Below are 113,034 nucleotides of genomic sequence, written 5' to 3'. Positions count from 1 at the left end.
CGGCGGGCGGGGCGCTACGTGACCACGACCCGCACCCTGGCCAGGTTCTGGATGCGGGTGTAGGGGGTGCCTGCGTCGCCCTCCCGCTGGGAGGTGACCCGGAGCACGGCGAAGTAGGTGCCCGGTTCCGGGTAGGCGTGCTCGGCTCCGACCCGGTGCGTGCGCCCCCGGCCGCGGAGCTCACCCCGCACGGGGAAGGTGCCCGCCCCCTCAAAGTCCCACTCGGCGGCCACGAGCTCGCCGGTTCCGGGCGGCAGCCCGATGTCCGCGGAGAAGGTGACGGGCTCTCCCACCTTCACGTCGGTCCGCACGCCGCCGTCGGCCCTGAGGTCGATCACGGGCTGGACGCCCCTTCTCCGCGACGCGTCGGCGGGCACTTCGACCTGGCCGTCGACCACGTCGTACCTGGTGCCGGCCGGCGCCGGCCGTCCCTTCTCCACCCACCCGCTCAGGTCGCGCAGGGCCTGCTGGAGCACGCCGTAGTAGCTCACCAGATGAGGCTGCTCCGCGGCGGTCAGGGTTGGCAGGTGCCCGGCGCGGTCGACGTACCACAGGCGGAAGGAGTCGTCGAGCCGTCGGCCCCGCGCCTGTTGGGCCTGTTCCGCCTTGGTCCGGTACCAGTCGGCCGCCCACGGGAAGGCGTCGATGTCCATCAGGGTCTCGACCACGATCATCTTGCCGTTGAACCGGCCGCTCTGCACCGACCCGGCCCCGTAGTAGGCGCCCTGGGGCCCGATCAGCTCGGCGCGCTGGGGGTACAGCGGCCGGCCGTGGGGGGTGCGGTACTGGTCCCAGACCTCGTAGTCGGGCGTCGGCACCTGGTGGCGGTGGTAGGTCTGCGCCGCCAGGTACCAGGAGTTGTCGACCCGCACCTGGTCACCGGGCCTGATGGCGGCGAACACCTGCGGGTCGACGCCGAAGGCGAACGCGGCCACGTCGCCGGTCACCCGGCTCGGGCGAAGGGTCTTCCCGGCGGCGGCGCCACTGGTGAGGGTCAGGTCCACCCCGGTGAGGTCGCCCGCGGGCACGTCCGCCAGTTGCAGGGTGAAGGTGGCCGGCGACGTGCCGCGGACGGTGGTCGTGTGCCGGATCCGCGCCTGCCGGACCGAGCTCGTGGGATCGGTGCCGAGGTAGCCCGGCTTGGTCCAGAAGTCCTCGACGTACGTGGGGTCGAGGTACGGCACGTAGCCGAAGACGAGCGGCAGGGCCCCGCCGTCCATCGTCTTGTGGGCGAACCACCCGCGCGGCGGGAACCCGAGCCGGGTCACCTCGTTCAGGGCCTGGCGCTCCTCCCGGTCGAGGCCGGCGTACATGTCACCGCCGCCGGGTTCGACGGCGTCGGCGATCCCGGGGAGCCTGTTCCTGCGGGAGAGCACCCGCAGGGCGTGGACGCGGGCGGTGAAGACGTTCGGGATGTACATCGGAGTGCCGATGACGAAGGGCACGGAGCCGTCCCACACGCCGGCCGAGTTCTCCACGCCACTGATCGTCTTGTAACCGCCGCCGCTCCCGCCGTACACGTAGCCGTAGGGACGGTGGGCGCCGTACATTTCGGCGGCCAGGACGCGCGAGTACTTCGCCGCCGCCGCGTCGACCCGGTAGCCGGCCACGGACGGGTCCTTTTTCAGCAGGATCGCGTCCTCGGTGCTCCGGATGGCCTCGTTGCCGCCCCCGTTCGTCTGGACGTAGTAGGCGCCGCTGTCCACCCCGAAGCCGATGTTGAGCGCGGAGGTGTTCTCGCTTCCCGGAATGGCGTTGACGAAATGAAAAAAGCGGCCCTGGTAGGAGGCGGGCGGCGGGAAGGTGAACGAGAACCTGGCGTCGGTCCCCCGGAACCCGCCATGGACGTAGCGGTGGCGCACCGGGCTGTCGCGCCATTCGTCGACGTCGACGTAGGGCTGGTTGAATCTGGGGTCGACGCAGGTCCCGGTCACGAACATGGGGGTGCCGGGGCGGGGCGGCGCGCACGTCGGTGCCGCGGCCGCCGGCGAGGGCGTCGCCGGCAGGAGGCCCGCCGCGCCGAGGAGCGCCCCGGTGATCGCTCCAGGTCGCTGCCATCGCCGCCGTGCGGAGGTGGTCGGTCGGTCGCCCGGTCGTGGGATCTTCGGCATTCTTACCGCCATTCATCCTTGCCGCGACCCGGGCGCCCTCGGGTCCTCGGTGATCCAGGTTTGAGACGTCCCTTTCACCTCAACAGTTACATGCATTCCAGTTATCGACAAGCATCCTCTCCCTGTGCGAAAATACAATTATCGTCAGCTGTCCTCACGACGGCGGCGCACGACAGGCCCACGGCACGTCCCCGGACCGGGGCGCGCACGTCCTCCCGGAGGAGGTCAGAGGTGAGGGGCGACCACGACGCCGAGCATGCCGGGCCCCACGTGCGCGCCGATGACGGGACCGACCTCTCCCTGGTAGATGTCGACGACACCGGGGATGCGCTCGCGCAACCGGGCGACCAGCGCCTCGGCCCGGGCGGGCGCGGCCAGGTGCTGCACTCCGAGGTCGACCGGCCGGTCACCGGCGGTCTCGACCGCGAGTTCCTCCATCCGGGCGATGGCCCGCGCGGCCGTGCGCACCTTCTCCAGCGGTGCGATGCGTCCCGCCACGATGTTCAGCAGCGGCTTCACCATCAGCGCGGAGCCCAGCAGGGTGGCGGCGGCCCCGATCCGGCCGCCCCGGCGCAGGTGCTCCAGGGTGTCCACGTAGAACAGCGACCGGGACAGCTCGGCCCGCCGTCGCGCCGCGGCGACCGCGTCGGTCGCGGTGCCGCCCGCCAGGGAGACCGCGGCCGCGCTCAGCGCCGAGAAGCCGAGCCCCAGGCCGAGGGTGCCGGTGTCGACCACGTGCACCGGCACGGGGGCGTCCTTGGCCGCCAGCCGGGCGGCGTCCACCGTCCCCGACATGCTGCCCGACAGATGGACCGACACGATCTCCGCTGCGCCCGCCTCGGCGGCGGCCCGGTAGGTCTGCGCGAACCGCTCGGGCGCGGGCCGGGAAGTGGTGACCGGCTGCCACTCGCGCAGCGCCTGGGCCGCCTCGGCCGTCGTGATTTCGTTCTCGTCCCGCATCCACCCGCCGATGGCCAGTTGCAGCGGCACGACGGTGATCTCGTGCCGGGCCACCAGTTCGGCGGGCAGATAGGCGGTGGAGTCGGTGATGACCGCGACCGCTCGTCCCATGACGGGAGACTACTCGCAGGAAACCTCAAGATCCGTGAACGGGATATCTCGGAATGTAACGTCTGCGCGACGGGTTCAGGGCTGGATCGGCGTGCCGCCGCGCCAGACCCGCAGCGCACGCAGCCCGAACGCCCAGGCGAAGGCGCCCTCGTGGTCGGCGTCCCACAGCACGATGTCGGCCATCATGCCCGGCGCCAGCGAGCCCCGGTCACCGACCCGGAGCGCGGCGGCACCACCAAGGGTGGCCGCGCGCAGCGCCTCGGTGACACTCAACCCGAACATCGCCACCGCCAGCCCGATCACCACGGGCATCGAGGTGATACCGCACGATCCGGGGTTGTGGTCGGTGCCCAGCGCGAGCGTCACGCCGTGGTCGAGCATGGCGCGGGCCGGCGGCGTCGGCCGGTCGCCGTGCAATGCGCTGCCCGGGCAGACGGTCGCGGTGACCCCGACGTGGGCGAGCGCCTTGATGTCGTCGTTGGAGGCGTGGGTCAGCAGGTCGGCGGACGCGCAGCCCATCTCGGCGGCGACCTGCGCGGCGCCGATGCGCTCGTTGGCACAGGCGTGCATGCGGGTCTTGAGCCCGGCCTGCTTGCCCGCGTGCAGCAGCACCCGCGCCTCGTCGGGGGTGAAGTGGCCCTCGTCGCAGTAGACGTCGATGCTGTCGGCGCCGGCCGCCGCGGCGTCCCCGGCCCACAGCCGGACGGCCTCGACGTACTCGCGGCGCCGCCCGAAGAACTCCGGCGGGAGGATGTGCGCGGCCAGGAACGTGGCGTGGATGCGCGGCATCGACGGCTCGCCCTCCAGCGAGCGGAGCATCCGGATGTCGGCCAGTTCGCCGTCACGGGTCAGGTGGTAGCCGGTCTTGGCCTCCACCGTGGTGGTACCGCTCATGATCCAGTGGCGCAGCCGCTCGCGCACGGCGTTGCACAGGGTCCATGGATCGGTCCCACGGGTCACTGTGACGGTCGAGGCCACCCCGCCGCCGGCCGCGGCGATGTCGGAGTGGGAGGAGCCGCTGGTGCGCATGGCGAGTTCGGCCCAGCGGTTGCCCGCGTACACCGGATGGGCGTGCGCGTCGATCAGCCCGGGGGTGACCAGCCCGCCGCCGAGGTTCTCGACGTGGTCGACGTCGACGATGTCGTCGATGACGCCGGGGACGCTCTGCGGCAGGTCGGAGGCCGGGCCGGCCCAGACGATGCGGTCGTCGTGGATGAGAACGGCGGCGTTACTGCAGACATCGGTGCCCGTCCAGAGCCTGCCGATGTTGGTCAACAGCCGTACCGTCATCGCGTCACCGACCGGATGCGCCGGCCGGCGCGGGAAGAGGACGTCCGGACGCCATGAGGGTCACCTGCTCTCGAACGCAACCACCGACTGGGTGCCGGCGAACCATCGCGGGAGTTCTGGCGGTCGGTTGACCGCCAGGAGCAACGAGCCCGGAGATATCGGTTTCGTCACGGTAGTGCACGCGAGGCCTGATGGACAACCTCTCGCAAAGAAACGCCCCGGGACCTGGCAAGGTTCCCCACGCCCCACCCGGAGCGGGCATCAGAACGCCCATCCCCTCCGATGTCCACCCCGGGCACATGACGGTACGGCCTTCCCCGGATTCGTCAAGTCGAATACCGAGGCCGTGATCGTTCACACGGCCGCGGCGGCGAACCTTTCGAGCTCGCCCGCCAGGCTCTCGGGCACCCGGGCGTGCAGCACGGTGCCCTCGCCGGTGTGGTCCTGCGCGAGCACCTCGCCCTGGTCGTGCACCCGGGCGACCAGGTCACCCCGGTCGTAGGGCACCAGCACGCGGACCTCGCGCTCCAGTCCGGGCAGCGCGCCCTCGATCGCGGCGAGCAGGTCGTCGACCCCGGCGCCGCTGCGCGCCGAGACCACCACGCTGTGCGGCTCGCGGCGGCGCAGCCGGGCCACGGTGAGCGGGTCGGCGGCGTCGGACTTGTTGATCACCACGAGCTCGGTCACCTGATCGGCGCCGATCTCCCGCAGCACCTCGCGGACCGCGTCGATCTGCCCCTCGGGGTAGGCGTCGGAGCCGTCCACGACGTGCAGGATGAGGTCGGCGTCGGAGACCTCCTCCAGCGTGGAGCGGAACGCCTCGACGAGCTGGTGCGGCAGGTGCCGCACGAAGCCCACCGTGTCGGCGAGCGTGAAGGTCCGCCCGCCGGGGGTGGCCGCCCGGCGCACGGTCGGGTCGAGGGTGGCGAACAGCGCGTCCTCCACCAGGACGCCCGCCCCGGTCAGCCGGTTGAGCAGCGAGGACTTGCCGGCGTTGGTGTATCCGGCGATCGCGACCGCCGGCACCTCGCGGCGCCGCCGCCCGGCCCGCTTGGTCTCGCGGGAGACGGCCATCTCGGCGATCTCCCGGCGCAGCTTGGCCATCTTGGAGCGGATCCGGCGCCGATCGGTCTCGATCTTGGTCTCACCGGGGCCGCGCAGGCCCACGCCGCCGTTGCCGCCGCCGGCCCGGCCGCCGGCCTGGCGGGACAGCGCGTCGCCCCAGCCGCGCAGCCGGGGCAGGAAGTACTCCATCTGCGCCAGCTCGACCTGGGCCTTGCCCTCGCGGCTGCGCGCGTGCTGGGCGAAGATGTCGAGGATCAGGGCCGTCCGGTCGATGACCTTGACCTTGACGACCTCCTCCAGCCGGCGGAGCTGGCTGGGCGCGAGTTCGCCGTCGCAGATGACGGTGTCGGCGCCGGTGGCGACGACGACGTCGGCGAGTTCGGCGGCCTTGCCGGAACCGATGTAGGTCGCGGGGTCGGGCTTGTTCCGGCGCTGGATCAGCCCTTCCAGCACCTGGGAGCCGGCGGTCTCGGCGAGCAGCGCCAGCTCACGCAGCGAGCCTTCGGCCCGCAGGACGTCGCCGTCGGTCCACACGCCGACGAGCACCACCCGTTCCAGCCGCAGCGCGCGGTACTCGACCTCGGTGACGTCCGCGAGCTCCGTTGACAGGCCCGCGACCCTCCGCAGTGCCTGCCGGTCGGCGAGGTCCATGTCGCCGGTGAGCGGTTCCTCGGGGTTCTCGTGGAAGTCGTCGCGGTCTTCGAACGGGATCGCAGTCATAGGTCTCCTGTGCGGTCGACGGGATCGGACACCGATCGTCCCACGTGGGGAACGGGGTTTCACCTGCTTTTGTTCCCCCCTCCCGCGGCTCCCATCCCGCAGGAGGGGTAGGACCGGGCTGGACGCGACGACCCCGCTTTGACCCGGTTCGGGGCGGGCGACTAGCGTTTCATTTAACAGAAGGATGATTTCGCTATACGAAAGGTCGGGCAGATGGCTGCACCCGAGGGAGTGGAGATCACCGGTCCTCTCCACGAGCGCTACGACGAGATCCTGACGCCGGAGGCACTGACCCTCCTGGCCGGCCTGCAGCGCGAGTTCGGCGCGCGCCGCGAGGAACTGCTGGCCAAGCGCGCCGAACGGCAGGAGATGCTGTCCAAGGGCGGCACCCTGGACTTCCTCCCCGAGACCGCCGGCGTCCGCACGGACGACAGCTGGCGGGTCGCCGACCCCGCTCCGGGCCTGGTCGACCGCCGGGTGGAGATCACCGGCCCGACCGACCGCAAGATGACGATCAACGCGCTCAACTCGGGCGCCAAGGTGTGGCTGGCCGACTTCGAGGACGCCAACACCCCGCTGTGGAACAACATGATCGAGGGCCAGCTCAACCTGCGCGACGCCCTCGACCGCACCATCGACTTCACCGACCCCAAGAGCGGCAAGTCCTACGCCCTCAAGGCCGACGGGGAACTCGCCACCATCGTGGTCCGGCCGCGCGGCTGGCACATGCAGGAGAAGCACCTCCTGGTGGACGGCAGGCCGATGTCGGGCTCGCTGTTCGACTTCGGGCTGTACTTCTTCCACAGCGCCCGCCGGCAGCTCGCCAAGGGCAAGGGCCCGTACTTCTACCTGCCCAAGATGGAGAGCCACCTGGAGGCGCGGCTGTGGAACGACGCCTTCAACTTCGCGCAGGACGAGCTGGGCATCCCCCGCGGCACCATCCGCGCCACGGTGCTGATCGAGACCATCCCGGCCGCGTTCGAGATGGAGGAGATCCTCTATGAACTGCGCGACCACTCCGCGGGGCTGAACGCCGGCCGCTGGGACTACCTGTTCTCGGTCATCAAGAAGTTCCGCGACCGGGGCCCGGCGTTCGTGCTGCCCGAGCGGAACGCGATCACCATGACCGCCCCGTTCATGCGCGCCTACACCGAACTGCTGGTGCGCACCTGCCACAAGCGCGGCGCGCACGCCATCGGCGGCATGGCGGCGTTCATCCCGTCCCGCCGGGACGAGGAGGTCAACAAGATCGCCCTGGAGAAGGTGCGGGCCGACAAGACCCGCGAGTCCGGCGACGGCTTCGACGGTTCCTGGGTGGCCCACCCCGACCTGGTGCCGGTCTGCCGGGAGGTCTTCGACGGCGTGCTCGGCGACCGGCCGAACCAGCGCGACCGGCTCCGCGAGGACGTCAGCGTGTCGGCCGCCGACCTGCTCTCGGTCGACAAGACCCCGGGCGAGATCACCGAGACCGGGCTGCGCAACAACATCGACGTCGCGTTGCGCTACCTGGCCACCTGGCTGAACGGCAGCGGCGCGGTCGCGATCCACAACCTGATGGAGGACGCCGCCACCGCGGAGATCTCCCGGTCCCAGGTGTGGCAGTGGATCTACAACGGCGTCGAGCTGTCCGACGGCACCAAGGTCACCAAGGAGCTGGTCGAGCGGATCCTCGGCGAGGAACTGGCGCAGATCCGCACCGAGCTCGGCGACGCCTACAACGAACCGCGCTACGACCAGGCCGTGACCCTCTTCAAGCAGGTCACGCTGGCCGACGAGTACTCGGAGTTCCTGACGACCCCCGCGTACCAGCAGATGCCGTAGCGCTCCGTCCCCCGGGGTCCGCCCGGATCCCGGGGGTCCCATCCCGGAGGGGATGCCGATGGAGGAAATCACCCGCGCCCTCGTCGATCTGCTCGGCCCCGGCGCGGTCATCACCGACCCGGTCCGGCTGCGCACCTACGAATGCGACGGGCTGACCCACCACCGGGCGACGCCCGGGGTGGTGGTGCTCCCCGAGAGCGCCGAGCAGGTGGCCGCGGTGGTCCGCCTGTGCGTCGCGGCGGGGGTGCCGTACGTGGCCCGCGGCTCGGGCACCGGCCTGTCCGGCGGGGCGCTGCCCCGCACCGACGGAGTGCTGATCGTCACCGCCAGGATGCGCCGCATCCTGGAGATCGACATTGCGAACCGCCGGGCGGTGGTCGAACCCGGCGTGATCAACCTGGACGTGACCCGGGCGGTCCGGTCCGAGGGGTACTACTTCGCCCCCGACCCGTCCAGCCAGCAGATCTGCTCGGTCGGCGGCAACGTCGCGGAGAACTCCGGCGGAGCGCACTGCCTGAAGTACGGCTTCACCGCCCACCACGTGCTCGCCTGCGAGGTGGTCACCCCCGACGGCGAGATCGTCACCCTCACCGACGGTCCCGGGTACGACCTGCTGGGCGCGTTCGTCGGCGCCGAGGGCACCCTCGGCATCACCACCAAGATCACGGTACGGCTGACCCGGGTGCCCGAGACCGTGCAGACCCTGCTGGCCGCGTTCGAGTCGATCGAGGCCGGTGGCGTGGCGGTATCCGCGATCATCGGCGCCGGGGTGGTGCCCGCCGCCATCGAGATGATGGACGCCCTGTCGATCGAGGCCGCCGAGGACGCGGTGGCCTGCGGCTACCCGCCCGGCGCCGGAGCGGTGCTGATCGTCGAACTGGACGGCCCGGCCGCGGAGGTGGAGCACCAGTTCGCCGAGGTGGAACGGCTGTGCCGGGACGCCGGGGCATTCGAGATCCGCATCGCCGCCGACGACGCCCAGCGGGCGCTGATCTGGAAGGGCCGCCGGTCGGCGTTCGCCGCGGTGGGCCGAATCAGCCCCGCCTACCTGGTCCAGGACGGAGTGATCCCGCGGACCGCGCTGCCGGAGGTGCTGGGCCGCATCGACGAACTGTCGCGGCAGTCGGGGATCAAGGTGGCGAACGTCTTCCACGCCGGCGACGGCAACCTGCACCCGCTGGTGCTCTTCGACGACGCCGAGCCCGGCGCCGCCGAGCGGGCCGAGGAGGTCTCCGGGAAGATCCTCGACCTCTGCATCGAGCACGGCGGGTCGATCACCGGAGAGCACGGGGTCGGCGTGGACAAGTCCCGGTACATGCCGCGGATGTTCACCGACATCGACCTGGACACCATGCAGATGGTGCGCTGCGCGTTCGACCCGGCCGGGCTCTGCAACCCGGGCAAGGTGTTCCCCACCCCGCGGCTGTGCGGCGAGGTGCCCGGCGTCCGCAAGGGCGTGCACCCGCTGGTGGAGCAGGGAAAGGCGGATCTGTTCTGATGAACGTCCAGGAGGCCCTGGAGAAGGCGTGCCCCGACGTCCGGTCCGGGGCGGCGGCGGACGCGGTCCTCGGCGTCCGGCCGCGCTGGGTGGCCTCCCCCGGCACCGTGGCCGAGGCCGCCGGGACGCTGCGGGCCGCCGCCGCGCACGGGCTGGCGGTGGTGCCGCGCGGCGCCGGCACCCGGCTGGGCTGGGGCGCCCCGCCGCGCGAGTGCGACCTGGTCGTCGACACCCGGCGGCTGGACCGGGTGATCGAGCACGCCGCCGGGGACCTCGTGGTCACCGTCGAGGCCGGGCTGCCGGTGGACCGGCTGGCCGAGGTCCTGGCCGGGCAGGGGCAGCGGCTGGCCCTGGACCGGCCGCTGGCCGGATCGACCGTGGGCGGCACCCTCGCCACCGGCGCGGCCGGGCCGCTGCGGCTGCTCTACGGCGGGCCGCGCGACCTGGTCATCGGGATCACGGTGGTCCGCGCCGACGGCGAGGTCGCCCGGTCCGGCGGCAAGGTCGTCAAGAACGTCGCCGGCTACGACCTGGGCCGGCTGTTCACCGGCTCGTTCGGCACCCTCGGGCTGATCGTGGCCGCCTCCTTCCGCCTGCACCCGCTGCCGGCCGCGCGGGCCTACGTCACCGCGCGGGTGGACGATCCGCACCCAGCCGTGCAAGCCGTGCTGCACTCCGCGGCGGTGCCCGCCGCGGTCGAGATCCACGCGCCGCCCGGTGGCCCGTACGCCGTCGGCGTCCTGGTCGAGGGCGTCGCCGCCGGGATCGCGGCCCGCGCGGAGCAGGTCGCCCGGCTGCTCGGCCCCGCCGCCGAGGTCGGTGACGAGCCGCCCGCCTGGTGGAACCGTCCCCCGGCCGCCGCGGACGACCTGCTGCTGGAACTGACCCTGCCGCCGGCCGCGCTGCCGGGCGTGCTCGCCGCGGCCGGCGAGGCGGGCGCGGAGGTCGGCGGCTCGGCCGGTACCGGACGGCTGCACGCCCGGCTGCCCGCCTCCGCCGCCGCGGCGGTGCCCGAGCTGCGGGACCGGCTCGCCCCGCTGGACGCCGGGCTGGTGGTGCGGGCCGCGCCGCCCGGCCTGCACGCCGGGCTCGACCTGTGGGGTCCGGTGCCCGCCCTGCGCCTGATGCGACGGGTGAAGGACCAGTTCGACCCCGGCCACCGGATGTCGCCGGGCCGGTTCGCAGGAGGGATCTGAGCTGAGATGACGGCCCCCGAAGAGCTCCCCAAGCTGATCGACGACTGCGTGCACTGCGGGTTCTGCCTGCCCACCTGCCCCACCTACGTGCTGTGGGGCGAGGAGATGGACTCCCCGCGCGGCCGGATCCACCTGATGAAGCAGCACGCCGAGGGCACCCCGCTGACCCCGTCGATGGCCGGTCACTTCGACGCGTGCCTGGGATGCATGGCGTGCGTGACCTCCTGCCCGTCCGGCGTCCAGTACGACCGGCTGATCGAGGTCACCCGCGCCCAGGTGGAGCAGGAGCACCCGCGGACGCGGGGCGAGCGGGCGATCCGCGGCATGGTCTTCGCGCTGTTCCCCTACCCGCGGCGGCTGCGCGCGCTGCGCGGCCCGCTGCGCGCCTACCGGCGCAGCGGCCTGGACCGGGCCGTCCGGCGGACCGGGCTGCTGGAGCGGATCTCGCCGTCGCTGGCGGCGATGGAACGGCTGGCGCCGGCCCCCGGCCGGGCACCCCGGCTGCCCGAACGGGTGGCCGCCCGGGGCGACCGGCGGGCCACCGTCGGCATGCTGACCGGCTGCGTGCAGCGCGAGTTCTTCCCCGGGGTGAACGCGGCCACCGCCCGGGTGCTGGCGCTGGAGGGCTGTGACGTGGTCGTCCCCCGGCACCAGGGCTGCTGCGGGGCGCTGTCGCTGCACTCGGGCCGGGCGGATGAGGCCCGTGCCTTCGCCCGGCGTACCGTCGAGGCGTTCGAGGGCGTCGATGTCATCGTGGTCAACGCCGCCGGCTGCGGCTCGGCCATGAAGGAGTACGCCGACCTGCTGTCCGGCGACCCGGCCTGGGCGGCGCGGGCGGAGGCGCTCGGCGCGCGGACCCGGGACCTGGCGGAGTTCTTGGTGGAGCTGGGCCCCCGGGCGGAACGGCACCCGGTGCCGGCCACCGTCGCCTACCACGACGCCTGCCACCTGTCGCACGCCCAGGGCGTGCGTGCCCAGCCCCGGGCGCTGCTCGCCGGGATCCCCGGGCTTACGGTCCGGGAGATCGCGGACCCCGAGATCTGCTGCGGGTCCGCCGGGACCTACAACCTGTTCCAGCCCGAGGCGGCCGGCGAGCTCGGCGACCGCAAGGCCGAGAACGTCCGGGCCACCGGCGCCGAACTGCTGGTGGCCGCCAACCCCGGCTGCTCCATGCAGATCGCGGCGGCGCTGCGGCGGCGGGGCGAGGAGATCGCGGTGGCGCACACCGCGGAACTGCTGGACGCCTCGCTGCGCGGGCTCGGCCGGGCCGGGGTTCTTACTCAGTGAGCTGATAAAGCCGAGCTGACAAAACTGCTACTCAGGGTCGTCGTGCTGCCCGATTCGCGGCACGGATACTCTCAGGTATCGTTTCTGCGCCCGAGCCGACGGCCGCCGTCGCCTGTCGCTCGGCCCACATCCGGCGAGGCCGACGCCCCCAGATCCGTGGCGCCCCGGAGGCGCCGGACGCGCCGCAAACCCCGGGAGAAGTCCATGTCGAGGAGCCATCGCCGGCATCGCGCCCGCCGGCGCCGCGGGACCAGCGCGGCGCTGGCCGGCACGCTCGCCGGCGTCGCGGGAATCGCCGCGATCGCGATCGGCGTCGTTGCACTACGCCCCGACGACGGCGGCCGTCCCGCCGCCGCGTCCAGCGCCTCACCCGACGCGTCGTCGCTACCGTCGCCGGGCACCGGCCCGGTCCTCAACCTGACCGCCCCGGAGGGCTACGCCTACGGGCTGGGCGCGGTCAAGGCCGGGACGTCCGACCGGCCGCTGCCGCGGAGCACGCCACCGCCCGCGGACGGCACCTACCCCTATGTCGACTACGTCCTGACCAACCGGGGGTCCGGCCCCGCGCTGCTCGACTACCCCGCCGACCTGTTCGTCCGGCGCTCGCTGGTGCCCGAGGACGTCCGCGGGCGCTGCATGCCCCAGCCCGGCGTGCCGGACGACCTGTGCACGCTGCCGGCCGAGAGCCAGGTCATCGGGCGGATCGGCGGCTCCCGCCCGCCCGACCAGCAGCCCAGCGGCGACATCATGATGCCCGCCGGCGCGTCCTACCTGGTCCGGGTGGCCGCGCAGCTGCCGGTCGGGAAGAAGGCCGGAGCCGACGACCTGCGGCTGTACGTGTGGCACGTGCGCTTCGTCAGCGACCGCAAGGGCGTCGAGGTCGCCCTGCCCTGAGACCGGAACCGTCAGTCGAGCAACGCAGCGGCCAGTTCGGCGCGCTGCGTCCGGGGTGCGCCGTCGAAGGCCTGCAGCCACTGCGCCCGCTTGTAGTAGCGGTGCAGGACGTGCTCCCAGGTGAAGCCGATCCCGCCGTGCCCCTGGATGGCCTGCTCGCAGGCGAGCACCGCGGACTCGGTGGCGTGCGCCTTGGCCGCCAGGCAGGCCCGGCCGGCGAGGGCGTCGCCGGTGTCGACGCACCAGGCCGCCCAGTAGGCCAGCGAGCGCGCCTCCTGGAGCCGGACGTAGATGTCCGACGCCTTGTGCGAGACGGCCTGGTAGATCCCGATGGGCTTGCCGAACTGCTGCCGGGTCCGGGCGTACTCCACCAGCAGGTCGAGCGCCCGCTGGGCGACGCCGACGGCCTCCAGCGCCGCGGCCGCTTGGGCGCGTTCGCGGATCGCGGTGAGCGCCGACAGGTCGGCCAGCCGCCGGGCGGGGGCGCCGTCGAACCGGACGTCCGCGAGCCGGCGGGTACCGTCGATGGCCGTGTGCGGGGTGATCGTCGCGTCGGCGGCGTCGACCGCGTACAGCCCCTCGGGCGTGGTGACCACCAGCAGGTCGACCGCGTGGCCGTCGGGCACCAGCACCTTCTGCCCGGTGATCCGGCCGTCGGCCTCCCGGGTGGACAGGCCCGCGGTGTCGAGGAGGCCCTGCGGCACGCCCGGCTCGGCCCAGGCCAGGGTGGCCCGCAGCCCGCCCGCCCCGGTCTCGGCCCGCAGTTTCTCGTCGAACACGGGGGCGGCCAGCGCCATGGTGGAGAAGAAGGGGGCGGGCAGCGGGCGGCGGCCGGTCTCCTCGAACAGGACGGCCTGGTCGAGGAAGGTCAGGTCGCCGTCCAGCCAGCCCATCTCGGCGAGCCGGGGCCAGACGTCGCCGTCGGTCCCGGTCTCGGAGTCGGCGAGGGCGGCCAGCCGCACGTCGTCGTAGCGTTCGGCCAGGAACTCGCGGGCGAAGCCGCGCAGTTGCTCCTGTTCGGCGGAGAAGGCGAAGTCCATCCCGTCACCGTCCCTTCGGCAGGCCGAGGACCCGCTCGGCGATGATGTTGCGGAGGATCTCCGAGGTACCGGCCTCGATGGTGTTGCCGCGCGACCGGAGCTGCTGGTACTGCCAGTAGCCGTTCCACCAGGCGTCGTCGGAGATCTGGCCGGTCAGCCCGATCAGCGACTGGGCGAAGGCGGTGAGCCGCTGGTTGGCCTCGCTCCAGGCCAGCTTGACCATCGACCCCTCGGGGCCGGGCACGCCGGTCTCCAGCAGCGCGGTCAGGGAGCGGTAGTTGGTGAACCGCAGCGACTGCATCTCGATCCACTCGCGGGCGACCGCGTCGCGCACGACCGGGTCGTCGGCGGGCCGCCGCCCGTCCGGGCCCGGCTGCCTGACCAGCTCGATCAGCCGGTTCACCGTTCCTTCCAGCCCGGCCGTCAGGGCGAAGCCGAGCGTGCCGCGCTCGTGCAGCAGGGTGGTCATGGCGACCTTCCAGCCGTCGCCGGGGGCGCCGAGGATCGACTCCTTCGGCACCCGGACGTCGGTGAAGAAGATCTCGTTGAACTCGGGGTCGCCGGTGATCTGGACCAGCGGCCGGACCTCGACCCCCGGGCTGTGCATGTCCACGACGAGGTACGACAGGCCGGCGTGCTTGGGGGCCTCGGGGTCGGTGCGCACCACGAGGATGCACCAGTCGGCCTTGTGCGCGTACGACGACCAGACCTTCTGCCCGTTGACCACCCAGTGGTCGCCGTCGAGCACCGCGCTGGTGCGGCCCGCGGCGAGGTCGGAGCCGGAGCCGGGCTCGGAGAAGCCCTGGCACCAGATCTCCTCGCCGGACAGCAGCGGCTTGAGGAGGCGCTGCTTCTGCGCGTCGGTGCCCCAGGCGATGATCGTGGGGCCGGCCATGTTGAGGCCGATCACCCCGGGGTGGTTCGGCGCGTTGAGGCGCGCGAGCTCCTCCAGGTAGATCGCCTGGTACACGGGGCTCAGCCCACGGCCGCCGAACTCGGCGGGCCAGGTCAGGCCGACGTACCCGGCGTCGTAGAGCTTGCCGCCCCAGGCGCGCAGGAACTCGAAGTCACCCCGCCCGGCCTCGGGCGCCCGGTCGGCCCACCCCTCGGGCAGGTTCGCCAGCAGCCACGACCGCAGCTCCGTCCGGAACTCGGCCTCCTCCGGGGAATCGCGAAAGTCCACCCTGCCTCCCGATGCGCGACATCGCCCCCCTGCCGGGGAGCGACGCCGTTCACCCTAGTGGAATCTCATTCGGTTAAGTCAGCCCTCCAGCAGCCATAACTACACAGAGTGCGTATTCCGGAATTGTGCCTGCGCCCAACCGGTCAGGCCGCCATGGCCGGTTCCCGGGTCTCGTGCCGGCCGGCCGGGTGCGGGCGCCGCGCCCCCAGGAACAGCAGTGCCAGCCCCGCCCCGGCCCAGACCAGCAGGACGGCCAGCGGCCCGGTGGCCGCGGCACCGTCGAAGAACGCGACCGAGCGCAGCAGCGAGACCGCCGCACCGGGTGGGAGCAACTGGCCGAGCGCACCCCAGCCGGCGGGCAGCAGTTCGGGGGCCGAGGCGGCCGCCGACAGCGGGTTGCCGAGCAGGAGCATGGTCAGCGCGCCGAGCCCGATCCCGGGCCGGCCGAGAACGGCGGACAGCCCCGCCACCGCGCCCGCCACGGACAGGATCGCCAGCCCGAGCACGCCCCAGACCGCGAGGAAGGAACCGGGCAGCGCCGACAGCCACGTCTGCGCGATCAGGGTGGTCACCAGCCCGCCGAGCACCGCGATCCCGAGCAGGGCGGCGAACCGCGCCCCCGCCGCCGGCAGCAGCAGGAACAGCAGCACGGCCGCGGCCATGCCGGACATGATCAGCGGCAGGACCAGCACGCCGAGCACCGCTCCGCGCGGGTCGTCGGGGTCGGCGGCGACGACGTCCTCCACCGGTGCGGCCGGGGTGCCCGAGAGGCGCTGGGCCAGCAGGCCGAGTTGCTGGGCGACCGCCGGGCTGGCGGCGGAGGCGACCAGCACCCGGGGGCCGGCCGGGCCGGCGACCACGGCGCCGTACGCCTCGCGGTCGGTGAGCGCCGCGCGGGCCGCCGCCTCGTCCGGCAGCCGGGTCACCGCGAAGGCGCCGTCGCGCTCCAGCCCGGCGGCGATCCCGACGGCCGCCTGTGGCGGGCCCGCCACGACGAGGGGGACGTCACGGGGGGCCAGGTTCGCCGTCGGCCAGGCGAACGCGACCAGCATCAGGGCCTGGAGGACGACGATCCCCAGGGTCAGGCCGAGCGCGCGCCCGGCGAGGGGGTTGTTCATGCCCGCTCCTATAAAGCGAATGTTCGTTCTCTTTACTGCCGCCAGCGTCACATCGCGGGGCAAACTTGTCAAGAACGAATGTCCGTTTTAGTTTGGGTCGGTGCCCCGAGTCAGCGAAGAACACCTCGAACGGCGCCGGCAGCAGATCCTCGACGCCGCGCGCGCCTGCTTCACCCGCAAGGGCTTCTACGAGACGTCCATGCAGGACATCTTCCAGGAGTCCGGGCTTTCGGCCGGGGCCGTGTACCGGTACTTCAAGAGCAAGAACGACCTGATCCTGGCCATCGCCGCGCAGAACCAGCCGCTGGTCGCCCGGATCATCGACGACCTCGCGGACGCGGCCGAGCCGCCACCGCTCGACGAGATCATGGCCGCTCTCGCCCGGAAGGTGATCTCGCTGCTCGGCGACGACGGCGCGCTGCGGGTCGCCCCCCAGGGCTGGGCCGCGGCCACCTACGACCCGTACGTCGGCGAGATCGTGCAGGGGATCCTGCTCAACACCCGGACCCGCTTCGTCAGGCTCGCCGAGCGGCTGCGCGCCACCGGGCGGCTCGCCCCCGACGCCGATCCCGAGGCCGTGGGCGCCACGCTGCTCTGCATCATGCCCGGATTCGTCCTCCAGCGGCTCATCCTCGGCGACATCGACGACGGCACCCTGCGCGCCGGCCTGCGTGCCCTCCTCGGCACCCCCTAGCCGGAACACCCTCCGGGGGTGATCCTCGACACCCGGTGCGCTTTACCATGCCTTGACCCGATCTTCTGCTGGGGGGCACCGCGTGCACGCAGTCCACTCCCGGACGCTCATCCGGGCCGCAGCGCTGCTCACCGCGGCGGCCATCGCGATGGTGGCCGCCTCGCTGATCCTGCGGGCCCGGCTGCCGGCGGACCTGCGGCAGCCGCTGTGGCACCCGGAACTGGTGGTGGCGCTGACCTACTCCCCGGTCGCCGCGCTGCTGCTGCGGTACCGGCCGCGCCTGCTGGTGGGCTGGATCGTGCTGGGCGCGGGACTCGCGGCGGCCCTCTACATGCTGGCGCTGCACCTGGGGCCGTGGCTGGACCTGCGGGACGCTCCGGCGGCGGGCCTGTTCGAGTGGCTGGGCCGGTGGGTGTGGGCGCTGGACTTCTACCTGCTCACCCTGGTGCTGCCGCTGCTCTTCCCCGACGGGCGGCTGATCTCCCGCTGGTTCCGGCCGGTGCTGGTGGTCGCCCTGCTCGTCCCCCTGATCGTCTGCGTCCACCTGACCGTCGACCCGGACGTGCGCCGGATCGACGGCGGCGTCGCGGTCTACCCGCTCGGCGACATCCCCTGGCCGATCTCGGCCACGATCATGCTCACCCTGGCGGCGTGCCTGGTCTCGGTGGTGCTGCGGTTCCTGCAGGCCGGTGCGGACGAGCGCCGGCAGATCGCCTGGGTGATGTACCCGGGGGTGTTCGCCCAGGCCGTCAACTTCCTCGGCCAGGCCACCCCCATCGCCAACGGGCTGCGCGACCTGATCACCGCCGCGGTGCCCTTCTGCGTGGCGATCGCGATCACCAAGTACCGGCTGTACGACATCGACATCGTCGTCAACCGGACCCTGGTCTACACCGGCGTGGCGGCGGTGATCACCGGTGTCTACTTCCTGCTGGTGGCCGGGGCCAGCCTGGTCGTCGTCGACCAGGGCCTGTCGGGGCTCGCCGGGGCGATCGGCGGTGGCGCGGTCTTCGAGCCGGCCCGGCGCCGGCTGCAGCGCGGCGTCGACCGGCTGCTGCACGGCGAGCGGGACCCGTACCGGCTGGCCGACCTGCTCAACCGGCGGCTGCAGACCGCCTCCGACCCGGCCGCCGCGCTCACCGCCGCCACGGTGGCGGTGCGCGAGGCGCTGCGCGCCTCCGGCGTGGTGATCGAGGTGCTCGACCGGGACGGCAGGACGGCCGTGGCCGAGGACGGGACGCTCGGCAGCCACCCCCGGGTGATCCCGCTGATCTGGCACGGCGAGCCGGTGGGCCGGCTGCTGTTCGCCGTGCCGCACACCCCGGACGCCCGGTTGGCCTCGATCATGGCCCGCAACCTGGCCGAACTCGCCAACGCGGTGCGGCTGGCCGCCGACGTGCAGCGGTCCCGGGAGCGGATCCTCAACACCCGGGAGGAGGAGCGGCGGCGGCTCCGCCGCGACCTGCACGACGGGCTCGGCCCCACCCTGGCGAGCCTGGCGATGACCGTGGACGCGGCACGGATCACCCTGCACCGCGACCCGCCCTCGGTCGACCCGCTGCTGGAGAACCTGCGGACCACCATGGGCCAGGCGATCGGCGACATCCGGGAACTGGTGTACGGGCTGCGCCCGCCCGCCCTGGACGACCTCGGCCTGGCCGGGGCGATCGAGGCGCTGGGCGAGAGCGCCACCGGCGCCGGCGGCCCCCGGGTGGAGGTGCGTGTCGAGGGTGACGAGGCGGGCCTGGCGAACCTGCCCGCGGCCGTGGAGGTGGCGGCCTACCGCATCGTGCAGGAGGCCCTCACCAACGTGCGGCGGCACGCCGGGGCCGGCCTCGCCGTGGTCCGGCTGCGCCTCGACGGGGACCTGTACCTCAGCGTGAGCGACGACGGGGCCGGGATGCCGGCGGGCGGGCGGGCCGGAGTGGGCACGTCGTCGATGCGCGAGCGCGCCGCCGAACTGGGCGGTTCGTGCACCATCGGGCGCGGGGCCGAGGGGGGCACCCTGGTCCAGGCCAGGCTGCCGGCCGGAGAACCTGAAAGGGGCCGGTGACCGCCCCCCGCCAAGAAGGTGTCGTCACCGGCCCCTGACCCCGCGCGGAACTCCGGGGCTCCCATCCCAGGTCCGCGTGGGGCCTTCCATCGGGTGTTCGTGATCACGGTAGGCGTCCCGGGGTCCCGTCCTTGAGGGACGCCCGTCCCGATCCGGCCGGGATCAGCCGAAGACGGTCCGTTCGGCCTCGGTCAGCAGGGTGACCAGTTCCTCCGCCTCGGTCGCGTCCAGCACGGCGAAGGCCGGGGCGACGAGCACGTCGGTGAGCTCCTCCGCGGCGGCCCGGCGCCGCCGGACCTCCTCGGTCGGTTCGGCGTACGGCTCCGGCCAGCCGAAGAACCGCGCGTTGCCCGCACCCGCCTCCAGGAAGTCCGAGCTGCCGGCCAGGATCGCCTCCAGCGGGGTCAGCCCGCCGGCCAGCACCGCCGCCACGTGCACGCCGCCGCGCAGTTCCCGCAGCACGTGGGCGAGCTGCGCGGTCCGCAGCAGCGCGTCGTCGGGCAGCGGCACCGCCCGCCAGCCCGCGAACACCGGGGCGCAGCGCACGTCCGCGGACTCCACCACCCGGCCGAGCAGGTCGGCCAGCCGGTCCGCGCCGGAGATCCCGGACATCTTGCGCCGGGCGAAGGCGTGGCACGCCCGGGTGTAGCCCTCGACCGCCGTGGCGGCGGGCACCCCGGAGGTGAGCTCCCAGGCGGCCCGGATCGCCGCCGGCGGGAAGAACCCGGCCGCCGCGGTCACCACGTCCGCGTCCACCTCGCCGAGCACGCCGAAGCGGCCCCGGAAGTAGGGGGCCATGCCCTCGATCCCGATCTCCGTGCCGAAGGCCATGGCCTCGCGCGAGATCATGAACCCGCCGCCGAGCTTGCCGATCGGCCCCTTGACCGCGGCCGCGATCTTCACTGTGTCGGTCATCCGCCCGCCCTCCTCGATCCGAATCGGATTCTAGAGATCCTAGATGCCGAACGTCACAGCGAGCCGGACGACGAGTTCTTCAGAGCCGGACGTCGCCCTCGGCGACCAGGACCGCCGGGCCGCGCAACTCGCTGGTGCCCCCGGCGAACGCCACGACGACCGTGCCCCCGGGCACGTCGACGGTCCACTCCCCCGCCAGCGGCAGTCCCAGGACCGACTCGGGCGCACCGCCCGGCGGGGCCGCCGCCATCGCCGCGGCCACCGCGGTCGCCACCGCGCCGGTGCCGCAGGAACGGGTCTCGCCCGAACCCCGCTCGTACACCCGCATCTCCACATGCCGCTCGCCGACCGGCCGGAACAGCTCGACGTTGGCGCCGGCGGGGAACACCGCCGCGTCCAGGCCGGGCGGGCGGGTCAGGTCGAGACCGGCCACCGGATCGGTCACCCGGCAGGCCAGGTGCGGATTGCCGACCGAGATCCGCACCCCGTGGTACTCCCGGCCGCCCAGGGTCGCCGTGCCGAAGCCCAGCCGCTCCGGCGGGCCCATGTCCACGCTGACGTCGCCGGTGGCGCCGAGCCGCACCCGGCGCGGCCCCGACCGGGTCGCCACGCTCCACTCCCCGGGCGCCGCGAGCCCCGCGTCGACCAGGTAACGGGCGAAGACCCGCACCCCGTTACCGCACATCTCCGCCACGCCGCCGTCGGCGTTGCGGTAGTCCATGAACCACTCGGCCGCATCGGCCTGCGCCCGCACGGCGGGCTCGACCGCGGCCTTCGCCCGGACCACCCGGAGCACCCCGTCCGCCCCCAGGCCCGCCCGCCGGTCACAGAGCGCGGCCACCACCGCCGGAGCGAGATCGAGATCACCGCCGGGGTCCGGCAGGATGACGAAGTCGTTCTCGGTGCCGTGGCCCTTCACGAAACGCATGGCTGAATGGTAGTTCGCCGCCGTCACCCGGTGGCCAGCGCGAGGGCCCGGGAGACCAGGTCGGGTGCGTCGTGCGGGAGCCAGCGCACCCGCGGGTCGCGCCGGAACCACGACTCCTGCCGGCGGGCGAACCGCCGGGTGGCCCGGACGGTCTCCGCCCTGGCCTGCTCCTCGGTCCACTCCCCCGCCAGGAACCGCAGCACCTGCGCGTAACCCAGCGCCCGGCCGGCGGTCAGCCCGTCCCGCAGGCCCTGCTTCTCCAGCGCCCGCACCTCCTCCACCAGGCCCGCCCGCCACATCCGCCCGACCCGCTCCGCGATCCGCTCGTCGAGTTCGGGACGGGGCACCGCCAGACCGATCTGGACGGCCGCGTACCGGTAGCGGTAGTCGGGCAGGCTGGCGCTGAACGGCCGCCCGGTGATCTCGATCACCTCCAGGGCCCGCACGACCCGGCGCCCGTTGCTCGGCAGGATCGCCGCGGCGGCCGCCGGGTCGCGCTCGCGCAGCCGCTCGTGCAGCGCCCCCGACCCCGCCTCGGCCAGTTCCGCCTCCAGCCGGGCGCGGACCGCCGGGTCGGTGCCGGGGAAGTCCAGCCCGTCCAGCACCGCCCGGACGTACAGGCCCGACCCGCCGACCAGCACCGGTACCCGGCCGCGCCCGCGCACGTCCTCGATCACCGCGGTGCCCAGCCGCTGGTACTCGGCGACACTGGCCGTCTCCGTCACGTCCCACAGGTCCAGCAGGTGGTGAGGCACGCCGCGCATCTGCGCGGACGTCAGCTTGGCCGTACCGACGTCCATCCCCCGGTAGAGCTGCATGGAGTCGGCGTTGACGGCCTCGCCGCCCAGCCGCAGCGCGAGCTCCACGGCGAGGTCGGACTTCCCGGCGGCGGTCGCTCCCACCACCGCGATCACTTCTGCAGGGGCCACGCACCCATTGTCGCAACCAGAACGGGTAGAGGGGTCCGGTGACGGGCGGCGCTCCCGCCGGAGCGCCCCACCGGACGACCTGATCGGGGGTAGGACATGTCGTTCGCCGACAAGATGAAGAAGCTGCTGGGCCAGCACTCCGGCAAGGCCCGCCAGGGCATCGAGAAGGCCGGAGACATGATCGACAAGAAGACCGGCGGCAAGTACGCCTCGCACGTCGACAAGGCCCAGCAGCGGGCCGGCAAGTCGCTGGACGACCTGGAGCGGGACCAGGCCCGCCGCGAAGGCCGCGGTTCCCGGTAACCGCTAGGGCCGGTGGCTCCAGCTCGCCACGAAGTAGCCCACCCCGTAGGGGGCCTCGTCGGCGAGCACTTCGGCCGCGAACGCCCCCTCGCCGGCCGCGCCGGCGAGGACCTGCCACGCCGCCCGCCCGGCCGCCGACAGGTCCCGGGAGAGCCCGGGATCCAGCGCGGCCAGCGCGGCGGCGTCGGCCGTCCCGAGGGCTCGCGCCACCGCCGCGTCGTACGGCTCGGCGCGCTCATCCAGGTAGCCCGGCGCCTGCCGCGACCGGCAGGCCGTCCCGTCCCCCATAGCCAGCATCGCCACCCGGCCACGGGCGGCCAGTTCCGCGCCCAGCCGCAGGCACCCGGACGTGGGCGCATCCGCCGCCACCCCGTGGAACGCCGCGGGCCGGGACCCCAGCAGCCAGCGCCCCACGGTCAGCGACAGCGGGAGCACCGGCGGGCCCGTTCCGACGGTCAGGTCCAGCCCGTAGGGGTGGAACCCGCCCGCCGCACCGGGCGGGTGCTCCCGGGTCAGCTCGTCGGCGCCCACCACCACGATCAGCTCGGGGCCGGCGGCGACCAGCCGGCGCACGGCCTCGGCGCAGGCGGCGCGCAGCCCGTCCAGCTCGGCCGCCGCCTGTGCGGCCACCTCGGGCACCAGCAGGGGCGGGTGCGGGCACACGGCCGCCGCGATCAGCATCCGCCCATCCTGTCACCCGGTTCGATCACCGGGTGCCGCAGGCCGGGGCGGGGGCGGGGGCCGGGCGGCCGACGGTGGGCATGCCCAGGGAAACGCCCGAGGCGGCGGGCGCGGCCTGCCGGGCCGCCCAGGCGTCGCCGGCCCGGGTGGGGCGCACCCGCCCGGCCGGTGCGTCGGCGACCAGGTGGTGCGGGGCCGCGTAGGTGACCTCGACCGTCACCATGTCGCCCGGGCGCACCGGCACGTCGGGCCGGCGGAAGTGCACCAGGCGGTTGTCGGGGGCCCGGCCGGAGAGCCGGTCGGTGGCGCCGTCCTTGCGGCCCTCGCCCTCGGCGACCAGCACCTCCAGCGACCGGCCGAGCTGCCGCCGGTTCTCCGCCCAGGAGATCTCCTCCTGGAGGGCGACGAGCCGCTCGTACCGTTCCTGCACGACCTCCTTGGGGACCTGGCCGTCCATGTCGGCGGCCGGGGTGCCGGGGCGCTTGGAGTACTGGAAGGTGAAGGCCCCGGAGAAGCGGGCCTCGCGCACCGTGTGCAGGGTCTGCCGGAAGTCGTCCTCGGTCTCGCCCGGGAAACCCACGATGATGTCGGTGGTGATGGCCGCGTCCGGGATGGCCGCCCGGACCTTCTCGATGATGCCGAGGTAGCGCTCCTGCCGGTAGGACCGGCGCATCGCCTTGAGCACCGCGTCGGAACCCGACTGCAGCGGCATGTGCAGCGACGGCATGACGTTGGGCGTCTCGGCCATCGCGGCGATCACGTCGTCGGTGAAGTCGCGGGGATGCGGGGAGGTGAACCTGACCCGCTCCAGCCCGTCGATCTCGCCGCAGGCGCGCAGCAGCTTCGCGAACGCCGCCCGGTCGCCGAACTCGACCCCGTAGGCGTTGACGTTCTGGCCCAGCAGCGTCACTTCGAGCACGCCCTCGGCGACCAGGGCCTGGATTTCGGCCAGCACCTCTCCGGGGCGCCGGTCGCGCTCCCGGCCGCGCAGCGCCGGGACGATGCAGAAGGTGCAGGTGTTGTTGCACCCGACCGAAATCGACACCCAGGCGGCGTACGGCGACTCGCGGCGGGTGGGCAGCGTGGAGGGGAACGTCTCCAGCGCCTCTTCGATCTCGACCTGGGCCTCGTCCTGGATCCGGGCGCGCTCCAGCAGCACCGGCAGCGACCCGATGTTGTGGGTGCCGAAGACCACGTCCACCCAGGGCGCCCGGCGCACGATCGTCTCGCGGTCCTTCTGCGCCAGGCAGCCGCCGACGGCGATCTGCATGCCCGGGTGCCGGTCCTTGACCGGCCGCAGGTGGCCCAGGTTGCCGTACAGCCGGTTGTCGGCGTTCTCGCGCACCGCGCAGGTGTTGAAGACCACCACATCGGGCTCGGCGCCCTCGGCCCGGGCGTACCCGGCGGACTCCAGCAGGCCGGCCAGCCGCTCGGAGTCGTGGACGTTCATCTGGCAGCCGTAGGTGCGGATCTCGTACGTACGGCCCGCGGCAGGGGAAACAGTGGACGCGCTCATGACCCCACCCAGGGTACGCGTTTCCCGCCCCCGCTCGGGCGAATCACCTATCGCCCCTGGTCGGCCCGGCGATGAACAGATCCGTGATCCGATCGGTACCGCACAGTAAGCGAGGGTAAAGCGGGCATGACGTAAAGTCCCCGAGCATGAAGGAGAGCGGCAACGAGGCCGACGAGACAGGCTCCGGCGGCCCCCTCGTCGTGCTCGAGAAGGTCAACAAGCACTTCGGCGACCTGCACGTGCTCAAGGACATCGACCTGACCGTCGACCGGGGCGAGGTCGTCGTCGTCATCGGCCCCTCCGGCGGGGGGAAGTCCACCCTGTGCCGGTCGATCAACCGGCTGGAGCCGATCGACGGGGGCACCATCCTGGTCGACGGGACCCCGCTGCCGGCCGAGGGCAAGGCACTGGCCCGGCTGCGCGCCGACGTCGGCATGGTCTTCCAGTCCTTCAACCTCTTCGCGCACAAGACGATCCTGCAGAACGTCACGCTCGGCCCGATCAAGGTGCGCAAGGTGCCCAAGGCCAAGGCCGAGGAAGAAGCGATGGCGCTCCTCGACCGGGTCGGCATCGCCAACCAGGCGAGCAAGTACCCCGCCCAGCTCTCCGGCGGCCAGCAGCAGCGGGCCGCGATCGCCCGGGCGCTGGCCATGCACCCGAAGGTGATGCTGTTCGACGAGCCCACCTCGGCCCTCGACCCCGAGATGGTCAAGGAGGTGCTGGACGTCATGACCGGCCTCGCCGGCGAGGGGATGACCATGATCGTCGTCACCCACGAGATGGGGTTCGCCCGCCGCGCCGCGCAGAAGGTCGTCTTCATGGCCGACGGCCAGATCGTCGAGGTCAACACCCCGGACGAATTCTTCACCAACGCGCAGACCGACCGCGCCAAAGACTTCCTATCCAAGATCCTCACGCACTGAGCCGAGGGGCTCCGGCAGAAAAGTAGAGGTGCAGAAAAGCATGCGAGTACGGCAGATCGCGGCGGCGGCCGCCGCGGTGGCGCTGGCCCTGGGACTCACCGCCTGCGGCAGCGACTCCGAGGTCACCGGCGGCGACGCCCCCAAGAGCGTCGCGCAGAAGGCCAAGGACACCAAGAAGATCGTCATCGGGATCAAGTTCGACCAGCCCGCGCTGGGCCTGAAGAAGCCCGACGGCACCTACGAGGGCTTCGACACCGACGTGGCCCGGTACATCGCCAAGGAGCTGGGCGTCCCCGAGAGCGGCATCGAGTGGAAGGAGGCGCGGTCGGAGAACCGCGAGCCCTTCCTCCAGGCCGGCCAGGTCGACCTGGTCGTCGCCACCTACTCGATCACCGAGGCGCGCAAGCCCAAGGTGACCTTCGCCGGCCCCTACTACGTCGCGCACCAGGACACGATGGTCCGCGTCGACGACGACGTCATCAAGAAGGCCACCGACCTCAAGGACAAGAAGCTCTGCAAGGCCGCGGGCTCCAACTCCTACAAGCGCGTCACCGAGGGCCCGCCGGACGGCAAGCTGAACATCCCGGCCAAGACCGTGGACGCCTCCAGCTACTCCGAGTGCGTCGCCAAGCTCAAGAGCGGCGCGCTGGACGCGGTCACCACCGACGACCTGATCCTGGCGGGCTTCGCCAACCAGCAGAAGGGCGCCTTCAAGGTCATCAACGACCCCTTCACCGACGAGCTCTACGGCGTCGGCATCAAGAAGGGCGACAAGGAGACCTGCGAGGCCGTCAACAAGGCCGTGACCAAGATGTACAGCGACGGCACCGCCAAGACGCTGCTGGAGAAGCACTTCGCCGGCACCGGCCTGAAGCTGGCCACCACCGTCCCGCAGTTCGTGGGCTGCACCTGATCTGCCGCTGACTCTCGCCGCGCCGGCGTCCTCCACCGGGGGGCGCCGGCGCGGCCAGGACACCGTGGAGTGTCATGGATCAACTGTTCGACTTCAGCCCGGTCTTCGATCATCACGAGAAGATCCTCGAAGGTTTCGAGGCCACGGTGCGACTCGCCGTCGTGTCGGCGGTGCTGTCGCTGATCCTCGGCACCATCCTGGTGGCGATGCGGGTCTCGCCGACCCCCGTGCTGCGCGCCACCGGCACCTTCTACGTCAACGTGATGCGGAACACCCCGCTCACGCTGGTGCTGCTGCTGTCCAGCCTCTGCGTGAGCGACACCCTGGGCATCCTCGTCTCCGACGACCCCCGCACCAACTACTACTGGTTCGGGGTGTTCGGCCTCTCGGCCTACACCAGCACCTTCGTCTGCGAGGCGCTGCGCTCGGGCATCAACACGGTGCCGCTGGGCCAGGCGGAGGCCGCCCGGTCGATCGGGCTGACGTTCACCCAGTCGCTCCGGATGATCATTCTTCCGCAGGCGTTCCGGACCGTGATCGCGCCGCTCGGCAGCGTCCTCATCGCCATGATCAAGAACACCACCGTGGTGATCGTCGCCAGTTACGCCGAGGCGGCGGCGTTCATGAAGGAGATGTTCGACGACTACGGCGCCTCGATCCCCATCTTCCTCGGCTTCGCGCTGGGCTTCATGGTGCTGACCCTGCCCACCGGCTTCTTCTTCGGCTGGCTGGCCAAGCGAATGGCGGTGGCCCGATGAGCGAGGCGAACGTCCTCTTCGACGCCCCCGGCCCGCGGGCCCGGCGGCGCAACGCGATCCTGACCGCGGTGTCGGTGGCCGTCCTGCTCGGCATCGCCGCACTGGTCATCTGGAAGCTCAACGAGGAGGAGCAGTTCCAGGGCCGGCTGTGGAGCCCCTTCATCGAGGGCGACGTCTGGACGAACCTGATCCTGCCCGGGCTGTGGAACACGCTGCGGGCCGCGCTGGTGGGCTCGGTGCTGGCCCTGCTGTTCGGCGCGGTCTTCGGTCTCGGCCGGCTCTCCGACCACTGGTGGATCAGGGTGCCCGCCGGGGCGGTGGTGGAGTTCTTCCGCGCCATCCCCCTGCTGATCCTCATCTTCCTGGCGTTCTTCGTCCCCCCGGCGGTCAGCCCGATCATCGCCACCGGCCCGCTGGGCACCTTCCAGCGGATGGCGGTGGAGAACTTCCTGTTCCTGTTCGGGGTGGAGATCAACTACGGCACCGTCACGGTCCCGGCCTTCGCCGCCCTGGTGTTCGGCCTGACCATGTACAACGGCTCGGTGCTGGCCGAGGTCATCCGGGCCGGCGTGCTGTCGGTGCCCCGCGGCCAGTCCGAGGCCGCCTACGCGGTCGGGCTGCGCAAGAACGGGGTGATGCGGCTGATCCTGCTGCCCCAGGCGATCACCGCGATGATGCCCGCGATCGTCAGCCAGATGGTCGTCCTGCTCAAGGACACCGCCCTGGGCTTCGTCATCGCCTACCAGGACCTGCTGCACGCCGGGTTCAAGCAGGTGCCGCCCAACTTCCACAACAACCTCATCCAGGCCGCCATCGTGGTCGCGGTCATCTACATCGCGATCAACCTGGCGCTGAGCCGCCTGGCGACCTGGCTGGAGCAGCGCAGCCGGCGCAGCACCAAGTCCGCCGCGCGCACCCTCACGGCCGAGGGCGCCCCGCCCGCCGCCGGCCTCGGCCCCGTCTGAGCCGAGGGAGGGAGCGGAGCGGCCCGCGAGGGACGAGCGGTCCGCGCAGCGACCGAACGAGGCGAAGAGGGACGGGAATCCCCGGTGGCCCGCCGGGGTTTCCGCCCCCGTGGACGATGTCGACGTGGTGGTGATCGGGGCCGGGCAGGCGGGTCTGTCGGCCGGGTACTTCCTGCGCCGGGCCGGGCTGTCCTTCGTGATGCTCGACCGCTCCCCCGGCCCGGGCGGGGCCTGGCAGTACCGCTGGCCGACCCTCACCCTGGGTACAGCGCACCGGATCCACGACCTGCCCGGGACGCCGCTGGGTGAGGCCGACGAGCACCGCCCCGCCGCCGAGGTCGTCTCCGGCTACTTCGCCGACTACGAGCGCGCCCACGACCTGCGGGTGCGGCGTCCCGTCCGGGTCACGGCCGTGCGGCCGGGCCCGGACGGCCGGCTGCTGGTGGAGGCCCCGGCGGTCCGGTGGTCGACCCGGGCGCTGATCAACGCCACCGGCACCTGGCACCGGCCGTTCCGGCCCTACTACCCGGGTGCCGGCACCTTCCGCGGCCGGCAATCGCACACCGCCGACTATCGGGGGCCCGCGGACTTCGCGGGCCGCCGGGTCGTGGTGGTGGGCGGCGGCACGTCCGCCGTGCAGGCGCTGCTGGAGATCGCCCCGGTCGCGGCCGGGACCGTCTGGACGACCCGCCGGCCACCGGTCTGGAACGACGGTGTCTACGACGCCGACCGGGCCCGGGAGGCGGTGGCCCGGGTCGAGCGGCGGGTCCGCGCCGGGCTGCCGCCCGGCAGTGTGGTGAGCGCCACCGGGCTGGCCCGCACCCCGCAGGTGCGGGCGGCGATGGCCGCCGGCGTCCTCGATCGGCGGCCCATGTTCGACCGGATCGTCCCCGGCGGGGTGGCCTGGGACGACGGCACCGAGTTCGCCGCCGACACGATCCTGTGGGCGACCGGGTTCCGCCCCGTGATCGAGCATCTGGCGCCGCTGCGGCTGCGCGAACCGGGCGGCGGGATCCAGGTGCTGGGGACCCGGGCGGTTCGGGATCCTCGCGTCCACCTGGTCGGTTATGGTCCGTCTGCGAGCACCGTCGGCGCCAACCGGGCCGGGCGCGTGGCCGTCCGGGAAATCCGGGAACTGCTCGCCGCGCGGACCGCGCTCGGGGCTTGACCCGCATGCCAAGTGAGGCACGTCACCTTGGCGATCCACCTCGTATCTTTACGAGCTCAACTATGGGGTCATGCCCCCAATCACCACCCGTTTGCGGGACGATTCGGGTATGACCGCTCGCGTTACCCAGCCCTACGGTTCCTGGCCCTCCCCCCTCTCCGCCGCGGACGTCGCCCGCGCCCGCCGGCGCCTCAGTTTCCCCACCGTGCGCGGCGGCGACGTGTGGTGGCAGGAGACCCGGCCCGAGGAGGGCGGACGCACCACGGTCATCCACCTTTCGGGCGACCGGCACACCGAGCTGCTGCCGGCCCCATGGGATGCGCGCACCCGGGTGCACGAGTACGGCGGGCGGTCATACCTGCCGATCGGCACCGGCTCCGGGCCCGCCCTGGTGTTCGCCAACTACGAGGACCAGCGGCTGTACCGGCTCGACCCGGGCGACGCCGCCCCCCGGCCGCTGACACCCGAACCGGCGATCCCGGCCGGGTTGCGCTACGCCGACCTGGTGTCGTCGCCCGACGGGTCCGAGATCTGGTGCGTCTGCGAGGGGCACACCGCTGACGGCGTCCGCCGGGCCATCGTCGCCGTCCCGCTCGACGGCGCCGCCGCCGAGGACGCCGCGGCCGTCCGCGAGATCGTCGGTGGGGCCGGCTTCTACGCCTCCCCCACCCCCTCGCCGGGCGGCGACCACCTGGCCTGGGTGCAGTGGAGCCACCCGCGGATGCCCTGGGACGGCACCGAACTGCGGGTCGCCGTGCTGGAAGACGGCAAAGCCTCCGCCCCGCGCACGGTCAAGGGCGGGCTGACCGAGTCGGCGCTGGCCCCGCTCTGGCGCGACGAGCGCACCCTGTACGTGATCTCCGACTGGTCCGGCTGGTGGAACATCTACCAGGTGGGCCTGTACGGCGAGTCGCCGCAGGCCCTCTACCCGGCCGAGGAGGAGTTCGCCGGCCCGCTCTGGCAGCTCGGCGGCTCGCCGTACGCGCTGCTGGAGGACGGGCGGCTGGCGGTCCTGCACGGGGAGGGCGACCAGCGGCTGGGCATCATCGACCCCGAGACGCTCGAACTGATCGAGATCGAGTCCCCCTACACCGACTGGCAGATGGCGCTGTCGGCCGACGGCTCGACGGTCGTCGGCATCGCCGGCGCCCCCACCCGCTCCGCCTCGGTGGTCCGCGTCGACACCGCCGCCCTGCGGGTCGAGGAACTGCGCGCCGAGATCGCCGAACTGCCCGACCCGGCGTACCTGCCCGTCCCGCAGGAGGAGCGGCTGGAGGGGCTGTTCGGCCGGCCCGTGCACGCCTACGTCTACCCGCCGACCAACCCCGAGGCCGAGGGGTCCGAGGGCGAACTGCCGCCGTACGTGGTCTTCGTGCACGGCGGGCCCACCAGCCGCGTCTCCAGCGTGCTGAGCCTGGAGCGGGCCTACTTCACCAGCCGCGGCATCGGGGTCGTCGACGTCAACTACGGCGGTTCCACCGGTTACGGCCGGGCCTACCGCGAGCGGCTGCGCCGGCAGTGGGGCGTGGTCGACGTCGACGACGCCGTCGCAGCCGCCCAGGCGCTCATCGCCCGCAAGCTGGCCGACCCCAAGCGGATCGCGGTGCGCGGCGGCAGCGCCGGCGGCTGGACCACCCTGGCCGCCGTCACCCGCACCGAGGTGTTCCAGGCCGCCACCTCCTACTTCGGGATCAGCGACCTGAAGACCTTCATCGAGGAGACGCACGACTTCGAATCGACCTACCTCTTCGGGCTGATCGGCCCCATGCCGGGCTTCGAGCGGGCCTACGAGGAGCGGTCGCCGCTGACCAACGCCGACCGCACCGCGTGCCCGGTGCTGATGCTCCAGGGGCTCGACGACCCCATCGTCCTGCCCGCGCAGTCGGAGAAGTTCGCGGCGGCGCTCAAGGACAAGGGGGTGCCGCACGCCTACATCGCCTTCACCGGCGAGTCGCACGGCTTCCGCCGGGCAGAGACCACCATCGCCTGCCTAGAGGCCGAACTCGCCTTCTACGGGCAGACGCTGGGGTTCCAGCCGCCCGGGGTGAACCCCATCGAGCTGCAGTGACCGTGCCGTCGGGGGTCAGCGGGCGAACTCGGTAGCCCGCGACTCGCGGACGACCGTGACGCGGATCTGCCCCGGGTAGGTCAGCTCGCTCTCCACCCGCTTGGCGATGTCCCGGGCGATCACCTGGGCCTGGATGTCGTCGACCGAGTCCGGCTTCACCATCACCCGGATCTCCCGGCCGGCCTGCATGGCAAAGACCTTCTCCACACCCTCGTGGTTGGTCTTGGCGATCTCCTCCAGCCGCTCCAGCCGCTTGACGTACGCCTCCAGCGACTCGCGGCGGGCGCCCGGGCGGCCGCCGCTGATCCCGTCCGCGGCCTGGGTCAGCACCGCCTCGATCGTCCGGACCTCGACCTCGTTGTGGTGCGCCTCGATGGCGTGGACGACCTCCTCGTCCTCCCCGTAGCGGCGGGCGATCTCCGCGCCGATCAGCGCGTGGCTGCCCTCCACCTCGTGGGTCAGTGCCTTGCCGATGTCGTGCAGCAGGGCGCACCGCTTCAGCAGCGGGACGGGCAGCCGCAGTTCCGCCGCCATGACACCGGCCAGGTGCGCCGACTCGATCAGGTGCTTGAGGACGTTCTGCCCGTAGGAGGTGCGGTAGCGCAGCCGGCCGAGCAGGCCGATCAGCTCGGGGTGCATCTCGGTGACGCCCAGTTCGACGAGGGCGTCCTCACCAGCCCGCACGCACAGGTCCTCCACCTCGGTCTTGCTGCGCTCGTAGATCTCCTCGATGCGCTGCGGGTGGATCCGGCCGTCCAGCACCAGTTTCTCCAGCGTCAGCCGCCCCACCTCCCGGCGCACCGGGTCGAAGCAGCTCAGCAGGACGGCCTCGGGGGTGTCGTCAATGATCAGGTTCACCCCGGTGGTCGTCTCGAACGCCCGGATGTTGCGGCCCTCGCGGCCGATGATGCGGCCCTTCATCTCGTCGCTCGGCAGATGCATCACCGAGACCACCGACTCGGTGGTCTGCTCGCTGGCCACCCGCTGGATCGCCAGCGTGACGATCTTGCGGGCGCGCTTCTCGCCCTCCTCCCGAGCGGCGCTCTCGATCTCCCGGGTGACCAGGACCGCCTCGCGCTTGGCCTGGTTCTCGATGGCCGCGACCAGTTCGCTCCGGGCCTGGTCGGCGGTCATGCCCGCCACCTGCTCCAGCACCGCGCGCCGCTGCTCGTCGAGCCGGTCGAGTTCGGTGCGGCGCTCGTCCTGGGCGCGCCCCGCCTCCTCGATCCTGGCGGCGCGCTCCTCCAGCCGGCGCGCCTCGGTGTCGAGTCGTTCCTCGCGCTCGGCCAGCCGGGATTCGCGGCGTTCCACGTCCTCGCGCAGGGTCGTGATCTCGTCCCGGCGCTGCCGGGCCTCCTCCTGCTCGGCCCGGGCGCCGTCCGCATGGGTTCGCGCCTGCTCCTCGGCCCGGCGGACGATCTCCTCGGCGTCCGACTCGGCCCGCGCCCGGATCTCCCCGGCCTCGCGGCGCACCGCGTCACGTTCGTCCTCTGTGGGGGCGGGCTCGGGCGGAGGGCCACCAGGGCGGCGCAGCACCACGATGAGAAGAGCGACCAGGGTCACCACCAGCGCGGCACCCAGCAGAACGCTCTCCATGGCGCAGACCCTTCCTCGGCGCGGCCCCTCCCGGTCAAGGAGCCCTGCAACGCGAGGGGTCATCCGCACCCGGCGGCGTGCGAGCCTGCGCCGGGCAGCCGCCATCGCCCGGCCCCTCACCTTCGGGGCCGGCCGGTGTCAAGCCCGCTCGGCCGCGGGTGGCCGAAGTGTGTTTCGCCAGGCCTTTCAGACGCGCTACCGTGCTTGGTCGTATGGCAATCCGCAGTGCGCGGAGTAACTCCTCACTGCCGCAACGGTAAGCGTCCAACAAGTAATGAGCAAGCAAACCCCGGGCATTCCGGACTAACCGTACGACGGCGTCAGGACTTCCTCACCGCCCACCCAACCCCGGCCGCACCGAGGGCCAGGGCCGGCCGACCAGCCGGAAAGCACCTCGCACCGGCCCGATCAGTCGTCCGGCGCAGCCTCTGGGAGATCGTCCACAACCGCACCCTCCGCGGCAAGGGCGTCCTTGACCACCCGGTAGGCCAGGCCCGGCGAGTACCCCTTACGGGCGAGCATCCCGACCAGCCGTCGCGTCCGCCTGACCGGGTCGAGCCCCCGGGTGCCGCGGAGCCTGCGATCCACCAGCTCGCGGGCGGTTCGCTCCTCCTGCTCGGGATCCAGCTCGGCCACCGCCTCCTTGACGGTGTCATCGGCGACACCCCGCTGCCGCAACTCCGCGGCCAGTGCCCGCCGGGCCAGCCCGCGCCCGGCATGCCGCGACTGCACCCACGCCTGGGCGAAGGCCGCGTCGTCGATCAGCCCGACGTCGGTGAAGCGGCCGAGTACCTGCTCGGCCACCTCCTCCGGCACGTTCTTCCGGCGCAGCGCCTCGGCCAGTTGGGCCCGGGTACGCGGTGAGGCGGACAGCAACCGAAGGCAGATCTCCCGTGCCACCGCCACCGGATCGGCCGGTGGCCGGCCCGCCCGGTCAACCTCCGCCCGGTCAACCTCCGCATGGTCGCCTCCGGGCCCAAGCCGCCCGCCGGACGTCATCGGCCGCCGACCCGCGAGCCGGCGGCCGGAGCACACACGCCCCGCGCCACCCGGACCGTCACCGCACGGTACGAGCCGGGCAGCGCGTGCGGATGCCGAGCGGCGGCGCCATCGGGGAAGAGGTCCGCTCGGCCGAACCGATGCGGTGAATGACGCCGCCACCCCTCAGAGGAGATCATCGCCCACTCTTCGTCAGGAGTCACCCATCTCGGGATATTTACCGTCAGGAATCACCCGGCTTGGGAGTCCGGGGAGCGCGCCGGCCATTGGAAGACCCCGCGGTGACGGGCGGCGGCGAGGCGGGAGCCATGGCCGGAGGAGCCTCGGCCTCCTTGTCGACCCGCGGACCCACCCCCAGCTTCTCCTTGATCTTCTTCTCGATCTCGTTGGCCGTGTCGGGATTGCTCTTCAGGTAGTTACGGGCGTTCTCCTTGCCCTGCCCGAGCTGGTCGCCCTCGTAGGTGTACCAGGCACCCGACTTGCGGATGAAGCCGTGCTCCACCCCCATGTCGATCAGGCCGCCCTCGCGCGAGATGCCCTGCCCGTACATCAGGTCCATGTCGGCGACCTTGAACGGCGGGCTCACCTTGTTCTTCACGACCTTGACCCGCATCCGGTTACCGACCGCCTCGGTACCGTCCTTCAGCGTCTCGATCCGCCGCACGTCCAGCCGCACCGACGCGTAGAACTTCAGCGCCCGCCCACCGGTCGTCGTCTCGGGACTGCCGAACATCACACCGACCTTCTCGCGGAGCTGGTTGATGAAGACGGCGGTGGTCTTGGTCTGGTTGATGGCGCCGGTGAGCTTGCGCAGCGCCTGGGACATCAGGCGGGCCTGGAGGCCGACGTGGCTGTCGCCCATCTCGCCCTCGATCTCGGCGCGCGGGACGAGCGCCGCAACGGAGTCGATCACGACGATGTCGATCGCGCCGGAGCGGATCAGCATGTCGGTGATCTCCAACGCCTGCTCGCCGGTGTCGGGCTGGGAGACCAGCAGGGCGTCGGTGTCGACGCCGATCCGCTTGGCGTACTCGGGGTCGAGGGCGTGCTCGGCGTCGACGAACGCGGCGATGCCGCCGGCCTTCTGCGCGTTGGCGACGATGTGCAGGGCGAGCGAGGTCTTACCGGAGGCCTCGGGGCCGTAGATCTCGACGACCCGGCCGCGCGGCACACCGCCGATGCCCAGCGCGATGTCGAGCCCGATGGACCCGGTGGGGATGACCTCGATGGGAGCCCGCGACTCGTCGCCGAGCCGCATGACGGAGCCCTTGCCGAACTGACGCTCGATCTGGGCGAGCGCGGTCTCGAGGGCCTTCTCCCGGTCGTTTGCTGCCATGAGATGCCTGTCCTATCCCAGGTCTGCGCCTGGCCGTCTGGCCCTGTCGGGTCCACTGCTTTGGCTTGTCGGGGGCGACGTTACGGTGCCCCACCGACAGAGTGCGAGATGCCGTCGTCACTGTGGACAACGTCGCTTGCGATCTCCACCCTACCGAACATCCGTTCGATCATGGCCCGAGTCTCCGGAATGACCGGATTATCCGTGCGCCGGGTCCGGTCCGCCCCGTACGCTGGCGCCGTCCAGGGAGGGCGTGCCATGACGCTGACCGTGCTCTTCTGCGCCGACCCGGTGAACCCGCGGCGCGTCGACCCCCACTTCGCCCGCGAAGCCGCGGCGGTCCGGGATCACTACGGCGACGTCGTCCTGCTCGACCACGACGCGTTGCAACACGGTGACGTCGCGGCGGCGGTGCGCCGGGTACCGGCGGACCTGGGCCCGGTGTGGTACCGCGGCTGGATGGTGACCAGCGCCGAGTACGCCCGGCTGGCGGCGGCACTGCGCGAGCGAGGCACATTCCTGGTCGCCCACCCGCTGGACTACCAGCGCGCCCACGAGCTCCCCGGCTGGCACGACACGTTCGCGGGCCTGACCCCGCCCAGCGTCTGGTGCGAGCTGCGCCCCGGAACGGTCCCGGCGGCCCGTGACCTCGGCGAGCTGGTCCGGCCGCTGGCGACGGGCCCGGCGGTGGTCAAGGACTACGTGAAGTCGCGCAAGCACGAGTGGTACGAGGCCTGCTACGTCCCGGACATCCGGAACACCGGGCGGCTGCACGCGGTCGTCCAGAAGATGATCGAGTTGCAGCGGGAGTTCCTGGCGGGCGGGCTGGTGGTGCGCGAGTACGAGGCGTACGCCGGCGGCGAGGCCCGGGTGTGGTGGATCGACGGCGAGCCGGCGCTGATCGGCCCGCACCCCGACACCCCGGAGGTGGAGCCGTTCCCGGTGATCGACGCGGTGGGCCCGGCCGTCCGGGCGCTGGGCTGCCGGTTCATCACCACCGACCTGGCCCGCCGGACGGACGGCCAGTGGCGGGTGGTGGAGGTCGGCGACGGTCAGGTCAGCGACCTGCCGAGCACCGTCGACCCGATGGACCTGTACGCGCAGCTGCCGGTGCCCGAGTGAGCGGCTAGCGCAGCCGTTCGGGGACGTCGAAGGTGGTGCAGACGGCCCGCCACACGTCCTTGGCCGACTCACCGTCGGCCAGCGCCTGCTCGACGGTGCGGCCGCCCAGTTCGGCGAGGACGTGGTCTTTGGCCACGCTGGGCGCGTAGGTCTCGCCGAACTGCTGGTTCATCCGATCCCAGAACACCGTGAGCCGCACCCCACCACCGTAGCGCCCGGCGCGTTCTGTCGGTGGCACGAGGCAGGATGGACGGATGAGCGGCGACGTCCCCGGCGCGATTGCCTCCTTCTCCCCGGCCACCCGCGCGTGGTTCGCCGGGGCCTTCGCCGAGCCCACGGCCGCGCAGGCCGGCGCGTGGGCGGCGATCGCCCGCGGCGAGCACACCCTGGTGGTGGCGCCCACCGGTTCGGGCAAGACCCTGGCGGCGTTCCTGTGGTCCATCGACCGCATCGCCACCACCCCGGCCGGTGCCGATCCGAAGGCCGACCCGAGGCGGCGCTGCCGGGTGCTGTACGTCTCGCCGCTGAAGGCGCTGGCGGTCGACGTCGAGCGCAACCTGCGGGCCCCGCTCACCGGCGTCCGGCAGGCGGCGCGCCGGCTGGGCCTGCCCGAGCCCGCCGCCGAGGTGGGCGTCCGGTCCGGCGACACCCCCGCCGACGAGCGGCGCCGGCTGGCGGCCCGGCCGCCCGACATCCTCATCACCACGCCGGAGTCGCTGTTCCTGATGCTGACCTCGCAGGCACGCGAGTCGCTGCGCGGGGTCGAGACGGTGATCGTCGACGAGGTGCATGCGGTGGCGGGCACCAAGCGGGGCGCGCACCTGGCGCTGTCGCTGGAGCGGCTGGACGCGCTGCTCGACCGGCCCGCACAGCGCGTCGGCCTGTCGGCCACGGTCCGGCCCGCCGACGAGGTGGCGGCCTTCCTGGGCGGTTCCCGGCCGGCGACCGTGGTGCAGCCGCCGCAGGACAAGCGCTTCGAACTGGAGATCGTGGTCCCGGTCGAGGACATGTCCGAGATCCCCGCGGTCCCGGCCGACGAGACGGGGACGGCGCGCGGCATCTGGCCCCATGTCGAAGACCGGGTGCTCGACCTGATCGAGGCCCACCGGTCGACGATCGTGTTCGCCAACTCGCGCCGGCTCGCCGAGCGGCTGTGCGGCCGGCTGAACGAGCTGGCTTACGAACGCGCGCACGGCGAGGCGCTGCCCGAGAACGCCGCTCCGGCCGAGGTGATGGCGCAGGCCGGTGCGGCGCGCGGGGCCCCGCGCACGGTGGCCCGGGCGCACCACGGCTCGGTGTCGAAGGAGGAGCGGGCCGGTATCGAGGAGGCGCTCAAGCAGGGCCGGCTGCCCGCCGTGGTCGCCACGTCGAGCCTGGAGCTGGGCATCGACATGGGCACGGTCGACCTGGTGGTGCAGGTCGAGTCGCCGCCCTCGGTCGCCGGCGGCCTGCAGCGGGTGGGCCGGGCCGGCCACCAGGTGGGGGCGGTCTCCCGGGGCGTGCTCTTCCCGAAGTACCGCGGCGACCTGGTGCAGACGGCCGTGGTGGCCGAGCGGATGGCGCGGGGCCAGATCGAGGAGCTGCGCTTCCCGCGCAACCCGCTCGACGTGCTGGCCCAGCAGATCGTCGCGATGGTGGCGATGGACGAGTGGCCGGTCGACGAGCTCGAGACGCTGGTGCGGCGGGCGGCCCCGTACGCCGGCCTGCCCCGCTCGGCGCTGGAAGCCACCCTCGACATGCTCGCCGGGCGCTACCCGAGCGACGAGTTCGGCGAGCTGCGGCCGCGGCTGGTGTGGGATCGGGTGGCGGGCGTGCTGCGTCCCCGCCCGGGGGCGCAGCGGCTGGCGGTGACCAGCGGGGGAACGATCCCCGACCGGGGGCTGTTCGGCGTCTTCCTGGCCGGCGGCGAGCGGTCGTCCCGGGTGGGTGAGCTCGACGAGGAGATGGTCTACGAGTCGCGGGTCGGCGACGTGTTCGTGCTGGGTGCCAGCTCGTGGCGGATCGAGGACATCACCCCCGACCGGGTGCTGGTCTCCCCCGCGCCGGGGCGCCCGGGCAAGCTGCCGTTCTGGCATGGCGACACGCCGGGGCGGCCCGCCGAGCTGGGCCGGGCGCTGGGCGCGTTCACCCGGGAGCTGTCGGCGCTGGACTCCACCGCGGCGGCGGCGCGGGCGCGGGCGGCGGGGCTGGACGAGCGGGCGGCCCGCAACCTGGTGTCCTATCTGGCCGAGCAGCGAGAGGCCACCCGGCACCTGCCGGACGACCGCACCCTCGTGGTCGAGCGGTTCCGCGACGAGCTGGGCGACTGGCGGCTCGTGGTGCACTCCCCGTTCGGCGCACCGGTGCACGCGCCCTGGGCACTGGCGATCGCCGCCCGGCTGCGGGAGCGGTACGGGGTGGACGCCCAGGCGATCCACGCCGACGACGGCATCGTGCTCCGGGTCCCCGACACCGACGAGCCCCCGAGCCTGGACGCGGTGCTGTTCGACCCCGACGACATCGAGCGGATCGTGGTGGACGAATTGGGCGGCTCGGCCCTCTTCGCGGCGCGGTTCCGGGAGTGCGCGGCCCGCTCGCTGCTGCTGCCCAGGCGCCGTCCCGATCGGCGGATGCCGCTGTGGCAGCAGCGGCAGCGGGCCGCGCACCTGCTGGGCGTGGCGAGCAGGTACGCCTCGTTCCCGATCGTGCTGGAGACCGTGCGCGAGTGCCTGCAGGACGTCTTCGACGTGCCCGGCCTGGTGGGGTTGATGCGCGACCTGGCGGGGCGCGGAATGCGGATGGTCGAGGTGGAGACGCAGTCCCCGTCCCCGTACGCGCGGTCGCTGCTGTTCCACTACGTGGGCGCGTTCATGTACGAGGGCGACGCGCCGCTGGCCGAGCGGCGGGCCCAGGCGCTGGCTTTGGACTCCACGCTGCTGGCCGAGCTGCTGGGTCAGGCCGAGCTGCGCGAGCTGCTCGACCCCGAAGTGATCGCCGAGGTGGGGCGCGAGCTGCAGCGCCTGGCCGAAGACCGCCGGGCCCGCGACCTGGAGGGCGTGGCCGACCTGCTCCGCGCGCTGGGCCCGCTGACCTCGGCCGAGATCGCCGCCCGCACCGCCGCCGCCGAGGGCGACGCGGTCCGGTGGGCGGAGGAGCTGGAGCGGGCGCGCCGGGCGATCCGGGTGCGCATCGCGGGGGCCGAGCACTGGGCGGCGATCGAGGACGCGGGCCGGCTGCGCGACGCGCTCGGCACGCCCCTGCCGGTCGGGGTGCCCGAGGCGTTCCTGGAACCGGCCGGCGACCCGCTGGGCGACCTGGTGTCGCGGTACGCGCGGACGCACGGCCCGTTCCGGCCGGCCGAGGCGGCGGCCCGGTTCGGGCTGGGGGTCGCCGTGGTGACCGAGACGCTGCGCCGGCTGGCGGCGGCCGGCCGGGTGGTGGAGGGCGAGTTCCTGCCGGTCGAGTCGCTGGGCGGCCCGCCGCTGCCGGAGTGGTGCGACGCCGAGGTGCTGCGGACGTTGCGCCGCCGCTCGCTGGCCCGGCTGCGCGCCGAGGTGGAGCCGTCCCCGCCGGAGACGCTGGGCCGGTTCCTGCCGGCCTGGCACGGCGTCGGCGGCCGGCTGCGCGGCCTCGACGCGCTGGTGCAGGCGATTGAGCAGTTGCAAGGGGCGGCGGTGCCCGCCTCAGCACTGGAGTCGCTGGTGCTGCCGGTGCGGGTGCCCGGCTACTCCCCGGCGATGCTCGACGAGCTCACCTCGGCGGGCGAGGTGGTCTGGGCGGGCCGGGGCGGCCTGCCGGGCGGCGACGGGTGGGTGTCGCTGTACCTGGCCGACACCGCTCCGCTGCTGATCCCGGATCCCGTGGAGCCCACCCTGACCCCGGCGCACGCCGCGGTGCTGGACGCCCTGGCCGGCGGCGGGGCGCTGTTCTTCCGGGCGCTGTCCGACCGGGTCAACGCGGGGGGCGCGGCGATCCCCGACCAGGAACTGGTGCCGGCCGTCTGGGACCTGGCGTGGGCGGGGCTGCTGACCAACGACACGCTGGCGCCGCTGCGCTCCGCGCTGGGCGCGGGGCGGCCGGCGCACCGCGCCCGGACGGCCCGGCGGGGCCGGCCGGTACTGCCGTCGCGCACCGGCCCGCCCACGGTGGCCGGCCGGTGGTGGCTGCTGCCCGACCGCGAGACCGACCCCACCCGGCGCGCGCACGCGACGGCGGAGGCGCTGCTCGACCGGTACGGCATCGTGCTCCGGGGCGCGGTGGCGGCCGAGGGCGCGCCGGGCGGGTTCGCCGCGGTCTACCCGGTGCTGCGCGCCCTGGAGGAGGCCGGGCGGTGCCGCCGCGGCTACTTCGTGGAGGGGTTGGGCGCCGCGCAGTTCGCGCTGCCGGGGGCGGTCGACCGGCTGCGGGCGCTGCGGCCGGAACCGGAGCCGGAGCCCGCCGACCCCTGGTCCCCGCCCGCCGTTCCCGACCGGCCGAACGCGCTGGTGCTGGCCGCCGCCGATCCGGCCAACCCGTACGGCGCCGCACTGCCCTGGCCCGACCGGGGCGGTCCGGCGTCCGGCCACCGTCCTGGCCGCAAGGCCGGGGCGCTGGTGGTCCTGGTGGCCGGGCGGCCGGTGCTGTACGTGGAGCGAGGCGGCCGCACCCTGCTGTCGTGGGCGGACGATCCGGACGTGCTGCGACCGGCCGTCGACGCGCTGGCCCTGTCGGTCCGCGAGGGAACGCTGGGCAGGCTCACGGTGGAACGCGCCGACGGCGAGCCGATCAACGACTCGCCGCTGGCCGCCGCTCTGGAGTCCGCCGGTTTCCACCCCACCCCCCGCGGCCTCCGCCTGCGCGGCTGACCGGGCCCCGCTCCCAGGGGGAGCGCGGTCTCCTCCCTGCGGTGGAGGCACCGGCACGGCCGAGCTGAAACGATGAAGATCTGCGGGGAGAACCTGGTCAGGGGGCCAGGTCACCGCGGAACGGGGAGTGGAACATGACACCTACGGCACGGTGGGCCGTGGCCCGGCGACGCAAGAGATTGGTGATCACCCGTACGGTGCTCGAGCGCACCCTCTGGGAACCCCGGCAGGAGGAACCCGCCCGGCCGGAACCCGCCGGCGCCGTCCGGGTGCCCGCCGCCTGACGACCGGGCACACCTGCCACTGCACACGGGGCGAGCGGAGCGATCCGCTCGCCCCTCGGCTCAGACAGCGCCGCCCCCGACCTCCTCTCACTCACGATGCAGACCGACCCGCTCGCTCCCACGGCTCAGACAGCACCACCCCCGCCCTCACCTCACTCACTCACCACACAGACCGACCCGCTCGCTCCCACGGCTCAGGCGGTGGTCCCGGAGAAGACTTCCTCGCGCGCGCGTTCGAGGGCCGCGTGGAGGGCGCCGCGCAGGACGGGGTTGCCGTCGACGGTGCTGATCGCCACCTGGGGGCGGGTCGGGCAGATACGGCCGACCGCCCGCTCGATCCGCTCGGCCAGCGGGTCGCCGCCCGCCCGGCCGAACTGCCCGGCGACCACGATGAGCCCGGGGTCGAGCACGATGTTGACCGAGGCGACCCCGTAGGAGATCCGGGTGGCCAGCTCGTCGAGGAAGGCGCCCCCGCGGGTCTCGTCGGCGGCCGCCGCCCGGACGCACTCGACGGCGGTGGGCTCGGTGAAGCCGTGCGCCCGGGCCAGTTCCCGGACGGCGTCCGCGCCGATCAACGACCCGAACCCGCCGGCCAGCGTGGGCTTCCCCCAGGACACCGACTCGGTGACGGCGTCCGGCAGCGGCACACCGGGCACCGGGAGGTAGCCGATCTCACCGGCACCGCCGGACAGCCCCCGGTGCAGCCGCCCACCGAGCATGATCGACAGACCGATGCCCCGGTCCAGCCAGATCAGCGCGAAGTCCTCCGCCGTCCGCGCGGCCCCGTAGGCCCGTTCGGCCAGCGCGGCCAGGTTGACGTCGTTCTCCAGCACGACCGGCCGGCGCAGGTCCCGGGTCAGCCCGGCCAGGACGCCCTCGTGCCAGGCCGGCAGGTCGAAGGAAAATCGGACGTCGCCGGTGCGGGGGTCGACGACCCCTGGAGCGCCGATCACGAAGGCGTTCAGCCGGCGCAGCGCGACCTTGGCCGAGCGGCAGGCCTTCGCCACGGCGCTGCGCACCACGTGGACGGGGTCGTCGGCTCCGTTGGGATCCACCGTGACCTGGGCCATGGTCGCGCCGGTGATGTCGGCGATGCCGGCGATCACGCCGTGTGGGCCGACCTCCAGCCCGGCGACGTACGCGCTGGAGGGCACTACGGCGTACAGCGCGGCGTTGGGCCCGCGCCCCCCGGCCTGTTCCCCCACCACCTCCACGAGCCCGCGTTCCTCCAGCCTGGCCAGCAGTTGGGATGCGGTGACCTTGGACAGCCCGGTGCGCTCGCCGATCTGGGCGCGTGTCAGCGGCCCCTGCCCGAGCAGCAGCTCCAGCGCGGCCCGGTCGTTCAGCTCGCGCAGCAGCCGGGGGGTGCCGGGACGTTGGGGCATACTCGCGCTCCTTGTGGTCTCAATCCGCTAACAGACTGTTTTGTTTAGGAAAGTTTCTTGTTAGTTTACCGCCCAGGTGACACCCGAGAGGAAGTGCCCCGTGAGATTTCTGCAGGTGGCGGCCATAGCGGCCGCGCTCGCTACAGCGGCCACAGCCTGTGGCGGAGAAAGCACTCCGGAAGCAGAGAGCCCGGCCAAGCTCAACGTCTGGATGATGGGCGAGGGAACCCCGGAACAGACCAAGTTCCTCGACGGGGTCGAGGCCGAGTTCCGCAAGAAGCACCCGAACACCGACGTCGTCATCAAGTACGTCCCGTGGCCGCAGGTCGCGAGCACCTTCCAGCGTGCCGCGGCCGGGGGCGCCGGCCCGGACGTCACCGAACTGGGCAACACCGACGTACAGTCGCACATCGAGCAGGGCAATCTCGCCGACATCACCGAGAAGATGAACGGCTGGGCCGGCGTCAAGACCCTGAGCAAGACCGCGCTCACCAACGACCAGTCGGGCGGCAAGACCTACGCCATGCCCTGGTACGGCGGCGTGCGCGGCATCTGGTACCGCACCGACTGGTTCCAGGAGCTCGGCATCCAGCCGCCGAAGACCTGGGCCGAGCTGAGCGCCGCGGCCAAGAAGATCCAGGACGAGAAGGATGTGCCGGGCATCAGCGCCCCCAGCGACCAGACCAACGGCATCGTCAGCTTCATCTGGGGCGCGGGCGGCGAGGTCGCCGTCAAGGAGGGCGACAAGTGGACGGGTAAGCTCGACCAGCCGCAGGCCCGCACCGCGATCGACTTCTACGCCGGCCTCGTCACCCGGGACAAGGTCGCCCCCGCCAAGTACATCGGCAAGAACGAACTGCAGGGCCCGCAGCAGGACTTCGCGGTCGGCAAACTCGGCATGTACATCGACGGCAGCTGGGCCTTCAAGGAGCTCAAGAAGACCGGCGCCGCGAACGCCACCAAGTGGGGCGTCTTCCCCATCCCGTCCCAGAACGGCGGCAACGCTCCCGTGCTGGCCGGCGGCTCGGACCTGGCCGTCTGGAACGACAGCAAGGCCAAGGACGCCGCGTTCGAGTACATGGCCATCCTCAACGACAAAAAGAACGCCCAGGCATGGGCCGACTACAGCGGCTTCTCCTCGATGCACACCGACGTGAAGTTCAGCGACCCCGTCCTCGCCCCGTTCACCCAGATCGCGGCCAACCTCAAGATGGCCCCGCTGAGCTCCGGCTGGGCCGAGTTCGAGGGCACCAAGAAGGTCATCCCCACCCTGGTCAAGAACGTGATGCAGGGCAAGGCGCTGGACGAGGAGCTGAAGAAGGCCAACGACGAGGCCAATAAGCTGCTCAACCCGTGACCATGCTCGACACCGCCTCCCCGTCGCGGAGCGCGCCGGGCCGGAAGACCTCCGGCCCGGCGCGCCGCCGCCGCCCGCGCCTCGGCCCCTACCTGCTGATCCTGCCGACTCTGGTCGTCATCGCCCTGCTGATGTTCTGGCCGATGATCCAGATCGGCGTGATGTCCTTCCAGAAGGTCGGCAACCGCCAACTGCGCGGCGAACCCGCCGAAGCGGTCGGCACCGAGAACTTCCGCACAATCTTCGATGACCCGCTCTTCTGGCAGAGCCTCAAGCACACCCTGCTGTTCGGGGTGGTGGCCGTCACGCTCACCCTGGTGCTCGGAACGCTGGTGGGCCTGCTGCTCAACCGGCTGGGCAGGCGGATGTCGTCCTTCGTGGCGGGCGGCGTGATGGTCGCCTGGGCCACCCCACCGATCACCGCGGCGATCATCTTCTACTGGCTGTTCGGCAACACCGGCGGCGCCGTCAACTGGTTCCTGGACCTGCTGCCGGACGCCCTCGTCGGCGACGGCTGGGCCGACTACAACTGGTTCGCCTCCCCGTTGCCCACCTACACCGTGCTGACCATCTGCGTGGTCTGGCAGTCCTTCCCCTTCATCGCGGTGTCGGTGCTGGCGGGCCTGCGGAGCGTGCCGGGCGAGCTGTACGAGGCGGCGCGGGTGGACGGCGCCGGCGCCTGGCGCACGTTCTGGCAGATCACCTTCCCGCTGCTCCGGCCGATCTTCCTGGTGCTGACCGTGCTGTCGATCATCTGGGACTTCAAGGTGTTCACCCAGCTCTTCATCATGGCCGGGCTGGCCAACCGGGACGCCTTCAACCTCTCGCTGTACGCCTACTCCGAGGCGTTCGGCGGGATCAACCCCAAGCTCGGCATGGGCTCGGCGATCGCCCTGGTGCTGACGCTGCTGCTGCTGGTGGTCACGGCCGCCTATGTCCGGATCATGGTGCGTCAGGGGGAGACGAAATGAGAACCCGGGCCATGTTCAACGCGCTCGGCGTCCTGGTCTTCGTCCTGGCGGTCTTCCCGGTCTTCTGGATGGTCTCCACGGCCTTCAAGCCCAATGACGAGATCTTCAGCTCCACCCCGAAGCCGCTACCCGCCGACCCGACCGTGCGGCACTTCGACTTCGTGCTGAACGGCAGGATCGCCGAGACCTCGTTCTGGTCCTACTTCGGCAACAGCCTGCTGCTGGCGCTCGGCACGGTCGTCGTCTCGGGGCTGCTGGCCGTGCTGGCCGCGACCGCCGTGGCCCGGTTCCGGTTCACGTTCCGCACCACCTTCCTGGTGATGCTGCTGGTGGTGCAGATGGTCCCGCTGGAGGCCCTGGTCATCCCGCTGTTCCTGGACCTCAAACGGCTCACCCTGCTCGACAGCCTGGTCGGGCTGTCCATCGTCTACATCGGCTTCGCGCTGCCGTTCTCCATCTGGATGCTGCGCGGGTTCGTGGCGGCCGTGCCCCGGGAGTTGGAGGAGGCCGCGGCCATCGACGGCGCCGGGCCGGTGCGGACGTTCTTCACCGTGCTGCTGCCGCTGGTCGCTCCCGGACTGGTGGCGACCAGCATCTTCTCCTTCATCACCGCCTGGAACGAGTTCATCTTCGCCTTCACGTTCCTCGACGACCAGTCCAAGTACACCTTGCCGATCATGATGCAGTACTTCTTCGGACGCGGGGGGAACGAGTGGGGCCCGATCATGGCGGCCTCGACGCTGCTGTCCCTCCCCGTCATCGTGTTCTTCCTGCTGGTCCAGCGCCGGATGGTCTCCGGGCTGACCTCCGGGGCGATCAAGGGATGAGGATGACCGACGAGATCTCCCGGCTGGCCCGGGCCACGCTGCTGCCCGCCTTCAGCGGCGCCACCGCGCCCCGCTGGCTGCTGGACGAACTGGACCGGGGGCTGGCCGGCGTCACCCTGTTCGCCATCAACGGCAACGTCCCCGGTGCCGAAGAGCTGGCGGCGCTCACCCGCGAGCTGCGCCGCGACGCCGACCCGGTCATCGCCATCGACGAGGAGGGCGGCGACGTCACCCGGCTCGGCCACCTGACCGGCAGCCCCTACCCGGGGAACGCCGCGCTCGGCGCGGCGGACGACACCGATCTCACCCGGCGCGTCTACCGCTCGCTCGGCGCCGAACTGGCCGCGGCCGGGGTCGGCCTGGACTTCGCCCCCTCGGTCGACGTCAACACGGCCGCCGACAACCCGATCGTCGGAACCCGCTCCTTCGGCGCGGACCCCGCCCTGGTCGCCCGGCACGCGGCGGCGGCCGTCCAGGGCATGCAGGAGGCCGGCGTCGCCGCCTGCGCCAAGCACTTCCCCGGGCACGGCGCCACCGTGGTCGACTCCCACCTGGCGGTGCCGGCCATCGAGGCGGATCTGGCCCTGCTGGAACGCCGCGAACTGGTGCCCTTCCGGGCCGCGATCGAGGCGGGCGTGCAGAGCGTGATGACCGGTCACCTCGCCCTGCCCTCGCTCACCGGCGACGAGCCGGCCACGCTGTCACACGCCGCGATCACCGGGCTGCTGCGCGACCACCTCGGCTACCAGGGCGTCATCGTCACCGACGCCCTGGACATGAAGGGGGCCAGCGGCGACATCGGCCTGCCCGAGGCGTCCGTCCGGGCGCTGCGCGCCGGAGCGGACCTGCTGTGCCTGGGCTCCCGCGAGTACGGCGCGAGCGTCCAGGCGATCGTCGACGCGGTGGTCGCCGCCGTCCGGTCCGGTCGGCTGCCGCACGAACGGCTGGCGGACGCGGCCGCGCGGGCCCGGCGGCTGACCTTCCGCCCCAGCGGCACGACGGCCGACCGGGCGCTCGGGCTGGCCGCCGCCCGGCGCGCGCTGCGGGCGACCGGCCGGCCGGCCGTGCCGAGCCCGGCCCTGGTGGTGGAACTGGAGGCGCCCGGCAACATCGCGGTCGGCCCGGTCCCGTGGGGGCTGGGCGGCTGGACCGGAGACGGCACCGACGTGGTCCGGGTGGCGGGCGCCGAGGCCGATCCGGCCGCCCTGCTGGAACGCGCCACCGGCCGGGGCCTGGTCGTCGTGGTCCGCGACGCCCACCGCCACCCCGATCAGCGCAAGCTGACCGAAACGCTGCTCGCGGCCCGGCCGGAGGCGGTCATCGTCGAAATGGGTCTGCCGATATGGCGTCCCGAAGGCGCCGCCCACCTGGCCACCTACGGCGCGTCGAGCGCGAACGCCCGGGCGGCGGCGGAGTTCCTCGGCCTGATAAGGACACCCGGATAACCCAACCAGTCCTACCGACAAGGGATAATCAATTCCATGCGATTGTCCGCCCGGGTCGACTACGCACTGCGCGCCGCCGCCGAACTCGCAGTCGCCGGCGATCGTCCGGTGACCGCGGTCCAGCTCGCCCAGGCGCAGCAGATACCGCCCAAGTTCCTGGAGAACATCCTCGGCCAGCTGCGCCGCTCCGGTCTGGTCCGCAGCCAGCGCGGCCCCGAGGGCGGGTACTGGCTGGCCCGCCCGGCCGACCAGATCTCCATGGCCGACGTCATCCGCGCCATCGACGGCCCGCTGCTCGGGGTGCGCGGCGAGCGGCCCGAGCACGTCGGTTACGAGGGGCCCGCCCGGTCCCTGCAGGACGTGTGGATCGCGCTGCGCGCCAGCGAGCGGGGCATCCTCGAACAGGTCATGCTGGCGCACATCGCGACGGGCGACCTGCCCCCGCAGGTGCGCAAGCTGACCGAGGACCCCGAGGCGTGGGAGAGCCCGGCCTTCCGGTGATCCGATGCCCGAGGGCGACGTGGTCCACCAGACCGCCCGGCGGCTGCACGCGGCGCTGGCCGGCCGGGCGCTGACCCGCGCCGACTTCCGGGTGCCCGGGGCGGCCACCGCCGACCTGCGCGGCCGGACGGTGACCGAGGTCGTCGCCCGCGGCAAGCACCTGCTGATCCGGGTGGCCGGCGGGCTCACCGTGCACGTCCACCTGAAAATGGACGGCGTCTGGCTGATCCGCCCGGCCGGCGGCACACCACCGCGTGACCACCGCGTCCGGCTGGTGCTGGCCAACGCAGGGTGGGAGGCGGTGGGACGCTCCCTCGGTGTGGTCGAGTTGCTGCGCACCGCCGCGGAGGACACGGTCGTCGGGCATCTCGGCCCCGACCCGCTCGGTCCGGACTGGGATCCGGCCGAGGCCGTCCGCCGCCTCGCCGAGCGGCCCGATCAGGAGATCGGCGACGCGGTCCTCGACCAGTCGCGGCTGGCCGGGATCGGCAACATCTACAAGGCCGAACTGCTGTTCCTGCGCGGCACGCACCCGTGGCGCCGGGTCCGCGACGTTCCCGACCTGCCCGGGCTGGTGGATCTCGCGCATCGGCTGCTGGCGGCCAACCGGGACCGGACCGGCCACATCACCACGGGCGACCGCCGGCCCGGCCGGGAGCACTTCGTGTACGGCCGGGCGGGCCGGCCCTGCCGCCGCTGCGGCACCCCGATCCGCCGGGCCGAGCAGGGGCCGCCGGGCCGTGCGCGGATCGCCTTCTGGTGCCCGCGCTGCCAGCCGGAGGCATGAGAACGGCCCCCGGCGGGGTGCCGGGGGCCGTGTGCGATCGGCGGGTCAGTGCTGGACCGTGAACATCCAGCGGTGCTTCTCCAGCTTCGCCGTGATGTCGATGAGCAGGTCCTGGGTGACCGGGTCGGGCTTCTCCGTGGACTCGACGCGCTCCCGGAACCGGGCGATCAGCTGCCCCAGAACGTCGGACAGCGCGCTGACGACCTTGTCATCGGCGAGGTAGCCGAGCTCCAGTTGTGGCAGGGCCGTCCGGTCGGCCAGGGTGCGGGCCCGGCCGTCGGGGTTCAGCCCGATGGCGACCGCGCGCTCGGCGACCCGGTCCTGGTACTTGCGCGCGAACGCCACGACCTCGTCGAGCTGCTCGTGCACGGACTTGAAGTTACGGCCGGTGATGTTCCAGTGAGCCTGCTTGGACACCAGCGCGAGGTCGATCAGATCGATCAGGGAACGCTGCAGGGCATCCCCCGTGACCTTCAGGGCATCGTCGGACAGCGGGCTCTTGACCGTCGCCACCATTGGCGGGCTCCTTCCCAGACGATGAAACGGACTATCCGTTACAACGCCTCACAGTGCCCACCCATAACGGATCGAATCGTGACCCTCAGCACCACCTGCGCGGGAATACCGCTGGTCAAGGTCAAGCCGCGACCATGTCGGCGCGGAACTCTCCGGTGATCTCCTCCGGCGTGGCCGGGATCGTCTCGGCGTCGAGCCGCTCGTGCTCGGGCGGCGCGCCCGCCATGACGGGCTCGTGCTGCAGTTCGGCCAGTGCGAGCTGGTCTGAGACCTCGCGCAGGACGTGCGACAGCGGGACCCCGAGAGCTCGGCAGATCGAGGCGAGCAACTCCGAGGACGCCTCTTTTTGCCCTCGCTCGACCTCGGAAAGGTATCCCAGGGAGACTCTCGCCGCCGCCGACACTTCACGGAGGGTGCGACCCTGGCGCAGCCGCAGCTGCCGCAGAACGTCGCCGAGCAGCTGGCGAAGCAGGACCATCGTCTCGCTCCCTCCCCAGTTCGGACCATCTGTCGGTTCCACCGTACCCGGCTTTACGTTGGGCGCGGCAGACCGAGGATTTCGTGTTCGCTTGGAACGTAACGCTGTAATCAGCCCAACCCTTCCCGATCTTCCCGAGCCTGCTCCCATTCGTACCGGGCGCCAAGCCCCAAAATGGAGCGTCTTAGCAGGTCAAGAGCGTGCACAACGGTCATCCGACGTACCAGCGGTCGAACTCCGGCACTGGCCGCGGGCAACGGCAACCCCGGTGTGACCACTACCGGCTCCGTGCCCGGCCCGGCCACCGCCACGTGCACGGTGCCCACCGGATGCCCGTCCTGGGGCTCCGGACCGGCCACCCCCGTCACTCCCAACCCGTAGGAGGCGCCCAGCCGATCGCGCACCCCCACCGCCATCGCGACCGCCACCTCGGGATGGACCGGTCCGGACCGCGCCAGCAGATCCTCCGGCACCCCCAACAACGACGCCTTGAGCGGGGTGGCGTAGGCGACGACCCCGCCGACGTAGCTCGCGGACGAGCCGGGCATCTCACTCAGCTCCGCGCCCAGCGATCCGCCGGTGAGGGATTCGGCCACCGCGACGGTCTCGCCCCGCTCGACCAGCAACCGGTGCACCACCCGGTCGAGGGTCTCCTCACCGGCCCCGTAGACGTACCCGCCGAGCAGGTCGCGAACGAGTTCCTCCGCCTCCGCCAGCTGGACCGCGGCGTCCGGGCCGACCGCGTTGATCCGGATCTTCACCTCGGCGGGGTCGGGCAGGTAGGCCAGCTTCACCCCGGGCAGCGCCTCCACCGGGGCCAGCCGCACAGCCAGGTCGGACTCGCGCGCGCAGGCCGTGCGGAGCGTGCGCCGCCGCGGCGGCGGGCCGGACATCCGCGCCACGAGCTCCGGCAGCACGCCCGAGGTCATGATGGCGCGCATCTCGTGCGGAACGCCGGGCAGTGCGTACACCACCTTTTTCCCGAATTTCCCGGACAGCTCCACCCGCAACCCGGGCGCGCTGCCCATCGGGTTGTCGATCGGGGTTCCCGTGGCCGGGATGTCGGCCATCCGCAGCGCCATGTCGTGCAGTGGCCGCCCGATCTCCGCCGACCGGCGACGCAGGCGCTCCACGATCGCCGGGTCGCGGACCAGTTCGGTGCCGGCCGCCACGGCCAGCGCGTCCCGGGTCAGGTCGTCGTAGGTGGGGCCGAGCCCGCCGGTGACGATGGCCGCGTCGGCCCGGTGCAGCGCCGCGGTGACGGCCTCGACGATGACGTCCAGTTCGTCGCCCACCACCACGCTGCGGGTGACGACGGCGCCGGCCGCCGCCAGCGCACGGCCCAGCCAGGCCGCGTTGCCGTTGATCGTGTCACCGAGCAGCAGCTCGTCTCCCACCGTCACCAGCTCGACGCGCATCCGGACCCCTCGCCGTAGTGATCGACCGCGCCGAATCTATACCGTGCCGCCGACACCACCGCTGAGCGTCTCCCGCCGCAGCCGCCAGGCCTGGACCAGGTAGTCGAGCCCGGTGACCACCGTGACGAGCAGCGCCGCGCCCATCGTCGTCCAGCGCAGCGGATCGAGCGGCCCCGGCATGATGTAGAGCCCGATCGCGAGGATCTGCAGCGCCGTCTTGAGCTTGCCGCCCTTGCTCGCGGGGATCACCCCGTACCGGATCACGACCAGGCGCAACAGCGTGATGCCGATCTCGCGGACCAGGATGGTGATGGTGACCCACCACCACAGCTCGCCCAGCACCGACAGCCCGATCAACGCGGAACCGGTCAGGGTCTTGTCGGCGATCGGGTCGGCGATCTTGCCGAAGTCGGTGACGAGATTGCGCCGGCGAGCCAGCTCGCCGTCGATGTGGTCGGTGATCGAGGCCACCGCGAACACCGCCAGCGCCGCGAGCCGCCCGCCGGTGCCCTCGGCGAACAGCAGCCACACGAAGACCGGGACGAGCGCGATCCGCACCATCGTGAGCAGGTTCGCGACGTTGTAGACACCCGCCGGCGCAGCCGCCGAACCGGTGAGCGGATCCGGCGGGCCCGTCGTCATGGGAGGTCCACCGGTTCGGCCACCAGGTCGACGCCCGCGCTCTCGCGCACCCGGGCCGGGACGAGGTCGCCGACAGCCAGGCCGGAGGCGTGGACGGTCACCGTGCCGTCGACCTCGGGCGCCTGGTGGGCCGCCCGGCCCTCGTACTCGCCGGGGCCGACCTCCTCCTCGATCAGCACCTCCACGATCGAGTCCAGCCGCTCCTCGGCGCGCTGCGCGGTGAGCTCCTCGGCCAGCTCGGAAACCTCGGCCAGCCGCCGGGCGACCTCGTCGGGGTCGACCTTGCCGGGGAGCTTCGCGGCTTCGGTGCCGTCCTCGTCCGAGTAGCCGAAGACGCCGATCGCGTCCAGCCGTGCGGCGATCAGGAACTCGGTGAGATCGGCCAGCTCCTCCTCGGTCTCGCCGGGGAAGCCGACGATGAAGTTGGAGCGAACGCCCGCCTCCGGCACCCGGTCGCGGATCTGGGCGAGCAGGTCCAGGAAACGCGCCCGGTCGCCGAACCGCCGCATCCGGCGCAGCAGCGAGCCGCTGGCGTGCTGGAAGGACAGGTCGAAGTAGGGGACCACGCCGGGGGTCGAGCAGAGCACCTCGATCAGGCCGGGCCGCAGCTCGGCGGGCTGCAGGTAGCTGACCCGCACCCGGTCGATCCCGGGCACCCCGGCCAGTTCGGGCAGCAGGGACTCCAGCGCCCGCAGGTCGCCCAGGTCCTTGCCGTAGGAGGTGGAGTTCTCGCTGACCAGCACCACCTCCCGGACGCCGTGCCCGGCCAGCCAGCCGGCCTCCGCCAGCACCTCCTCGGGGGCGCGCGACACGTACGCACCGCGGAAGGCCGGGATGGCGCAGAAGGTGCAGCGCCGGTCGCAGCCGGAGGCGAGCTTCAGCGGCGCCGCCGGGCCGCCGCCCAGCCGGCGGCGCAGCACCCGGGGCCCGGAGGCGGGGGCCACCCCGGCGGGCAGGTCCGCGCCGTGCCCGGGCACGTGGACGTGCGCGGCCGACCGCTCGACCGGGCTGATCGGCAGCAGCGTGCGCCGGTCGCGGGGGGTGTGCGCCGGGCGCACCCGGCCCGCAGCCACCTCGTCGAGCCGCTCGCCGATCTCCGCGTAGTCGTCGAAGCCCAGCACCGCGTCGGCCTCGGGCAGCGCCTCGGCCAGCTCGGCTCCGTACCGCTCGGCCATGCAGCCCGCCGCGACCACCCTGGCCCCGGAGTCGTGCGCCGCGAGCAGGGTGTCGATCGAGTCCTTCTTGGCGGCCTCGATGAAGCCGCAGGTGTTCACCACCACCACGCCGGCGTCCGCGGAGTCGTCGACCAGCTCCCAGCCGGCCCCTTCCAGCCGGGCGGCGAGCTCTTCGGAGTCGACCTCGTTGCGTGCGCAGCCGAGCGTGACGAGGGAGACGGTACGGCGTGTGGACATGCTCATACGGTAGTGGGCGCGCCCGCCGCCGCGGACCGGCGGCCGGGGGTTACGCCCTTTGTACCGTCAGGCCCGCTCGGGGTCTTCCAGCCCGAAGTCGACGCGCAGCACCTGGCCCTCGGCCCCCGGAGTGCCGAGGTCCTTCCCGTTGACGACGAGCTTCACCCCGCCGCCGTTGCCGATCACCAGGAAGAGGCGCTTGCGGGCGGTCCACTCCTTGGTCTCGCCGGAGCGGACCAGGCCGCTGAACAGTTGCTTGCCCTTGTCGTCGCGGACGTTGAGCCAACTGGAGCGCCGCGCCTTGATCTGGACCTCGACCGCCTTGCGCGGCGCCTGGGCGACCGGCCCCGGCCGGGCCGGGGACGCGGTGGGCGTCGGGCTCGGCACGACCGGCTGGGCCACCTGGGTGACGTCGCGCTCGCCGCCACCGCCGCCGAAGACCTGGATCAGCGCGTAGACGGTCGCCAGGGCCAGCGCGGCGGCCATCGCGGCGGTCCAGTTGGGCGCGCGGCCCTCGCGGATCGGCACCGGGCGCTCGGGCTCGAAGGCGGTCGCGGCGGCCAGCGGCTGCGGCGCCCCGCCGTGCATCTCGTCGTACTCGCGCACCAGCGGCTCGGGGTCGACGCCGACCACCCGGGCGATGCTGCGGATGTGCCCGCGAGCGTAGAAGTTGCCGCCGCAGAAGGTGTAGTCGTCACGTTCTATACCGCGAATCACCGTTTCGCGAATCCGGGTCCGGACGCTCACCTGGGTTACGGTGAGACCAGCCTCACGGCGTCCTTGTGCCAGAGTCTCACCGATGCTCACGCGAGCCTCCCGGGAAATCGTTGGGACGATGCCCCGACCGCGCCGTGCTTCATTGCCAGCCTGACCCGATCGAAACCAATCTTAGAAACCGGACGGCCCGCATTGCGATACGCAACGCGGTAGAAACCCGTCAAGATCTTGCATCGATCCGGGCACGACCAGATGGTCATTCACCGCTGCGCAATTTCTCCAGCAATTCGGGTAGGTCGTCAGGTTTGGCCAGCACGTCGCGGGCCTTGGACCCCTCGCTGGGACCGACGATGTCACGGCTCTCCATCAGGTCCATCAGCCGGCCCGCCTTGGCGAACCCGACCCGCAGCTTGCGCTGGAGCATCGAGGTGGAGCCGAACTGGGTGGACACCACCAGCTCGACCGCCTGGAGCAGCAGGTCGAGATCGTCGCCGATGTCCTCGTCGATCTCCTTCTTCTGCGCGGCCGCCGCGGCGACGTCCTCGCGGTAGGCCGGCTCCATCTGCTTCTTGCAGTGGTCGACGATGCCGTGGATCTCTTTTTCGGAGACGTAGGCGTTCTGCAGCCGCATCGGCTTGCTGGCGCCCATCGGCAGGAACAGCGCGTCGCCCTGGCCGACCAGCTTCTCGGCACCGGGCTGGTCGAGGATGACCCGGGAGTCGGCCAGCGAGGAGGTCGCGAACGCCAGCCGGGACGGCACGTTGGCCTTGATCAGCCCGGTGACGACGTCGACGCTGGGCCGCTGGGTGGCCAGCACCAGGTGGATGCCGGCCGCACGGGCGAGCTGGGTGATGCGGACGACGGAGTCCTCCACGTCCCGGGGGGCGACCATCATCAGGTCGGCGAGCTCGTCGACGATCACCAGCATGTAGGGGTAGGGGGTGTAGACGCGCTCGCTGCCGGGCGGGGCGGTGAGCTTGCCGGCCCGCACGGCCTTGTTGAAGTCGTCGATGTGCCGGAAGCCGGAGGCGGCCAGGTCGTCGTAGCGGCGGTCCATCTCGCCGACGACCCAGTCGAGGGCCTCGGCGGCCTTCTTGGGGTTGGTGATGATCGGGGTGATCAGGTGCGGGATCCCGGCGTACATGGTCAGCTCGACCCGCTTGGGGTCCACCAGCACCATGCGCACCTCGTCGGGGGTGGCGCGCATCAGGATCGAGGTGATCAGCCCGTTGATGCACGTGGACTTACCGGCCCCGGTCGCACCGGCGATCAGGATGTGCGGCATCTTCGCCAGGTTCGCCACCACCGTGCGTCCCTCGACGTCCTTGCCCAGACCGACCAGCATCGGGTGGTGCTCGGTGGTCGCCGCCGGCGAGGCCAGCACGTCCCCGAGGCTGACGATGTCCTTGTCGACGTTGGGGATCTCCACCCCGATCGCGGACTTGCCGGGGATCGGGGAGATGATCCGCACATCCCCGCTCTTGACCGCGTACGCAATGTTCTTGGTCAGGGCGGTCACCTTCTCGACCTTGATGCCCTGCCCTAGCTCGATCTCGTACCGGGTGATCGTCGGCCCCCGGGTGAACCCGGTCACCTGCGCGTCGATGTCGAACTGCTCCAGCACCCCGGTCAGCGCGGCCACCACCACGTCGTTGGCCTTGGTGCGCGGCTTGACCGTGCTGCCCGGCTTGAGCAGCCCCACCGTCGGCAACTCGTAGATTTCCCCCGACGACGACAGCGGCAACTGCTCGGCCCGCCGCGGCGCCGGGGTCGGGTCGGGGACCTCCGGGACCGGATCGGACACCGGCTCGGCGGGCTCCGGCGGCTCCAGCACCGGCGCCGGGTCCACGAACGGGTCGGGGTCCATCAGCTCGTCGATGAGGTCGCCCGAGGACGCGGGCCGCGACCGGCCTGGCCGGTCCTCGACCACGGGCGTGTCGTAGGGCTTGTCGTGCTCGCCGATCTCGACGTCGGCGTCGGGCTTGGACTTCTTCCCCCGCCTGGCGGGTTCGGGTGACTCGTCGTCCTCCTGGGGGGCCCGGTCGCGCAGGGTGGCCAGGTCCCAGAGGGCGGCCAGCCGCTCGGGCACCCGGTAGACGGGCGTGGCGGTGATCACCAGCACGCCGAACGCGCCGAGCAACAGCAGCAGCGGAACGGCCACCCAGGCGCTGAGCGCCGCCTCCAGCGGGGCCGACACCAACCAGCCCACCACGCCGCCGGCCATCCGGACCGGCCCCATCCCCTCGCTCGGATTCGGGGTGCCCGCGGCGATGTGCACGATGCCCAGCACCCCGACGGCCAGCGCGCTGGCCCCGATGGCGATCCGGCCGGTGTCCTCGTTGCGCTCGGGGTGCCTCAGCAGCCCCCAGGCGAGCCCGGCGACCAGCACGGGCAGCACCATGCACAGCACCCCGAAGCCGCCCCGCACGACCCGCTCCAGCGCCACGGTCACCACGCCCTCGGGCTGGAACCAGGTGACCGAGGCCAGCACCAGCGCCGCACCCAGCAGGGCCAGCCCGGCGCCGTCCCGGCGGTGGTCGGGGTTGAGCTCGCGGGCGCCCCGGCCGTAGGCCCGGAACAGCGAGCCGACCCCGGTGGCGAGCAGGTGGTAGAGCCGGAAGAGCAGCTTGAGCAGGCCGAGGACCAGCTGTGTCACCGGGTCGGGCCGGGTCGAGCGGCCGCCCTTCTTGGCCGGGGGCCGGCGGCCGCCGCCGTTGGGCCCCTTCGCGTTCTTGGCGCCCTTGGCGGGCGGGCGCTTGCGGGCGGACGCGGCGGGGGCCTTGCGGGCCGCCCCGCTCCGCGCGCGGGAAGGCCCCTTCCCTCCTCCGGACGCGCCTGTGGCCATGATGGCGAGAGTAACGAGGAACCCAGCAGGTTTCCCGTTTCCCGTCGACCGCGCGCCACCGGCGTGTCGCGAACGGCCGCCCGTTTCGGAACAAGCGGCGGCTCGCGGGGTCCCGCCCGTTTCCGGCCAATTGGTGCATGTACCGGCGCGCCCGGACACGCCCTTCCTACGCTCTGAATGCGGCGTCACGGGGCGCCCGCGTCTTTTCAGGCGAGCCACGGGGAGCGGCGTTGTCCTCCACTTCCACCGCAGACCGGCGTCCCGACTGGAGCCTGTTCGGCCGGGAACTGCGGCAGCGCCGGGAGTCCAGTGAGATCACCAGGGCCGTCAAGGTCGCCGGGCTGGACACCACGGCGCTGGACGACGCGATGAACGGAGGGCCGGTCGGGCCGGCCGTGCGCGACCGGCTGGAGTCGGCCTGGCGGTCGGCCCTCGCCCGGCCCGGGAACGCCGAACTGCTGGCCGGCTACCTGTACGTCCGCGCCCGGCACACCTGGGAGCTCTCCATCGAGCACGTCGCGGCCATCGGCCGCACGATCGACGCCGCCACGGCGACCTGGCGGCGGGTCGGGGCCGACCTGCCGCAGATCGACCGCCTGCTGGCGCTCACCGCGCTGCTGAAGGAATGCATGGCGGTGGAGAACGCCCAGCAGTGCTCCTGCGCCGTCGACGTGCAGCAGACGTCCGCGCTGATCGCCCGCGAGTGCCGCCTGCTGCTCGACCGCCCCCCGCCCGCGCCGCAGGGCGGCGACGGCGGGTTCGCCGACTTCGTGGACGACTGCCTGAACGTCCAGTACCTGCTCTACTCCGGCTTCGCCGACATCGCCGGCGCCATGCTGGCCGCGTTACGGGCGCCGCACGGCGATCCGGCGACGCGGGAGCTGCTGGCACAGACGATCAAGGACGCCCGCGAGCGGGAGGACGACCCCGCGCTCCGCGACGAGATCGGCCGCGGTGAGCTGCGGGCCTACCGGTACGGCCTCGGCGCGATGCTGGAGTACCTGAGCGACGACTCGATCCCCCGGGTCGAGTGCACCGAGGCCCGCTTCATCTACGTCTACCCGTTCACCTTCGACGGGACGCCCGCGCGCCGGCCGGGCGAGATCGCCCTGCGACTGTGGGGCGACGGCCGGGGCACCGCTCCGCTCGCCCGCCAGCGCCCCCTGTACGCCAAGGTCAGCGAGCTGACCGACATCTGGTACTGGGGTCATGCGGACCATCCCAGCTACGGCGGAATCACGGTCGCCCTGCCGCCGCTCTCGGTGACGACGACCGCCGGCGAGACGATCGAGGACTACCAGGTCACCCTGCATCTCAACGACCTGGGCAACCACTACGTGCGGGTGGTCGGCCCGCTCGGCCCGCTGACACCGCAGCAGATCAACCAGGGGCTGCGGCGCGGGTCCCGGTACGTCGGTGAGGAGGCCGTCCACAGCCCGGACGGGCCGCGCTGGTCCCGGCTGCGCGGCTACGCCGACGAGGTCGTCACGACGCTGGCCGGGCTGGTCGGCGACAGCGCGGTGGGCGACGTGGACGTCGACGGGCACACCCATCTGGAGATCCGCGCGGCCCTCGTCCGCGCTCCGGACGGCGACCGCCCCGCCACCCCGGACGACCTGTGCCGGGCCATCGGCCCGCTGCTGTTCACCCCGGTGCAGTCGCTCGCCTCCTCGCTGGAGGAATGGCTGCGCCACCCGATGCCCGAGGACCGCCCGGACCCGCTGACGGGCTGCGCGTACGCGGACTCGCTGGGCGCGCGCACCGACAACACCACGACGTTCTACCTGCCGGGGGTGCCGAACTGGGCGTGGCTGGAGTTCCAGGACGTGGTCGAGCTGGCGGCGTCGGTGCCCGCGCTCTTCCGCCACTGGCGGCACCAGGTGGAGGCACGGCTCGAACACGTACGGGCCGAGATCGAGCGGCACGGAACCGCTCTGGAGCGGCATCGCACCCCCGGCGAGCAACCGCTGGAGGAGCTGCGCCTGTCGCTGGGGAAGTTCATGACCGAGGTCCGCATCCAGCGGGGCAAGCTGCACTCCGGCGACCTGATGGAGTCGGCCGTGCACCGGCGGCTGCTGGACAACCTGTTCACCGGGGCGGACGTCCGCCGGATGGAGACCGAGCTCGACGCCCACATCGCCGAACTCGACGCCCTCTACGGGATGCTGACCTCCTACCTGCGGTCGCTGCAGGAGCGCGCCACCCGGCGCTACCAGCGGTTCGTGGAGCTGGTGCTGGCGGGGATGGCGCTGTTCTCGTTCGCCGAGTTCCTCGGGCTGATCAACGACCTGTTCTTCTCCGGCAAGAAGGTCCAGACGCACGGCATCACCGAGATCGTGCTCTTCTTGACGCTCGCCGGCGCCGTGCTGGGCGGAATCGTGTTCGCACGGCGCCGGACCTGAGCGTCAGACCTCGACCACCACCGGAACGATCATGGGCCGGCGCCGGTAGTTGTCGCTGACCCACTTGCCGACGGTACGGCGGATGAGCTGGTTGAGCTGGTGGGTGTCGGTGATCCCGTCGGTCGCGGCGGTCTCCAGCGTCGTCGCGACCCGCGCGATGACGTCGGCGAAGTCCGCGTTGGCGATGCCGGCGCCCCGGGCGTGGATCTCCGGGCCCGCGACCACTTTGCCCGCGGTGGAGTCGATGCCCACCACGATCGAGATGAAGCCCTCCTCGCCGAGGATCCGCCGGTCCTTCAGCGAGGTCTCGGTGATCTCGCCGACGGAGAGGCCGTCCACGTACACGTAGCCGGCCGGCACCGCGCCGACGATCGAGGCCCGGCCGTCGACCAGGTCGACCACGACGCCGTCCTCGGCGATCACGATGTTGTCGGTGGGGACTCCGGTGAGCTCGGCCAGCTTGGCGTGCGCCCGCAGGTGCCGCCACTCGCCGTGGATGGGCATGAAGTTGGACGGCTTGGTCAGGTTGAGCACGTACAGCAGCTCGCCGGCGGACGCGTGCCCGGACACGTGCACCAGGGCGTTGCCCTTGTGCACCACCCGGGCCCCCCATCGGGTGAGACCGTTGATGACCCGGTTGACCGCGGTCTCGTTGCCCGGGATCAGCGAGGAGGCGAGCAGCACCGTGTCGCCCTCGGTGATCCGGATCTGGTGATCGCGGTTGGCCATCCGCGACAGCGCCGACATCGGCTCGCCCTGCGAACCGGTGGACACCAGGACGACCTGTTCCGGCGGCAGGTCGTCGATCTCGCGCTGCTCGACCATCAGGCCGGCCGGCACCCGCAGGTAGCCCAGTTCGCGGGCGACCCCCATGTTGCGCACCATCGAGCGGCCGACCAGGCAGACCTTGCGGCCGTTGGCCTGGGCGGCGTCCAGCACCTGCTGGACGCGATGCACGTGCGAGGCGAAACAGGCCACGATGACGCGCTGCTCGGCGGTGCGCACCACCTCTTCGATCACCGGGCCGATGTCGCGCTCGCTGGTGACGAAGCCGGGCACCTCGGAGTTGGTCGAGTCGGACATCAGCAGGTCGATGCCCTCGGCACCGAGCCGGGCGAACCCGCCCAGGTCGGTCAGCCGTCCGTCCATCGGCAGCTGGTCCATCTTGAAGTCGCCGGTGGCCAGGACCAACCCGGCCGGGGTGCGCAGCGCCACCGCGAGCGCGTCCGGGATGGAGTGGTTGACCGCCAGGAACTCGCAGTCGAACGCCCCGAACCGGTGGCTTTCCCCCTCCTTGACCAGCAGGGTCGTCGGCCTGATCCGGTGCTCGGTGAGCTTGGCCGTGATCAGGGCCAGCGTCAGCCGGGAGCCCACGATCGGGATGTCCTCGCGCTCGCGCAGCAGGTAGGGCACCGCGCCGATGTGGTCCTCGTGGGCATGGGTCAGGATCACCGCCTCGACGTCGTCGAGCCGGTCCCGGATGTACTCGAAGTCAGGCAATATCAGGTCGACGCCCGGCTGCTCGCTCTCCGGGAACAACACCCCGCAGTCGATGATCAGCAGGCGGCCGCCGAACTCGAAGACCGTCATGTTGCGGCCGATTTCGCCCAACCCGCCCAGCGGGACGATACGCAGACCGTGCTCGGCGAGCGGTCCCGGGCTGGACAGTTCCGGGTGAGGATGACTCACTGGTGCGCCTCCGGCACTTTGACTCCTCCCATCAGGAGGTCTTCACGCAGCTGCGCCGTGAACTCGGGCGAGGCTCCGACGAGCGGCCGTCGCAACGGGCCGCCCGGCAGGCCCAGCAGGTTCAGCGCGGCCTTGACGGCGATGGCGCCCTGCGTACGGGTCATGATCGCGGTGACGACGGGCAGCAGCCGACGGTGGATCGCCAGCGCCCGGCCGACGTCGCCGGCGCGATATGTATCAATCATCTCATGAAGGTCGGTTCCCACCACATGTCCGACCACGCTCACGAACCCGGCGGCCCCCACCGACAGCCAGGGCAGGTTGAGGTTGTCGTCGCCGGAGTAGAAAGCCAGCTCGGTCTGGGCCATCACCTGCGAGGACGCGAAGAGGTCACCCTTGGCGTCCTTGACCGCGACGATCCGGGGGTGGTCGCCCAGCCGGACCAGCGTCTCAGACGTGATGGGCACCCCGGCCCGGCCCGGAATGTCGTAGAGCATGACGGGCAGGCCAGTCGCGTCGGCGACCGCCCCGAAGTGCGCCAGCAGCCCCTCCTGGGGCGGTTTGCTGTAGTAGGGCGTGACCACAAGCAGCCCGTGCGCCCCGGCGGCCTCGGCCTGCCGGGCCAGCGCGAGGGTGTGCTCGGTGTCGTAGGTCCCCACGCCGGCGACGATCGCGGCGCGGTCGCCCACGGCCTCGACGACCGTGCGCAGCAGGCGGTCTTTCTCGGCGTCGCTCGTCGTCGGCGACTCTCCCGTAGTACCGCTGATGACGAGGCCGTCGTGGCGCTGCTCGTCGACCAGGTGGGTCGCCAGGCGCGCGGCTCCGTCGTAGTCGACGGCGCCCTCGGCGGTCATCGGCGTGACCATAGCGGTCAGCAGCCGACCGAAGGGCGCGTCGCTCGTAGTGCTGGGTGCCATGGATCGACGGTACCGGTCCGACCGGGCGGCGTGGTCCCGCAGGCCATGAGTATCACCGTGGCGGTGAACGCCCGGCGACAAGGAAGACGCCCGCCGAATGCGCTCGGGGGTACGCACTCGGCGGGCGTCTACTTCGTCATCGTGACACGCAAATGGCGTGTTACGGGGGGAACTTTGGCGAGATTCCCGGACTCGATTGGGTAACGCCAATCACGCAGGTGACAGCCCTGCCAGGCCACCGATCACGGCCCAGTCACAGCACGATCACAGCACGGCACCCGCCGGTTGGGCGGTGGAGATCTCGCCGAGCCTGGCGCGCAGTTCGTCCGCGCTCCCGGTGCGGATGATCTCGTTGCCACGGACCGCCCACCAGTTGCCCGAACCGCCCCGGCCGATCCGCCATCCGGCGAATTCGGCGGTCAACTCGGTGAGCTGCTGAGCCACGTGCTGCGCGGTGTACTCCATGCTCGTCGACCTCGCTCCCCCAGCCGGTGAAGGCTGTGCTAGTCCCGGTGAATCCGCCCGGATGCCTACCCATCGGCGAGCTACCGCAACTATGGCTTTTACCAGGGTAAACGCGAGTTTAGGAACGTTACAAGCGGGATGACCCAAAGGTAGAATTCTCCTTCCCCGCGAGACATCTGTTCCCTGCCATGACGAGACCCGCCTCATTCAGTACCTGCTCGGACGGCTCCGACGGGCGCGCCGGCCGGGCCGTTCCGGCCCGGGTGCGCTGGGTCAGCGCCACGCAGACGAGAATGCCCAGCGCGGCCAGCACGGTGGGGGCGTCGACGGCCTCGCCGAGCAGCAGCGCCGACCACACCAACGTCAGCACCGGCTGGGCGAGCTGGACCTGGCCGGCCCGGGCGATGCCGCCCCTGGCCAGCCCGGCGTACCAGGCGAAGAACCCCAGGTACATCGAGCCCAGCGCCACGTACGCGAAACCGGTCAGCGCGCGGCCCGTCCACTGCGGTTCGGTAGTGGTCAGCAGCCAGATCGTCACCGGAGCGCAGACCGGGGCCGCGAACACCAGCGCCCAGGAGATGACCTGCCAGCCGGGCATCTCGCGGGCCAGCCGGCCGCCCTCGGTGTAGCCCACCGCGCCCAGCCCCAGCGCGGCGAACAGCAGCAGGTCGGCCGGGGCGAGGTGCCCGGCGCCCCGGCTCAGCGCGAAAGCGGCGACGCACACCGCGCCCGCCCCGCTCGCCAGCCAGAAGGCGCGCGACGGGCGCTCCCCCGCGCGGAGCACCGCGAGCACCGCGGTGGCCGCGGGCAGCAGGCCGATCACGACGGCGGCGTGCGAGGACGAGGCGCCCTGGTCGAGGGCGACGGTGGACAGCACCGGGAAACCGACGATCACACCGAGCCCGACCCCGAACAGCCCAGGCCACTGGGCCCGGCGCGGCCACGGCACCCGGGCCGCCGCGAGGGCGACGGCCGCCAGCAGCGCGGCCGCCCCGGCCCGGCCGACGCCGACGAGGTAGGGGTCGAGCCCGTCCAGGGCCAGCACGGTGGCCGGGAAGGTGAAGGAGAAGACGAGTACCCCGAGGGCCGCCAGACCGGGCCCGCCGAGCGCTATCGAAGAACTGGGGATAACGCTATCTTTGTCTCTCATGAGCCAGGATAGCAGTATCGCTACTCTCGCCGAAAGCCTGCGGAACGAGGCACGGCGGTTGCGTCCCGGTGACCGGCTGCCCTCCAGCCGGGTCCTCATCGAACGGCACCGGGTCAGTCCCGTCACCGTGGCCCGCGCCCTCGGTCTGCTGGCCGCCGAGGGACTGGTGGAGACCCGCCCCGGCAGCGGCACCTTCGTGACCGACCGCAAGCCGCCGGCAGAGCCGCCGGACCTGGGCTGGCAAGCGGTGGCACTGGGCGGTCGCACCGTCGACGCCGGCGAACTGAGCACGCTGCTCACCCGGCCGCCCGACGACACGATCCCGATGGGCGGCGGCTACCTCCCACCGGAGTTGCAGCCGCTGCAGGCGCTGGCCACCGCGGCGGCCCGGGCGGCCCGCGGGCCGGGAGCCTGGGAGCGGCCACCACTGAACGGGATACCGGAACTGCGGGCCTGGTTCGCCCGGACGATCGGCGGCGACCTGACGCCCGCCGACATCCTCATCTCCGGCGGCGGACAGCAGGCGATAACGATCGTGCTGCGTGCGCTGCTCGCACCCGGCAAACCGCTACTGGTGGAATCGCCCACCTACCTCGGCGTCCTGACGGCGGCCAGGCTGGCCGGGCTGCGCCCCGTCCCGGTGCCCACGGACACCGCGGGGCTGCGTCCCGACCTGCTCGCCGAGGCCTTCGCGATGACCGGGGCGCGGGTGCTGTACTGCCAGCCGACCTTCCAGAACCCGACGGGGGTGACGCTCTCCGCCGAGCGGCGCGACGAGGTCCTGGCGGTGGCGCGGGCCGCCGGGGCGTTCGTCGTCGAGGACGACTTCGCCCGCCACCTGGCCATCGACACCCCGCTGCCACCGCTGATCGCGCACGACACGGACGGGCGGGTGGTGCACATCTCTTCGCTGACCAAGGCCACCTCGCCCAGCCTGCGGATCGCCGCGGTCGCCGCCCGCGGGCCGGTGGCCGAGCGCGTCCGGGCCGTGCAGACGGCCGAGTCGTTCTTCCCCGCCCGCCCGCTGCAGGAGACCGCGCTGGAACTGGTGGGCGGTCCGGGCTGGCCGCGGCACCTGCGGTCGCTGCGCACCGCGCTGCGCGCACGCCGGGACACGCTCGTCACCGCGCTGGCCCGGGAACTACCACAGGCCCACATCGACCGGCCGGGCGGCGGAATGCACCTGTGGGCCCGGCTGCCGGCCGGGATCGACGACGTGAAGCTCACCGAGGCGGCGCTGCGCGGCGGGGTCGCCGTGAGCCCGGGGCGCCCCTACTTCCCGGCCGAACCCACCGGCCCCCACCTGCGGCTCGCCTACGGCGTCACCGCGACGGAGGCCGAACTGGTCGAGGGCGTGCGGCGGCTGGCGGCCGTGCTCGCCGACCAGTCCTACTGAGCATGCCCGGTCCCGCGGGGGCCTAGGCTGAGGTCGGCCCGCATCCCAGCCGGGGCGCGAGGTGACGCAAGGTGGACGCCAGGTTGAAAGGACGTGGGCCCCGATGGCCGATGTGGGCGTGCGGCCCGCCCGCCGTGCGGACGTGGCGGCGATCGCCGACATCCAGGTGCGCGCCTGGCGGCAGGGTTACCGCGACATCGTCCCCGAGCCCGTGCTGGCCGAGATGACCGGACCGGCGGCGCTGCCGGTGTGGCGGGAGCGCTGGACCGAGGCGGCCACCGCCCCGCCGAGCGGCCGGCACGGGGTGCTCGTCGCGGTGGCGAACGACCTGGTGGTGGGATTCGCCGCGTACGCCCCCGCCGAGGACGCCGACCAGGACCCGCAGGCCGCGGCCGAGCTGGTGGCCCTGCTGGCTGACCCGGTGCACGAGCGCGCAGGTCACGGCAGCCGGCTGCTGGCGGCCACCGTCGACCTGCTCCGCGAGGACGGCTGCGCCACCCTGCTCACCTGGGTCTTCGAGGAGCACGAGGCGATGCGGAGGTTCTTCGGCTCGGCCGGCTGGGCGCCCGACGGGGCCCGGCGCTCGCTGGCCTTCCCGTCCGGCGGCTCGGCCGACATGATCCGCCTGCACACCGACATCTCCGCCCCATAGCACACCGGCCCGGCGCCCCCAGCGGCGGGGGCCTCTCGGAGGTGTGATTGGCTTACATCGGTCCCGTTCGGTGCGAAGCGAATTCCGCCGGGCCGGCGCGGTGTTCCACACCGGACTACATGGATTTCACACCAGCGAACCGAAGCGGCGCGCGCCGCCGTACCCCAGGATGCCGATGAGTGCCTCTCTGACCGCCCAGGCCACCGGCCCCGAGCGGGCCGGACGACGCCGCTGGGCGGCCATGGTCGTGCTGAGCCTGGGCGTCTCGCTGATCGTCGTCGACGCCACGATCGTCGGCGTGCTGCTCCCCCGGATCGTGACGGACCTCGGGCTCGCCACCACGGACGCCGCGTGGATCACCTCGGTCTACTCCCTGGTCTTCGCGGCGCTGCTCATCCCGCTCGGCCGGGCCGGCGACATCACCGGGCGGCGCCGGATGTTCGTGCTCGGCGTACTGGTCTTCGTCGGGGCCAGCGTGTTCGCCGCCACGGCGGGCGACGGCGGGGAACTGATCAGGGCGCGGGCGCTGCAGGGCGTCGGCGCGGCGATGATCATGCCGGCCACGATGTCGACCGTGAACGCCGTCTTCACCGGACGGGACCGCGCGGTCGCCTTCGGCATCTGGGGTTCGCTAATCGGCGGGATGGCCGCCCTCGGCCCGCTGCTGGGCGGCTGGCTGGGCACCTCCTTCGGCTGGCGCTGGGCCTTCGGGGTGAACCTGCCGATCGGGCTGCTGCTGGTCGCCGGTGCGCTGCGGCTGATGCCCGAGACCCGGCAGGCCACCGCCCGGCGCGGGGTCCGCGAGGTCGACTGGGCCGGCGCCGCGCTGGCCGCACTGGGGTTGGGCGCGGTGGTCTGCGGGCTGATCGAGGGCCAGGCGTACGGCTGGTGGGAACCCACCCGCCCGTTCACGGTCGGCCCCTACGACTGGCCGCTCACCGGGCTGTCGCCGGTACCTGTGGTGCTGGCCCTCGGGGCGGTCCTGCTCGCCCTGCTGGTCGCGGTGGAGCGCGCCAGGCAGGCCGCCGGGCGGCCGGTGACGCTCGACCTGACCCTGTTCCGGATTCCCGGCTTCCGGAACGGCAACCTGGCCGCGTCCATGATCAGCGTGGGTGAGCTGGGGCTGCTGTTCGTGCTGCCGCTGTTCCTGGTCGGGGTGCACGGCGACTCGCCGCTGCAGATCAGCCTGGCCATCCTGCCGCTGGCGCTGGGCGCCTTCCTGGCCGGGCCGTACGCCGGGCGGCTCTCCCACCGGCACGGCGCGCACCGCGTCGTCCAGTTCGGGATGGTGCTGGAGGTCGCCGCCGTGCTGGCCGTCGCGCTGACCCTGGACGCCGGGACCGGCGGGTACGGGCTGGCCCTGCCGATGCTGGCCTACGGGCTCGGCCTGGGGCTGACCTCCGCCCAACTCGCCAACGTGGCCCTCGCGGGGGTACCGCCCGGGCAGGCGGGCCAGGCGGCCGGCACCCAGTCGACCGCCCGCCAGGTGGGCGCCGCGCTGGGCATCGCGGTGATCGGCACGCTGTTCGCCACCGGGCTGGGCCACACCATGCTCGACCGGCTGGCCGAGACCCCCGTACCATCCGCGCAGCACGCGGCTCTCGCGCACGAACTGCGCGAGAGCGCCGGCACGTTCGCCCGCGATCTGCACGAGCGGCCCGGTGCGGAGGCCGCCGCCCGCGCCGCCGACGAGAGCCTGGCCGCCGCCACCCGGTACGGCGCGTACGCCACCGCCGCGATCCTCGGCGTCGGGCTACTGCTGACCCTGCGACTGCCGGCCGCGCCGGAGCGTCCGGAAGAATCCTCCGACATGAACCTCTCACAGCGAAGCGGGCGGTGACCGATGGCCACGCTCGCGCAGTGGGTCGCCGGAGCCCGCCCGCGTACCCTCCCCGCCTCGGTGGCGCCCGTCGTCGTGGGCACGGGGGTCGCCGTCGGCGTGGGCCAGGCGGTGTGGTGGCGGGCCGCGCTCGCGGCCCTGGTCTCCCTGGCCCTGCAGGTCGGCGTCAACTACGCCAACGACTACAGCGACGGGGTGCGCGGCACCGACGAGGAGCGGGTCGGGCCGCTACGGCTGGTCGGCTCCGGGACGGCCCCGCCCCGGCAGGTGCTCGCGGCGGCGGTGGGCTGCTTCCTGGTCGCGGCGGTGGCCGGGCTGGTGCTGGCGGCGGTCGCCGGCTGGTGGCTGCTGCTGGTGGGCGTCGCGGCGATCGTGGCGGCCTGGTTCTACACCGGCGGCTCGCGGCCGTACGGCTACCGGGCGCTGGGCGAGCTGTCGGTGTTCGTCTTCTTCGGGCTGGTCGCGGTGGTCGGCACCGTCTATGTCCAGGTGGAGGCCGTGCCCTGGGAGGCGTGGGCGGCGGCGGTGCCGATGGGCCTGCTCGCCTGCGCGCTGCTGGTGGCCAACAACCTGCGGGACATCCCCACCGACGAGGTCTCCGGCAAGCGCACGCTGGCGGTGGTGCTCGGCGACCGGTGGACCCGGGTGCTGTACGCGGCGTGCGCCGCCCTGCCCTTCCCGATCGCGCTGGCCGTGGGCGCCCCCCACCCCTGGGTACTGCTCGCCCTGGTGGCCGCGCCGCTGTCGGTGCCGCCGACCTCCAAGGTGCTGGGCGGTGCCAAGGGGCCGGAGCTGATCGCCGTTCTCGGCGAGACCACCCGCCTGCAACTGGCCTTCGGCGTGCTGCTCACCCTCGGCCTGGCGCTCTAGCCCGACCTCGTTCCCCGCCGGGCCACCGCCCGGCGGGGAACCTGTCTCAGCGGAGCTTCCAGTCGATCTCGGCCAGGCCCGCGTCGGCGAGGGCCTTGTTGACCTGGCTGAACGGGCGGGTGCCGAAGAACTTCTTGGCACTCAGCGGGCTCGGGTGGGCCGACTCCAGCACCACATGCTGCGGGTTGGTGACCAGCCGGGCCTTCTTCCGGGCGTAGCCGCCCCACAGCACGAACACCACCCGGCCGTCCTTCTCGTTGAGCGCCCGGATGGCGGCGTCGGTGAACTCCTCCCAGCCCTTGCCCGCGTGGGAACCCGCATCACCCGCGCGCACGGTCAGCACCGCGTTGAGCAGCAGCACCCCCTGGTCGGCCCAGGGAGTGAGGTCACCGCTCACCGCGCGGGGCACGCCCAGGTCGGACTCGAGCTCCTTGTAGATGTTGCGCAGCGACGGCGGCAGCCGCACCCCCTCGCGGACGCTGAAGCTGAGGCCGTGGGCCTGACCGGGCCCGTGGTAGGGGTCCTGGCCGAGGACCAGCACCCGGGCGGCGTCGTAGGAGCAGTGCCGGAACGCGTTGAACAGGTCGCCCTCGGCCGGGTAGACCGTCTGCTCGGCGTACTCGGTGGCCACGAAGGCGCCGAGCGCGGCGGTGGCGAGCGGGTCGAGCAGCGGGTCGAGCCGCTCGCGCCAGTCGCCGGGCAGCAGTTCCATCAGGTCGAGGGACATCGTCGCCGGTCCTCCGGGAAAGGGATGAGGTTGGGATAGCACCGAAACCCTACGCCGTACCTCGGACAATCCACCGGCGGATCGTCCTCAAGCCCCTAAGATCGACTCATATGTCGTTCCGTCCCCCCAGCCCGGCATGAGGCGTTTCCTTGCCTGCCCGATGGTGTGCCTGCTCCTCCTCGCCGGCTGCGGCGGTCCGGACGGGCCTCGCACGATCACCGTGTTCGCCACCTCCTCGCTGACCGAGGTGTTCGGCGAACTGGGCGCGGTATACCAGCGCACCCGTCCCGGGACGCGGGTCCGGTTCGTGTTCGCGGGCTCGCAGGAACTGGTCCGGCGGCTCGACGACCGCAGGCCCGTCGACGTGCTGGCCACGGCGGACGCCGACTCGATGCGGGCCGCGGGCGACCACGTGCCGCGCTCGCGGGTCATCGCCCGCACCGGGCTGACCATCGCGGTGGCGCCAGGCAACCCGGAGCGGATTCGCGGCCTCGCCGACCTGGCCCACCCGCGGCTGCGGGTGGTGCTCGGGGCGCCGAGCATCCCCATCGGCCGGTACTCCCGGCGGGCCCTGGTCACCGCGGGCGTGACCGTCCGGCCCGCCTCCGAGGAGATCAGCGCCCGTTCCGTGCTGACCCGGGTGCGGACCGGCGAGGCGGATGCCGGGATCGTCTACATCACCGACCTGCGTTCGGCCGGGGCCGCGGCCGACCACGTGCCGATCCCCGCCGACCAGAACGTCACCGCGGCGTACCGCGCCGGCGCGGTGCAGGATTCCGCGCAGCAGGAGGCGGGCGCCGCCTTCGCCGGCTGGCTGACCTCGAAGACGGCCCAGGCGGTGTTCCGCCGGCACGGCTTCACCGTCCCCTGAGCGCCCGCCGCGGAAGGTCGGCAGGCCACCGTTCGACCGGCCGACACGGTACCGTCGAAACCTCTTCGACCGCCGGTCATCGGGTACGTACCCGCCACCCACCCCGGGTACGGCGCGAACCAACGGGAGGTGCCGTGAGCGCCACCAGCCTCATCCCGTTCATCCCCTTCATCCTGGCCGGCCTGCTGCTGGCCGTCGCCTGGTGGCGGCATCGGGTCCGCGAGAGCGGCGGCGGTGCCCCCAAGGCCCCCGAGGCGGCGCCTCCCGCGGCCGAGCCCCGCCGGCCCCGCAGACGGTCCGCCCGCCGCTGAGCTCCCACGTCGCGGCCACGCCGCGGCCCCGTCCAGGCGTTCCCGTCAGAGGCCCAGCAGGGACTCGATGCCGACGGTGAGCCGGTCGGGCAGGTCGCCGACCCGGCGGACGGCCAGCAGGACGCCCGGCATGAACGACTCGCGGTTCATCGAGTCGTGCCGGATGGTGAACGTCTCGCCGTGCCCGCCGAGCAGCACCTCCTGGTGGGCGATCAGCCCGGACAGCCGGACGGCGTGTACCCGGACCCCGGCGACGTCGGCACCCCGGGCGCCGGCGATCTCCGAGGTGGTGGCGTCGGGCGGCGGCGGGGTGCCGGCGTCCGCGCGGGCCGCCGCGACCAGTTCCGCGGTGCGGTACGCGGTGCCGCTCGGCGCGTCGGCCTTCTGCGGGTGGTGCAGTTCCACGATCTCGACGGACTCGAAGAACGGGGCGGCCCGCCGGGCGAAGTCCATCATCAGCACCGCGCCGATACCGAAGTTCGGGCCGATCAGCACGTTGCCGGCGGGACTGCCCGTGGGACGGTCGGCCTGCCAGCCGCGCACGGCCGCCAGCCGCTCCGGGTCGAAGCCGCTGGTGCCCACCACCGCGTGCAGCCCGTGCTCAACGCACCACCGCAGGTTGTCCATGACCACGCCGGGGTGGGTGAAGTCGACGACGACCTGCGCCGCGGTCAGCGCGTCCAGCGCGTCACCCTGGTCGACGGCGGCGACGAGCTCCATGTCGTCGGCGCCCTCGACGGCCCGGCACACCTCGGCGCCCATCCGCCCGCGCGCACCCAGCACCCCGACCTTGATCACGTTCATGCCTCCCCGTGGTGGCCCGTCCGGGCCCGTTCGGAACCGGCGACGAGCCTATCGCGATGATCGGCCGGTCCCGGGACAGGTGTCAGTCGTCGCCGACGAAGAGGTTGAGCAGCCAGCTCACCACGCCGACGATGATCGCCCCCCAGAAGGCGGCCCAGAAGCCGTCCACCCGGAAGGGCAGGTCGAGCGCCTCGGCGACCTGGCTGGTGAGCAGGAACAGCAGGGCGTTGACCACCAGCGCGAACAGGCCCAGCGTCAGCACGTAGAACAGGCAGCCGAGCGTCTTGATGATCGGCTTCAGCACGCCGTTGACGATGCCGAAGATCACCGCCACCGCCAGCAGGGTCCCCACCCGCTCGGCGGTGTTCCCGGCCGCGAGGTGGATGTTCTCGACGAGCGCGGTCGCCACCCAGAGCGCGACCGCCGAGATGACCACCCTGATCAGCAACGTCATGCGCAACCAGCCCCCCGGCCCGGATCCGGGGCCCGGCCTCCGGGCCCGTCAGCCGGTCAACGACTCGTGGGCGCGCGAGCGTTCCCGACCGTTCAGAGGGTGAACTCGCGGTCCTCGAACGGGCCGATGACCGTGAGCGTGCCGGCCTGGGTGAGCACCTCGTCGGCGATCGCAGCGACGTCGTCCAGGGTGACGGCCTCGATCTGGGCCAGCACCTGGTCGACCGACAGCAGCGACTCGTACACCAGCTCGCTCTTGCCGATGCGGCTCATCCGCGACCCGGTGTCCTCCAGCCCGAGCACCATCGAGCCGCGCAGCTGGCCCTTGCCCCGCTCCAGTTCCTCGGCGGTCAGGCTGCCCGCCGCGGCCTTGGCGACCTCGTCCCGGCAGATCTCCAGTACCTCGTCGACCCGGCTCGGCTGGCAGCCCGCGTAGACGCCGAAGGAGCCGGTGTCGGCGTACTGCGAGGTGTAGCTGTAGACGGAGTACGCCAGCCCGCGCTTCTCCCGGATCTCCTGGAACAGCCGCGACGACATGCCGCCGCCGAGCGCCGCGTTGAGCACGCCCAGCGCGAACCGGCGCTCGTCGGTCCGGGAGATCCCGACGCCGCCGAGCACCAGGTGGGCCTGTTCGGTGTCGCGGGGAACGACCCGCACGCCCGGCATGCCGGGATCGCCCTCGCCGCCCAGCCGGGGCGGGGCGGGGGTGCCGTCGCCGCTGAGGACGTCCGCGAAGGCCTCGCCGACCAGGCCGACCACCCGGTCGTGGTCGATGTTGCCGGCCACGGCGACCACCAGGTTCGGCGGCAGGTAGCGCTCCCGGTAGTAGCGGGCGACGCCGTCACGGGTCAGCGCGTTGATGGACTCGACGGTGCCCAGGATCGGGCGGCCCAGCGGCCGGTCGCCGTACAGCGCCAGCGCGAACTCGTCGTGCACCAGGTCGCCGGGGTCGTCGTCACGCATGGCGATCTCTTCGAGGACGACGCCGCGCTCGGCGTCGACGTCCTCGGCCTCGATCACCGATGCGGTCACCATGTCGGAGACCACGTCGACGGCGAGCGGCAGATCGGAGTCGAGCACCCGCGCGTAGTAGCAGGTGTACTCCTTGGCGGTGAAGGCGTTCAGGTCACCGCCCACCGTGTCCATCGCCGAGGAGATCTCCAGCGCCGATCGCCGCCGGGTGCCCTTGAACAGCAGGTGTTCGAGGTAGTGGGTGGCCCCGGCGTCCTGGGGGGCCTCGTCCCGCGAGCCGATGCCCGCCCAGATCCCGAAGGCCGCCGAGCGGACGTTCGGCATGGTCTCGGTGACGATGCGCAGCCCGCCGGGGAGCACGGTGCGCCGGACGGTGCCGGCGCCGTCCGTGCCGGGGTGGATCGTGTGGGTGGTGCCGGGCCCCTGGGCCCGAGCCGACAGCGTCACGTCAGCGCTCACTTTCTCATCTCACCTGGGGACGACCGGCGAGGTTACCAGGGCCCCGCCGGTCATCCGCCGTTCATGGTGACGGGTCAGGAGTTCCGCTGGCCCCCGTCGCGGCCACCCTCGCCACGGCTGCGGGTGCGGCGGCGGCGCGGTTCGCCCCGGTCGCCGTCGCCCGCGGCCGCGGGGGCTGCGTCGCCGCCGCCCTCGGCCTTCTCCGTGGCCTCACGCTCGATCACCTCGACCGGCACCAGCGAGAGCTTGCCGCGCTGGTCGATCTCGGTGACCTCGACCTGGACCTTGTCGCCGACCTTGATGAAGTCCTCAACGTTCTCGATCCGGACGCCGCCGTGCAGCTTGCGGATCTGCGAGACGTGCAGCAGACCGTCCTTGCCGGGCAGCAGCGACACGAACGCACCGAACGTGGTGGTCTTCACGACCGTGCCGAGGTAACGCTCGCCGATCTCCGGCATGTGCGGGTTGGCGATCGCGTTGATCGCCTGGCGGGCGGCCTCCGCGGACGGGCCGTCGGTGGCGCCGACGTAGATCGTGCCGTCGTCCTCGATGGTGATCTCGGCGCCGGTGTCGTCCTGGATCGAGTTGATCATCTTGCCCTTGGGGCCGATGACCTCGCCGATCTTGTCGACCGGGACCTTGATGGTGATGATCCGCGGCGCGTTCGGGCTCATCTCGGCGGGTGCCTCGATGGCCTCCTGCATCACGTCGAGGATCGCCAGCCGGGCGCCCTTGGCCTGCCGCAGCGCCGCCGCCAGCACCGTGGCCGGGATGCCGTCGAGCTTGGTGTCGAGCTGCAACGCCGTGATCAGGTCACGGGTGCCGGCGACCTTGAAGTCCATGTCGCCGAAAGCGTCCTCGGCGCCGAGGATGTCGGTCAGCGTGACGTACTCGCCGCCCTCGTGGATCAGGCCCATCGCGATGCCGGCGACCATCTGCTTCAGCGGGACGCCCGCGTCCAGCAGCGACATGGTCGAGGCGCAGACCGAGCCCATCGAGGTCGAGCCGTTGGAGCCCAGCGCCTCGGAGACCTGCCGGATGGCGTAGGGGAACTCCTCGCGGGTGGGCAGCACCGGGAGCAGCGCCCGCTCGGCCAGCGCGCCGTGGCCGATCTCGCGCCGCTTGGGCGAACCGACCCGGCCCGTCTCACCGGTGGAGTACGGCGGGAAGTTGTAGTTGTGCATGTAGCGCTTGGTGCGCTCCGGGTTGAGCGTGTCGATCATCTGCTCCATGCGGAGCATGTTCAGCGTGGTCACACCCATGATCTGGGTCTCGCCGCGCTCGAACAGCGCCGACCCGTGCACCCGCGGGACCACGTGCGCCTCGGCGGACAGCTCGCGGATGTCCCGGGGGCCGCGACCGTCGATCCGGATGCCGTCACGGATCACCCGCTCGCGGATCAGCTTCTTGGTGGCTGCGCGGAACGCCGCCGAGACCTCCTTCTCGCGGCCCTCGAAGTCGGTGGCGAGCTTCTCAGCGACCGACGCCTTGAGCTCGTCCAGCCGGGCCTCGCGCTCCTGCTTGCCGGCGATGGTCAGCGCCTGCGCCAGGTCGTCGGTGACCGCGGCGGCCACCGCCTCGTACACGTCGTCCTGGTAGTCGAGGAAGACCGGGTACTCGGCGACCTCCTTGGCGGCCACCGCCGCCAGCTCGCGCTGCGCGTCGCACAGCGCCTTGATGAAAGGCTTGGCCGCCTCCAGGCCCTCCGCGATCGTCTCCTCGGTGGGCGCCGTCGCGCCCTCGGTGACCAGGCGGAGCGTGTCACGGGTGGACTCGGCCTCCACCATCATGATCGCCACATCGCCGTCCGGGAGCGTCCGGCCGGCCACCACCATGTCGAAGGTCGCCCGCTCCAGCTCCGGGTGCGTCGGGAAACCGACCCACTGGCCCTCGATCAGCGCCACCCGGACGCCGCCGATCGGGCCCGAGAACGGCAGGCCCGCGAGCTGCGTGGACATCGACGCCGCGTTGATCGCGACGACGTCGTAGAGGTGGTCGGGGTGCAACGCCATGATCGTCTCGACGACCTGGATCTCGTTGCGCAGGCCCTTCGTGAACGAGGGGCGCAGCGGCCGGTCGATCAGCCGGCAGGTGAGGATCGCGTCCTCGGAAGGACGGCCCTCACGGCGGAAGAACGAGCCCGGGATGCGCCCGGCGGCGTACATCCGCTCCTCGACGTCCACCGTCAGCGGGAAGAAGTCGAGGTTGTCCTTCGGCTTCTTCGACGCCGTGGTGGCGGACAGCACCATCGTCTCGTCGTCGAGGTAGGCAACGGCCGAGCCGGCCGCCTGGCGGGCCAGCCGGCCCGTCTCGAAACGGATCGTGCGGGTGCCGAACGGGCCGTTGTCGATGACGGCCTCTGTGCTGTGCGCACCATCGATGCGTACGGCTTCCACGGGAAACCTCCCTGGTTTCGTGTTTCCCGCGCCCGTACCCGTGGTTTTCTCGCGTGGTGCCGGCCATCGATCGAAGCACCCGGCTCACCGTGTCAGAACGATTCCGGAGCCCCGTCGGAGCCCTGTCGGAGTTCTGCGGGGGCGACCCGAGGGCCACTACCGAGGACCGGCGGCGCGCCACGTCTGCGGCCGCGGGCGGTCATATCCGGTTATGGGAGGGGGAGCGGCTCCAGCGAGTCGCTCCCCCACAGTGCTAGCGCCGCAGGCCGAGACGCTCGATCAGCTGCCGGTAGCGGCTGATGTCCTTGTCCTGCAGGTACTTCAGCAGCCGACGACGACGGCCGACCAGCAGCAGGAGGCCGCGGCGGCTGTGGTGGTCGTGCTTGTGGGTCTTCAGGTGCTCCGTCAGATCGTTAATCCGGCGGGTCAACAGCGCAACCTGGACTTCCGGGGATCCGGTGTCACCCTCACTGGTCGCGTATTCAGCGATGATCTTGTTCTTAGTAGCGGTGTCGAGCGACACGAGGCTCCTTCTGAGGTTCGTCACCCGCAGATCCCGGCGATAGGCACAGGTCCGCCTGGTGCGTTGGAAATCGGCCCACCATCTGAGGGTGCAGTGAGCCAGGGCCGGGCCCTATCCCGGCGATTCTTCACCGTATCACGTGTTTGCTTGGCGCTCGTTCCTCGCGCTTGTCGCGGCGCCTTCGGCGCGCCGTCTTCCCTCGTCGCGGTGAAGATCGCTCGTTCCTCACGATCTTCACCGCTCCTCAGTCCAGACGGCGCGGGCGCCGCTCCCGGACCGCCTCGCTTCGCATCGGCACCCATCTCGTCCGCTCGCTTTGACGGTGGGGTGGGGAAGGGGTGGCCGGGGCCGGCTCTGGGCACGCCGGAGGCGTTCGGCCGTGGGAGGCGGTGCCTTGGGGCCGAGGGGTGGGGGGTGGAGCAGAGGTCAGGGGGCCAGGGGGTCAGGGGTGGTGAGTTCGCGGGTGCGGGCGATGTCGCGGTGCATTTCCTCGATGAGGGCCTCGACGGAGTTGAACTTGAGGGTGTCGCGGATGCGGGCCGTGAAGTCGACCGCCATGTGCTCGCCGTAGAGGTCGAGGTCGTCGCGGTCGAGGGCGTGGGCCTCGACGGTGCGCTCCGTGCCCTCGAAGGTGGGGTTGGTGCCGATGGAGATCGCTGCCGGGCGGCGGAAGCCGGGGTAGCGGTCGGAGTCGCAGAGCAGCCAGCCTGCGTAGACGCCGTCGGCGGGGATCGCCATGTGCGGCTGGGTCTCCAGGTTCGCGGTCGGAAAGCCCAGGGCCCGGCCGCGCTGGTGGCCGCGGACCACCACACCCTCGACCCGGTGCGGGCGGCCCAGTGCCGCGGCGGCGGACTCGACGTCGCCCTCGTCCAGCCGTGATCGCACGTACGTCGAGGAGATCGTGCCGCCGTTGGCGACCAGCGGGGCGCCCTCGGCGGTGAAGTCGTACTTCTCGCCGAGTTCCTTCAGCAGCGCCACGTCGCCCCGGGCGCGGTGGCCGAAGCGGAAGTCCTCCCCCACGATCACGTGCGACGCGTGCAGCCGGTCGACCAGGACCGACTGGACGAACTCGTCGGGACCCATCCGGGACAGCTCCAGGGTGAACGGCAGCACGATGACCGCGTCGGTGCCCAGTTCCTCCAGCAGTTCGACCCGGCGCCGGGTCGAGGCCAGCAGCGGTGGGTGGGTGCCGGGGCGGACGACCTCGTCCGGATGGGGGTCGAAAGTGATCACCACCGAGCGCAGACCGCGTTCCCGGGCCAGTTCGGCGGCCCGCCCCACGATCCGCTGGTGGCCGCGGTGCACGCCGTCGAACACACCGATGGTGACCACCGACCTGCCCCAGTCGGAGGGGACCTCGTCGAGGCCGTGCCAGCGCCGCACCTGTGCTCCTGTCGTCGATCTCCCCTGGCGGCGGTGTACCAATTCGCCATCACCAGCCTGCCATGCGGACGGCCGCCCGACGATGCAGGGGCGGTATGAGCACTCTACCGACCGGTGGAAATCACCCGGCCCGGTGGATCACCAGCGAAACCGCGACGTACTGCGCCACGTAGGCGGCGAGGGTCAGCGCGTGGAACACCTCGTGGAAGCCGAACGACGCCGGCCACGGATTGGGCCGGCGCAACCCGTACACCACCCCGCCGGCGCTGTAGAGAACGCCGCCCACCGCCACCAGCAGGCACGCGGCCAGGCCGGCGCCGCCCAGGAACTGCGGCATGAACAGCACCGCCACCCAGCCCAGCGCGATGTAGAGGGAGACGTACAGCCAGCGGGGCGCACCGATCCACACGGTCCGGAACACCACCCCCGCCAGCGCGCCCGCCCAGATCCCCGACAGCACCACCACCCGCAGCGCCCCGTCCAGTACCAGCAGCACGAACGGCGTGTAGGTGCCCGCGATGATCAGGTAGATGTTCGCGTGGTCGAAGCGGCGCAGCAGTTCGACGGCCCGCGACGACGGGCCGCCCCGGTGGTAGGTCCCGGAGATCCCGAACAGCAGCGCCGAGGTCAGCACGTAGATCGCGGCGCCCAGCCGGGCCGTCAGGGTGGGCCCCAGCGCCACCAGGACCAGGCCGGCCACCAGGACGACCGGGAACGCGCCCAGGTGCAGCCAGCCGCGCATCCGGGGACGGGTGGGCGGAGCGACGACGGGACGGTTCAGCAGCGGACCGGTCCGGGGGGCCATCACACACCTCCTGGCGGATCAACCTACGATTCCGTAGGTTACGCAACCGTAGGGAGATCCGGGCACCCAGGTCCCGTGATCCGCCTCACTCGTTCCGTGCCGTTCAGGCGAAGACCGCGAGCGGGCGGGCCACCTGGCCGCGTTCCTCGACCAGGGCCAGCAGGGCGCCGTCCGGCGCGAAGACGCCGATCGGCCCCGGGCCCAGCCCCGCGGCGGGCAGCCGGCCACCGTGCGCCACCGTACGGGCCTCCTCGGCGGAGACCTCCCGGCGGGGAAAGGCCGCCGCAACGGCCTCGGCGATGGGCAGCACCGTGCACTCCTCGGCCAGTTGCTCCAGGGTGCGCGCCCGGCCCAGGTCGTAGGGCCCGACCCGGGTCCGGCGCAGGCTCGTCAGATGCCCGCCGACCCCGAGCCCGGCACCCAGGTCACGGGCCAGCGCCCGGATGTACGTCCCGGACGAACAGGTGATCGAAGCATCGACGTCGACGAACCCGCCGGAGCGGCGGATCTGCGTGACCGTGAAGTCGTGGACCGTCACCGGCCGGGCCGCCAGTTCGACGCCCTCGCCCTGGCGCACCTTCTTGTACGCCCGCTCGCCGTTCACCTTGATGGCGCTGACCTGGGGTGGAACCTGCTGGATCGCACCGGTCAGCCGCGTCACGCCGGCGAACAGCGCCGCGTCGGTCACATCGTCGGCCGGGGTCGTCGCGGTGACCTCGCCCTCGGCGTCGTCGGTGTTGGTCGACTGGCCGAGCCGGAGGGTGGCGACGTAGACCTTCTCGGTCAGCGCCAGGTGCCCGAGCAGCCGGGTCGCCTTCTCCACCCCGACGACCAGCACCCCGGTGGCCATCGGGTCGAGGGTCCCGGCGTGCCCGACCCGCCGGGTCCCGGCCAGCCGGCGCATCCGGGCCACCACGTCGTGCGAGGTCCACCCGGCGGGCTTGTCGACGATGACCAGCCCGGAGCTCACCTGCCGTCGTCCTCGGCTTCGTCCTGGTCGTCGACCCGGTAGGGGTTGGGGTCGCCGGCGGGCTTGGCGCCCTCGGCGGCCTTGGCCACCTGCTCGTCCTGGGCCCGTGCCCTGGCCAGCAGGTCGTCGATGTGCTGGGCGTTGTCCATCACCTGGTCCAGCACGAACGTCAGGGACGGGGTGTGCCGGATCCCGGTCTGTCGGCCCACCTCCGAGCGGATGACGCCCTTGGCGCTCTCCAGCGCCGCCGCCGAGTCGGCCTTCTCACCGTCGGAGCCGTACACCGTGTAGTAGACCGTGGCGTCGCGCAGGTCGTTGGTGATGCGGGCGTCCGTCACCGTGACGAAGCCGAGCCGGGGGTCCTTGATCCGGCGCTCCAGCGCCTCGGCCACGATCTGCTGGATGCGGTCGGCGAGCTTGCGTGCCCGGGCTGCGTCCATGGTCGGCTCCTTACGTCTCTTTGACCCTCAATCATCGTCGCCGAACAGCCGCTGCCGGGCCGACAGCAGTTCGAGTTCCGGCCGGCCCGCGACCAGGTTCTCGCACTGGTCGAGCACCTGGGTGCAGTTGGCCGCCGATCCCGACACCACCGCGATCCCGATCTCGGCCCGGCGGTGCAGGTCCTGGTCGCCGGTCTCGGCGACGGCCACCCCGGGGAACCTGCGCTGGATCTCGGCGATGACGGGGCGCACCACCGAACGCTTCTGCTTCAACGACCGTACGTCGCCCAACAACACGTCGAGCGTCAACGCACCTACGAACAACTGAGCGATCACCTCGGTGGTCACGATGGCGAACCCGGGTGCAGGCCCGTGGCCCCGAAGCGCGCGCTTCGGGGCCACGGGGACTGTCAGTCTCGGGGCTTCTCCCGCATCTCGAACGTCTCGATGACGTCGCCGAGCTTGAGGTCGTTGTAGCCGACCCCGATACCGCACTCGAAGCCCTCGCGGACCTCGGTGGCGTCGTCCTTGAACCGGCGCAGCGACGACACGGTGAGGTTGTCGGCCACCACCACGCCGTCCCGGACCAGCCGCGCCTTGCTGTTGCGGTTGATCGTGCCGGACAGGACCATCGAGCCCGAGATGTTGCCGATCCGCGGCACCTTGAAGATCTCGCGGACCTCCGCGGTACCGAGCTGGACCTCCTCGAACTCGGGCTTCAGCATGCCCTTGAGGGCCGCCTCGACCTCCTCGATCGCCTGGTAGATGACCGAGTAGTAGCGGATGTCGACGCCTTCGCGGTCGGCCAGCACCTGCGCGTTGCGCTCGGGCCGGACGTTGAAGCCGATGATGACCGCTCCCTCGGACGCCAGCGACAGGTTGACGTCGTCCTGAGTGATCGCACCGACCCCGCGGCGGATGACCCGCAGGTTGACCTCGTCGCCCACGTCGATCTTGAGCAGCGAGTCCTCCAGGGCCTCCACCGAACCGGAGACGTCGCCCTTGATGATGAGCAGCAGTTCCTGGCGCTCGCCCCGCTTGAGGTCGTCGAACAGCTCCTCGAGCGTGTGCTTGGGCCGGCTCTTGAGCAGTTCGGCGTTGCGCTTGCGCGCCGTCCGCTTGTCGGCGATCTGCCGGGCCACCCGGTCGTCCTCGACGACCAGGAAGGTGTCGCCCGCGCCGGGCACGGCCGTCAGGCCGAGCACCTGCACCGGGCGCGACGGCTCGGCCCGCTCGACGGGGTTGTAGTTCTCGTCGAGCAGCGCCCGGACGCGGCCGTGGGCCACGCCGCAGACGATCGAGTCGCCCACGTTGAGCGTGCCCCGCTGCACCAGCACGGTCGCCACCGAACCCCGGCCCTTGTCGAGGTGCGCCTCGATGGCGACACCCTGCGCGGGCATGTCGGGGTTGGCCTTGAGGTCGAGCTCGGCGTCGGCGGTCAGCACGATCGACTCGAGCAGCGAGTCGATGTTCAGGCCCTGCTTCGCCGACACGTCGACGAACAGGGTCTGCCCGCCGAACTCCTCGGCGACCAGGCCGTACTCGGTGAGCTGGGCGCGCACCCGCTGCGGGTCGGCGCCCTCCTTGTCGATCTTGTTGACCGCCACCACGATCGGCACACCGGCCGCCGTGGCGTGGTCGATGGCCTCGGTGGTCTGCGGCTTCACACCGTCGTCGGCGGCGACCACCAGCACCACCAGGTCGGTGGTGTCGGCGCCACGGGCCCGCATGGCGGTGAACGCCTCGTGACCCGGGGTGTCGATGAAGGTGATCTTGCGTTCCTGGCCGTCGACCTCGGTCTGGACCTGGTACGCGCCGATGTGCTGGGTGATGCCGCCGGCCTCGCCGGCCACCACGTTGGCGTTGCGGATCGCGTCGAGCAGCCGCGTCTTACCGTGGTCGACGTGACCCATGACGGTCACGACCGGCGGGCGGACCTGGAGGTGGTCCTCGCCGCCCTCGTCCTCGCCGTACTCGATGTCGAACGACTCGAGCAGTTCGCGGTCCTCGTCCTCGGGGCTGACCACGTGGACGTCGAAGTCGAGCTCCTCGCCGAGGATCTTGAGAGTGTCCTCGCTGACCGACTGGGTCGCGGTGACCATCTCGCCGAGGTGCATCATGATCTGCACCAGCGCCGCCGGGTTCGCCCCGATCTTCTCCGCGAAGTCGGTCAGGGACGCGCCCTGCGGAAGCCGGATGGCCTTGCCGTTACCGCGTGGGGCCTGGACGCCGCCAATGGCGGGCGCCTGCATGTTGTCGAACTCTTGACGCCGCTGCTTCTTCGACTTGCGGCCCCGGGCGGGACGCCCGCCGGGCCGGCCGAACGCACCCGCGGTGCCGCCGCGACCGCGACCGCCACCACCGGGACGGGGACCGCCGAAGCCGCCGCCGCCACCGGGACGACCGCCGCCGCCACCGCCGCCACCGGCACCGGTGCGCGGGCCGCCGAAGCCGCCGCCACCGCCGGGACGACCGCCGCCGCCCGGACGGCCACCGCCGCCGGGACGACCGCCGCCGCCACCGCCGGGACCACCGCGGCCACCGCCGGGACCACCCGGACGGCCACCGCCGCCACCGCCACCGGACGGCCGCGAGGACGGCATGTTCATCGGGCTCGGCCGCGGGCCGCCCGGCCGGGGCGGCATGGAGCCGGGGCTGGGCCGGGGACCGCCGGCCCCCGGAGCACCCGGCCGGCCGCCGGCCGCCGGCCGCGGACCACCGGGCCGGTCGGCGCTGGGCCGGTCACCGCCGGGGCGGTCGCCCCGCGCCGGGCCGGGCCGCGGACCGGGCTTGGGCGGAGCGCCCATGCCGGTGTTGGTCGAGCTGAACGGGTTGTTACCGGGCCGCGGGCCGCTCGGCCGACCGCGGTCGCCGCCCTGCCGGGGACCGGGCCGCGGGCCGGGCTTGGGCGCACGCGGGCCGGGCTTGGGCGCGGACGGGCCGCCCTGCGGACCACCGGCCTGCGGACCACCGGCCTGCGGGCCACCGGCCTGCGGGCCACCGGCCTGCGCGGCAGGCGCGACGGGCGCCGCCGGGGCGGGCCGCTCCGTGGTGCCGGGCACCGGAGGCACGGGCGTGCTCGGCGCGGGCGGCACGGGACCGGGACTCGGCCGCGGGCCGGGCCGGGCCCCCGCGGGGCCGGGCTTGGGCACGGGACCGGGCCGGGGCCCGGGCTTGGGCGCCGCCGGACCCGGCTTGGGCGCGCCGGAACGCGCGCTCTCGGGCACCGGTGGACGCGGCGCCGCCGGCCGCGGGCCCTGCGGGCGCCGCGGCTTGGACTTGTTGTCTCCGCCCTTGCCGGACGGGTTGGAGAAAGCTTCTGTGAGCTTGCGAACGACCGGCGCCTCAATCGTGGAGGATGCCGACCGGACGAACTCGCCCATTTCCTGGAGCTTGGCCATGACGACCTTGCTCTCTACACCGAACTCCTTGGCGAGTTCGTAAACCCGGACCTTCGCCACTGCACTCCCTAACTCGGTCCGGGGGGCGGCCTCCGGACCGTCGCTAACCTGCCGTACTCATCGCGGCGTGCTCATCGAGCGCTCATAGCAATCTCGACCTGCTTCCGACTAGACGTCGCTTAACCTTTGCCATTGCCATCCTGCCGCGCGGGGTGCGCGGGCCCTGCCCCGAGGTGCTCTCGCAGCACATCGGTACCGAGCGGCCTCGCCAGGCGAAACGCCCGGGAGAACGCCCGACGACGCTCTGCGAGCTCGAGACATCCCAGGTCGGGGTGCAACGAAGCACCCCGTCCCGGCAGCCGCCCGCGAGGGTCGGGGACGATGTCGCCCTCGACCACCACCAGGCGCAGCAGGTCGGACTTGACCGTGCGAACCCGGCAGCCCACGCAAGTACGCAGTGGGACCGCCCGGCCACGTGACACGAGTCTACCGCGCCGAGGCGTCGGCGGGACCGGCCGTACTGGCCGATCCCGGATCTTCCGCCCGTTCCGTGTCTGGACGGATATCAATTCGCCAACCGGTCAACCGCGCGGCAAGCCGGGCATTCTGCCCTTCCTTCCCGATCGCCAGCGAAAGCTGATAATCAGGCACAATCACCCGGGCCACCCGGGCTTCGGCGTCGACCACCTCAACGCTGTTGACCCGGGCGGGCGACAGCGCGTTGCCCACGAAGGACGCGGGCTCGTCGGACCAGTCGACGATGTCGATCTTCTCGCCGTGCAACTCGGTCATCACGTTGCGGACACGGCTGCCGAGCGGGCCGATGCAGGCCCCCTTGGCGTTCACGCCCGGCTTGCGGGAACGAACGGCGATCTTCGTCCGGTGCCCGGCCTCCCGGGCGATGGCCGCGATCTCCACCGTGCCGTCGGCGATCTCCGGAACCTCCAGCGCGAACAGCTTGCGCACCAGGTTGGGATGCGTCCGGGACAGCGTGATCGAGGGACCGCGATGCCCCTTGCGGACCTGCACCACGTAGGCGCGCAGCCGCTCGCCGTGGTCGTAGGACTCGCCGGGCACCTGTTCCTGCGGCGGCAGGACGGCCTCGATCTTGCCGAGGTCGACCAACACGTTCCGCGGGTCCTTGCCCTGCTGAATAATGCCCGAGACGATGTCACCCTCGCGGCCGGCGTACTCGCCGAAGTTGAGCTCGTCCTCGGCGTCGCGCAGCCGCTGCAGGATGACCTGCTTGGCCGTGGTCGCCGCAATACGTCCGAAACCACCGGGCGTGTCGTCGTATTCCCGGAGGACATTGCCCTCCTCGTCGAGCTCCGCCGCCCACACCGTGACGTGGCCGGTGCTCCGGTCGAGCTGCACCCGGGCCCGTGCCGCCGCGCCCTCGGTGCGGTGGTAGGCGATCAGCAAGGCGTCTTCGATGGCCTTGACGACCAGGTCGAGCGAGATGTCCTTCTCGCTCTCCAGGCTGCGCAGAGCGGTCATATCAATGTCCACGAGGCTCCCCCTCTAATCCTCGTCCGCGGCGGCGGGCTGATCTGAGGCCTCGTCGAGCCTGCGGAACTCCACCTGCACGCGGCCCCGGCCCAGTTCCTCGAAGCCCAGCCGACGTGTCGTGGTCTGACCATTCCCGCGGCGTCCGGCGGCGATCGCGAACAGGACCCCGCCGTCGTCGACGGAGGTCACCCTGCCCTCGATCTCACCGCCCGCGGTGAGCGCCGTGCGGACCAGGCGGCCGGTGGCGCGCCGCCAGTGGCGCGGCTCGGTCAGCGGGCGGTCGACGCCCGGCGAGGTCACCTCCAGCACGTACGGCGCGGATCCCATGACGTCACCGTCGTCGAGCAGCCGCGCCAGCTCCTGGCTGACCGTCGCGATGTCGTCGAGACCGATCCCGCCGTCGACGTCGATGACCACCCTGACCAGCCGGCGGCGGCCCGCCGGGCGCACGTCGATCTCCTCCAGGTCGAAGCCCTGGGCGGCGACGGCGGGCTCGAACAGTTCGGACAGCGCGTTCGCCGTCTCAGCGGGCGTGCGCGCGGACCGCTCATGCCGCCGGTCGGCGCCCTTCGGCCCTGTTCGGCCCTGGGGGGCTGCGTCATGATCCCGCTGAGCGCGACCACGGCGGGGCGCGTGGCTCATGGGACCTCCTCTGGGCCGGGCCGCGTTCTTCACGGCGATCGAACTCTTCAAGCCTATCGACAGCCGGATGCCGCGACGGCCGTTCGGGCGCAGGCACCGTGCGTTCCGGGGCCCGGGCCCGACGCGGGCACGTCCTCGACCGCCTGTGGGATGCTGGGGCCCGGTCGGCCGCGTGATGTCCGAGGAGACACGTTTGCCCGCAGGGAATGGTGCCGTGCGCCGGCGCACACTGCTCGGCGGGATCGGTGGCGGGGTCGCCGCGACCGCCTTCCCTGGGCTGCTGGCGGCCTGCTCCGAGCCCGCGCCGCCGCCACCCGCCCCGGCCCCCGACGTGGCGGTGCTGGCCGCGGCCGTCACCGCCGAGGAACGCCTGATCGCGCTGTACGAGGCCGTGCGCGGCTCGCACGGGGGGCTGGCCGGCCGGATCGACCCGCTGCTGGCACATCACCGCGAGCACCTGTCCGTGCTCCGTGCACACCGGCGCCCCGGCACCATACCGAGCAGTCCCGCCCCGTCCCCCGTACCGCCCGCCGCGCCCGGCACGCCCGCGGCGGCGCTGGCGGCGTTGCGCGCGGCCGAGCAGGCGGCGGCGCACGAGCGGGCGGACGCGGTGCAGCGGGTCGGCCCGGGCCTGGCCCAGCTCTTCGCCAGCATCGGGGCCTGCGAGGCCGGGCACGCCGCGGCGCTGGCGGCGGCCCGGTGAACGACGCGCGCACGGTGGCCGCGTTGCAGGCGGCGCTGGCCGCGGAGCACGCCGCGGTGTACGGGTACGGGGTGCTGGGCGCCCGTTCCCAGGGCGACCAGCGGCGCCGGGCGCGCGCCCTGTGGGAGGCCCACCGGGCGGCCCGCGACCGGCTGGTGGCGCTGCTGACCGAGCGCCGCGCCGCACCGGTCGCGGCGTCCCCCGCCTACCGGTTGCCGGTACAGGTCACCTCGGCACAGGCCGGCGCGCGGCTCGGCGCGGCGCTGGAGGACGCGGTGACGACCGGCTACCTCGGCCTGGCCGGCGTCGACGAGCCCGGCCTGCGTGGGTTCGCCGCCCAGGCCATGCAGGAGGCCGTCGCCCGGTCGGTGCGCTGGCGGGGCCGCGCACCGGGGCCGGCCTTCCCCGGGCTCGGCGACGCGGCCCGCTCCCCGCTGCCCGGCCAGTGACCGAATCGTAATCATCCTCGCCCGGCGCGGAGGCGGCCCCCTGGGCACGGGCGGTTCGCCACTCGGCACCCCTGGCACCCGGACCCTCTTTGCGGTTTCGCAACCCGGCCCCGGGAATGCCTTGACCAGGCGGCGAGTTGCGCTGAGCGGGTCGACGGAAGGTGAAGCCGGTGGTGGATGTGACGGCGGTGCGGGGGCACGCCGTGGAGAAGCGTCGGCTCCACCTCTCCCCCGGGCTCTCCCCCGGATTCGTCCTCAAGCTGTCGCTGTTGCTGGTCGGGGTGGTCTCGGTCGTGCTCCTCGCCGACAAGCTGCCCGATCTCGACGCCGTCCGGGCCGCCGCCGCCCGGGCCGAGCCCGGCTGGCTGGCACTCCTCGTGCTCGCCGAACTGGGGTCGATGGGGGCGTTCGCCTGGTTGCAGCACGGGCTGCTGCGCGGCGGCGGGGTGGGCATCTCACGACGCCGGGCCTTCGCGGTGACATACGCGGGCAACGCACTGTCGACCACGCTGCCCGCCGGCCCGGCCGTCAGTGTCGTCTACACCTTCCGGCAGTGGCGCGGCGCCGGGGCCTCCGCCCAACTCGCAACAGCCGTGATCCTCATCGGCGGGGTCGTCACGTCGGTCGCCTACACGGTGGTCGCGCTGGCGGCGCTACTCGCCGAGCCCGCGTCCCGGACACCGGTCCTGCTGGGCCTCGCCGCCCTGGCGGTGGCCGCCGTCCCGCTGCTCCGGTGGCGGGGCCGGCTGCTCGGGCCGGTGCTGCGGCACCCCAGGATCGCGCCCCAGGTGGACCGGCTGCGTTCGGGCTGGGCGGCGCTGCGGCTGAGCCCGCGGGCGTGGGGGGCGCTCACGACCCTGGCCCTCGCCAACTGGCTGCTGGAGATCCTGGCGCTGTTCGCCGCGGCCCGCGCGGTCGGCCTCGACGTCCCTCCACACGTGGTCGCGCTGGCCTACTTCGCCGCCCAGGCGGCGGGCAGCGTGCTGCCGATCCTGCCCGGCGGTCTGGGCGCCGTCGAGGGGGGCATGCTCGCGGCGCTGCTGGCGTTCGGCGTCGCCGCCGCACCGGCCGGAGCCGCGATCATCCTTTACCGGCTGGTCTCGCACTGGGGTGTGCTGGCGGCCGGCTGGCTGGCCTGGCTGCTGCTGCACGGGATGCCGGAGCCGGTGCTCCGCCTCCTTCGCGCGCTGCCGCGCGCGCTGGGGACGGGGCTCGCCTCGCTCGGGGTGTTCGCGCCGTACGCGGGGACGTACCGCCGCCTCGGCTGAGGTCCCGGCCTCCGGGACGGATCCCGTGGCCCGGCCGGCCCCGCGTTAGCATCCCCGGTCGGTGCTACCTGGGAGGTGCGGTCGCCGCGATGGGCGAGGACGAGTTCCGGGCCGAGGTCCGCCGGTGGCTGGAGGAGAACCTCTCAGGCGAGTTCGCCGCCGCCCGCGGGTTGGGCGGTCCCGGCCGCGAGCACGAGGGGCACGAGATCCGCCTGGCCTGGGAACGGCATCTGGGCGCGGCCGGCTGGACCTGCCTGGGCTGGCCGGCCGAGCACGGCGGGCGGAACGCGACCCTGGAGCAGCAGGTCGCCTTCTTCGAGGAGTACGCGCGGGCCGGAGCCCCACACCGGGTGGGGCACATCGGCGAGGGGCTGATCGGCCCGACCATCATCGACTTCGGCACCGAGCGGCACAAGCGCCGCTTCCTGCCGCCGATCCGGCGCGGCGAGGAACTGTGGTGCCAGGGGTACTCGGAACCTTCGGCGGGGTCCGACCTGGCCGGGGTGCGGACCCGGGCCGAGCTCGTCGGCGACGAGTGGGTGCTGCACGGCCAGAAGGTCTGGACGTCGCTGGCGCACGTGGCCGACTGGTGCTTCGTGCTGTGCCGCACCGAGCCCGGCTCCACCCGGCACCGGGGGCTGTCCTACCTGCTGGTGCCGATGGACCAGCCGGGCGTCGAGGTGCGCCCGATCGTGCAGGCCACCGGGACCAGCGAGTTCAACGAGGTCTTCTTCGACGGCGCGAAGACCGCCGCGGACGACATCCTGGGCGCTCCCGGCGAGGGCTGGCGGGTGGCGATGGCGACGCTGGGGTACGAGCGGGGTGCCTCGACGCTGGGGCAGCAGATCCTGTTCCGCCGGGAACTCGACGAGGTGGTCGCCGCGGCCCGGCGCAGCGGCGCGAACCGGGACCCGCTGATCCGCGACCGGCTGGCCCGGGCGTGGATGGAACTGGACGTCATGCGCCTGAACGCGCTGCGCACCATGCGGTCGCTGTCGGCCGGAGAGCCCGGACCGGAGGCGTCGATCGCCAAGCTCTACTGGTCGGAATGGCACCGCAGGCTGGGCGAGCTGGCCGTCGACGTCCGGGGGGTGGCGGGTCTGGTCGCGGACGGCGCCCCCTATGACCTGTCCGACGCCCAGCGGTTGCTGCTGTTCAGCCGGTCGGACACGATCTACGCGGGGTCGAGCGAGATCCAGCGCAACATCATCGCCGAGCGCACTCTCGGCCTGCCGCGCGAGCCGCGCGGGTGAGGGCGGGACACCCGTTGAAGTGATCATGCAGATGCGCCTCGATCCGGGGTGCCACCTGCATGATCACCGTCCTCAACTCACCGCCAGGACCCGTGCGACCCGGTCGGCCGCGCCCATGACGTCGTCGGCGGTGGCGATCCGCTCCGCCCACGACCACCAGTACCACCAACCCTCCGCGCCGGCTTCGACCAGGATGTTCTCCGTCAGTGCCGATGCGTCCGGGTTCATCACGTGCAGGCTCGGCGGCTGCCCCCGGGGCACGGTGATCCGCACCCGGAAGCCGCGATTGACGAGTTCATCGCCGAGCTTTTCCAGATAATCGATCCGCGTCTGCGCCCACGCGGCTGTTCCCGTATCGTCAGGCGTCATCCTCGATCACTTCCATGAAGCGCGCGGCCCGACGGAACTCAGCATTATCGGCCATGACGTGATCTGCAAGCCGCCCGCGTAAAGTAATACATTAAATTTTGCTTGCCGTTGCTCGGATCCGCAGAGCAGACTGGGAGGGTTGCGCAGTCGCGTTTCACCACAAATCGGTGGTATACGGACCGCCGAGAGACCTCTGAGAGACCCCTGACCGAACTCCCGCACCACGATCGGAGGGAGGCCCCCGATGCCCACCCCGCACAGTCCGACCATTCGGCGTCGAAGGTTGGCCAACGAACTGCGCAGGCTACGCGAGTCCGTGGACATGACCTGCGAAGAGGTGGCGGCACGCCTGGAATGCTCGCCCTCCAAGATCTCCCGGATGGAGACCGGGCGGGTCCGCATCCACCCCCGGGACGTGCGCGACCTGCTCGCCGTGTACGAGGTGGACGGGCGGCACATGGACCATCTCGTCGCCATCGCCCGCGAGGCCCGCGAGCGCAGTTGGTGGAACAGCTACGACGGCGTGCTGTCCAAGGACTACCTCACCTACATCGGGCTGGAGGCCGCCGCCACGCGGCTGTGCACCTACGAGGCACAGATCATGCCCGGTCTGCTCCAGACCGAGGAGTACGCGCGGGCGCTGATGGACCGCGACCCCTACGCCCGCGACGTGCACGCCGCCGAGCAGTTCGTCGCGGCGCGCCTGGAACGCCAGCGCATTCTCACCTCCGAAGAGCCGGTGGAATTCTCGGCAATTCTGGATGAATCAGTCATCAGGCGGGTGGCCGGCGGCCGCCAGGGGATGCTCCACCAAGTCGAGCACCTTCTCGAAACCATGCGACTGCCCAACGTGGAGGTGCGGGTACTGCCGTTCTCATACGGCGCGCATCACGCGGTGGCGGGCGCCTTCGCGCTCCTGGAGTTCCCCGATCCCGCCGATCCGGATATCGTCTGCATAGAACATCTGCTGGGTGGTATCTGTTTCGAGAGTGAGCACGAAATCGGCCTGTACCGGCAGGTGTTCGACCATATCCACGCGGCTTCCCTCAGCCCAGACGACTCGTTTGCGCTGATCGCACGCGTGGCGGACGAACTTCGCTGATTTACTCCAACAAGGTACAGGAATGGCACCCTTTACGGTGAACATGACGCTTTGGCGCACAAGTTCGCATAGCGGACATCAGAGCAACTGCGTGGAACTGGCCCCCGCTCCGGACGCCGTCGCCGTCCGCGACAGCAGACTTCCGGCGGGCGGCGTCCTGATGTTCTCCGCCGCCCAGTGGCTCGGATTCGTGTCCCAGGTGAAGGGCGGCAGATTCGACCTGTCCCGGCACTGAACGCCCGCGCCACGGGAATGTCCGGCACGATCCATGCCGGCGATCCGGGATATCTTTCGCTGACGGGGCGACCGATCAGCGGAGAAGGTGACGGCATGACGATGTCGGATTCGGGGCGGGACGGCGCGGCCGACGACCCGTGGGCGACGCCGACCGGCGACCAAGGACCGCCCCAAGGACCGCCCCAGGGGCCGGCCCGCCGGGGGTCCGAGGTGACCCGCCAGGACCTCCCCCTGCCACCGAAACCGAACGCCCCGCCCCCGGAACCCGCCGCGGCCGACGCCACCCAGCGCATCGCTCCGCCACCGGAGCCCGGTGCGGCCGACGCCACCCAGCACCTGACACCGCCGCCGGCCGGCCCCACCGACCGGCCAACCCCGGTGCAGGGGATGCCCGCCGCGCCGTCGCCCGCACCCGGGCCGGCGGCACCCGCGTACCCGGTGCCGGTGCCACCACGGGGTGAGAACTGGCACCGCCTGCACTACCCCGTCGGGATCTTCCTCGTCGTCTACGGGCTCACCGCGCTGCTGGCCTCGCTGGTCGGCTGGTCCGACCACCGGGCCGACCTGGCGGGCTACCTGCGCGACACGGTCGGCGCGGCCGGCGCGGCCACCCCGGCGCTGGTCGCGGCCAAGGTGGTCCAGGCGGCATTGGTCCTGATCGCCCTGGCCGGGCTGGTCCGGCGGCGGGACGTGCTGTTCCTGCCGGTGCTGTTCGGCTGGAGCGCCGGGTTCGCCGTGTTCTGCGTGCTCGACCTGTGGTCGGGCCGCATGGGCAGGCTGCTGGAGCATGGCATCTACCTGGCGGTCCTGCTGGTGCTGCTGGCCGTCTCCTACGCGCTCAGCGTCAAGGTACGGGTGGGGCGCACCCCCGCCCCCGCACCCGCCGAACCCGGTGCGGCACCCGCCCCCGCCGGCATGAGCCGCACCCAGGAGATCGCGCTGGCCGCCCTCAACCGCTGGCAGCGGCAGTCCGACCAGCCGTCCGGTCCGCCACCGTCCGGTCCGCCACCGTCCGGTCCGCCCCCGGCCTGATGGCTCAGCTCACCGTCCAGGCGACCGCGGTCATCGTGCCCGGCGGCACCTCGGTGAAGCCCGCGTCCCGGACGGCCACGGTGGCGCGGCGGGCGCACTCGCGCCAGGGCGCGCCCCGGACGAGATGCACCCGGGCCCCGGCGGCGAGCCAGGCCGCCACCGCGGGCGCCGGGGCCCGGCGCAGCAGCAGGTGCGCCGCATGACCGCTCTGCGCCGCGGCCTTGCCGGTGCTCATGGCGACGTCGGGGTTGAGGGCGAGGGCCGCGTACGGCGGTTCCGGCGGCGGGGCCGGGGGGTCGGCCGCGGGCAGGTCCAGCCCGGCCACCTGGAGCTTGGCCAGCTCGGCGGGAACGTCGTCGACCGGGCCGGGGACGAACGCGCGGACCTGGGCTCCGGCGTGCTCGACCGTGACCCCCGGCAGTTCCAGCACCGCCCGCCAGCGCGCGCCGCGGGCCCGGCGGGCGACCTTGCGGATCCGACCCGACTCCCACCGGTGCACCTGCGCGGCCCACTCCCCTTCGTCCCCGCCGACCACGCGCTCGTCGGTCAGCAGCCGGACGACGGCCGCCGCCGCGGCCTCGCACACCGCGTCATGGGAGGGCGGGTCGGCCTTCTCCGCCCGTACCGCGAGTTGCATCGCCCATGGGACCTCCCCCAGCGGATCCACGACCATGGCGGCAGTATCCCAGCACCACATTCCAGCCAGGAAACCTGTGAAATTGCAATAACTCGGACAAGCCACCCGGCATCCTAGGGAAAATACGGTGATTCCACCGCTCCGCTCGGAGGTCTCGAATGGCCGTGACGGCCGGTAGGAACCCCCTCCCGGGGAGGGGGACGTTCTTCGTCGGCGTCGACGTGGCACCCGGCCGCTACATGTGCTCGGAGACCGCCGGTGGCTGGTGGATCCGGTTCACCGGTCCCGGCGGGGACAAGACCGTCCGCTCGGGCCGGCTGCCGCACGGCCCGGCCGAGGTGGTCGTCGAGGTCGGCGACTTCGCCTTCCAGACCAATGTCGGCGCTCCCTGGCGGTTACAGAATCCGGCGGCCGAGCACGTCCACGACGGGCCGGAACCGCTGCGCCGCGTGGTCGACCCGGAGCTGCCCGGCGGGGCCGAGGCGCTGCGGACGCGGCGCGCGCCGCTCCGCGAGGCCGGTCCCGCGCTGGCCGTCCTCGGCCTGCTCTGGATGTCCCTGTGGGCCTGGGCCTGGGCGGCGGCCGCCGCGCCCGTCGTCCTGGGCGCGCTCCTCCTCGTGCACATGCGCGACACCCGGCAGCGGGACCGGGTGGAACGGGCGCGCCGCGACCACTCCCTCGGTCCCGAGGACTTCGACGAGGAGGCCCGCCGGCTGATGCTCCGGGCGCAGCGGGCGATCGCGGCCGTCCGGGAGTCCGAGGTCAACCGGCAGGGGATGCTGGACTCGGTGGACAACGCCGTCACACTGCCCCGCCAGGAATGGGAGATCGCGCGCGTGCTGGCCCGCCAGGCCCGGCTGCGGCACGAGCAGGACCCCTTCCTGAGCGACACGGTCCCGCCCGAGGTCCAGGCGGCGGTGAGCTCGCTGCGGGAGAAGCTGGAGCAGTCGGTCCGGGCGGTCACCCGGCGGATCGAGGCCCTGGAGCGCTACGCCGACCACGCCCTGGCCGCGGACGAGGCGCTGCGGGCGCACCGGCAGCTCGAAACGCTGGCCGAGCGGGCGCACGAGTACGACGAGCTGGTGGCCGACACGGTCCGGGACGACCTCGCGGTGTCCGCCATCGAGCGGCTCACCGCGCAGGGCGACGAGCTCGTCCGGACGCTGCGCGGCCGGCTGGCCGAGGCCGCGGCGGCCGCCGCGGCCCTCCCGCCCGACCCGCCCTGATCAGGACCGGCGGGCGCGCAGCTCCGCGGCGGCCTTGCGGACGGCGCCCGGGTCGGCCCCGCGCAGGAGCACGTCGGCCATCCAGGCGGCGACCTGCCGCAGGTCGCCCGTGTCCAGGCCGCGGCGGGTGACCTCCTGGGTGCCGATGCGCAGCCCCCGGTCGGGCTCGCCGGGGCGCTGCCGGGGCAGGCCGATGGCGCTGAGGTAGATCCCCGCCTCGGCCAGCCGGGCCATCGCCGCCCGCCCGCCGCCCAGCCCGCTCACGTCAACCGCGACGTGGTGGGAGGCGGTGAAGCCGCGGTCCGCACCGGCCACGGTGAGACCCTCGTCGTGCAGGGCCGCCGCGAGCGTGCGCGCGCCCGCCATGCAGCGGTCGGCGTACGCGCCGCCGTCGGCCAGGATCTCCGCGGCGGTGACCGCGAGGGGGGCGAGCCGGCCGGCGTCGTAGTTGGCGGTCAAGCCGGGGAAGACGGCGGCCGAGATCCGCTCGGCCAGCGCCGGGTCGTCGGTGGCGATCGCGCCGCCGGGCGGGCCGCCGAAGGACTTGTAGGTGGAGAACGTCAACACGTCCGCGCCCTCGGCCAGCGGGCGCTGGAACCGCCCGGCGGCGACCAGCCCGGCCAGGTGCGAGGCGTCGTACACCAGGACCGCGCCGGCGGCGGCCACCGCCTCCTTGATCGCGTCCACCCGGTGCGGGAAGAGCATCATGCTGGCGCCGATGACCACCACCTTCGGCCGCTCGTGGGCCAGGAAGCCGGGCAGCGCGGCGAGGTCCACGTCGTAGGCGTCCGCGTCGTAGGGCAGGTCCGCCACCCGCAGGCCCCGCACCCCCGGGGCGCCTACCGCGTGGTGGCTGGTGTGCCCGCCGGCCCGCTCGGGCAGCACCGCGATGGTGTCGCCCGGCTCGGTGAGCGCGGTGTAGACGGCGAGGTTGGCGAGGGTGGCGCTGTGGCTGCGCACCTCGGCGAAGCGGGCGCCCATCACGCGGGCCACCAGGGTGGGGGCCAGCACCTCCAGGGTGTCGAAGTGGTCGAGCCCGGCCTGGTACTTCTCCCCCGGCCAGCCCATGCTGGGCCGTCCGGAGACCAGCGGCTCGCTCACCCGGCGCGCGGCGGGCCCGAGCACGTTGGTGCCCGCGTACAGGACGATGCCCTCGTCGTCGAACTGCCGGGCGTGCTCGTGCAGCGCGGTCTCAACGGTGGCCAGCACGCCGCCCGGCGAGAGGTCGGTCAGCCCCGCGGCAACCTCCGCGATCCGGGCCCGCGCGGCCGGTGACGCCCACGGCGCGATCTCCTGGTCCATGATCTTCCCCCTTACTTACGCCTGGAAAGCGTAAGTAAGGGGACACAACGGACGCTATGGGTGATCTTGCCAAGCTCGGTCTCAGGGGTTCACGGCTGCTCAGTCCCGGCGCGGAGTTGTACACGCGGTCACGAAACAAGGAGAAACGCAGGACACCAAGCGCTTGGTACAGGAAGTAACGTGATGTCAACGCGGCCGGGACGGGCCGCCGGACGAGCCCGGCATAATGAGGGGGTGACGACCACGAGCGCGAATTCCGGGCGGTCCACGGCCCGGGCGGGCGGCACGGGGGCGGGCCGCCGGCGCACCAAGGGATCTCCGGCTCTCGCCTCCGAACGGCGGGAGCACCTGGTGCGGCTCGCGGCCGAACTCTTCGCCAAGAAGGGCTTCCAGGCCACCACGGTGCGCAACATCGCCGAGGAGGCCGGAATCCTGTCGGGCAGCCTCTACCACCACTTCGACTCCAAGGAGTCGATCGTCGACGAGATCCTGTCGGGGTACTTCGACGAGCTCACCGCGTCCAGCCGGGCCGTGGTCGAGCGGGGCGGCGAACCGCGCGAGGTCCTCTCCGCGCTGGTCCGCATCTGCTTCGACGCCCTCGAACCGCACCGGGCCGCCGTCACGGTGCTGCAGAACGACTGGAACTACCTACGGGACATGCCCCGCTTCGGCTATCTCGGCAAGGCCGAGAACGAGGTGGAGCAGCTGTGGCTCGCCGAGATCGAGCGGGGCCGGCAGGCCGGGATCTTCCGCGCCGACATCAACGCCCGGCTGACCTACCGGATGATCCGCGACACCATCGGGGTGACCGTCCGCTGGTTCCAGCCGGGCGGCTCGTTCGACGCCGGCGACCTGGCCGACCACTACCTCAAGGTCCTCTTCGACGGCATCTGCGTCCACTGAACCCGCCCGGGCACGGTTCAGGACGGGTCCAGCTCAGCCGCGCGCCTGCGCCACACCGCGGCCTCGCCCACCCGCCCCGTCCTCGTCATCAGGTTGCCGAGGTTCACCGTCGCGTCGAAGTGGCCCTTCTCGGCGGCGCTCCGCCACCACCGCTCCGCCTCGGTCGTCCGCTCCGACTTCGCGAGCAGGATGCCGAGGCCGCACATGGCGTCGAGGTGCCCGCCGTCGGCGGCGCGCCGGTACCACCGCTCGGCCTCGGCCATCCGCTCCGACCTGCCGAGCAGGATGCCGAGGCTGTACATGGACTCGAAGTCGCCTTTCTCAGCGGCGCGCCGCCACCACTGCTCGGCCTCTTCCGCCCGTTCCGACTCGTAGAGCAGGCAGGCCAGGTTGTGCATGGCGGTGGTTTCACCACCGGTCTCGACGGCGCGGCGCAGCCATGATTCGGCCTCTTCCCTCCGGCCGGTCTCGATGAGCACGATCGCGAGGTTCCGCATGGCGCGGGAATGCCCCGCGTCGGCGGCACTCCGCAGGTACTCCTCGGCCTGCCGCAGCAGCCCCTTCTGCTTGGCCACCAGGCCGCTGTTGAAAGCGGACTCGACCCGCGTCGCCTCAGCCGCGTCACGAAACCGGCGCCGCACGCGCCCCACCCATTGCCACATCCCGGTCCCGACCCTCTCCAGGGCGCGAACGTGCGGCGGTCGCCGCCCGGCCCGCCCTGACGCTTTGCACGTTGGACGAACCCCGGTCCAGCACGGAGCACTTACCGACCCGGAAATTCGGCCCAGCGCCGACAGCCCTGGACCGGCGGTCAGTCAGACCTTAATTGGCGGCGGGCCATGGGGGACGGTCCCGGGCGACCGGCATGCAGGGCCCCATCCGAGTGGGGGCCGCCACTCGGCGCGTCCGGAAACACGGGATTCTGTACGCCGCCCGGCAGGTCCATGTACGCCAGGAGCCGTAGCAGGCCAACGGCGTGCTCCAGGTCGTGCCACAGCGCAATCAGATCGTCCCGGCGCAACAATGCGGCGATCTCCGCCGCGTCGTCACTGATCTGCCCGCAGTCGATCCGTGAGTCCTGGTCCTTCTCCGTGAGGTCGAAGATCGCGTCCAGTTGCAGGTTCCAGTAGTAGTCGTACTCGGCGTCCGCCAGGTCGAAGTCGGCGCCGTACAGGCGTTCGGCCTCGGTCAGCAGGATGTTGCACGCCTGGCGCAGCTCACCGATCGTCAGTCTCGCCCGCGTTCTCTCCACAGCGGCAATGATCTGTGGAACCCGTCCGCTTCTCATCTCCTTTTCGGCCGGCGAACGTCCCGCGCCGGAACCGTCCAAAGGGGGCGGGCGCTGCCCGCTCCTCCGCACTCGGCCGGGTGGTCCGCGGCGTTCACTGCGGGATCGCGTAGCCGGGGACGGACGGCCAGCGGACCGTCAGCACCACCGATTCCTCCTCGGCGTGCCAGGAGTGGTCCACGCCGTGGCCCCAGACCACGTAGTCGCCCTGCTCGGCCAGGAGCACGCTGCGTCCCGGCAACTCCACCCGGAACCGGCCGCTGATCAGCATCAGCAGGGCCGTGCGCGTCTCGCCGGTGACCCATCGCGTGCGCCGGTCGCCGCGCGGGTGGACACCCCACTTGATCTCCACGTCCGTGCTGTGCCGTGCGTCGCCGGCCGGCTTGAAGTGCCCGAGCAGCCAGCCGCGGTCGCCGGCGGCGTCCACGGTCGCGTTCCCCACGTACACCTGCTCCCCCACGGGGCGTGACGCTAGCAGGTGCGCTGCGGATCAGGTGGCCGCGTCACCCGGTTCCCCGGCGGGGGTCTCGCCGTCCTCGGGCAGGCCGATCGCGCGGGACCAGACCAGCGACAGCGAGTCCAGCACCTCGGTCGCGTCGAACTCCTTGCCGAGGGAGAACCAGACGTAACAGGTCTGATCCACCATCGCGCCCAGCACCTCCGCGGTCATCAACGGGTCCACGTCGGGGTCGGCGTGGCCCTCGGTCTGCATCCGCACGATGCCGCGCGCCGACATCGCGACGAACGACTCCCGCAGGGCGAGCCGCAGCCTGCGCATCTCCGGGGTGAACGTGCCGACCTGCTCGATCAGGCCGATGATGACGGCGTTCGGGCGGAACGCGTCGATGAAGCGCTGCAGGCCGTCCCGTACCCGCTGCCGGGGGCCGGCACCGGGTCGCCGGGGGGCGTGCAGACCGGCGAGCATGTCGTCGATGACGCTCTGCGCCACCTCGGCGAACACCGCGTCCTTGGAGTCGAAGTAGGTGTAGAAGGTGCCCTGGGCGACCTGTGCGGCGGCGACGATGTCGGCGACGCGGGTCTCCACGAAGCCGCGTTCTTCGAACACCCGGCGGGCCGCGGCGAGGATCTCGGTGCGCCGCTGCCGGCCCTTGGTGGTCGCCGGCCCGGCGTCACGCCGTTCGCGCTGGGTCGCCGACGGGCCGGACACCACGCGCCCCATGGGACTGCCACCGCGTGGACTCAACGCGTTCTCCTCACCGATCCCTACCGTCCCGGATCAGGGTCCGGGCCACCGAGCGGATGTGGACCTCGTCGGGACCGTCGTAGATGCGGGCGAACCGGGCCGTGCGGTACATAAAGCCGAGCGGGGTGTCGTCGGTCAGGCCGGCCGCGCCGAAGACCTGGAGGGCGCGGTCGACCACATCGTTGATCATCCGCGCTCCGAGGACCTTGATCGTCGCGATCTCGACGCGGGCCGCGTCGCCCGCGTCCAGGGCCCGCGCCGCGTCGAGCGTCAGCAGGCGGCATGCCTGGATCTGCGCGTAGGACTCGAAGACGTGCTGCTGCATGAGCTGTTTCTCGGCCAGCGGTTCGCCGAACGCGCGGCGCTCGCGCAGCCGCCCGACCATCAGTTCCAGGGCGCGCTGCGCCTGGCCGAGCCAGCGCATCGCGTGGAAGATACGGCCGGGGCCCAGCCGCTCCTGGGCGACCTGGAACCCGCGTCCCCGCTCGCCGACCAGGTTGTGGGCGGGAGTCCGCACGTCGTGGAAGGCGATCTCGTAGTGGCCGTGGTCGATCCCGAGGACGGGCAGGTCGCGGACCAGCTCGTACCCCGCGGCGTCGCGCGGCACGAGGATCAGGCTGAACGCCCGGTGCGGCGGCGCGTCCGGTGGCTCCGTGCGGCACATCACCGTGGTGAAGGCGGCGTCGCGCGCCCCGGTGATGAACCACTTGCGGCCCGAAACAACCCAGTCGTCCCCATCGAGGCGGGCCGCGGTCTCCAGCTGGGTGGGGTCCGAACTGGACACGCCGGGCTCGGTCATGGCGAAGGACGGCATCATCTCCCCGGCCACCAGCCCCGGCACGTAACGGGCGGCGGTCTCGGGCGAGGCGTGCCGGTGCAGCATCAGGGTGTCCTGGAGGGTGGCGGTGCCGAGGGCGAGCTGGCCGTACTCGCTGCGCCCCTGGATCTCGTTGACGTAGACGTAGTCCAGGAAGGACATCCCGCCCCCGCCGAGCTCGGCCGGGTGGCCGAGCGCCCACAGGCCCGCGTCCTTGGCCGCCTGCCGCAGCCGCACCAGCGTCGCCCGGGCCTCCGGGCCGCCGCGGTGCAGCACCGGCTCGGCCGGGACGACTTCGCCGTCGACGAACTCGCGCAGCCGGCCGGTCAGCTCGCGCAGATGCGGCGGGACGTCGAATCTCATTTCCGGTCCTCCTGGGCGGGGTAGGCGGGGTTGGCGACCGCGAGACGGGCGAGGACGTCGGCGAAGACGGCCTCGCGCACCCCGGTTTCGGCCTCCGGCGGGACCGTGCCGGCGCGCAGGGCGGCGGCGAGTTCCCTGTCGTCGGCGAACCCGAGGGCGGCGAGCCGCGCGGTGTGTTCGGCCTCCTGCTCCGTGCCCAGGGCCGCCTCGCGGCGGGCGACGGCCAGGACGTTGACCGCGACCCGCAGGTGGTAGGCGTGCTCGGCCGGGGTCACCGGCGCGATCACTTCGGTGAGGAACTCCTGGACGGCCTCCAGCAGCTCGTCCAGGGTCGGCCGTCCGTGCAGTCCGGTCATGAGATCAGCCCCAGCAGGTCGTACTCGGTCTCGCACACCCGCCGCCCGATCGCGGCCAGTTCCACCGAGCGCGCCACGCCGTCCAGGTGGGTGCGCGCCTGCCGCTGGCAGATCAACCCCCATTTGAGCATTCCGAGCACCTCCCACCAGTGGAAACGCGCCGGGTCGGGCGGCGTGCCCGCCGCGGCCTCGTACGCGGCGAGCAGGTCGGCGCGGTCGCCCATGCCGCCGACCTCGCCGGAACCCCGGAACCGCCACGGCCGCAGCGTCAGCCAGGCCAGGTCCTCGGCCGGGTCGCCCAGGTGCGCCATCTCCCAGTCGAGCACGGCGCGCACCCCGTCCGGCCCCATGATCAGGTTGCCGAGCCGGAAGTCGCCGTGGACCACGGCCGGCGGGACGGGAGCGGGGCGGTTGCGCCGCAGCCAGCCGATCGCCAGCTCGAACGCGGGCAGCGGGTCGCCGATCCGGTCGATCCACGAGACGACGTGGTCGAGCTGGTCACCGGCGTCCAGCGGCGGCAGCGCCGCCCGGGGTGTGCGGTGCAGGGCGGCGAGGATGCGCCCGCATTCGGCGGCGAACCCCCGTCGTGTCCCGGCGAAGGCGGGGTCCCGCAGCACCGTCCGGGGCAGTGTGGTGCCTTCCACGTGCGCGGCCAGCGCGAAGGGCGCGCCCAGCGCGGCGGGGGCGGAGTCGTAGGCGACGACCTCGGCGACAGGAACGCCCTCCCCCGCCGCCGCGCGAACCAGCGCGGTCTGCGTGGCGACGTCGATGGTGCCGTCTGGGGCGCCCTCCCGGTCGAGTTGGAGGACCATCCTCCGCTCCGTGCCGCCGCTGCGCACCGTGAGCTCGAAGGTGTGCCGGGACGCGCCCATGGACACCGGGTGCAGCCTCGTCACCTCGGCCGCCTCGTCGCCGAGGGCCCGCCGCAGGACGGCGCGGAGGGCGCCGCGATCCACGCTCACCGCCGTCCGGCCGGGCCGTGGGCGTCGAAGCCGCCGCGTTCGCGCACCTCGCCCGCCGGCCCGGGTCGGCCTCCCGGTGGTCCGTTGCGCCCGGCGGCCGGAGTCCTGACGGCATCGGCGTTCGGGGCCGCCTCGGGCATACCGCCTCCAAAACTGGAATTGACGTCAGCGTCACGTTAATTTCGGGGCCGCGGGGTGTCAACGAGCCCTGCTCCGCCCGCGATCGGCACCAGCCGTGATGAGCCCAGGGCCGGCCGCCGGAGTCCGCTGGCGGACGAGACGCCTTCCCGGCGCGCGCCCCGGGGCGCGCTTCGCCAAGGCGATGGACCGGCTCCAGCCACTCCTCCTCGACTGGACGGCACGCGAGCGAAGCCGCCCGGCAAGGCGGCGCCACGCAATCGGTTCCAATTGATCCGCGTGGCTTGATCCCGTTCTCTGGGGCGCCAAGGAGTCTAAAGTGATCGCCACAGCGAGATTTCAACGACCGCAAGGCGGCTTTTCCACCCGGCAGGCGCCATCCACGACCAGTAGCCATATCAACCATTACGGACAGCCAAATCAAGCGCACACCCGAAGCATCAACCACGAAGGGCGCAATGCGAAATTATGAGAGATTTCATTATTCTCATACTCGGTATTCCATTCGGGGTGGCAGCAAACGGCATCTATCAATACATGAGAGCCCTGGCCGGCCGAAGGCTCGACCCCATCCTGATGGAAGGATTCTGGGGAGAATACATTAGCGAACCCACAGTCCGGCAATGCAGTGTAGGGGAGATCAGATACGACGCCCGAAGAAGGCTATGGGTGTTCGACGGAACGAACTACCACAATGACGGACGCCCCTTCTGCCACTGGGTGACCCTGGCAAGCTACCTTGACAAATCAACCCGAGAGTTTTACTACACGTTCTCCAACACTCCCATAGAATCAGGCCAGACCGGCTACATCGGCTTCGGCGTGATCAGGTTTCGACGAAGCGAGGGGAAGTGGATCCCCGACCGGGGTTTCTTCATATCGGGGAATGAGGGAGAAAGCTATCGGCACCATACGATGGTGCAACTCGACAGCATCCCGGATGATGCCGAGAGCGCTCGCGAAATTTTCACGTCGAAACTGGGCCTCCCCAGCCAGCAAGGCGACTGACGATGCAGGCTCCAGCATAAATTCACCGGGACATACCGGCCGGCCCCGGGAGTTCAGAGGTGGGCGTCCAGATCGGCGAGCAGGCGGCGCTTGGGGCGGGCGCCCACGATGCGCTCGACGATCTCGCCGTCCCGGAAGAGGGTGAGCGTGGGGAAGCCCAGAACGCCGTAGCGCCGTACGATCTCCGGGTGCTCGTCGCCGTTGAGCTTGGCGATGGTGAGGCGGTCGCCGCGCTCGGCCTCGATCTCCTCAAGGACCGGCGCGATCATCTTGCACGGGGGGCACCACTCCGTCCAGAAGTCGACCAGTACCGGCTTGCCCGCGCGGAGCACCCGCTCGTCGAAGTTCTCGGTCGTCAGCGTGATCATCGTTCTCCTCCGGGGACAGGACGCAGCCGGGGCAGGCCCGGGCGAGTTGGCCGGCCACCTCGGCCCGCCGCCTGATCAGGGTGCGGAGGTCGGCGTCGATCTCGGCGAGCTTGCGCCGGTACACCGCCACCGACTCCGGGCAGGCGCTCCCCTCCCGGTGGCCCGCCCGCAGGCAGTCCACGAACGGACGGGTGTCCTCCAGCGTGAAGCCCGCCGCCAGCAAGGAGCGGATCTCCTGGACCAGCCGGAGATCGGACTCCTCGTACTGCCGGTAGCCGTTGCTCGAACGCCGCGCCACCAGCAGCCCCTGCTGCTCGTAGTAGCGCAGCGCGCGCGTGCTCACGCCGGCCCGTTCGGCCAGCTCACCGATCCGCATCCGGCCCTCCCTGATCCGTGGCCGCCTGCGACGGTATCCCCTGACACCGGCGTCAAGGTCAAGCGGGAGGCGGGCCGCCCGCCGAGCGCAGGGCGCGAACTACGCACGGCGGGCGACGTCGGGAGGGGGCGTGGCCGCCGAGACCGAAACTAACCCGGCCACCTAATTCAGACAAGCGTTTGTTAGGTAGCTGCCCGGGGCTGTGCGGAGGTCGCGCCCTCTAGCCCAGTTCGTACTGGATGGCGGAGCGCCGTTCCACGATCGGGGTGATGGTCTCCTCGATCACCGCGCGGTGCACCGGGTGGTCGCGGTAGACGAGGTAGTCGTCGACTCCGGCGAAGTCGGCCACCACCACGAAGTCGTACGTGCCGGGGTTGATCCCCGCGTTGGTGCCCATGCTGTAGCTCGCGATCTGCGGGATCTTCGCGGGCAGTTCACTGAGCCGGTCCGCGACCTCCTGCCGCTGGGCCGTGGTCGTCCCCTCGGCCCAGACGAACATCACCACATGCCGGAATCCGCTCATTCCATCTCTCCGATCGTGGCCGCGACGGTCGCGCCGAGTTCCCAGCACCGCTGAAGGTCCTGGCGGGACGGGTCGCCGACGACGCTCACCGGGTGCGCCACACGCTCCCAGCCCAGGCCCTTGGCGATCGACTCGACGGCCCGGACCGCCCCGGTGGTGTCGTTGTTTCCGTGCACGTACAGGGCGTACGGCCGGCCGGCCGACGCGTCCTGGCAGGGATAGAAGATCCCGTCGAAGAAGTGCTTCAGCGCGCCGGACATGTACCCGATGTTCGCCGGGGTGCCGAGCACGTACGCGTCGGCCTCCAGGGCGTCCACCGCGGTGGCGGTGAGCGCCGGCCGGCAGGCCACCTCGACGCCCTCGATCTCGTCGGTGCCCGCGCCGTCGCGCACCGACTCGAACATCGCCCGCAGGCTGGGCGACGTCGTGTGGTGGACGATCAGCAGCCTCTTCATCACCGCCGAGCGTAGCGCCCGCCGGTCAGCCGGGCAGGCGGTTCTCCGCGGCGGCGCGGATGCGGGCGGCGGCGGCCCGGGTACGGCGGCGCAGCACCTGGGCGCGCTGGGCGGTGCCGCCCGCCAGCCGGTGCGGCTCGGCCGGGCACACCGCGACGCGGTGCCGGGCGGCCAGGTCGAGCAGCGCGGCGCCGGCCTCCGGCCGCCGGTCCATGCACAGGGCGGCGAACAGGCCCGCCTCGATCCGCTTGACCCCGCCCAGCCGGCCCAGGTAGACGATCTCGCAGGGGATCGGGACGCGGTCGTCGCGCTCCTCGATCAGGTCCTCGCGGGCGGCGAGCACCAGCGCGGTCACGGTCTGCACCGCCTGCCGCACCGCCCACTTGCGGCCCGGGATCGGCGGCAGGAAGTCGCGTACCTGGTCGATGGCCGACGCGGAGACCGGGCCGAGCACGATGTCGTCGACGGTGCGGGTGCGGATCTCGATGACCTTGCTCCAGGGCACGTCGTCTCCGTCGAAGCCGACCTTCTTCGGGCCGAACTCGATGGCCCCGAACCGGTCGAGCAGGCCGAGCACCCGGCCGGCCCCGCGCGGCGCCCGCGGGTGCCGGGCGAGCAGGCCGCCGATCGACAGTTTCCACGGCTCGTCGCTCCCCCGGCCGGGCCGCGGCATCGCGTCGACGGTCGTGGTGACCCAGCGGGTCTCCGCCTCGTCCGGCAGGTCTCCCTTGCTCAGATCGACGCCCATCACATCCCCAGTACGTCCTGGTACATGACGATTCCTTCTCAGATGGCTTTCCCAAAAGCGAAGGTTCTGGTGGTTAGTCTGAGGCATGGAGCACCAGGACCGCGTCGACGAGGTCATGGACGCCTGGCGTACCGAGCTTCCCGAGGTCGCGACCCTGCCGCTGGAACTGGCCGAACGCGTCCGGATGCTGGCGGTCCGCTGCGACGCGGCGGCCCACGACGTGCTGTCCCCGCACGGTGTCACCTACGCCGAATTCGAGGTGCTGGCCGCGCTGCGCCGGGCCCGGCCGCCGCACCGGCTCAAGCCCTCGGAACTGGCCCGCCGGTCGATGCTGTCGTCCGGCGGCACCAGCAACGCCCTGCTGCGCCTCACCGCCATCGGCCTGGCCGAGCGCGCGCCCGACCCCACCGACGGCCGCAGCTCCTGGGTCAGCCTCACCCCCAAGGGCGCCGCGCTCACCGAGGACCTGGCCCGCGCCACCACCGCCGCCTACACCCGCCTCTTCGGCGACCTCCCGCCCGACACGGCCGGACGGCTGGCCACCGTACTGCGCACCGCCCTGCACACCCTGCCGGAACCGGCCGGCTGACACGACCACCGCTCGTGATCCCGGCAGCCGAGGTACGGCGGCACCTCGAGAAACCGGGGGTGCTGCCGGTGCCCGGCATACCCCTCCCTCACTGACCGCGACGCGTGGCGAACCGCTCCGCCCACCCGCAAACCCAGTCGACCGGGTCCGCCCTGAGCCTGGCGAGTTCCACGTCGGTGAGCGCGGCGTTCCGGAGGAGCACCCTTGCCGCGGCCATCCGTACGTTCGGGGCGGGATCGGCCAGCAGTGCCCGGGCCGTCCCGACCAGCCGGAGGTGTCCGCGGCTCTGCAACAACCACAACGTGGTGCTGCGGACTTCGGCGGCCACGTCGGTGATCCGGCCCTCGAGAAGGGTGTCCGGCAGCCCGCCCGACTCGTCGAGGACCCTCAGCGCGGCGCATTGCACTTCGGGCACGGAATCGACCGCAAGGTTCCGGGCCGTCTCGTACCAACCAGAGCCACGCTTTTCCAGGCCGTGCAATGCGGCGATTCGCACCCGTGGATCGAGATCGGCCAGCGCGACCGTCAAAGCCTGTTCCGCCCCGGGGTCCGGGCGGACCGCCAGCGCGCAGGCCACCGCCTCGCGTACCTCGGCGGCCGGGTCGGACAGCGCTCGGATCAGTGCCGCGCGCACCGCGGGCGGGTGATCCTGCCGCCGGGCCAGCGCAGCGGCGGCCCCCAACCGGTCGTGCACCGGCCCACCACCCGCCAGGACCCCGGCGAGTTCGGCGTCACCGCCGGGTCGGTAGCCGAAGCCGTACCACCCCATGTCCCGGCCTGCGGCGATCTCGTCGAGCCACCGCTCGTACCAGGTGAGGAAGTCCGGGTCCGGGCTGAACTTCGGCGGCTGACGATCCAGGCAGACGTTGACGACCCGGCCCCGGGCCGGACCACTCACCACCAGCAGCGACCAGTATGTGCACCCCATGGAGGCCAGCGCGATCGTCCCGACATACGGTTCGTCGACGGTTTCGGCCGCCAGGCCATCGAGCCAGTCCCGGCCGTACGACCGGCCCGGATGGAACGGGAAAGGGCGGCTGAGGCACCTGTCCGGACGCGTCCGCCGGATCACGTCGTCCCACCGGTCCAGTGGCAGCAGGCCGTAGTACGGCCCGGCCCCCTCGTGGCCCAGAATGGTCAGGAAGGCCCGGTACCCGGCGGGCAGCGTGATCCCGTGCCGCCGCTCGAAGGAAACGATCTCGGACTCCGCGAGGGGCGGGCCGAGCCGGAAACGGTGACGTTCCTCCCCGAAGGAGGAGCTCCGGCCGGGAAGATGGGGAACGATCGCCAGCTTGGCGGCGATCCGGCGCAGACGCTCGTCCACGCGCAACACTTCTTTTCATCGTCGAGAGCGCCCGTCCGGGCACCTCGCGCCATTGAACCATCCGCCTCCCCACCGCGGCGGGCCCCAGTCCGCCCTACCATGCTCGGACCGGCGAGAACGAGGGAGAAATTCGTGCACTGGGATACCCGGCCGGAGACCTCCGCCGACGCCGCCGCGGTCCGCGAGGTCGTCCTGCGTGCCTTCCCCACCGCCGAGGAGGCCGATCTCGTCGACGCGCTGCGCGCCGACCCGGCGTGGATCGACGGTCTCGCCCAGGTGGCCGTGACCGCCGGCGGCGCCGTCGCCGGGTACGCGCTGCTCACCCGCTGCCGGGTCGGTGACGAGCCCGCGCTCGCCCTGGCCCCCTGCGCCGTCCCGCCGGAGCACCAGCGGAAGGGGGCGGGCTCGGCCGCGATCCGCGCCGCACTGCGGGCCGCCCGGGCCGCGGGCGAGAACCTCGTGCTGGTGCTCGGCCACCCCGCGTACTACCCCCGGTTCGGGTTCGGCCCCGCCTCCCGGTACGGGATCAGGCCACCCTTCGACGTCCCGGACGAGGCCATGATGGCGCTCGCCCTGAACCCCGACCGCCCGGTTCCCGCCGGGGTCATCGGCTACCCGGCCCCGTTCGGCGTCTGAACGGCCCGGGGATCAGCAGAAGACAATCGCCGCCCCGGTGCCGACGGAGTGCTCGGCCGCCTCGATGAGCTGCATGCAGGTGAGGGCGGCGATGCCGTGCCGCCGCCACCCGTCCGGGGCGGTCTCGTCCGGTTCCTCGTCGGCCGCGTCGAAGATCTCCTCGGAGTCGGGGGTGAGGTCGGCGGGCAGATCCAGCGCCGCGGCCACCCGGCGGCAAACCTCCAGCAGGCGGTGGGAAGAGCCGAGGTGGCAGCCGGTCAGCCCCTCGTCGACGATCACCTGCTCGAACTCCACCGGGACGTAGTAGCCCGCGCAGTCGGAGTGGTGGATCAGGTGCTCGACGCAGCCCCCGCTCCGGGGCTCCCGCGCGTAGGCGGCTCTGAGCAGAGGGTCCTCCGACGCCCGGCCATCCGCGCCGAGCGGTGGCGGCAGAGTTCCGGACTCCGCCAGATGGACGGCCACCCGGCGCAGGTGGTGCAGCCCCGAGTAGCCCCACATCTCGTGCCCGACCCGCCCGCCCTGGCCGGGTTCCGGCTCGCGCCAGTCGGGCAACCCGCGCGCCGCCAGCAGTTCCCGGATGCGCTCGAGGTCGTCCCGCATCGACTCGGCGGACTCCGGCTCGGTCTCCGCGAACATCCCGACGACCACGTTCAATCCCATGGCCGCGCAATCTGCCAGACGGCTCCGACACTCTCCCACCACCCGATATTGGTTTGTCTAAATTAACTTATCCAAATGACCAGAACCTGATCCGGATGAGAAATGTCGGCCTCACATGACACCCTGTCAGCATCTTCGTCGGACATATCGCTATCTGCACGACATGCCCTGACATAAACGGAGGTCAGCTGGTGGCCGGGTGGGACATCGAGCCTTACGGGGTTCAGGGAGTACTGCGTAAGACAGCCTCGGCGTACGAACCGCTGCCAGGGCAGATCAAAAGGTACGGCTACGGCATGGAGTACGCGGCCAAGGCGTCCGGGAGCTCCATCGTCGCCCAGGCGCTGGCTGGGTTCGGCAAGCACCACCACCCCACCCTCACGGGGCTCGCCCAGCGCACCTCGCGCTGCGTCCAGGGCGCGGTGAACGCGACCAAGGCGTACCTGCAGGGCGACCTGGAAATGGCGGCCGAGGCCCAGCGCAACGCGGCCCGCGCGCCGGAACCGCGGCGGTGATCAACCCCGGCGCGATCCCGCAGCTCGACGCCGTCCACCCGCTCGCGGTGGAGTCCGAGGCGGCGGACTTACGGAAGACCGCCGCCGGGATCCGGCGGACCGGCGCCGCGGTGCACTCGACCTGGCAGGGGCTGGCCGCTTACTACCGGGCACCCGAGGCCCAGCGGCTGTTCGCGGCGACCGCTCCGGTACGGACGAAGGCGGACGCCTTCGCCGACCAGCTCGAACGGGTCGCGGCGGCGCTGAGCGACTACGCGGCCGAGGTCGGGCCGATCAAGAACCGGCTGCTGGAACTGCGCACCCAGGCCTTCGCCTTCAAGGCCAGGGCCGACGCCGCCGACGACTGGCGCGACGACGACACCCTGGTCGCGGAGAACAACCGGCTGGTCGGCGCCGTCGATCACCAGATGCTCGCCTTCCAGGCGGCCGAGCGCAAGGCGGCCAACCGGATCAACGCCCTGTACGGCGGCACCCGGTGGGTGCCCGGCGACGGTACCCGCACCGGCGGGAACATCCACGGCCTGTCCATGATCCCGGCCGGCACCGCACGCCCCTGGGGCACCCTGGACCAGCCGGGCGCGGGCCTGCTCGGCAGCCTGTGGAACGGCGCCGGCTCGGTGCTCAAGGGCTTCCTCGTGGACGGCCTGTGGGGAGACGTCAAGGGCCTGTGGGACCTGGCCTGGGGTGGCCCGGGAGCCTGGTTCGACGCCTACAAGCAGATCATGCTGCTCGGCCTGCCGCTGACGCACTTCGGCACGCTGGCCTTCACGGACCCCCGCCTTCGCCCCCGGGTCTTCGGCGCGTGGCGGGACTTCGGCAAGGGCTTCGTCGCCTGGAACCAGTGGGGAAAGGATCCGGCCCGCGCCTCCGGCAACACCGCCTACAACATCCTGACCAGCATCATCCCGCAGACCAAGGCCGGTTCCGCGGGAAAGCTCGCCAAGGGCGTCGACGCCGTGGGCACCGCGGCCGACCCGCTGGCCCTGGCGCTCAAGGGCACCTCCCGGCTGCCCAAGGTCGGCGACCTGGTCAAGCAGTTCGACTACCGCATCGGCGACACCCTCGGCCAGGTTGGGAAGTCTCGGCTCGACCCCGCCGACCTCAAACTCCGGCTCCACGAGATCGACCTGCGCCATCCCGACCTCCCGCCCGCCGGTGACCCGCCCCGCCTCCCCGAAATGGCCGGTGCCCCCCGCCGCCCCGACGAACTCGATGGCCCCGGCCATCCGCCCGACACCAATCCCCCACCCGCCGGTGGAAGCAGGATCGGCGACATCCCGCTGCCCCGCAGCGGTGGCGGAGAACCACCGCGCAACACAGGCGGCGGCCCGCCGGAACCGCCGCCGAGGGAACGGCCCATCGGGCAGGACGACCCTCTTGCCCCGCGACCAAACGCGCGTTTCGGCGAGGGCGTCAGACTGGACAGCAACACCCGCTATGAGGTCACCGACGTCAACGGCAATCACCGCGGCACGTTCACCACGGACGGCCAGGGCAGGATCATCGAGATCCATACCCGTTCCGGGCGAGAGCACATGTGGAATCCCGAACTCCGCCAGCCGCGGCCTAATACCACCTACCATGTCGATAACCGATATACCTACGAGACAGATTCCCAGGCGCGCACGATCAGGGCCGAGGGTGAGCTCATCCACACCGGTTCCGACAGCCACCGTCGTGGCCCCGATCAGACGCCAATCGGCTGGGAAGGTAGGAACGAGTACATCGAGTACAACCAGCGCGTCATTGAGGAATTCCGTGCCCGGGAAGGGCGGGACCCACTGCCGGGCGAGGTTGAACTCTACGAGAACGTGCCCTGGAACGGTGGCCACCTTATCGGTACTGCAAACTGGGGAGCCGGCGAACGACTCAATGTGGTACCCATGCTTAGAAACCTGAACCAAGCAGTATCCGGCACAACCCACCTAACCAACTTTCGAAAGATGGAGATGATGTGGGATAACCTGCTTAAACCTCCCACTAACGCCAAAGTCAAAGTAGAGATCAATGTGATATACAAACCAGGCTTCACCACCCCCACAGGCTTCCGAGTAAACTACTCAATTAATGGCGTACCCGCGGAATCAATAATCTACCCAAACATACCTCCCCTCGCGAGATAAATTACCGAAAGCGCATACCAATGGCCAAGAAACAGCGAATCGCTCCTATGGAGCAGGATTCCATACTGCAAAATATTGGCTCTGCCCTATTGGGCTCAGCTCCCAACGACTGGGAGGAGGTTCATTTTAGATACAACGGACTCATCGACATCACTACGATGTCCCTCGAGGTAACTAAAATGGATGGCTCCCAGGAAAGACTAAACCCTCCAGACTCCGCCTGGCAGCTCACCCAAGATCTTCGCTCAGGAATGTACGAAACGAGAAAGGGAACCTGGTTTTCTATCCATTATATAATTACACGACCAGCCCGATACAGCGCCGACTTTGACTATGACAACGAACCTCCTTTCCCCTTTCCGGTCGCCAGCGGAAGTTTCGCGCTCGACCTCCAGTACTTCCCACGCGACGATGAGCACATCCCAGAATGGCTGAGGCAGAAACTCGAAGAGGCCGCGGCCGAGGGGCAGTAGGGGTGACCAGGGACGTCGTGGCGCTGGTGGAGGCCGAGCCCGATCTCGACGCGGTGCTGGCCGGGCTGGTGGCGGCCGGGGCCGGGTACCGGGTGGGGAAGGCCGCCGACGGCGGGGTGCTGCAGTTGTGCGACGACCATGACCGGCTGCTGGTGTCGATCGAGGTACCCGTGCTGGTCCAGGTGGACGGTGAGGTCAAACGGCTGCTGGGGCCCGAGGTGGCGGATGTGGCACCGCCCGTCTGGTGGGTGGAGGCCCGGGCGGCTCACGCCGCGCCGGGGGCGGAGACGCTGGCGCTGCGGTTCGCGGCCGAACTGGTGCGCCGGCTCGGCGGGACGGTGTGGATGGACGACCCGGCGTACGCGCGGAGCCTCCGGTGACGCACCCCGGTCTCGACTTGACCAGTGACCGGGTGGCCGTCGTCGTCCAGAACCGACCCGTCGTCTCCTGTTCCACCTGGCTGGCCGACGCGATCCGGGTGTGCGCCGGCTCCGGGCGCGGTCTGCAGGTCCTCACCCCGGCGCGGTCCCGCCTCACCCTGCCACTGCGGCTGGCACTCGTCGGGCCCGGCACGCGCTGGGTGGTCCGCGACCCCGGCGGCGGCCACTACGACGGGCTGTCCGGCGCGGTGCTGCACTGGGACGGCGAGATGTTCGCCCCGCCTCGGGACGACGCCGAGGGCGCACCCCGCTCTCCCGTTTACACCGCCCCCGGGGAACCTCCGGTCACCCTGCTTATGGTGAACGCGACCGTTCACCACCCGCCCGACGACGACATCGTCCTGGGCGGCGCCGCCGAAGTGCTGTGCGCGAGCCTCACCGGTGCCGGACCGGCGGGCTGGGGCGTCTCCGAACCGGCCGGCACGCCCTGGCGGACGGAGACGATCACGGCCCTGTGCCGGAACCGGGCTCCGCTGCCCACCTGGCTGACCTTCGTGGGCCGGACGGTGATCGGCACCATCAGGGTGGACCGGGTCGGCTCGGGCATCGAGGAGACCGTGACCCTCCTCACCGCGGCGCCCCCGGACGACTTGCCAGGCGTCGCCGCCCGGGTCGCCGGCAGGTTCACACTGGTCTCGCTGCTCGCCCAGTCCGTCCCCGGCCGGGCCGACCTCACCACCGAACCCCGCTGGACGGGCCTGCCGGCCCCCCTGGGCCTGGCCGTCGGCACCGAGGCTCCCGAGGTGCCAGGCGGTCGCCCGGCTGAACCCCTCTGGCACGACCTCGGCAACGGCCATGACCTCCGCGCATGGGAACGCTTCGGCCGGTTGATGCGGCGCTTCGCCGGCACAGGCCCCCTGTCCGAGGGAACGTAGCCTCGCCCAAGCCGGGGACCGGCCGCGGGTGAACGACCGCTCCGGTCAGCGGACCGTGGTACCTGGAACCGTGTTGTCCGAACTCGGCCACGAGATCATCGGCGGAGACCCTCAGGGCAGTTGGTCGAGGTTCGTCGCGAGGCGCTGTTCGGCGGGGGTGAGGTCGGCCGGGCGGGTGACGGGTTCGGGGAGCTTGGTGTAGGTGTGGCCCAGCGGGCTGGTCCAGACGGTGACACCACGCGGGGTGCGGGTGGTGGTCCAGCCGCCGTCCTTGAGGTCATGGCAGTAGGCGCATTTGGCGTCGGCGTTGTCCGGCGTGCTCGGCCCACCGTCGGCGTGGGGAACGATGTGGTCGATCTCCGCGCGGCGGGCGGGAACCCGGCATCCGGGGCCCCGGCAGGTGCGGTCACGGGCTATGACATAGGCACGATCTCGGGCGGTGAGGGTGCGGCGAGGGTCGCGTTCGGATGGCGCCACGCGCTTACCAGGTCCGGCGGCCGTGACCGGATGGACGGCCCCGCCTGTTCCGGTGTCCCGGCCTTCGGTTCCGCTCTTTGCCTGGTCCTTCACCGAAGCTCTGTTCTCGGCTCGGCCCCCTGTTCCGGTGGCCCGGCCCCCAGCTCCGCTCCCCGCCCGATCCAACGCCACGGCTTTACCCCCGGCTCTGCCCCCTGCACCGGAACCCTCGCCCCCAGCTCCGCTCCCCGCCCGGCCCGTCGCCACAGCTTTGCCCCCGGCTTCATCCCCTGCACCGGGTCTGTTTCCGGTCGCGGGCCCGGCCGTGGCGGAGTTCGAATGGGCGGCGGTACCGGAGCCGGGAGGTGACAGGTGGGTGGGGCGGCGGCGGGTGGTGCCGTGGTAGAGCAGCCGGCCGGTGCGGGGTTCGGTGATCGAGTACGCCCAGGCGGTGTTGCCGGCGGCGGGCTGGGTGGTGGCCTGGTGGGTGATCTGGCGGGCGATGTCGGCGATGACCGGCCCCCACCCGTGCAACTCGGCGGGGTTGTCGGCCAGGTTCAACAAGGTGGGCAGGTCGGCGGTCAGCTCGATCACCCCGCGCCGGTGCACGGGGCCGGGGCCGTTCCAGGTGCCCTCCAGCAGGCCGAGGTAGACATCGGTGCGGATCTGGTCCATGGGCCGGGAATCACCGGACTGCTTGGTCGCCCGGGCGATCGCGTTCACCCGCTCGTAAGCGGCCGCGGCCTGGCCCACGGGCAGGGAGCATCCCGACAGGTAGGCGGTGCCGTCGGGATTGGTACCCGCTACGACCCGCCGTTCGGCCACCCTGAGGATGTAGTTGTCCTTGGCGGCATCGGGGTCGGTTTCCAGCACCAGGCGGCGCAGCCGGTAGGCCAACTGCCCGGTGGTCAGCTCCGGGGCCTGCGGCAACACCTGGGCGGCCACCCGCCGGGCGAAGGGCTCGGCCAGCGCCCGGGTCTCATGGACCATCACCTTCGCCCGGGCGGCATCGATCGCCCCGGCCCGTAACGCCCGCCACACCGCCGGCAGACGCTCGACCAGCAACCAGGCATCCTCCAACACCCCACCCGCCGCCCGCTTGGTCAACCGCAATGAGGTTCCCCCGTTTTCCCGGAACTCCGGTTACCTGGCTCGGACGGGGTCGGGTTGGGTGGTAGCCGTGTCGGGTTGATCTTGGAGTGTGCGGTAGTACGCCTCCTCGTACTCCTCGGGTGACAGG

The 113,034-nt window shown here is 72.2% G+C and carries 108 protein-coding genes; 47 read left to right on the top strand and 61 right to left on the bottom strand.

Annotated features, from left to right (window positions below; genetic code table 11):
- Positions 1-14 precede the first annotated feature (14 nt).
- The 4 genes from DPM19_RS35460 to hflX form a co-directional block, all read right to left on the bottom strand.
- A complete protein-coding gene (locus DPM19_RS35460) occupies positions 15-2,111 on the bottom strand; it encodes a PKD domain-containing protein (protein WP_158566911.1) in 2,097 nt (698 codons plus the stop codon).
- 225 nt (positions 2,112-2,336) lie between these two features.
- The gene (locus DPM19_RS27240; RefSeq protein WP_111870910.1) at positions 2,337-3,182 is read right to left on the bottom strand and encodes a DegV family protein; all 846 of its coding nucleotides are present in this window, start codon (positions 3,180-3,182) and stop codon (positions 2,337-2,339) included.
- A gap of 75 nt (positions 3,183-3,257) precedes the next feature.
- Positions 3,258-4,472, bottom strand: a complete 1,215-nt coding sequence (gene hutI, locus DPM19_RS27235) for an imidazolonepropionase (RefSeq protein ID WP_111870909.1) — start codon at positions 4,470-4,472, stop codon at positions 3,258-3,260.
- 354 nt (positions 4,473-4,826) lie between these two features.
- Complete coding sequence (gene hflX / locus DPM19_RS27230; RefSeq protein WP_111870908.1) at positions 4,827-6,257, bottom strand: GTPase HflX; 1,431 nt, start codon at positions 6,255-6,257, stop codon at positions 4,827-4,829.
- A 213-nt stretch (positions 6,258-6,470) separates the two neighbouring features.
- Here hflX and aceB point away from each other — a divergent pair, with 213 nt between their 5' ends.
- The 5 genes from aceB to DPM19_RS27205 all read left to right on the top strand — a co-directional run bounded on the left by aceB (position 6,471) and on the right by DPM19_RS27205 (position 12,953).
- Positions 6,471-8,078 (top strand): malate synthase A, encoded by a 1,608-nt coding sequence (aceB, locus tag DPM19_RS27225; RefSeq protein ID WP_111870907.1) that lies wholly within the window; start codon positions 6,471-6,473, stop codon positions 8,076-8,078.
- Between the two features lie 58 nt (positions 8,079-8,136).
- On the top strand, positions 8,137-9,576 hold the full coding sequence (locus DPM19_RS27220) for an FAD-linked oxidase C-terminal domain-containing protein (RefSeq protein ID WP_111870906.1): 1,440 nt from the start codon (positions 8,137-8,139) through the stop codon (positions 9,574-9,576).
- Entirely contained in the window at positions 9,576-10,772 is a 1,197-nt protein-coding gene (locus DPM19_RS27215) for an FAD-binding oxidoreductase (RefSeq protein WP_111870905.1), read from the top strand. The genes DPM19_RS27220 and DPM19_RS27215 overlap by 1 nt, the downstream gene beginning before the upstream one ends.
- Positions 10,773-10,778: 6 nt before the next feature.
- Positions 10,779-12,059 (top strand): (Fe-S)-binding protein, encoded by a 1,281-nt coding sequence (locus DPM19_RS27210; protein WP_111870904.1) that lies wholly within the window; start codon positions 10,779-10,781, stop codon positions 12,057-12,059.
- 204 nt (positions 12,060-12,263) lie between these two features.
- The gene (locus DPM19_RS27205; protein WP_111870903.1) at positions 12,264-12,953 is read left to right on the top strand and encodes a hypothetical protein; all 690 of its coding nucleotides are present in this window, start codon (positions 12,264-12,266) and stop codon (positions 12,951-12,953) included.
- An 11-nt stretch (positions 12,954-12,964) separates the two neighbouring features.
- Here the strand turns inward: DPM19_RS27205 and DPM19_RS27200 are convergent, their stop codons facing one another.
- From DPM19_RS27200 to DPM19_RS27190, 3 genes are all read right to left on the bottom strand, one after another.
- On the bottom strand, positions 12,965-13,993 hold the full coding sequence (locus DPM19_RS27200; protein WP_111870902.1) for an acyl-CoA dehydrogenase family protein: 1,029 nt from the start codon (positions 13,991-13,993) through the stop codon (positions 12,965-12,967).
- Between the two features lie 4 nt (positions 13,994-13,997).
- A complete protein-coding gene (locus DPM19_RS27195) occupies positions 13,998-15,176 on the bottom strand; it encodes an acyl-CoA dehydrogenase family protein (RefSeq protein ID WP_111870901.1) in 1,179 nt (392 codons plus the stop codon).
- Positions 15,177-15,319: 143 nt separating this feature from the next.
- Complete coding sequence (locus tag DPM19_RS27190) at positions 15,320-16,294, bottom strand: hypothetical protein (protein WP_111870900.1); 975 nt, start codon at positions 16,292-16,294, stop codon at positions 15,320-15,322.
- Between the two features lie 100 nt (positions 16,295-16,394).
- On the opposite strand from DPM19_RS27190, the gene DPM19_RS27185 reads away from it, so the two are divergent.
- Positions 16,395-16,988 (top strand): TetR/AcrR family transcriptional regulator, encoded by a 594-nt coding sequence (locus tag DPM19_RS27185; protein ID WP_111870899.1) that lies wholly within the window; start codon positions 16,395-16,397, stop codon positions 16,986-16,988.
- 82 nt (positions 16,989-17,070) lie between these two features.
- Positions 17,071-19,041 (top strand): sensor histidine kinase, encoded by a 1,971-nt coding sequence (locus DPM19_RS27180; protein WP_233510781.1) that lies wholly within the window; start codon positions 17,071-17,073, stop codon positions 19,039-19,041.
- A 162-nt stretch (positions 19,042-19,203) separates the two neighbouring features.
- Here DPM19_RS27180 and DPM19_RS27175 read toward each other — a convergent pair whose 3' ends face one another.
- From DPM19_RS27175 to miaA, 3 genes are all read right to left on the bottom strand, one after another.
- Positions 19,204-19,956, bottom strand: coding sequence for an SCO6745 family protein (locus DPM19_RS27175; protein WP_111870898.1), 753 nt, complete (start codon positions 19,954-19,956; stop codon positions 19,204-19,206).
- Positions 19,957-20,035: 79 nt separating this feature from the next.
- Complete coding sequence (gene dapF / locus DPM19_RS27170) at positions 20,036-20,884, bottom strand: diaminopimelate epimerase (protein ID WP_111870897.1); 849 nt, start codon at positions 20,882-20,884, stop codon at positions 20,036-20,038.
- A gap of 23 nt (positions 20,885-20,907) precedes the next feature.
- Positions 20,908-21,798: a tRNA (adenosine(37)-N6)-dimethylallyltransferase MiaA gene (miaA, locus tag DPM19_RS27165; RefSeq protein ID WP_111870896.1), complete on the bottom strand. Its 891-nt coding sequence runs from the start codon at positions 21,796-21,798 to the stop codon at positions 20,908-20,910.
- 111 nt (positions 21,799-21,909) lie between these two features.
- Between miaA and DPM19_RS27160 the strand changes: the two genes are divergently transcribed.
- Positions 21,910-22,116 (top strand): antitoxin, encoded by a 207-nt coding sequence (locus DPM19_RS27160; RefSeq protein ID WP_111870895.1) that lies wholly within the window; start codon positions 21,910-21,912, stop codon positions 22,114-22,116.
- A gap of 3 nt (positions 22,117-22,119) precedes the next feature.
- Here the strand turns inward: DPM19_RS27160 and DPM19_RS27155 are convergent, their stop codons facing one another.
- Together DPM19_RS27155 and miaB are read right to left on the bottom strand one after the other, a co-directional pair.
- Positions 22,120-22,797: a class III extradiol ring-cleavage dioxygenase family protein gene (locus DPM19_RS27155; RefSeq protein ID WP_111870894.1), complete on the bottom strand. Its 678-nt coding sequence runs from the start codon at positions 22,795-22,797 to the stop codon at positions 22,120-22,122.
- A gap of 25 nt (positions 22,798-22,822) precedes the next feature.
- Positions 22,823-24,313 carry a tRNA (N6-isopentenyl adenosine(37)-C2)-methylthiotransferase MiaB gene (miaB, locus tag DPM19_RS27150; RefSeq protein WP_111870893.1) on the bottom strand — a complete coding sequence of 497 codons (1,491 nt, stop codon included), beginning with the start codon at positions 24,311-24,313 and terminating at the stop codon, positions 22,823-22,825.
- A 146-nt stretch (positions 24,314-24,459) separates the two neighbouring features.
- Here miaB and DPM19_RS27145 point away from each other — a divergent pair, with 146 nt between their 5' ends.
- From DPM19_RS27145 to DPM19_RS27120, 6 genes are all read left to right on the top strand, one after another.
- Positions 24,460-25,236 carry an amino acid ABC transporter ATP-binding protein gene (locus tag DPM19_RS27145; RefSeq protein ID WP_199485306.1) on the top strand — a complete coding sequence of 259 codons (777 nt, stop codon included), beginning with the start codon at positions 24,460-24,462 and terminating at the stop codon, positions 25,234-25,236.
- A 40-nt stretch (positions 25,237-25,276) separates the two neighbouring features.
- A complete protein-coding gene (locus DPM19_RS27140) occupies positions 25,277-26,149 on the top strand; it encodes a glutamate ABC transporter substrate-binding protein (protein WP_111870892.1) in 873 nt (290 codons plus the stop codon).
- Between the two features lie 74 nt (positions 26,150-26,223).
- Positions 26,224-26,907 (top strand): amino acid ABC transporter permease, encoded by a 684-nt coding sequence (locus tag DPM19_RS27135; protein WP_111870891.1) that lies wholly within the window; start codon positions 26,224-26,226, stop codon positions 26,905-26,907.
- Positions 26,904-27,872: an amino acid ABC transporter permease gene (locus DPM19_RS27130; RefSeq protein ID WP_111870890.1), complete on the top strand. Its 969-nt coding sequence runs from the start codon at positions 26,904-26,906 to the stop codon at positions 27,870-27,872. The genes DPM19_RS27135 and DPM19_RS27130 overlap by 4 nt, the downstream gene beginning before the upstream one ends.
- A gap of 109 nt (positions 27,873-27,981) precedes the next feature.
- Positions 27,982-29,040, top strand: a complete 1,059-nt coding sequence (locus DPM19_RS27125; protein WP_111870889.1) for an NAD(P)-binding domain-containing protein — start codon at positions 27,982-27,984, stop codon at positions 29,038-29,040.
- A gap of 109 nt (positions 29,041-29,149) precedes the next feature.
- Positions 29,150-31,108, top strand: a complete 1,959-nt coding sequence (locus DPM19_RS27120) for a S9 family peptidase (protein ID WP_111870888.1) — start codon at positions 29,150-29,152, stop codon at positions 31,106-31,108.
- 15 nt (positions 31,109-31,123) lie between these two features.
- On the opposite strand, the gene rny is transcribed toward DPM19_RS27120, so the two are convergent.
- From rny to recA, 3 genes are all read right to left on the bottom strand, one after another.
- Positions 31,124-32,704, bottom strand: a complete 1,581-nt coding sequence (rny, locus tag DPM19_RS27115) for a ribonuclease Y (RefSeq protein WP_111870887.1) — start codon at positions 32,702-32,704, stop codon at positions 31,124-31,126.
- Positions 32,705-33,112: 408 nt separating this feature from the next.
- Complete coding sequence (gene recX, locus DPM19_RS27110) at positions 33,113-33,739, bottom strand: recombination regulator RecX (RefSeq protein WP_267900918.1); 627 nt, start codon at positions 33,737-33,739, stop codon at positions 33,113-33,115.
- 187 nt (positions 33,740-33,926) lie between these two features.
- Complete coding sequence (gene recA / locus DPM19_RS27105; protein ID WP_111870885.1) at positions 33,927-35,039, bottom strand: recombinase RecA; 1,113 nt, start codon at positions 35,037-35,039, stop codon at positions 33,927-33,929.
- A gap of 258 nt (positions 35,040-35,297) precedes the next feature.
- Here recA and DPM19_RS27100 point away from each other — a divergent pair, with 258 nt between their 5' ends.
- Positions 35,298-36,161: an ATP-grasp domain-containing protein gene (locus DPM19_RS27100; RefSeq protein WP_111870884.1), complete on the top strand. Its 864-nt coding sequence runs from the start codon at positions 35,298-35,300 to the stop codon at positions 36,159-36,161.
- 4 nt (positions 36,162-36,165) lie between these two features.
- Here the strand turns inward: DPM19_RS27100 and DPM19_RS27095 are convergent, their stop codons facing one another.
- Positions 36,166-36,360 (bottom strand): DUF3046 domain-containing protein, encoded by a 195-nt coding sequence (locus DPM19_RS27095; RefSeq protein WP_111870883.1) that lies wholly within the window; start codon positions 36,358-36,360, stop codon positions 36,166-36,168.
- Between the two features lie 55 nt (positions 36,361-36,415).
- On the opposite strand from DPM19_RS27095, the gene DPM19_RS27090 reads away from it, so the two are divergent.
- A complete protein-coding gene (locus tag DPM19_RS27090) occupies positions 36,416-40,984 on the top strand; it encodes an ATP-dependent helicase (RefSeq protein ID WP_111870882.1) in 4,569 nt (1,522 codons plus the stop codon).
- 134 nt (positions 40,985-41,118) lie between these two features.
- A complete protein-coding gene (locus DPM19_RS35455) occupies positions 41,119-41,268 on the top strand; it encodes a hypothetical protein (protein ID WP_158566910.1) in 150 nt (49 codons plus the stop codon).
- A 194-nt stretch (positions 41,269-41,462) separates the two neighbouring features.
- Here the strand turns inward: DPM19_RS35455 and DPM19_RS27085 are convergent, their stop codons facing one another.
- Positions 41,463-42,653, bottom strand: a complete 1,191-nt coding sequence (locus DPM19_RS27085; RefSeq protein ID WP_111870881.1) for an ROK family transcriptional regulator — start codon at positions 42,651-42,653, stop codon at positions 41,463-41,465.
- A gap of 100 nt (positions 42,654-42,753) precedes the next feature.
- On the opposite strand from DPM19_RS27085, the gene DPM19_RS27080 reads away from it, so the two are divergent.
- The 6 genes from DPM19_RS27080 to DPM19_RS27055 are packed head-to-tail and all read left to right on the top strand — an operon-like array spanning position 42,754 to position 48,541.
- Positions 42,754-44,010, top strand: coding sequence for an extracellular solute-binding protein (locus DPM19_RS27080; protein ID WP_111870880.1), 1,257 nt, complete (start codon positions 42,754-42,756; stop codon positions 44,008-44,010).
- A 2-nt stretch (positions 44,011-44,012) separates the two neighbouring features.
- Positions 44,013-44,981: a carbohydrate ABC transporter permease gene (locus DPM19_RS27075; protein WP_111870879.1), complete on the top strand. Its 969-nt coding sequence runs from the start codon at positions 44,013-44,015 to the stop codon at positions 44,979-44,981.
- A complete protein-coding gene (locus tag DPM19_RS27070) occupies positions 44,978-45,808 on the top strand; it encodes a carbohydrate ABC transporter permease (RefSeq protein ID WP_111870878.1) in 831 nt (276 codons plus the stop codon). Before DPM19_RS27075 ends, DPM19_RS27070 begins: the two co-directional genes overlap by 4 nt.
- A complete protein-coding gene (locus tag DPM19_RS27065) occupies positions 45,805-47,253 on the top strand; it encodes a glycoside hydrolase family 3 protein (protein ID WP_407642572.1) in 1,449 nt (482 codons plus the stop codon). Before DPM19_RS27070 ends, DPM19_RS27065 begins: the two co-directional genes overlap by 4 nt.
- 36 nt (positions 47,254-47,289) lie before the next feature.
- Positions 47,290-47,754, top strand: coding sequence for an RrF2 family transcriptional regulator (locus DPM19_RS27060; RefSeq protein ID WP_111870876.1), 465 nt, complete (start codon positions 47,290-47,292; stop codon positions 47,752-47,754).
- A gap of 4 nt (positions 47,755-47,758) precedes the next feature.
- Positions 47,759-48,541, top strand: a complete 783-nt coding sequence (locus DPM19_RS27055; protein WP_111870875.1) for an Fpg/Nei family DNA glycosylase — start codon at positions 47,759-47,761, stop codon at positions 48,539-48,541.
- A 45-nt stretch (positions 48,542-48,586) separates the two neighbouring features.
- Here DPM19_RS27055 and DPM19_RS27050 read toward each other — a convergent pair whose 3' ends face one another.
- From DPM19_RS27050 to DPM19_RS27020, 7 genes are all read right to left on the bottom strand, one after another.
- A complete protein-coding gene (locus DPM19_RS27050) occupies positions 48,587-49,057 on the bottom strand; it encodes a Dps family protein (protein WP_325050291.1) in 471 nt (156 codons plus the stop codon).
- Between the two features lie 121 nt (positions 49,058-49,178).
- A complete protein-coding gene (locus DPM19_RS27045) occupies positions 49,179-49,535 on the bottom strand; it encodes a helix-turn-helix domain-containing protein (RefSeq protein ID WP_111870874.1) in 357 nt (118 codons plus the stop codon).
- 110 nt (positions 49,536-49,645) lie between these two features.
- Positions 49,646-50,953 (bottom strand): CinA family nicotinamide mononucleotide deamidase-related protein, encoded by a 1,308-nt coding sequence (locus DPM19_RS27040; RefSeq protein ID WP_111870873.1) that lies wholly within the window; start codon positions 50,951-50,953, stop codon positions 49,646-49,648.
- Between the two features lie 36 nt (positions 50,954-50,989).
- Positions 50,990-51,595, bottom strand: a complete 606-nt coding sequence (gene pgsA, locus DPM19_RS27035) for a CDP-diacylglycerol--glycerol-3-phosphate 3-phosphatidyltransferase (protein WP_111870872.1) — start codon at positions 51,593-51,595, stop codon at positions 50,990-50,992.
- On the bottom strand, positions 51,592-53,007 hold the full coding sequence (gene rimO / locus DPM19_RS27030) for a 30S ribosomal protein S12 methylthiotransferase RimO (protein WP_111870871.1): 1,416 nt from the start codon (positions 53,005-53,007) through the stop codon (positions 51,592-51,594). Before rimO ends, pgsA begins: the two co-directional genes overlap by 4 nt.
- Before the next feature lie 66 nt (positions 53,008-53,073).
- Positions 53,074-53,814 (bottom strand): helix-turn-helix domain-containing protein, encoded by a 741-nt coding sequence (locus tag DPM19_RS27025; RefSeq protein ID WP_111870870.1) that lies wholly within the window; start codon positions 53,812-53,814, stop codon positions 53,074-53,076.
- A 166-nt stretch (positions 53,815-53,980) separates the two neighbouring features.
- Positions 53,981-56,569 (bottom strand): FtsK/SpoIIIE family DNA translocase, encoded by a 2,589-nt coding sequence (locus DPM19_RS27020; RefSeq protein WP_111870869.1) that lies wholly within the window; start codon positions 56,567-56,569, stop codon positions 53,981-53,983.
- Positions 56,570-56,799: 230 nt separating this feature from the next.
- Here DPM19_RS27020 and DPM19_RS27015 point away from each other — a divergent pair, with 230 nt between their 5' ends.
- Positions 56,800-58,971 carry a hypothetical protein gene (locus tag DPM19_RS27015; RefSeq protein WP_111870868.1) on the top strand — a complete coding sequence of 724 codons (2,172 nt, stop codon included), beginning with the start codon at positions 56,800-56,802 and terminating at the stop codon, positions 58,969-58,971.
- A 3-nt stretch (positions 58,972-58,974) separates the two neighbouring features.
- Here the strand turns inward: DPM19_RS27015 and DPM19_RS27010 are convergent, their stop codons facing one another.
- The 4 genes from DPM19_RS27010 to DPM19_RS26995 all read right to left on the bottom strand — a co-directional run bounded on the left by DPM19_RS27010 (position 58,975) and on the right by DPM19_RS26995 (position 63,192).
- The gene (locus tag DPM19_RS27010) at positions 58,975-60,660 is read right to left on the bottom strand and encodes a ribonuclease J (protein WP_111870867.1); all 1,686 of its coding nucleotides are present in this window, start codon (positions 60,658-60,660) and stop codon (positions 58,975-58,977) included.
- Entirely contained in the window at positions 60,657-61,577 is a 921-nt protein-coding gene (dapA, locus tag DPM19_RS27005; protein WP_111870866.1) for a 4-hydroxy-tetrahydrodipicolinate synthase, read from the bottom strand. The genes DPM19_RS27010 and dapA overlap by 4 nt, the downstream gene beginning before the upstream one ends.
- Before the next feature lie 264 nt (positions 61,578-61,841).
- Complete coding sequence (locus tag DPM19_RS27000; protein ID WP_111870865.1) at positions 61,842-62,042, bottom strand: hypothetical protein; 201 nt, start codon at positions 62,040-62,042, stop codon at positions 61,842-61,844.
- A gap of 127 nt (positions 62,043-62,169) precedes the next feature.
- Complete coding sequence (locus tag DPM19_RS26995) at positions 62,170-63,192, bottom strand: DMT family transporter (RefSeq protein WP_111870864.1); 1,023 nt, start codon at positions 63,190-63,192, stop codon at positions 62,170-62,172.
- Between DPM19_RS26995 and DPM19_RS26990 the strand changes: the two genes are divergently transcribed.
- The 4 genes from DPM19_RS26990 (at position 63,191) to DPM19_RS26975 (ending at position 67,950) form a co-directional block, all read left to right on the top strand.
- Entirely contained in the window at positions 63,191-64,588 is a 1,398-nt protein-coding gene (locus tag DPM19_RS26990) for an aminotransferase-like domain-containing protein (RefSeq protein ID WP_111870863.1), read from the top strand. The two genes, DPM19_RS26995 and DPM19_RS26990, sit on opposite strands and share 2 nt — an antisense overlap.
- Positions 64,589-64,691: 103 nt before the next feature.
- A complete protein-coding gene (locus DPM19_RS26985) occupies positions 64,692-65,240 on the top strand; it encodes a GNAT family N-acetyltransferase (protein ID WP_111870862.1) in 549 nt (182 codons plus the stop codon).
- A 175-nt stretch (positions 65,241-65,415) separates the two neighbouring features.
- Positions 65,416-67,080 (top strand): MFS transporter, encoded by a 1,665-nt coding sequence (locus tag DPM19_RS26980; RefSeq protein WP_233510779.1) that lies wholly within the window; start codon positions 65,416-65,418, stop codon positions 67,078-67,080.
- Positions 67,081-67,083: 3 nt separating this feature from the next.
- A complete protein-coding gene (locus DPM19_RS26975; RefSeq protein ID WP_111870860.1) occupies positions 67,084-67,950 on the top strand; it encodes a 1,4-dihydroxy-2-naphthoate polyprenyltransferase in 867 nt (288 codons plus the stop codon).
- 46 nt (positions 67,951-67,996) lie between these two features.
- On the opposite strand, the gene DPM19_RS26970 is transcribed toward DPM19_RS26975, so the two are convergent.
- On the bottom strand, positions 67,997-68,677 hold the full coding sequence (locus DPM19_RS26970; RefSeq protein ID WP_111870859.1) for a uracil-DNA glycosylase: 681 nt from the start codon (positions 68,675-68,677) through the stop codon (positions 67,997-67,999).
- A gap of 136 nt (positions 68,678-68,813) precedes the next feature.
- On the opposite strand from DPM19_RS26970, the gene modA reads away from it, so the two are divergent.
- Both modA and DPM19_RS35450 read left to right on the top strand, forming a co-directional pair.
- The gene (gene modA, locus DPM19_RS26965) at positions 68,814-69,548 is read left to right on the top strand and encodes a molybdate ABC transporter substrate-binding protein (RefSeq protein WP_111870858.1); all 735 of its coding nucleotides are present in this window, start codon (positions 68,814-68,816) and stop codon (positions 69,546-69,548) included.
- A gap of 134 nt (positions 69,549-69,682) precedes the next feature.
- Entirely contained in the window at positions 69,683-69,859 is a 177-nt protein-coding gene (locus DPM19_RS35450; protein ID WP_158566909.1) for a hypothetical protein, read from the top strand.
- A 45-nt stretch (positions 69,860-69,904) separates the two neighbouring features.
- Here DPM19_RS35450 and dapB read toward each other — a convergent pair whose 3' ends face one another.
- The 14 genes from dapB to rimP form a co-directional block, all read right to left on the bottom strand.
- Entirely contained in the window at positions 69,905-70,657 is a 753-nt protein-coding gene (gene dapB / locus DPM19_RS26960; protein WP_407642573.1) for a 4-hydroxy-tetrahydrodipicolinate reductase, read from the bottom strand.
- Between the two features lie 88 nt (positions 70,658-70,745).
- Positions 70,746-71,117: a phage holin family protein gene (locus DPM19_RS26955; protein WP_111870856.1), complete on the bottom strand. Its 372-nt coding sequence runs from the start codon at positions 71,115-71,117 to the stop codon at positions 70,746-70,748.
- Positions 71,118-71,209: 92 nt separating this feature from the next.
- The gene (locus tag DPM19_RS26950) at positions 71,210-72,535 is read right to left on the bottom strand and encodes a M16 family metallopeptidase (RefSeq protein WP_111870855.1); all 1,326 of its coding nucleotides are present in this window, start codon (positions 72,533-72,535) and stop codon (positions 71,210-71,212) included.
- 86 nt (positions 72,536-72,621) lie between these two features.
- On the bottom strand, positions 72,622-74,928 hold the full coding sequence (locus tag DPM19_RS26945; RefSeq protein WP_111870988.1) for a polyribonucleotide nucleotidyltransferase: 2,307 nt from the start codon (positions 74,926-74,928) through the stop codon (positions 72,622-72,624).
- A gap of 268 nt (positions 74,929-75,196) precedes the next feature.
- Complete coding sequence (gene rpsO / locus DPM19_RS26940) at positions 75,197-75,466, bottom strand: 30S ribosomal protein S15 (protein WP_111870854.1); 270 nt, start codon at positions 75,464-75,466, stop codon at positions 75,197-75,199.
- A gap of 426 nt (positions 75,467-75,892) precedes the next feature.
- Positions 75,893-76,849, bottom strand: a complete 957-nt coding sequence (locus DPM19_RS26935) for a bifunctional riboflavin kinase/FAD synthetase (RefSeq protein ID WP_111870853.1) — start codon at positions 76,847-76,849, stop codon at positions 75,893-75,895.
- A 121-nt stretch (positions 76,850-76,970) separates the two neighbouring features.
- Positions 76,971-77,654: a PAQR family membrane homeostasis protein TrhA gene (trhA, locus tag DPM19_RS26930; RefSeq protein ID WP_111870852.1), complete on the bottom strand. Its 684-nt coding sequence runs from the start codon at positions 77,652-77,654 to the stop codon at positions 76,971-76,973.
- Between the two features lie 103 nt (positions 77,655-77,757).
- The gene (gene truB / locus DPM19_RS26925) at positions 77,758-78,624 is read right to left on the bottom strand and encodes a tRNA pseudouridine(55) synthase TruB (RefSeq protein WP_111870851.1); all 867 of its coding nucleotides are present in this window, start codon (positions 78,622-78,624) and stop codon (positions 77,758-77,760) included.
- Complete coding sequence (rbfA, locus tag DPM19_RS26920) at positions 78,621-79,064, bottom strand: 30S ribosome-binding factor RbfA (RefSeq protein ID WP_111870850.1); 444 nt, start codon at positions 79,062-79,064, stop codon at positions 78,621-78,623. The genes truB and rbfA overlap by 4 nt, the downstream gene beginning before the upstream one ends.
- A gap of 27 nt (positions 79,065-79,091) precedes the next feature.
- A complete protein-coding gene (locus tag DPM19_RS26915) occupies positions 79,092-79,388 on the bottom strand; it encodes a DUF503 domain-containing protein (RefSeq protein ID WP_199485314.1) in 297 nt (98 codons plus the stop codon).
- 86 nt (positions 79,389-79,474) lie between these two features.
- Positions 79,475-82,525: a translation initiation factor IF-2 gene (gene infB, locus DPM19_RS26910; RefSeq protein ID WP_111870849.1), complete on the bottom strand. Its 3,051-nt coding sequence runs from the start codon at positions 82,523-82,525 to the stop codon at positions 79,475-79,477.
- 119 nt (positions 82,526-82,644) lie between these two features.
- Positions 82,645-82,911, bottom strand: coding sequence for a YlxR family protein (locus DPM19_RS26905; protein WP_111870848.1), 267 nt, complete (start codon positions 82,909-82,911; stop codon positions 82,645-82,647).
- A 40-nt stretch (positions 82,912-82,951) separates the two neighbouring features.
- Complete coding sequence (gene nusA, locus DPM19_RS26900) at positions 82,952-83,962, bottom strand: transcription termination factor NusA (protein ID WP_199485304.1); 1,011 nt, start codon at positions 83,960-83,962, stop codon at positions 82,952-82,954.
- 24 nt (positions 83,963-83,986) lie between these two features.
- Positions 83,987-84,616 (bottom strand): ribosome maturation factor RimP, encoded by a 630-nt coding sequence (rimP, locus tag DPM19_RS26895; RefSeq protein ID WP_111870846.1) that lies wholly within the window; start codon positions 84,614-84,616, stop codon positions 83,987-83,989.
- A gap of 214 nt (positions 84,617-84,830) precedes the next feature.
- Here rimP and DPM19_RS36505 point away from each other — a divergent pair, with 214 nt between their 5' ends.
- From DPM19_RS36505 to DPM19_RS26880, 4 genes are all read left to right on the top strand, one after another.
- Positions 84,831-85,319 (top strand): hypothetical protein, encoded by a 489-nt coding sequence (locus DPM19_RS36505; RefSeq protein ID WP_233510778.1) that lies wholly within the window; start codon positions 84,831-84,833, stop codon positions 85,317-85,319.
- Entirely contained in the window at positions 85,316-85,768 is a 453-nt protein-coding gene (locus DPM19_RS36500; RefSeq protein WP_233510777.1) for a ferritin-like domain-containing protein, read from the top strand. Before DPM19_RS36505 ends, DPM19_RS36500 begins: the two co-directional genes overlap by 4 nt.
- A 170-nt stretch (positions 85,769-85,938) precedes the next feature.
- A complete protein-coding gene (locus DPM19_RS26885; protein ID WP_158566908.1) occupies positions 85,939-87,036 on the top strand; it encodes a lysylphosphatidylglycerol synthase transmembrane domain-containing protein in 1,098 nt (365 codons plus the stop codon).
- An 89-nt stretch (positions 87,037-87,125) separates the two neighbouring features.
- Positions 87,126-88,289 carry an acyl-CoA dehydrogenase family protein gene (locus DPM19_RS26880; protein ID WP_111870843.1) on the top strand — a complete coding sequence of 388 codons (1,164 nt, stop codon included), beginning with the start codon at positions 87,126-87,128 and terminating at the stop codon, positions 88,287-88,289.
- 72 nt (positions 88,290-88,361) lie between these two features.
- Here the strand turns inward: DPM19_RS26880 and DPM19_RS26875 are convergent, their stop codons facing one another.
- The gene (locus DPM19_RS26875) at positions 88,362-88,658 is read right to left on the bottom strand and encodes a hypothetical protein (RefSeq protein ID WP_111870842.1); all 297 of its coding nucleotides are present in this window, start codon (positions 88,656-88,658) and stop codon (positions 88,362-88,364) included.
- A 283-nt stretch (positions 88,659-88,941) separates the two neighbouring features.
- Between DPM19_RS26875 and DPM19_RS26870 the strand changes: the two genes are divergently transcribed.
- The 3 genes from DPM19_RS26870 (at position 88,942) to DPM19_RS26860 (ending at position 91,029) form a co-directional block, all read left to right on the top strand.
- Positions 88,942-89,760 (top strand): helix-turn-helix domain-containing protein, encoded by an 819-nt coding sequence (locus tag DPM19_RS26870; protein ID WP_199485303.1) that lies wholly within the window; start codon positions 88,942-88,944, stop codon positions 89,758-89,760.
- A 22-nt stretch (positions 89,761-89,782) separates the two neighbouring features.
- Positions 89,783-89,995, top strand: a complete 213-nt coding sequence (locus DPM19_RS26865) for a DUF397 domain-containing protein (RefSeq protein WP_111870840.1) — start codon at positions 89,783-89,785, stop codon at positions 89,993-89,995.
- Between the two features lie 95 nt (positions 89,996-90,090).
- The gene (locus DPM19_RS26860) at positions 90,091-91,029 is read left to right on the top strand and encodes a hypothetical protein (RefSeq protein WP_146779009.1); all 939 of its coding nucleotides are present in this window, start codon (positions 90,091-90,093) and stop codon (positions 91,027-91,029) included.
- 4 nt (positions 91,030-91,033) lie between these two features.
- Here the strand turns inward: DPM19_RS26860 and DPM19_RS26855 are convergent, their stop codons facing one another.
- Positions 91,034-91,702, bottom strand: coding sequence for a peptidyl-tRNA hydrolase (locus DPM19_RS26855; RefSeq protein WP_233510775.1), 669 nt, complete (start codon positions 91,700-91,702; stop codon positions 91,034-91,036).
- 122 nt (positions 91,703-91,824) lie between these two features.
- Here DPM19_RS26855 and DPM19_RS26850 point away from each other — a divergent pair, with 122 nt between their 5' ends.
- Positions 91,825-92,892, top strand: a complete 1,068-nt coding sequence (locus DPM19_RS26850) for a hypothetical protein (RefSeq protein ID WP_111870838.1) — start codon at positions 91,825-91,827, stop codon at positions 92,890-92,892.
- Here the strand turns inward: DPM19_RS26850 and DPM19_RS26845 are convergent, their stop codons facing one another.
- Entirely contained in the window at positions 92,893-94,194 is a 1,302-nt protein-coding gene (locus DPM19_RS26845) for a serine hydroxymethyltransferase (RefSeq protein WP_111870837.1), read from the bottom strand.
- A gap of 234 nt (positions 94,195-94,428) precedes the next feature.
- Here DPM19_RS26845 and DPM19_RS26840 point away from each other — a divergent pair, with 234 nt between their 5' ends.
- Positions 94,429-95,097, top strand: coding sequence for a TetR/AcrR family transcriptional regulator (locus tag DPM19_RS26840; protein ID WP_233510774.1), 669 nt, complete (start codon positions 94,429-94,431; stop codon positions 95,095-95,097).
- 17 nt (positions 95,098-95,114) lie between these two features.
- Here the strand turns inward: DPM19_RS26840 and DPM19_RS26835 are convergent, their stop codons facing one another.
- The 7 genes from DPM19_RS26835 to DPM19_RS26805 form a co-directional block, all read right to left on the bottom strand.
- Complete coding sequence (locus tag DPM19_RS26835; protein WP_158566907.1) at positions 95,115-95,738, bottom strand: tetratricopeptide repeat protein; 624 nt, start codon at positions 95,736-95,738, stop codon at positions 95,115-95,117.
- A gap of 170 nt (positions 95,739-95,908) precedes the next feature.
- Entirely contained in the window at positions 95,909-96,349 is a 441-nt protein-coding gene (locus tag DPM19_RS26830) for a hypothetical protein (protein WP_199485302.1), read from the bottom strand.
- Positions 96,350-96,479: 130 nt separating this feature from the next.
- A complete protein-coding gene (locus tag DPM19_RS26825) occupies positions 96,480-96,845 on the bottom strand; it encodes a cupin domain-containing protein (RefSeq protein ID WP_111870834.1) in 366 nt (121 codons plus the stop codon).
- A gap of 30 nt (positions 96,846-96,875) precedes the next feature.
- A complete protein-coding gene (locus DPM19_RS26820) occupies positions 96,876-97,565 on the bottom strand; it encodes a TetR/AcrR family transcriptional regulator (protein WP_199485301.1) in 690 nt (229 codons plus the stop codon).
- 34 nt (positions 97,566-97,599) lie between these two features.
- Entirely contained in the window at positions 97,600-98,769 is a 1,170-nt protein-coding gene (locus DPM19_RS26815) for an acyl-CoA dehydrogenase family protein (protein WP_111870832.1), read from the bottom strand.
- Positions 98,766-99,125 carry a DUF6285 domain-containing protein gene (locus tag DPM19_RS26810; RefSeq protein WP_111870831.1) on the bottom strand — a complete coding sequence of 120 codons (360 nt, stop codon included), beginning with the start codon at positions 99,123-99,125 and terminating at the stop codon, positions 98,766-98,768. The genes DPM19_RS26815 and DPM19_RS26810 overlap by 4 nt, the downstream gene beginning before the upstream one ends.
- Positions 99,122-100,087, bottom strand: coding sequence for a phosphotransferase family protein (locus tag DPM19_RS26805; RefSeq protein ID WP_233510773.1), 966 nt, complete (start codon positions 100,085-100,087; stop codon positions 99,122-99,124). Before DPM19_RS26805 ends, DPM19_RS26810 begins: the two co-directional genes overlap by 4 nt.
- A 606-nt stretch (positions 100,088-100,693) precedes the next feature.
- Between DPM19_RS26805 and DPM19_RS34965 the strand changes: the two genes are divergently transcribed.
- Positions 100,694-101,233 (top strand): hypothetical protein, encoded by a 540-nt coding sequence (locus DPM19_RS34965; RefSeq protein WP_146779008.1) that lies wholly within the window; start codon positions 100,694-100,696, stop codon positions 101,231-101,233.
- Between the two features lie 53 nt (positions 101,234-101,286).
- On the opposite strand, the gene trxA is transcribed toward DPM19_RS34965, so the two are convergent.
- The 5 genes from trxA to DPM19_RS26770 form a co-directional block, all read right to left on the bottom strand.
- Positions 101,287-101,601 (bottom strand): thioredoxin, encoded by a 315-nt coding sequence (trxA, locus tag DPM19_RS26790; protein ID WP_111870829.1) that lies wholly within the window; start codon positions 101,599-101,601, stop codon positions 101,287-101,289.
- The gene (locus DPM19_RS26785; protein ID WP_325050288.1) at positions 101,483-101,977 is read right to left on the bottom strand and encodes a MerR family transcriptional regulator; all 495 of its coding nucleotides are present in this window, start codon (positions 101,975-101,977) and stop codon (positions 101,483-101,485) included. The genes trxA and DPM19_RS26785 overlap by 119 nt, the downstream gene beginning before the upstream one ends.
- A gap of 220 nt (positions 101,978-102,197) precedes the next feature.
- Positions 102,198-102,500 (bottom strand): Dabb family protein, encoded by a 303-nt coding sequence (locus DPM19_RS26780; protein ID WP_111870828.1) that lies wholly within the window; start codon positions 102,498-102,500, stop codon positions 102,198-102,200.
- Entirely contained in the window at positions 102,497-102,955 is a 459-nt protein-coding gene (locus tag DPM19_RS26775; protein WP_111870827.1) for a flavodoxin family protein, read from the bottom strand. The genes DPM19_RS26780 and DPM19_RS26775 overlap by 4 nt, the downstream gene beginning before the upstream one ends.
- A 25-nt stretch (positions 102,956-102,980) precedes the next feature.
- On the bottom strand, positions 102,981-103,703 hold the full coding sequence (locus DPM19_RS26770) for a hypothetical protein (RefSeq protein WP_111870826.1): 723 nt from the start codon (positions 103,701-103,703) through the stop codon (positions 102,981-102,983).
- An 85-nt stretch (positions 103,704-103,788) separates the two neighbouring features.
- On the opposite strand from DPM19_RS26770, the gene DPM19_RS26765 reads away from it, so the two are divergent.
- Positions 103,789-104,292, top strand: a complete 504-nt coding sequence (locus tag DPM19_RS26765) for a MarR family winged helix-turn-helix transcriptional regulator (protein WP_111870825.1) — start codon at positions 103,789-103,791, stop codon at positions 104,290-104,292.
- Between the two features lie 88 nt (positions 104,293-104,380).
- Here DPM19_RS26765 and DPM19_RS26760 read toward each other — a convergent pair whose 3' ends face one another.
- On the bottom strand, positions 104,381-105,616 hold the full coding sequence (locus DPM19_RS26760; RefSeq protein ID WP_111870824.1) for an SMI1/KNR4 family protein: 1,236 nt from the start codon (positions 105,614-105,616) through the stop codon (positions 104,381-104,383).
- Between the two features lie 132 nt (positions 105,617-105,748).
- Here DPM19_RS26760 and DPM19_RS26755 point away from each other — a divergent pair, with 132 nt between their 5' ends.
- A complete protein-coding gene (locus DPM19_RS26755) occupies positions 105,749-106,252 on the top strand; it encodes a GNAT family N-acetyltransferase (RefSeq protein ID WP_233510772.1) in 504 nt (167 codons plus the stop codon).
- A gap of 12 nt (positions 106,253-106,264) precedes the next feature.
- Here the strand turns inward: DPM19_RS26755 and DPM19_RS26750 are convergent, their stop codons facing one another.
- Positions 106,265-106,912, bottom strand: a complete 648-nt coding sequence (locus DPM19_RS26750) for a hypothetical protein (protein ID WP_146779007.1) — start codon at positions 106,910-106,912, stop codon at positions 106,265-106,267.
- Between the two features lie 191 nt (positions 106,913-107,103).
- Here DPM19_RS26750 and DPM19_RS26745 point away from each other — a divergent pair, with 191 nt between their 5' ends.
- The 5 genes from DPM19_RS26745 to DPM19_RS26730 are packed head-to-tail and all read left to right on the top strand — an operon-like array spanning position 107,104 to position 111,338.
- Positions 107,104-107,427: a DUF6507 family protein gene (locus DPM19_RS26745; RefSeq protein WP_158566906.1), complete on the top strand. Its 324-nt coding sequence runs from the start codon at positions 107,104-107,106 to the stop codon at positions 107,425-107,427.
- A complete protein-coding gene (locus tag DPM19_RS26740) occupies positions 107,424-109,550 on the top strand; it encodes a DNA/RNA non-specific endonuclease (protein WP_111870820.1) in 2,127 nt (708 codons plus the stop codon). Before DPM19_RS26745 ends, DPM19_RS26740 begins: the two co-directional genes overlap by 4 nt.
- A 20-nt stretch (positions 109,551-109,570) precedes the next feature.
- Positions 109,571-110,023 (top strand): hypothetical protein, encoded by a 453-nt coding sequence (locus tag DPM19_RS35445; protein ID WP_158566905.1) that lies wholly within the window; start codon positions 109,571-109,573, stop codon positions 110,021-110,023.
- A 2-nt stretch (positions 110,024-110,025) separates the two neighbouring features.
- Positions 110,026-110,403 (top strand): hypothetical protein, encoded by a 378-nt coding sequence (locus DPM19_RS26735; protein WP_111870819.1) that lies wholly within the window; start codon positions 110,026-110,028, stop codon positions 110,401-110,403.
- The gene (locus DPM19_RS26730) at positions 110,400-111,338 is read left to right on the top strand and encodes a DUF6177 family protein (RefSeq protein ID WP_111870818.1); all 939 of its coding nucleotides are present in this window, start codon (positions 110,400-110,402) and stop codon (positions 111,336-111,338) included. The genes DPM19_RS26735 and DPM19_RS26730 overlap by 4 nt, the downstream gene beginning before the upstream one ends.
- 111 nt (positions 111,339-111,449) lie before the next feature.
- Here the strand turns inward: DPM19_RS26730 and DPM19_RS26725 are convergent, their stop codons facing one another.
- Complete coding sequence (locus DPM19_RS26725; protein WP_267900917.1) at positions 111,450-112,901, bottom strand: HNH endonuclease signature motif containing protein; 1,452 nt, start codon at positions 112,899-112,901, stop codon at positions 111,450-111,452.
- Positions 112,902-113,034 lie beyond the last annotated feature (133 nt).

This window comes from Actinomadura craniellae (assembly GCF_003289645.1).
Taxonomy (GTDB): Bacteria; Actinomycetota; Actinomycetes; order Streptosporangiales; family Streptosporangiaceae; genus Actinomadura_D; species Actinomadura_D craniellae.
This window is presented reverse-complemented; position numbering and strand designations above follow the sequence as displayed.

Bases quoted from the DNA above. Each gene is read 5' to 3' on its own strand.
- DPM19_RS26765 (WP_111870825.1), top strand. From the start codon at position 103,789: ATGGAGCACCAGGACCGCGTCGACGAGGTCATGGACGCCTGGCGTACC.
- DPM19_RS27060 (WP_111870876.1), top strand. From the start codon at position 47,290: ATGCGATTGTCCGCCCGGGTCGACTACGCACTGCGCGCCGCCGCCGAA.
- pgsA (WP_111870872.1), bottom strand. From the start codon at position 51,595: ATGACGACGGGCCCGCCGGATCCGCTCACCGGTTCGGCGGCTGCGCCG.
- DPM19_RS26975 (WP_111870860.1), top strand. From the start codon at position 67,084: ATGGCCACGCTCGCGCAGTGGGTCGCCGGAGCCCGCCCGCGTACCCTC.
- DPM19_RS26875 (WP_111870842.1), bottom strand. From the start codon at position 88,658: ATGACGCCTGACGATACGGGAACAGCCGCGTGGGCGCAGACGCGGATC.
- DPM19_RS34965 (WP_146779008.1), top strand. From the start codon at position 100,694: ATGAGAGATTTCATTATTCTCATACTCGGTATTCCATTCGGGGTGGCA.
- DPM19_RS26955 (WP_111870856.1), bottom strand. From the start codon at position 71,117: ATGACGTTGCTGATCAGGGTGGTCATCTCGGCGGTCGCGCTCTGGGTG.
- dapA (WP_111870866.1), bottom strand. From the start codon at position 61,577: ATGGCACCCAGCACTACGAGCGACGCGCCCTTCGGTCGGCTGCTGACC.
- DPM19_RS26880 (WP_111870843.1), top strand. From the start codon at position 87,126: ATGGGCGAGGACGAGTTCCGGGCCGAGGTCCGCCGGTGGCTGGAGGAG.
- DPM19_RS26980 (WP_233510779.1), top strand. From the start codon at position 65,416: ATGAGTGCCTCTCTGACCGCCCAGGCCACCGGCCCCGAGCGGGCCGGA.
- DPM19_RS26810 (WP_111870831.1), bottom strand. From the start codon at position 99,125: ATGACCGGACTGCACGGACGGCCGACCCTGGACGAGCTGCTGGAGGCC.
- DPM19_RS27160 (WP_111870895.1), top strand. From the start codon at position 21,910: ATGTCGTTCGCCGACAAGATGAAGAAGCTGCTGGGCCAGCACTCCGGC.
- hflX (WP_111870908.1), bottom strand. From the start codon at position 6,257: ATGACTGCGATCCCGTTCGAAGACCGCGACGACTTCCACGAGAACCCC.
- DPM19_RS27190 (WP_111870900.1), bottom strand. From the start codon at position 16,294: ATGAACAACCCCCTCGCCGGGCGCGCGCTCGGCCTGACCCTGGGGATC.
- DPM19_RS27140 (WP_111870892.1), top strand. From the start codon at position 25,277: ATGCGAGTACGGCAGATCGCGGCGGCGGCCGCCGCGGTGGCGCTGGCC.
- rbfA (WP_111870850.1), bottom strand. From the start codon at position 79,064: ATGGACGCAGCCCGGGCACGCAAGCTCGCCGACCGCATCCAGCAGATC.
- DPM19_RS35460 (WP_158566911.1), bottom strand. From the start codon at position 2,111: ATGCCGAAGATCCCACGACCGGGCGACCGACCGACCACCTCCGCACGG.
- DPM19_RS26985 (WP_111870862.1), top strand. From the start codon at position 64,692: ATGGCCGATGTGGGCGTGCGGCCCGCCCGCCGTGCGGACGTGGCGGCG.
- DPM19_RS27075 (WP_111870879.1), top strand. From the start codon at position 44,013: ATGCTCGACACCGCCTCCCCGTCGCGGAGCGCGCCGGGCCGGAAGACC.
- rimO (WP_111870871.1), bottom strand. From the start codon at position 53,007: ATGTCCACACGCCGTACCGTCTCCCTCGTCACGCTCGGCTGCGCACGC.
- DPM19_RS35455 (WP_158566910.1), top strand. From the start codon at position 41,119: ATGACACCTACGGCACGGTGGGCCGTGGCCCGGCGACGCAAGAGATTG.
- DPM19_RS27120 (WP_111870888.1), top strand. From the start codon at position 29,150: ATGACCGCTCGCGTTACCCAGCCCTACGGTTCCTGGCCCTCCCCCCTC.
- DPM19_RS26770 (WP_111870826.1), bottom strand. From the start codon at position 103,703: ATGGGCGTCGATCTGAGCAAGGGAGACCTGCCGGACGAGGCGGAGACC.
- rny (WP_111870887.1), bottom strand. From the start codon at position 32,704: ATGGAGAGCGTTCTGCTGGGTGCCGCGCTGGTGGTGACCCTGGTCGCT.
- DPM19_RS27130 (WP_111870890.1), top strand. From the start codon at position 26,904: ATGAGCGAGGCGAACGTCCTCTTCGACGCCCCCGGCCCGCGGGCCCGG.
- recA (WP_111870885.1), bottom strand. From the start codon at position 35,039: ATGGCAGCAAACGACCGGGAGAAGGCCCTCGAGACCGCGCTCGCCCAG.
- DPM19_RS27055 (WP_111870875.1), top strand. From the start codon at position 47,759: ATGCCCGAGGGCGACGTGGTCCACCAGACCGCCCGGCGGCTGCACGCG.
- DPM19_RS27050 (WP_325050291.1), bottom strand. From the start codon at position 49,057: ATGGTGGCGACGGTCAAGAGCCCGCTGTCCGACGATGCCCTGAAGGTC.
- DPM19_RS26775 (WP_111870827.1), bottom strand. From the start codon at position 102,955: ATGAAGAGGCTGCTGATCGTCCACCACACGACGTCGCCCAGCCTGCGG.
- DPM19_RS27145 (WP_199485306.1), top strand. From the start codon at position 24,460: ATGAAGGAGAGCGGCAACGAGGCCGACGAGACAGGCTCCGGCGGCCCC.
- DPM19_RS26860 (WP_146779009.1), top strand. From the start codon at position 90,091: ATGACGATGTCGGATTCGGGGCGGGACGGCGCGGCCGACGACCCGTGG.
- DPM19_RS27205 (WP_111870903.1), top strand. From the start codon at position 12,264: ATGTCGAGGAGCCATCGCCGGCATCGCGCCCGCCGGCGCCGCGGGACC.
- DPM19_RS27135 (WP_111870891.1), top strand. From the start codon at position 26,224: ATGGATCAACTGTTCGACTTCAGCCCGGTCTTCGATCATCACGAGAAG.
- DPM19_RS27070 (WP_111870878.1), top strand. From the start codon at position 44,978: ATGAGAACCCGGGCCATGTTCAACGCGCTCGGCGTCCTGGTCTTCGTC.
- aceB (WP_111870907.1), top strand. From the start codon at position 6,471: ATGGCTGCACCCGAGGGAGTGGAGATCACCGGTCCTCTCCACGAGCGC.
- DPM19_RS26785 (WP_325050288.1), bottom strand. From the start codon at position 101,977: ATGCGGATCGGTGAGCTGGCCGAACGGGCCGGCGTGAGCACGCGCGCG.
- DPM19_RS26970 (WP_111870859.1), bottom strand. From the start codon at position 68,677: ATGTCCCTCGACCTGATGGAACTGCTGCCCGGCGACTGGCGCGAGCGG.
- DPM19_RS35445 (WP_158566905.1), top strand. From the start codon at position 109,571: ATGGCCAAGAAACAGCGAATCGCTCCTATGGAGCAGGATTCCATACTG.
- miaB (WP_111870893.1), bottom strand. From the start codon at position 24,313: ATGAGCGCGTCCACTGTTTCCCCTGCCGCGGGCCGTACGTACGAGATC.
- DPM19_RS26850 (WP_111870838.1), top strand. From the start codon at position 91,825: ATGGCCGTGACGGCCGGTAGGAACCCCCTCCCGGGGAGGGGGACGTTC.
- DPM19_RS26815 (WP_111870832.1), bottom strand. From the start codon at position 98,769: ATGAGATTCGACGTCCCGCCGCATCTGCGCGAGCTGACCGGCCGGCTG.
- dapF (WP_111870897.1), bottom strand. From the start codon at position 20,884: ATGCGTTTCGTGAAGGGCCACGGCACCGAGAACGACTTCGTCATCCTG.
- DPM19_RS27020 (WP_111870869.1), bottom strand. From the start codon at position 56,569: ATGGCCACAGGCGCGTCCGGAGGAGGGAAGGGGCCTTCCCGCGCGCGG.
- DPM19_RS27175 (WP_111870898.1), bottom strand. From the start codon at position 19,956: ATGACCGACACAGTGAAGATCGCGGCCGCGGTCAAGGGGCCGATCGGC.
- DPM19_RS26845 (WP_111870837.1), bottom strand. From the start codon at position 94,194: ATGGACCAGGAGATCGCGCCGTGGGCGTCACCGGCCGCGCGGGCCCGG.
- DPM19_RS27040 (WP_111870873.1), bottom strand. From the start codon at position 50,953: ATGCGCGTCGAGCTGGTGACGGTGGGAGACGAGCTGCTGCTCGGTGAC.
- trxA (WP_111870829.1), bottom strand. From the start codon at position 101,601: ATGATCACGCTGACGACCGAGAACTTCGACGAGCGGGTGCTCCGCGCG.
- DPM19_RS26855 (WP_233510775.1), bottom strand. From the start codon at position 91,702: ATGGTCGTGGATCCGCTGGGGGAGGTCCCATGGGCGATGCAACTCGCG.
- DPM19_RS27085 (WP_111870881.1), bottom strand. From the start codon at position 42,653: ATGCCCCAACGTCCCGGCACCCCCCGGCTGCTGCGCGAGCTGAACGAC.
- DPM19_RS27215 (WP_111870905.1), top strand. From the start codon at position 9,576: ATGAACGTCCAGGAGGCCCTGGAGAAGGCGTGCCCCGACGTCCGGTCC.
- DPM19_RS27220 (WP_111870906.1), top strand. From the start codon at position 8,137: ATGGAGGAAATCACCCGCGCCCTCGTCGATCTGCTCGGCCCCGGCGCG.
- modA (WP_111870858.1), top strand. From the start codon at position 68,814: ATGAGGCGTTTCCTTGCCTGCCCGATGGTGTGCCTGCTCCTCCTCGCC.
- DPM19_RS27100 (WP_111870884.1), top strand. From the start codon at position 35,298: ATGACGCTGACCGTGCTCTTCTGCGCCGACCCGGTGAACCCGCGGCGC.
- DPM19_RS26780 (WP_111870828.1), bottom strand. From the start codon at position 102,500: ATGAGCGGATTCCGGCATGTGGTGATGTTCGTCTGGGCCGAGGGGACG.
- DPM19_RS27000 (WP_111870865.1), bottom strand. From the start codon at position 62,042: ATGGAGTACACCGCGCAGCACGTGGCTCAGCAGCTCACCGAGTTGACC.
- DPM19_RS26995 (WP_111870864.1), bottom strand. From the start codon at position 63,192: ATGAGAGACAAAGATAGCGTTATCCCCAGTTCTTCGATAGCGCTCGGC.
- DPM19_RS27210 (WP_111870904.1), top strand. From the start codon at position 10,779: ATGACGGCCCCCGAAGAGCTCCCCAAGCTGATCGACGACTGCGTGCAC.
- nusA (WP_199485304.1), bottom strand. From the start codon at position 83,962: ATGACCGCTCTGCGCAGCCTGGAGAGCGAGAAGGACATCTCGCTCGAC.
- DPM19_RS27065 (WP_407642572.1), top strand. From the start codon at position 45,805: ATGAGGATGACCGACGAGATCTCCCGGCTGGCCCGGGCCACGCTGCTG.
- DPM19_RS27200 (WP_111870902.1), bottom strand. From the start codon at position 13,993: ATGGACTTCGCCTTCTCCGCCGAACAGGAGCAACTGCGCGGCTTCGCC.
- DPM19_RS26820 (WP_199485301.1), bottom strand. From the start codon at position 97,565: ATGGGGCGCGTGGTGTCCGGCCCGTCGGCGACCCAGCGCGAACGGCGT.
- trhA (WP_111870852.1), bottom strand. From the start codon at position 77,654: ATGGCCCCCCGGACCGGTCCGCTGCTGAACCGTCCCGTCGTCGCTCCG.
- DPM19_RS26865 (WP_111870840.1), top strand. From the start codon at position 89,783: ATGGCACCCTTTACGGTGAACATGACGCTTTGGCGCACAAGTTCGCAT.
- DPM19_RS27045 (WP_111870874.1), bottom strand. From the start codon at position 49,535: ATGGTCCTGCTTCGCCAGCTGCTCGGCGACGTTCTGCGGCAGCTGCGG.
- DPM19_RS27240 (WP_111870910.1), bottom strand. From the start codon at position 3,182: ATGGGACGAGCGGTCGCGGTCATCACCGACTCCACCGCCTATCTGCCC.
- DPM19_RS27090 (WP_111870882.1), top strand. From the start codon at position 36,416: ATGAGCGGCGACGTCCCCGGCGCGATTGCCTCCTTCTCCCCGGCCACC.
- hutI (WP_111870909.1), bottom strand. From the start codon at position 4,472: ATGACGGTACGGCTGTTGACCAACATCGGCAGGCTCTGGACGGGCACC.
- DPM19_RS27155 (WP_111870894.1), bottom strand. From the start codon at position 22,797: ATGCTGATCGCGGCGGCCGTGTGCCCGCACCCGCCCCTGCTGGTGCCC.
- DPM19_RS26750 (WP_146779007.1), bottom strand. From the start codon at position 106,912: ATGGGATTGAACGTGGTCGTCGGGATGTTCGCGGAGACCGAGCCGGAG.
- DPM19_RS26990 (WP_111870863.1), top strand. From the start codon at position 63,191: ATGAGCCAGGATAGCAGTATCGCTACTCTCGCCGAAAGCCTGCGGAAC.
- rimP (WP_111870846.1), bottom strand. From the start codon at position 84,616: ATGAGCCACGCGCCCCGCCGTGGTCGCGCTCAGCGGGATCATGACGCA.